Annotated in this window: 106 protein-coding genes and 1 pseudogene (1 of these 107 only partly in view); 56 read left to right on the forward strand and 51 right to left on the reverse strand. The window is 72.8% G+C overall.

The window, feature by feature from the left end; genetic code table 11:
* Positions 1–184: 184 nt before the first annotated feature.
* The gene (locus ACTWQH_RS04190) at positions 185–559 is read right to left on the reverse strand and encodes a potassium channel family protein (protein WP_443284930.1); all 375 of its coding nucleotides are present in this window, start codon (positions 557–559) and stop codon (positions 185–187) included.
* Between the two features lie 63 nt (positions 560–622).
* Between ACTWQH_RS04190 and ACTWQH_RS04195 the strand changes: the two genes are divergently transcribed.
* From ACTWQH_RS04195 to ACTWQH_RS04205, 3 genes are all read left to right on the forward strand, one after another.
* Complete coding sequence (locus ACTWQH_RS04195; protein ID WP_443284931.1) at positions 623–1,495, forward strand: class I SAM-dependent methyltransferase; 873 nt, start codon at positions 623–625, stop codon at positions 1,493–1,495.
* Positions 1,496–1,705: 210 nt separating this feature from the next.
* Positions 1,706–2,341, forward strand: a complete 636-nt coding sequence (locus ACTWQH_RS04200) for a GAP family protein (RefSeq protein ID WP_443284932.1) — start codon at positions 1,706–1,708, stop codon at positions 2,339–2,341.
* Between the two features lie 188 nt (positions 2,342–2,529).
* Positions 2,530–2,919, forward strand: coding sequence for a DUF7144 family membrane protein (locus tag ACTWQH_RS04205; protein WP_443284933.1), 390 nt, complete (start codon positions 2,530–2,532; stop codon positions 2,917–2,919).
* Between the two features lie 34 nt (positions 2,920–2,953).
* Here the strand turns inward: ACTWQH_RS04205 and ACTWQH_RS04210 are convergent, their stop codons facing one another.
* Positions 2,954–3,634 (reverse strand): LuxR C-terminal-related transcriptional regulator, encoded by a 681-nt coding sequence (locus tag ACTWQH_RS04210; RefSeq protein ID WP_443284934.1) that lies wholly within the window; start codon positions 3,632–3,634, stop codon positions 2,954–2,956.
* Positions 3,627–4,949 carry a PspC domain-containing protein gene (locus tag ACTWQH_RS04215; protein WP_443284935.1) on the reverse strand — a complete coding sequence of 441 codons (1,323 nt, stop codon included), beginning with the start codon at positions 4,947–4,949 and terminating at the stop codon, positions 3,627–3,629. The genes ACTWQH_RS04210 and ACTWQH_RS04215 overlap by 8 nt, the downstream gene beginning before the upstream one ends.
* Positions 4,950–5,093: 144 nt before the next feature.
* Between ACTWQH_RS04215 and ACTWQH_RS04220 the strand changes: the two genes are divergently transcribed.
* Positions 5,094–6,431 (forward strand): PspC domain-containing protein, encoded by a 1,338-nt coding sequence (locus tag ACTWQH_RS04220; protein WP_443284936.1) that lies wholly within the window; start codon positions 5,094–5,096, stop codon positions 6,429–6,431.
* 89 nt (positions 6,432–6,520) lie between these two features.
* Positions 6,521–6,721, forward strand: a complete 201-nt coding sequence (locus ACTWQH_RS04225) for a hypothetical protein (protein WP_443284937.1) — start codon at positions 6,521–6,523, stop codon at positions 6,719–6,721.
* A 64-nt stretch (positions 6,722–6,785) separates the two neighbouring features.
* Here the strand turns inward: ACTWQH_RS04225 and ACTWQH_RS04230 are convergent, their stop codons facing one another.
* From ACTWQH_RS04230 to ACTWQH_RS04245, 4 genes are all read right to left on the reverse strand, one after another.
* Positions 6,786–7,340, reverse strand: a complete 555-nt coding sequence (locus ACTWQH_RS04230) for a DoxX family protein (protein ID WP_443284938.1) — start codon at positions 7,338–7,340, stop codon at positions 6,786–6,788.
* A 70-nt stretch (positions 7,341–7,410) separates the two neighbouring features.
* On the reverse strand, positions 7,411–8,499 hold the full coding sequence (locus ACTWQH_RS04235; RefSeq protein WP_443284939.1) for an NlpC/P60 family protein: 1,089 nt from the start codon (positions 8,497–8,499) through the stop codon (positions 7,411–7,413).
* A 119-nt stretch (positions 8,500–8,618) separates the two neighbouring features.
* Positions 8,619–9,446: a DsbA family protein gene (locus ACTWQH_RS04240; protein WP_443284940.1), complete on the reverse strand. Its 828-nt coding sequence runs from the start codon at positions 9,444–9,446 to the stop codon at positions 8,619–8,621.
* A 103-nt stretch (positions 9,447–9,549) separates the two neighbouring features.
* The gene (locus ACTWQH_RS04245; RefSeq protein WP_443284941.1) at positions 9,550–12,006 is read right to left on the reverse strand and encodes a glycoside hydrolase family 9 protein; all 2,457 of its coding nucleotides are present in this window, start codon (positions 12,004–12,006) and stop codon (positions 9,550–9,552) included.
* Between ACTWQH_RS04245 and ACTWQH_RS04250 the strand changes: the two genes are divergently transcribed.
* Positions 11,960–12,310 carry a hypothetical protein gene (locus ACTWQH_RS04250; RefSeq protein ID WP_443284942.1) on the forward strand — a complete coding sequence of 117 codons (351 nt, stop codon included), beginning with the start codon at positions 11,960–11,962 and terminating at the stop codon, positions 12,308–12,310. The genes ACTWQH_RS04245 and ACTWQH_RS04250 overlap by 47 nt on opposite strands.
* Here ACTWQH_RS04250 and ACTWQH_RS04255 read toward each other — a convergent pair.
* Both ACTWQH_RS04255 and ACTWQH_RS04260 read right to left on the reverse strand, forming a co-directional pair.
* On the reverse strand, positions 12,291–13,631 hold the full coding sequence (locus ACTWQH_RS04255) for an MFS transporter (protein ID WP_443284943.1): 1,341 nt from the start codon (positions 13,629–13,631) through the stop codon (positions 12,291–12,293). The two genes, ACTWQH_RS04250 and ACTWQH_RS04255, sit on opposite strands and share 20 nt — an antisense overlap.
* A 95-nt stretch (positions 13,632–13,726) precedes the next feature.
* Entirely contained in the window at positions 13,727–14,152 is a 426-nt protein-coding gene (locus ACTWQH_RS04260) for a PPOX class F420-dependent oxidoreductase (RefSeq protein ID WP_443284944.1), read from the reverse strand.
* A gap of 148 nt (positions 14,153–14,300) precedes the next feature.
* Here ACTWQH_RS04260 and ACTWQH_RS04265 point away from each other — a divergent pair, with 148 nt between their 5' ends.
* The gene (locus ACTWQH_RS04265; RefSeq protein WP_443284945.1) at positions 14,301–14,960 is read left to right on the forward strand and encodes an ArsR/SmtB family transcription factor; all 660 of its coding nucleotides are present in this window, start codon (positions 14,301–14,303) and stop codon (positions 14,958–14,960) included.
* Here the strand turns inward: ACTWQH_RS04265 and ACTWQH_RS04270 are convergent.
* Positions 14,942–16,141, reverse strand: a complete 1,200-nt coding sequence (locus ACTWQH_RS04270) for an NlpC/P60 family protein (RefSeq protein ID WP_443284946.1) — start codon at positions 16,139–16,141, stop codon at positions 14,942–14,944. The genes ACTWQH_RS04265 and ACTWQH_RS04270 overlap by 19 nt on opposite strands.
* 158 nt (positions 16,142–16,299) lie before the next feature.
* On the opposite strand from ACTWQH_RS04270, the gene ACTWQH_RS04275 reads away from it, so the two are divergent.
* On the forward strand, positions 16,300–16,923 hold the full coding sequence (locus ACTWQH_RS04275) for an FMN-binding negative transcriptional regulator (RefSeq protein ID WP_443284947.1): 624 nt from the start codon (positions 16,300–16,302) through the stop codon (positions 16,921–16,923).
* Positions 16,924–16,963: 40 nt separating this feature from the next.
* Here ACTWQH_RS04275 and ACTWQH_RS04280 read toward each other — a convergent pair whose 3' ends face one another.
* Positions 16,964–17,578: a DUF1707 SHOCT-like domain-containing protein gene (locus tag ACTWQH_RS04280; RefSeq protein WP_443284948.1), complete on the reverse strand. Its 615-nt coding sequence runs from the start codon at positions 17,576–17,578 to the stop codon at positions 16,964–16,966.
* A gap of 58 nt (positions 17,579–17,636) precedes the next feature.
* Between ACTWQH_RS04280 and pcrA the strand changes: the two genes are divergently transcribed.
* Together pcrA and ACTWQH_RS04290 are read left to right on the forward strand one after the other, a co-directional pair.
* Positions 17,637–20,105 carry a DNA helicase PcrA gene (pcrA, locus tag ACTWQH_RS04285; protein ID WP_443284949.1) on the forward strand — a complete coding sequence of 823 codons (2,469 nt, stop codon included), beginning with the start codon at positions 17,637–17,639 and terminating at the stop codon, positions 20,103–20,105.
* Positions 20,106–20,280: 175 nt separating this feature from the next.
* Positions 20,281–21,006, forward strand: coding sequence for a hypothetical protein (locus tag ACTWQH_RS04290; protein WP_443284950.1), 726 nt, complete (start codon positions 20,281–20,283; stop codon positions 21,004–21,006).
* Positions 21,007–21,087: 81 nt separating this feature from the next.
* Here the strand turns inward: ACTWQH_RS04290 and ACTWQH_RS04295 are convergent, their stop codons facing one another.
* Entirely contained in the window at positions 21,088–22,380 is a 1,293-nt protein-coding gene (locus tag ACTWQH_RS04295; protein WP_443284951.1) for a M23 family metallopeptidase, read from the reverse strand.
* 289 nt (positions 22,381–22,669) lie between these two features.
* On the opposite strand from ACTWQH_RS04295, the gene ACTWQH_RS04300 reads away from it, so the two are divergent.
* The 3 genes from ACTWQH_RS04300 to sucD all read left to right on the forward strand — a co-directional run bounded on the left by ACTWQH_RS04300 (position 22,670) and on the right by sucD (position 25,529).
* A complete protein-coding gene (locus ACTWQH_RS04300) occupies positions 22,670–23,077 on the forward strand; it encodes a cobalamin B12-binding domain-containing protein (protein WP_443284952.1) in 408 nt (135 codons plus the stop codon).
* A gap of 340 nt (positions 23,078–23,417) precedes the next feature.
* Complete coding sequence (gene sucC / locus ACTWQH_RS04305; protein ID WP_443284953.1) at positions 23,418–24,593, forward strand: ADP-forming succinate--CoA ligase subunit beta; 1,176 nt, start codon at positions 23,418–23,420, stop codon at positions 24,591–24,593.
* 51 nt (positions 24,594–24,644) lie between these two features.
* Positions 24,645–25,529: a succinate--CoA ligase subunit alpha gene (sucD, locus tag ACTWQH_RS04310; protein ID WP_443284954.1), complete on the forward strand. Its 885-nt coding sequence runs from the start codon at positions 24,645–24,647 to the stop codon at positions 25,527–25,529.
* Positions 25,530–25,659: 130 nt separating this feature from the next.
* Here sucD and ACTWQH_RS04315 read toward each other — a convergent pair whose 3' ends face one another.
* The gene (locus ACTWQH_RS04315) at positions 25,660–26,364 is read right to left on the reverse strand and encodes an RNA polymerase sigma factor (RefSeq protein WP_443284955.1); all 705 of its coding nucleotides are present in this window, start codon (positions 26,362–26,364) and stop codon (positions 25,660–25,662) included.
* A 75-nt stretch (positions 26,365–26,439) separates the two neighbouring features.
* Between ACTWQH_RS04315 and ACTWQH_RS04320 the strand changes: the two genes are divergently transcribed.
* Entirely contained in the window at positions 26,440–27,972 is a 1,533-nt protein-coding gene (locus tag ACTWQH_RS04320) for a cell division protein PerM (protein WP_443284956.1), read from the forward strand.
* Here ACTWQH_RS04320 and ACTWQH_RS04325 read toward each other — a convergent pair whose 3' ends face one another.
* The gene (locus ACTWQH_RS04325) at positions 27,973–28,821 is read right to left on the reverse strand and encodes a hypothetical protein (protein ID WP_443284957.1); all 849 of its coding nucleotides are present in this window, start codon (positions 28,819–28,821) and stop codon (positions 27,973–27,975) included.
* Positions 28,822–28,991: 170 nt separating this feature from the next.
* Here ACTWQH_RS04325 and purN point away from each other — a divergent pair, with 170 nt between their 5' ends.
* From purN to ACTWQH_RS04345, 4 genes are read left to right on the forward strand one after another with little or no spacing between them, the layout of a single operon-like run.
* On the forward strand, positions 28,992–29,609 hold the full coding sequence (gene purN / locus ACTWQH_RS04330) for a phosphoribosylglycinamide formyltransferase (RefSeq protein ID WP_443284958.1): 618 nt from the start codon (positions 28,992–28,994) through the stop codon (positions 29,607–29,609).
* Positions 29,606–31,168, forward strand: coding sequence for a bifunctional phosphoribosylaminoimidazolecarboxamide formyltransferase/IMP cyclohydrolase (gene purH / locus ACTWQH_RS04335; protein ID WP_443284959.1), 1,563 nt, complete (start codon positions 29,606–29,608; stop codon positions 31,166–31,168). Before purN ends, purH begins: the two co-directional genes overlap by 4 nt.
* 50 nt (positions 31,169–31,218) lie before the next feature.
* Complete coding sequence (locus ACTWQH_RS04340) at positions 31,219–31,497, forward strand: type II toxin-antitoxin system Phd/YefM family antitoxin (protein ID WP_443284960.1); 279 nt, start codon at positions 31,219–31,221, stop codon at positions 31,495–31,497.
* Entirely contained in the window at positions 31,494–31,772 is a 279-nt protein-coding gene (locus tag ACTWQH_RS04345; RefSeq protein WP_443284961.1) for a type II toxin-antitoxin system RelE family toxin, read from the forward strand. The genes ACTWQH_RS04340 and ACTWQH_RS04345 overlap by 4 nt, the downstream gene beginning before the upstream one ends.
* A gap of 162 nt (positions 31,773–31,934) precedes the next feature.
* Here the strand turns inward: ACTWQH_RS04345 and ACTWQH_RS04350 are convergent, their stop codons facing one another.
* Genes ACTWQH_RS04350 through ACTWQH_RS04360 form a run of 3 tightly spaced genes read right to left on the reverse strand, consistent with a single transcriptional unit; the run spans position 31,935 to position 33,354 of the window.
* Positions 31,935–32,204, reverse strand: coding sequence for a hypothetical protein (locus ACTWQH_RS04350; protein ID WP_443284962.1), 270 nt, complete (start codon positions 32,202–32,204; stop codon positions 31,935–31,937).
* 10 nt (positions 32,205–32,214) lie between these two features.
* Positions 32,215–32,943: an HNH endonuclease family protein gene (locus ACTWQH_RS04355; protein WP_443284963.1), complete on the reverse strand. Its 729-nt coding sequence runs from the start codon at positions 32,941–32,943 to the stop codon at positions 32,215–32,217.
* A 9-nt stretch (positions 32,944–32,952) separates the two neighbouring features.
* Positions 32,953–33,354, reverse strand: coding sequence for a hypothetical protein (locus ACTWQH_RS04360; RefSeq protein ID WP_443284964.1), 402 nt, complete (start codon positions 33,352–33,354; stop codon positions 32,953–32,955).
* Positions 33,355–33,453: 99 nt separating this feature from the next.
* On the opposite strand from ACTWQH_RS04360, the gene ACTWQH_RS04365 reads away from it, so the two are divergent.
* Positions 33,454–34,332: a bifunctional methylenetetrahydrofolate dehydrogenase/methenyltetrahydrofolate cyclohydrolase gene (locus ACTWQH_RS04365; RefSeq protein WP_443284965.1), complete on the forward strand. Its 879-nt coding sequence runs from the start codon at positions 33,454–33,456 to the stop codon at positions 34,330–34,332.
* Between the two features lie 4 nt (positions 34,333–34,336).
* A complete protein-coding gene (locus tag ACTWQH_RS04370) occupies positions 34,337–34,735 on the forward strand; it encodes a DUF3017 domain-containing protein (RefSeq protein WP_443284966.1) in 399 nt (132 codons plus the stop codon).
* Between the two features lie 24 nt (positions 34,736–34,759).
* Here the strand turns inward: ACTWQH_RS04370 and ACTWQH_RS04375 are convergent, their stop codons facing one another.
* Both ACTWQH_RS04375 and ACTWQH_RS04380 read right to left on the reverse strand, forming a co-directional pair.
* Positions 34,760–35,674 (reverse strand): glycine betaine ABC transporter substrate-binding protein, encoded by a 915-nt coding sequence (locus ACTWQH_RS04375; RefSeq protein ID WP_443284967.1) that lies wholly within the window; start codon positions 35,672–35,674, stop codon positions 34,760–34,762.
* A 23-nt stretch (positions 35,675–35,697) separates the two neighbouring features.
* Positions 35,698–36,687 carry a malate dehydrogenase gene (locus ACTWQH_RS04380; RefSeq protein ID WP_443284968.1) on the reverse strand — a complete coding sequence of 330 codons (990 nt, stop codon included), beginning with the start codon at positions 36,685–36,687 and terminating at the stop codon, positions 35,698–35,700.
* 265 nt (positions 36,688–36,952) lie between these two features.
* On the opposite strand from ACTWQH_RS04380, the gene trpS reads away from it, so the two are divergent.
* From trpS to ACTWQH_RS04395, 3 genes are read left to right on the forward strand one after another with little or no spacing between them, the layout of a single operon-like run.
* A complete protein-coding gene (gene trpS, locus ACTWQH_RS04385; RefSeq protein WP_443284969.1) occupies positions 36,953–37,981 on the forward strand; it encodes a tryptophan--tRNA ligase in 1,029 nt (342 codons plus the stop codon).
* Positions 37,982–38,021: 40 nt separating this feature from the next.
* Positions 38,022–38,612 carry a 2'-5' RNA ligase family protein gene (locus tag ACTWQH_RS04390; RefSeq protein ID WP_443284970.1) on the forward strand — a complete coding sequence of 197 codons (591 nt, stop codon included), beginning with the start codon at positions 38,022–38,024 and terminating at the stop codon, positions 38,610–38,612.
* 34 nt (positions 38,613–38,646) lie between these two features.
* Positions 38,647–39,594, forward strand: coding sequence for a YihY/virulence factor BrkB family protein (locus tag ACTWQH_RS04395; RefSeq protein WP_443284971.1), 948 nt, complete (start codon positions 38,647–38,649; stop codon positions 39,592–39,594).
* Here the strand turns inward: ACTWQH_RS04395 and ACTWQH_RS04400 are convergent.
* On the reverse strand, positions 39,482–40,762 hold the full coding sequence (locus tag ACTWQH_RS04400) for a D-alanyl-D-alanine carboxypeptidase family protein (protein WP_443284972.1): 1,281 nt from the start codon (positions 40,760–40,762) through the stop codon (positions 39,482–39,484). The genes ACTWQH_RS04395 and ACTWQH_RS04400 overlap by 113 nt on opposite strands.
* 149 nt (positions 40,763–40,911) lie before the next feature.
* On the opposite strand from ACTWQH_RS04400, the gene ACTWQH_RS04405 reads away from it, so the two are divergent.
* The 3 genes from ACTWQH_RS04405 to ACTWQH_RS04415 all read left to right on the forward strand — a co-directional run bounded on the left by ACTWQH_RS04405 (position 40,912) and on the right by ACTWQH_RS04415 (position 44,738).
* Complete coding sequence (locus ACTWQH_RS04405) at positions 40,912–42,405, forward strand: metallophosphoesterase (RefSeq protein WP_443284973.1); 1,494 nt, start codon at positions 40,912–40,914, stop codon at positions 42,403–42,405.
* Positions 42,406–42,582: 177 nt separating this feature from the next.
* Positions 42,583–42,939, forward strand: coding sequence for a carboxypeptidase-like regulatory domain-containing protein (locus tag ACTWQH_RS04410; protein WP_443284974.1), 357 nt, complete (start codon positions 42,583–42,585; stop codon positions 42,937–42,939).
* 152 nt (positions 42,940–43,091) lie between these two features.
* Entirely contained in the window at positions 43,092–44,738 is a 1,647-nt protein-coding gene (locus ACTWQH_RS04415; RefSeq protein ID WP_443284975.1) for an ABC transporter substrate-binding protein, read from the forward strand.
* A 31-nt stretch (positions 44,739–44,769) separates the two neighbouring features.
* Here ACTWQH_RS04415 and ACTWQH_RS04420 read toward each other — a convergent pair whose 3' ends face one another.
* Genes ACTWQH_RS04420 through sdhC form a run of 5 tightly spaced genes read right to left on the reverse strand, consistent with a single transcriptional unit; the run spans position 44,770 to position 49,534 of the window.
* Positions 44,770–46,137 carry an FAD-binding oxidoreductase gene (locus ACTWQH_RS04420; RefSeq protein ID WP_443284976.1) on the reverse strand — a complete coding sequence of 456 codons (1,368 nt, stop codon included), beginning with the start codon at positions 46,135–46,137 and terminating at the stop codon, positions 44,770–44,772.
* A gap of 60 nt (positions 46,138–46,197) precedes the next feature.
* Positions 46,198–46,941 (reverse strand): succinate dehydrogenase iron-sulfur subunit, encoded by a 744-nt coding sequence (locus ACTWQH_RS04425; RefSeq protein ID WP_443284977.1) that lies wholly within the window; start codon positions 46,939–46,941, stop codon positions 46,198–46,200.
* A complete protein-coding gene (sdhA, locus tag ACTWQH_RS04430) occupies positions 46,941–48,686 on the reverse strand; it encodes a succinate dehydrogenase flavoprotein subunit (protein ID WP_443284978.1) in 1,746 nt (581 codons plus the stop codon). Before sdhA ends, ACTWQH_RS04425 begins: the two co-directional genes overlap by 1 nt.
* 7 nt (positions 48,687–48,693) lie before the next feature.
* A complete protein-coding gene (locus ACTWQH_RS04435) occupies positions 48,694–49,146 on the reverse strand; it encodes a succinate dehydrogenase hydrophobic membrane anchor subunit (RefSeq protein ID WP_443284979.1) in 453 nt (150 codons plus the stop codon).
* Positions 49,147–49,153: 7 nt separating this feature from the next.
* Positions 49,154–49,534 carry a succinate dehydrogenase, cytochrome b556 subunit gene (sdhC, locus tag ACTWQH_RS04440; protein ID WP_443284980.1) on the reverse strand — a complete coding sequence of 127 codons (381 nt, stop codon included), beginning with the start codon at positions 49,532–49,534 and terminating at the stop codon, positions 49,154–49,156.
* A gap of 450 nt (positions 49,535–49,984) precedes the next feature.
* Between sdhC and ACTWQH_RS04445 the strand changes: the two genes are divergently transcribed.
* The 14 genes and pseudogenes from ACTWQH_RS04445 (at position 49,985) to mgtE (ending at position 67,992) form a co-directional block, all read left to right on the forward strand.
* Positions 49,985–50,626 carry an RNA polymerase sigma factor gene (locus ACTWQH_RS04445; RefSeq protein ID WP_443284981.1) on the forward strand — a complete coding sequence of 214 codons (642 nt, stop codon included), beginning with the start codon at positions 49,985–49,987 and terminating at the stop codon, positions 50,624–50,626.
* 250 nt (positions 50,627–50,876) lie between these two features.
* Positions 50,877–52,472: an acyl-CoA mutase large subunit family protein gene (locus ACTWQH_RS04450; RefSeq protein ID WP_443284982.1), complete on the forward strand. Its 1,596-nt coding sequence runs from the start codon at positions 50,877–50,879 to the stop codon at positions 52,470–52,472.
* 185 nt (positions 52,473–52,657) lie between these two features.
* Positions 52,658–54,046 carry a DUF6716 putative glycosyltransferase gene (locus ACTWQH_RS04455; protein WP_443284983.1) on the forward strand — a complete coding sequence of 463 codons (1,389 nt, stop codon included), beginning with the start codon at positions 52,658–52,660 and terminating at the stop codon, positions 54,044–54,046.
* 148 nt (positions 54,047–54,194) lie between these two features.
* Positions 54,195–55,397, forward strand: a complete 1,203-nt coding sequence (locus tag ACTWQH_RS04460) for a cytidylyltransferase domain-containing protein (protein WP_443284984.1) — start codon at positions 54,195–54,197, stop codon at positions 55,395–55,397.
* Positions 55,394–56,323 (forward strand): N-acetylneuraminate synthase family protein, encoded by a 930-nt coding sequence (locus ACTWQH_RS04465; RefSeq protein ID WP_443284985.1) that lies wholly within the window; start codon positions 55,394–55,396, stop codon positions 56,321–56,323. Before ACTWQH_RS04460 ends, ACTWQH_RS04465 begins: the two co-directional genes overlap by 4 nt.
* Positions 56,324–56,361: 38 nt before the next feature.
* The gene (locus tag ACTWQH_RS04470) at positions 56,362–57,477 is read left to right on the forward strand and encodes a hypothetical protein (protein WP_443284986.1); all 1,116 of its coding nucleotides are present in this window, start codon (positions 56,362–56,364) and stop codon (positions 57,475–57,477) included.
* A gap of 124 nt (positions 57,478–57,601) precedes the next feature.
* A complete protein-coding gene (locus ACTWQH_RS04475) occupies positions 57,602–58,810 on the forward strand; it encodes an amidohydrolase (RefSeq protein ID WP_443284987.1) in 1,209 nt (402 codons plus the stop codon).
* A 178-nt stretch (positions 58,811–58,988) separates the two neighbouring features.
* Positions 58,989–60,023, forward strand: a complete 1,035-nt coding sequence (locus tag ACTWQH_RS04480; RefSeq protein ID WP_443284988.1) for a BMP family lipoprotein — start codon at positions 58,989–58,991, stop codon at positions 60,021–60,023.
* Positions 60,024–60,125: 102 nt separating this feature from the next.
* Positions 60,126–61,691, forward strand: coding sequence for an ABC transporter ATP-binding protein (locus ACTWQH_RS04485; protein WP_443285142.1), 1,566 nt, complete (start codon positions 60,126–60,128; stop codon positions 61,689–61,691).
* A pseudogene (locus ACTWQH_RS04490) lies at positions 61,688–62,797 on the forward strand (ABC transporter permease); the annotation flags it as partial. The gene ACTWQH_RS04485 and the pseudogene ACTWQH_RS04490, both read left to right, overlap by 4 nt.
* A gap of 548 nt (positions 62,798–63,345) precedes the next feature.
* Positions 63,346–64,656 carry an ABC transporter permease gene (locus tag ACTWQH_RS04495; RefSeq protein WP_443284989.1) on the forward strand — a complete coding sequence of 437 codons (1,311 nt, stop codon included), beginning with the start codon at positions 63,346–63,348 and terminating at the stop codon, positions 64,654–64,656.
* Positions 64,657–64,659: 3 nt separating this feature from the next.
* Entirely contained in the window at positions 64,660–65,064 is a 405-nt protein-coding gene (locus tag ACTWQH_RS04500; protein WP_443284990.1) for a cytidine deaminase, read from the forward strand.
* A gap of 26 nt (positions 65,065–65,090) precedes the next feature.
* Entirely contained in the window at positions 65,091–66,383 is a 1,293-nt protein-coding gene (locus tag ACTWQH_RS04505; RefSeq protein WP_443285143.1) for a thymidine phosphorylase, read from the forward strand.
* 283 nt (positions 66,384–66,666) lie between these two features.
* A complete protein-coding gene (gene mgtE, locus ACTWQH_RS04510; RefSeq protein WP_443284991.1) occupies positions 66,667–67,992 on the forward strand; it encodes a magnesium transporter in 1,326 nt (441 codons plus the stop codon).
* Positions 67,993–68,070: 78 nt separating this feature from the next.
* On the opposite strand, the gene ACTWQH_RS04515 is transcribed toward mgtE, so the two are convergent.
* The 4 genes from ACTWQH_RS04515 to ACTWQH_RS04530 are packed head-to-tail and all read right to left on the reverse strand — an operon-like array spanning position 68,071 to position 71,445.
* Positions 68,071–68,874, reverse strand: coding sequence for an ABC transporter permease (locus tag ACTWQH_RS04515; protein WP_443284992.1), 804 nt, complete (start codon positions 68,872–68,874; stop codon positions 68,071–68,073).
* Entirely contained in the window at positions 68,871–69,677 is an 807-nt protein-coding gene (locus ACTWQH_RS04520; RefSeq protein ID WP_443284993.1) for an ABC transporter ATP-binding protein, read from the reverse strand. The genes ACTWQH_RS04515 and ACTWQH_RS04520 overlap by 4 nt, the downstream gene beginning before the upstream one ends.
* Positions 69,674–70,462, reverse strand: coding sequence for an ABC transporter permease (locus ACTWQH_RS04525; protein ID WP_443284994.1), 789 nt, complete (start codon positions 70,460–70,462; stop codon positions 69,674–69,676). Before ACTWQH_RS04525 ends, ACTWQH_RS04520 begins: the two co-directional genes overlap by 4 nt.
* Positions 70,459–71,445, reverse strand: coding sequence for an ABC transporter substrate-binding protein (locus ACTWQH_RS04530; RefSeq protein WP_443284995.1), 987 nt, complete (start codon positions 71,443–71,445; stop codon positions 70,459–70,461). The genes ACTWQH_RS04525 and ACTWQH_RS04530 overlap by 4 nt, the downstream gene beginning before the upstream one ends.
* Positions 71,446–71,657: 212 nt before the next feature.
* On the opposite strand from ACTWQH_RS04530, the gene ACTWQH_RS04535 reads away from it, so the two are divergent.
* Both ACTWQH_RS04535 and ACTWQH_RS04540 read left to right on the forward strand, forming a co-directional pair.
* Positions 71,658–72,656, forward strand: coding sequence for a LacI family DNA-binding transcriptional regulator (locus ACTWQH_RS04535; RefSeq protein WP_443285144.1), 999 nt, complete (start codon positions 71,658–71,660; stop codon positions 72,654–72,656).
* A 10-nt stretch (positions 72,657–72,666) separates the two neighbouring features.
* Positions 72,667–73,698, forward strand: coding sequence for an amidohydrolase family protein (locus ACTWQH_RS04540; protein ID WP_443284996.1), 1,032 nt, complete (start codon positions 72,667–72,669; stop codon positions 73,696–73,698).
* A 19-nt stretch (positions 73,699–73,717) separates the two neighbouring features.
* Here the strand turns inward: ACTWQH_RS04540 and ACTWQH_RS04545 are convergent, their stop codons facing one another.
* From ACTWQH_RS04545 to ACTWQH_RS04580, 8 genes are all read right to left on the reverse strand, one after another.
* On the reverse strand, positions 73,718–75,616 hold the full coding sequence (locus ACTWQH_RS04545; protein WP_443284997.1) for a hypothetical protein: 1,899 nt from the start codon (positions 75,614–75,616) through the stop codon (positions 73,718–73,720).
* Positions 75,617–75,647: 31 nt separating this feature from the next.
* Positions 75,648–77,318 carry a tetratricopeptide repeat protein gene (locus ACTWQH_RS04550; RefSeq protein ID WP_443284998.1) on the reverse strand — a complete coding sequence of 557 codons (1,671 nt, stop codon included), beginning with the start codon at positions 77,316–77,318 and terminating at the stop codon, positions 75,648–75,650.
* Positions 77,319–77,430: 112 nt separating this feature from the next.
* Complete coding sequence (locus tag ACTWQH_RS04555; protein ID WP_443284999.1) at positions 77,431–77,898, reverse strand: hypothetical protein; 468 nt, start codon at positions 77,896–77,898, stop codon at positions 77,431–77,433.
* Entirely contained in the window at positions 77,882–78,877 is a 996-nt protein-coding gene (locus ACTWQH_RS04560; RefSeq protein WP_443285000.1) for a serine/threonine-protein kinase, read from the reverse strand. Before ACTWQH_RS04560 ends, ACTWQH_RS04555 begins: the two co-directional genes overlap by 17 nt.
* The gene (locus ACTWQH_RS04565; RefSeq protein ID WP_443285001.1) at positions 78,877–80,088 is read right to left on the reverse strand and encodes a hypothetical protein; all 1,212 of its coding nucleotides are present in this window, start codon (positions 80,086–80,088) and stop codon (positions 78,877–78,879) included. The genes ACTWQH_RS04560 and ACTWQH_RS04565 overlap by 1 nt, the downstream gene beginning before the upstream one ends.
* On the reverse strand, positions 80,085–80,984 hold the full coding sequence (locus ACTWQH_RS04570) for a protein phosphatase 2C domain-containing protein (RefSeq protein WP_443285002.1): 900 nt from the start codon (positions 80,982–80,984) through the stop codon (positions 80,085–80,087). Before ACTWQH_RS04570 ends, ACTWQH_RS04565 begins: the two co-directional genes overlap by 4 nt.
* Positions 80,985–81,001: 17 nt before the next feature.
* Positions 81,002–81,784, reverse strand: coding sequence for a vWA domain-containing protein (locus ACTWQH_RS04575; protein ID WP_443285003.1), 783 nt, complete (start codon positions 81,782–81,784; stop codon positions 81,002–81,004).
* Positions 81,781–82,695: a hypothetical protein gene (locus ACTWQH_RS04580; protein ID WP_443285004.1), complete on the reverse strand. Its 915-nt coding sequence runs from the start codon at positions 82,693–82,695 to the stop codon at positions 81,781–81,783. The genes ACTWQH_RS04575 and ACTWQH_RS04580 overlap by 4 nt, the downstream gene beginning before the upstream one ends.
* A gap of 114 nt (positions 82,696–82,809) precedes the next feature.
* Here ACTWQH_RS04580 and ACTWQH_RS04585 point away from each other — a divergent pair, with 114 nt between their 5' ends.
* The 4 genes from ACTWQH_RS04585 to ACTWQH_RS04600 all read left to right on the forward strand — a co-directional run bounded on the left by ACTWQH_RS04585 (position 82,810) and on the right by ACTWQH_RS04600 (position 90,191).
* On the forward strand, positions 82,810–83,457 hold the full coding sequence (locus ACTWQH_RS04585) for a DUF234 domain-containing protein (protein WP_443285005.1): 648 nt from the start codon (positions 82,810–82,812) through the stop codon (positions 83,455–83,457).
* 112 nt (positions 83,458–83,569) lie between these two features.
* Positions 83,570–88,780, forward strand: a complete 5,211-nt coding sequence (locus ACTWQH_RS04590) for a caspase family protein (protein WP_443285006.1) — start codon at positions 83,570–83,572, stop codon at positions 88,778–88,780.
* Positions 88,780–89,643 carry a hypothetical protein gene (locus ACTWQH_RS04595; RefSeq protein WP_443285007.1) on the forward strand — a complete coding sequence of 288 codons (864 nt, stop codon included), beginning with the start codon at positions 88,780–88,782 and terminating at the stop codon, positions 89,641–89,643. Before ACTWQH_RS04590 ends, ACTWQH_RS04595 begins: the two co-directional genes overlap by 1 nt.
* A 71-nt stretch (positions 89,644–89,714) precedes the next feature.
* Positions 89,715–90,191 (forward strand): hypothetical protein, encoded by a 477-nt coding sequence (locus tag ACTWQH_RS04600; RefSeq protein WP_443285008.1) that lies wholly within the window; start codon positions 89,715–89,717, stop codon positions 90,189–90,191.
* A 484-nt stretch (positions 90,192–90,675) separates the two neighbouring features.
* Here ACTWQH_RS04600 and sigJ read toward each other — a convergent pair whose 3' ends face one another.
* Together sigJ and ACTWQH_RS04610 are read right to left on the reverse strand one after the other, a co-directional pair.
* On the reverse strand, positions 90,676–91,629 hold the full coding sequence (sigJ, locus tag ACTWQH_RS04605; RefSeq protein WP_443285009.1) for an RNA polymerase sigma factor SigJ: 954 nt from the start codon (positions 91,627–91,629) through the stop codon (positions 90,676–90,678).
* Between the two features lie 5 nt (positions 91,630–91,634).
* Positions 91,635–92,633: an NAD-dependent epimerase/dehydratase family protein gene (locus ACTWQH_RS04610; RefSeq protein WP_443285010.1), complete on the reverse strand. Its 999-nt coding sequence runs from the start codon at positions 92,631–92,633 to the stop codon at positions 91,635–91,637.
* Between the two features lie 263 nt (positions 92,634–92,896).
* Here ACTWQH_RS04610 and ACTWQH_RS04615 point away from each other — a divergent pair, with 263 nt between their 5' ends.
* Positions 92,897–93,265 (forward strand): hypothetical protein, encoded by a 369-nt coding sequence (locus tag ACTWQH_RS04615; RefSeq protein ID WP_443285011.1) that lies wholly within the window; start codon positions 92,897–92,899, stop codon positions 93,263–93,265.
* Positions 93,266–93,325: 60 nt separating this feature from the next.
* Here the strand turns inward: ACTWQH_RS04615 and ACTWQH_RS04620 are convergent, their stop codons facing one another.
* Together ACTWQH_RS04620 and ACTWQH_RS04625 are read right to left on the reverse strand one after the other, a co-directional pair.
* The gene (locus ACTWQH_RS04620; protein WP_443285012.1) at positions 93,326–93,571 is read right to left on the reverse strand and encodes a DUF7848 domain-containing protein; all 246 of its coding nucleotides are present in this window, start codon (positions 93,569–93,571) and stop codon (positions 93,326–93,328) included.
* On the reverse strand, positions 93,568–93,831 hold the full coding sequence (locus ACTWQH_RS04625; RefSeq protein ID WP_443285013.1) for a hypothetical protein: 264 nt from the start codon (positions 93,829–93,831) through the stop codon (positions 93,568–93,570). The genes ACTWQH_RS04620 and ACTWQH_RS04625 overlap by 4 nt, the downstream gene beginning before the upstream one ends.
* A 123-nt stretch (positions 93,832–93,954) precedes the next feature.
* Here ACTWQH_RS04625 and ACTWQH_RS04630 point away from each other — a divergent pair, with 123 nt between their 5' ends.
* Both ACTWQH_RS04630 and ACTWQH_RS04635 read left to right on the forward strand, forming a co-directional pair.
* Positions 93,955–94,905, forward strand: coding sequence for a helix-turn-helix domain-containing protein (locus ACTWQH_RS04630; RefSeq protein WP_443285014.1), 951 nt, complete (start codon positions 93,955–93,957; stop codon positions 94,903–94,905).
* A complete protein-coding gene (locus ACTWQH_RS04635; protein WP_443285015.1) occupies positions 94,862–94,984 on the forward strand; it encodes a DUF397 domain-containing protein in 123 nt (40 codons plus the stop codon). The genes ACTWQH_RS04630 and ACTWQH_RS04635 overlap by 44 nt, the downstream gene beginning before the upstream one ends.
* A gap of 62 nt (positions 94,985–95,046) precedes the next feature.
* Here the strand turns inward: ACTWQH_RS04635 and ACTWQH_RS04640 are convergent, their stop codons facing one another.
* Positions 95,047–95,706: a hypothetical protein gene (locus ACTWQH_RS04640; RefSeq protein ID WP_443285016.1), complete on the reverse strand. Its 660-nt coding sequence runs from the start codon at positions 95,704–95,706 to the stop codon at positions 95,047–95,049.
* A 59-nt stretch (positions 95,707–95,765) separates the two neighbouring features.
* Positions 95,766–96,410, reverse strand: coding sequence for a hypothetical protein (locus ACTWQH_RS04645; protein ID WP_443285017.1), 645 nt, complete (start codon positions 96,408–96,410; stop codon positions 95,766–95,768).
* 277 nt (positions 96,411–96,687) lie between these two features.
* Here ACTWQH_RS04645 and ACTWQH_RS04650 point away from each other — a divergent pair, with 277 nt between their 5' ends.
* Positions 96,688–97,836, forward strand: coding sequence for an alkaline phosphatase PhoX (locus ACTWQH_RS04650; RefSeq protein ID WP_443285018.1), 1,149 nt, complete (start codon positions 96,688–96,690; stop codon positions 97,834–97,836).
* Between the two features lie 22 nt (positions 97,837–97,858).
* Here ACTWQH_RS04650 and ACTWQH_RS04655 read toward each other — a convergent pair whose 3' ends face one another.
* On the reverse strand, positions 97,859–99,106 hold the full coding sequence (locus ACTWQH_RS04655; RefSeq protein ID WP_443285019.1) for an MFS transporter: 1,248 nt from the start codon (positions 99,104–99,106) through the stop codon (positions 97,859–97,861).
* 91 nt (positions 99,107–99,197) lie between these two features.
* Between ACTWQH_RS04655 and ACTWQH_RS04660 the strand changes: the two genes are divergently transcribed.
* The 3 genes from ACTWQH_RS04660 to ACTWQH_RS04670 all read left to right on the forward strand — a co-directional run bounded on the left by ACTWQH_RS04660 (position 99,198) and on the right by ACTWQH_RS04670 (position 102,104).
* Complete coding sequence (locus tag ACTWQH_RS04660; RefSeq protein WP_443285020.1) at positions 99,198–100,211, forward strand: LysR family transcriptional regulator; 1,014 nt, start codon at positions 99,198–99,200, stop codon at positions 100,209–100,211.
* A gap of 69 nt (positions 100,212–100,280) precedes the next feature.
* A complete protein-coding gene (locus ACTWQH_RS04665) occupies positions 100,281–101,420 on the forward strand; it encodes an adenosine deaminase (protein WP_443285021.1) in 1,140 nt (379 codons plus the stop codon).
* Between the two features lie 321 nt (positions 101,421–101,741).
* Positions 101,742–102,104 (forward strand): ATP-binding protein, encoded by a 363-nt coding sequence (locus tag ACTWQH_RS04670; protein WP_443285022.1) that lies wholly within the window; start codon positions 101,742–101,744, stop codon positions 102,102–102,104.
* A 24-nt stretch (positions 102,105–102,128) separates the two neighbouring features.
* Here the strand turns inward: ACTWQH_RS04670 and ACTWQH_RS04675 are convergent, their stop codons facing one another.
* The 4 genes from ACTWQH_RS04675 to ACTWQH_RS04690 form a co-directional block, all read right to left on the reverse strand.
* Positions 102,129–102,848: a VanZ family protein gene (locus ACTWQH_RS04675; RefSeq protein ID WP_443285023.1), complete on the reverse strand. Its 720-nt coding sequence runs from the start codon at positions 102,846–102,848 to the stop codon at positions 102,129–102,131.
* 66 nt (positions 102,849–102,914) lie between these two features.
* Complete coding sequence (locus tag ACTWQH_RS04680; RefSeq protein WP_443285024.1) at positions 102,915–103,631, reverse strand: hypothetical protein; 717 nt, start codon at positions 103,629–103,631, stop codon at positions 102,915–102,917.
* Positions 103,628–105,226, reverse strand: a complete 1,599-nt coding sequence (locus ACTWQH_RS04685; RefSeq protein WP_443285025.1) for an ATP-binding protein — start codon at positions 105,224–105,226, stop codon at positions 103,628–103,630. Before ACTWQH_RS04685 ends, ACTWQH_RS04680 begins: the two co-directional genes overlap by 4 nt.
* A gap of 49 nt (positions 105,227–105,275) precedes the next feature.
* Positions 105,276–105,953, reverse strand: a complete 678-nt coding sequence (locus tag ACTWQH_RS04690; protein WP_443285026.1) for a response regulator — start codon at positions 105,951–105,953, stop codon at positions 105,276–105,278.
* A gap of 187 nt (positions 105,954–106,140) precedes the next feature.
* On the opposite strand from ACTWQH_RS04690, the gene ACTWQH_RS04695 reads away from it, so the two are divergent.
* Complete coding sequence (locus tag ACTWQH_RS04695; protein WP_443285027.1) at positions 106,141–106,932, forward strand: SigE family RNA polymerase sigma factor; 792 nt, start codon at positions 106,141–106,143, stop codon at positions 106,930–106,932.
* 172 nt (positions 106,933–107,104) lie between these two features.
* On the opposite strand, the gene ACTWQH_RS04700 is transcribed toward ACTWQH_RS04695, so the two are convergent.
* Genes ACTWQH_RS04700 through deoC form a run of 3 tightly spaced genes read right to left on the reverse strand, consistent with a single transcriptional unit; the run spans position 107,105 to position 110,374 of the window.
* Complete coding sequence (locus ACTWQH_RS04700; protein ID WP_443285028.1) at positions 107,105–107,956, reverse strand: aldehyde dehydrogenase family protein; 852 nt, start codon at positions 107,954–107,956, stop codon at positions 107,105–107,107.
* Complete coding sequence (locus tag ACTWQH_RS04705; protein WP_443285029.1) at positions 107,949–109,400, reverse strand: aldehyde dehydrogenase family protein; 1,452 nt, start codon at positions 109,398–109,400, stop codon at positions 107,949–107,951. The genes ACTWQH_RS04700 and ACTWQH_RS04705 overlap by 8 nt, the downstream gene beginning before the upstream one ends.
* A gap of 2 nt (positions 109,401–109,402) precedes the next feature.
* Positions 109,403–110,374, reverse strand: coding sequence for a deoxyribose-phosphate aldolase (deoC, locus tag ACTWQH_RS04710; RefSeq protein WP_443285030.1), 972 nt, complete (start codon positions 110,372–110,374; stop codon positions 109,403–109,405).
* A 106-nt stretch (positions 110,375–110,480) separates the two neighbouring features.
* Here deoC and ACTWQH_RS04715 point away from each other — a divergent pair, with 106 nt between their 5' ends.
* Together ACTWQH_RS04715 and ACTWQH_RS04720 are read left to right on the forward strand one after the other, a co-directional pair.
* On the forward strand, positions 110,481–110,990 hold the full coding sequence (locus tag ACTWQH_RS04715) for a SigE family RNA polymerase sigma factor (RefSeq protein WP_443285031.1): 510 nt from the start codon (positions 110,481–110,483) through the stop codon (positions 110,988–110,990).
* 91 nt (positions 110,991–111,081) lie between these two features.
* Positions 111,082–111,183, forward strand: partial view of a hypothetical protein gene (locus ACTWQH_RS04720; RefSeq protein WP_443285032.1) — the start only. 870 nt of this gene lie beyond the right edge of the window; 102 of the gene's 972 nt are visible here — the first part of the coding sequence; the start codon lies at positions 111,082–111,084; its stop codon lies off the right edge, out of view.

The raw sequence follows: 111,183 nt of genomic DNA on the forward strand, positions 1-111,183 counted from the left end.
CCCCCGCCCACCCGCCCCTGCTGAGGGGTGGGGAGGCGATGAGGGGGAGGCTGCGTCGCGAGCAGGCAGGCGGGCACGCGGACGGCGCGGGCTTCGCCGAGCGCCGACGCGCGGGCGTGACGCGGGCCCTCCGCGCCTGCTCCGCAGAGGGGGCAGCGGCGCGGCGCCGCGCGCGGTCAGCGACTCACCGGCGGCGTGCTCTCCGTTTGTCCCTGCGCTGGGCGCGCTGGCGTTCTCCCGCCTCCAGGAGCAGGCTCGTGACGGCGATGAAGAGGCCGACCGTGGTGAGGGCGTAGACGATGGTGAAGGCCTTGGAGTAGGCGGTCGTCGGTGCCAGGTCGCCGTAGCCGATGGTCAGGCCGGTGGTCATGGAGAAGTAGAGGCTGTCCAGCACCGACCAGCCCTCGTGCCAGGTGTAGAAGAGCGTGGCCGTGGCGATGGTCGCCACCAGGGACACGGCCGCGCCCCGGAACGCCGGGTCCCGCCAGGCGCTGCGGATCGACGCCGCCAGCACGGCGGCCAGCACCACGAATCCGAACACCCCGTCAGTGTCGCCCACGCAGCCTTGCGGAAACGGCAAGAAGACTTGCCCCGGCGCGTCCCTCCCAAGCACGCTGCGAGCGTGACCACACACCACGCACACGCGCACTCGCACTCGCACGGGCACGGGCACGAGGACATCGACTGGGACGAGCTGGCCGACCAGCTCGAACGCCAGGCCCGCGCCCAGCTCGGCTTCCTGCGCGAGACCGCAGCCTGGCTCGGCCCTCAGCTCCCCTCCCCGCAGGCCCTCGCCCGGGTCCTGGACATCGGCAGCGGCCCCGGAGCGGCGGCCGCCGTCTTCGCCGAGGCCTTCCCCGACGCCGAGGTCATCGCCGTCGACGGCACCCCCGGCCTGCTGGAGCGCGCGGCCGCGCGCGGCGTCACCACCCGCCTCGCCGAGCTGCCCGGCGAGCTGGACACCCTCGGCACGGCCGACCTCGTCTGGGCCGCCCGCGTCGTGCACCACCTCGGCGACCAGCAGGCGGCGTTGAACGCCCTCGCCCACCGCGTACGCCCCGGCGGGCTGCTGGCGATCAGCGAGGGCGGGCTGCCGCCGCGCTTCCTGCCCCGCGACATCGGCATCGGCCGCCCCGGCCTCCAGGCCCGCCTGGACGTGGCCAACGAGGAGTGGTTCACCGCCATGCGCGCCGCGCTCCCCGACGCCGCCGATATCATCGAGGACTGGCCCGCCATGCTCGCCCGCGCCGGCCTGACCCCGGTCGCCACCCGCAGCTTCCTCACCGAGCTGCGCCCACCCCTGGACGACGACGCCCGCGAGCTCATCCACGGCCACCTGGCTCGCTCCCGCGAGGTCCTCGCCGACGTCCTCGACCCCGACGACGTGCACACCCTCGACGCCCTCCTCGACCCCGACGCCCCCACCGGCATCCGCCGCCGCGCCGACGCCTTCTACCTCACCGCCACCACGGTCCACACCGCGCGCAGGGAGTAACGGGGAATAATCGGCGCCTCACGGGACACCCGGGGGCCATCAACCGCCCCTCTGGGCGTTCGCGAGGCGTTGGACCGCTACGTCGGGGAGACGGCCGGTGGTGGGACGGAGGAGCCGGCCAGGCTCTCAGCTCAAGGCACGCGTGACATCGCCGAGGAGGAGTTCCAGGGGGCCGAACGGCGGATCCTTCTCTGACTGCGGACGGTGACCATGGAACTGCCGATTCTGCCGCTGGCCATCACCATGATGGCCGGGCCCCAGATCATCTCGGCGGTCATCTTCGTCACCACGCCACGGGCCGTCCGCGTCTCGCTCGCGTTCCTGGCGGGCGTCGCCCTCGCGATCACCCTCGGCGTGCTCGTGATGCTGGGGATCGCCGAGCTGCTGGGCAACGCCGTCGACCTGGGCGGCGAGTCCGACGCCGGCTCGGCCGGAAACGTCATCAAGTACGTCCTGATCGGCCTGCTGGCGCTCGCCGCGCTGAAGAACTGGCGGGGGCGCGCCACCGCCGAGCCACCGAAGTGGCTGGGCACGCTCATGTCCGCCGGCACCCGGCGGGCGTTCACCATCGGCCTGATGGTGATCGGGCTGATGCCCTCCGACCTCGTGATCATGCTGACCGTCGGCGTTCACCTGCGGCAGAACGACGCCGGGCTCCTGGAGGCGTTGCCCTTCATCGCGCTCACCGTCCTGATCGCGGCGCTCCCGCTGCTCACCCGCCTCTTCCTCCGCCACCGGGCCGAGGCCGCAATGCCCCGCGTCCGCGACTGGATCAACAGCCACAGCTGGCTGGTCAACATCGCCGTCTGCGTGCTCTTCATCGTGATCATCGCCTTCGGCGCCTGAGCCGTCGGCGTACGCCGTCACCCGAACGGCGCAACAGGGCGGGCACGGCCGTCCGGGTGACCGCACGGTGGGGAAGGCAAGGCCCGCGATCGAGATCCCGGGCAACCGAGACGAAGGGCAGGGATCCGATGCCTCCGCACACCACGACAGGACACGCGGCGGGAGGGGCGGGGGGAACGGCACCGAGGGTGCACGGGGGCGGGGCGCTGGCCTCCGGGCTCGTCGTGTTCGCCGCCGTGATGCTGATCGTCGGCGGGATCATGGACGTCTTCCGGGGCATCATGGGCATCGCCGAGGACGACGTCTTCGTGAGAACCAGCGACTACGCCTTCCAGTTCAACCTCAGCGCCTGGGGCTGGATTCACCTCATCCTCGGCGCCCTCGCCATCCTGATAGGCCTCGGCCTGTTCCGGGCCGCCCTGTGGGCGCGCGTCGCCGGCGTCATCATCGCCGGGCTGATGATGCTCGCGGCCTTCGCCTCCATCCCGTACTACCCGGTCTGGTCGATCGTGCTGATCGCCGTCTACGGCTTCGTCATCTGGGCGCTGTGCGTGGCCGAGCCCGAGTCACCGGTATGAGGCTGAAGCCCGGTCCGGCCGGGCTCAGAGCGGCTCACACCAGGCGGCGGGCCGTCGCCCAGCGGGTGAGCTCGTGGCGGTTGGAGAGCTGGAGCTTGCGCAGCACCGCCGAGACGTGGCTCTCGACCGTCTTCACCGAGATGAACAGCTCCTTGCCGACCTCCTTGTAGGCGTAGCCGCGCGCGATCAGGCGCAGCACCTCGCGCTCGCGCTGGGTGAGGCGGTCGAGGTCCTCGTCCACCGGGGCGGTGTCGGAGGAGGCGAAGGCGTCGAGCACGAAGCCCGCCAGGCGGGGGGAGAAGACGGCGTCGCCCTCGGCGACGCGGAAGATGGCGTCGACCAGGTCGCGGCCGGTGATGGTCTTGGTGACGTACCCGCGGGCGCCGCCCCGGATGACGCCTATGACGTCCTCGGCGGCGTCGGAGACGGAGAGGGCGAGGAAACGGACGGGATCGGTGGCGGCGGAGAGGAGGGAGGAGCTGCGGCGCAGCACCTCCACGCCGCCGCCGCCGGGGAGGTGGACGTCGAGGAGGACCACGTCGGGCCGGGTCTCCCGGATGACGGTCACCGCCTGGTCCACATCGCCGGCCTCGCCGACGACCTCGACGCCGGTCTCCTCGGTCTGGCCGATCTCCGCCCGCACCCCGGCGCGGAACATCCGGTGGTCGTCCACCAGGACGACGCGGGCCCGCTCCTGGCGGCGGTCCTCAGTCATCGTGCTCGCCTCGCTTCATCGTCAGTTCCACCTCCGTGCCCTCGCCCGGCGTGGACCGGACGCGGGCGGTGCCGCCGTTGCGCCGCATCCGGCCGATGATCGACTCGCGCACACCCATGCGGTCCGCCGGGACGGCGTCCGGGTCGAAGCCGGGGCCGCGGTCGCGCACCGATACGAAGACGGTACGCCCCTCGACCTCCGCGAAGACCCGCACGGGGCCGCCCTCGCCACCGTACTTGGCGGCGTTGACCATCGCCTCGCGCGCCGCCTGGAGCTGGGCGGTGAGCTGCTCGTCCACCGGGCAGTCGCCGACGCAGACCACCTCGATCGGCACGCCGTGGTAATCCTCGACCTCGGCCGCGGCGGCCCTCACCGCCTCGGCGAGGGTGGTGGGCGACGCCTCGGCCTCCGGCTCGGCCGACTCGCCGGGGCGTTCCGCCGACTTGTACAGCCAGGTGCGCAGCTCCCGCTCCTGCGCGCGGGCCAGGCGCGCGACCTCGCGCGGGTTCTCGGCGTTGCGCTGGATCAGGGTGAGGGTGTGCAGCACCGAGTCGTGGACGTGCGCGGCGACCTCGGCGCGCTCCTGGGCGCGGATGCGCAGCGTCCGCTCCTCCGACAGGTCCTGCACCATGCGCACCACGTACGGGCCCGCGAGCAGCGCGATGCCGACGACCACGGCCACCGACGCCTGGAGGACGATCCCGAGGTTGTCCGCCGACCCGTCCGCGTCGGTGGTGCCGCGCACCACGACGAAGCCGGCCACGCCCGCGCAGACCAGACCGGCACCGGCCGCGCTGCGCAGCAGCGGCAGCCAGCGGCCCCGCCGGGTGGCGGCGGCCCAGTGCGCGCGGCGGGAGTCGTCGGCCTGCCGCCAGACGACGGCCGCGCCGACGCCGACGATCAGCATCGGCCACAGGGCGGCGTCGGAGATCGGGAACTGGATGTTGGCGCCCAGCACCCCGAGCGCGCCCGCCATCATGACGAACGCCAGCAGCCGGCCCTTCTCCGGCCGGTGGCGCAGCTGCCGCAGGCGGCGCAGACCCCAGCGGCGCCGGGCCGGGGCGGGCGCGGCCGGGGAGGGGGCGGCGCCCAGCGGCACGACGAACCAGAAGATGCCGTAGACGAGGATGCCCAGGCCGTTGGCGGTGAGCAGGAAGAGGAAGACGATGCGCACCCAGGACACGGGCAGCCCCAGGTGCCCGGCCAGGCCGCGCGCGACGCCGCCCAGCCAGCGCCCCTCCGCGCTGCGGTACAGCTTGCGCAGCGGAACGGGCGTGGACGGGGGTGGCGCGGGGCCGGCGGCTGCCTCGGTCATCGTGCCCATCGTCCCCGACATGGACCGATCGTCACACGGGCGGGCCCCGGAGGGCATCAGGGTTGACCCCCCAGAACGGGGTGGGGGCAGCACCAGGGTCTCCCCCGATGCCGGTGCGGGGCCGGAGGCGTCACCATGGTGGGCATGACGGGGACGACCGAGGAGACGGCCAGGCCGAACGCCCGGCTGTCGCGCAGCCGCCACCACAAGGTGATCGGCGGGGTGTGCGGCGGGCTCGGCCGCTACTTCAACCTCGACCCCGTGATCTTCCGGGTGTCGCTGGCGGTGCTGTCGGTCGTCGGCGGGCTCGGCTTCGTCGGGTACGGCCTGGCCTGGCTGATCATCCCCTTCGAGGGCGAGGAGGAGAACGAGGGGCGGCGGCTGCTCTCCGGCCGCGTGGAGGGGCCGGGGCTGACGGCGCTGCTGTTCATCGTCGCCGGGTGCGGCCTGATGCTCGCCGGGCTCACCGACGGGGGCGGGGCCACGTGGTTCTCGGTGATGATGATCGCCGCGCTGGCCGGGGCGGCGCACTGGTCGCGGCGGCGCAGCGAGACGGAGCTGGGGGGCGAGGCCGAGGGCGGCGCGGGGGTCGACGCCGTGACGGCGAACGCCGTGGCGGACGCGCCCCCCGAGGCGCAGCCGCCGCCCGCGCCGGCGGGGCCGTCCTGGTGGCGGCGTTCCCCCGACGACCCCACGGCGGCGGAGCGGGCCAGCGACTACCTGTGGGGGCCGGCTGGCGCGCGCCCGCCGGCCCGGCGCACCGTGCCGCCGCCCGCGCCCCCGGCGGCGACGCAGCCGCCGCCCGCGGTCGCGCCGCGTGAACGCCGCGACATCCGCATGGGCGGCCTGGTGCTGCTGCTGGCGCTGGGGGCGGGCGCGGGCGGCACGGCGGTGGCCTGGGAGCGGGACTCGCTGAGCGAGGCGCTGGTCCTCGGCCTGGCGGCGGCGCTGGCCGTCTTCGGCCTCGGGCTGGTCGTCAGCTCCTTCGCGGGGCGGCTCGGCGGGGGCACGATCGTCGCCGTGGCGCTGACGGCCGGGCTGCTGGCGGGCGCGGCGGCGCTGCCGCAGAACATCGCCACGACCTGGTCGGAGCCGGTGTGGCGCCCGGCCGAGGCGGCGCAGGTGCGGCAGGTGTACGAGGTGGGCACCGGGCGCGCGGAGCTGGACCTGGGCGGGCTGGCGGTGCCGGAGGGAGAGCGGGTGGCCACGGAGCTGGAGGCCGGGGCCGGGGAACTCGTGGTGACGGTGCCGAGGAACGTCGAGCTGACCGTGCACGTGGAGATCGCGGTCGGGGCCTTCACGTACGACGGGCAGCCCGGGGGCGGGAACGACGGCGGGACCTTCGACTCCTGGGCAGGGGTGGGGCAGGAGCGCACCGTGAGCTACGCGCCGGAGGCGGGCGTGGCGGAGGGCGGCAGCGTGGAGCTGTGGCTGGAGATGGGGATCGGGCAGGTCACGGTGGAGCGGGAGGCGGTGTCGTGAACGGCGCGAACGGAGGGAACGGTGCGAACGGCGGGAACGGTGCGAACGGCGGGCCTCTCAGGCCGCACCGGTTCGAGCCGGCGCGGTTCGTGCTGGGGCTGGCACTGATCCTCATCGCGATCCTCTACGCGGCGCGCGCGGCGGGGGAGGAGGAGCCGCCGCTGCCGGTGCTGATCGGGATGGTGCCGGGAGCGCTCCTGCTGTCGGGGGCGGTGGCGGGCATCACGCACGCGGTACGCCGCGCCCGCGGCGGCCGCGGCGCCCGCGCCGACGCCGCCGACGGCCCGTAGCCGAGGGCTCCGCCCCTGACCCCCGGCCGTCCACACCCCGGCACCCCACCCCGTATCCCGCGCGTCAGCCGAAGAGGCGGCGGTTTCTGCGGGCCGCGCGGTTGGCGATCAGGGAGTCAAGGGCCACCGGGCCGCTGCCCGCCAGCAGCAGCGTCGCGAAGCCCGCCAGCATGGGGAGGTCCTGGCCGAAGTAGTACGGGTCCGTCGGCCAGGTGACCGTCAGCCAGAAGGAGAACGCGAGCAGCGCCCCGCCCAACGCCGCGAGCCGGGTGAGGAGGCCGATGAGCACCGCCGCCCCGACCGCCATCTCCGCGACCGCGACCCCGTTGCCGAACAGGCCCGGATGGTCCAGCGCCAGGTCGGCCAGCCACCCCGCCGCCGCGTCGTCCTTGGAGAACTCCAGCGTCGTCTCCATCTGGTCGGTGCTCATGGCCTCGCTGAACGGCCAGGCGTCGGTGTACTTGTCGATCCCGGCGTAGAGGAAGGTGATGCCGAGAAAGAGCCGCAGCGGCAGCAGGGCGTAGCGGGCGGCGGTGTCCCGCAATCCGCCGCCCGGCCCGCCGGTGCCGGGCAGGGGGCCGCGCGCCGCCGGGCCGCCGAGTTGTTCCGTCACTGACATGGCCGTGCCACCTTTCGCTCCCCGCTCAGTCTGCCAGCGCGCTCAGGGCCCGGCCAGGGCTGGCGGCCCGTCAGGCCGGGCGCGTCGCGGCGGCGAACGGCATCGAGTCCACGGGGGCGAGGGCGATGGGAACGCCGGGGCGGGAGGCGTGGACGATCTGGCCGTCGCCGACGTATATGCCGACGTGGCTGATGCCGGCGTAGTAGAAGACCAGGTCGCCGGGGGCGAGTTCGGAGCGCGAGACCCGGGTGCCCGCGTCGACCTGGCCGTAGCTGGTGCGCGGCAGCGCCACCCCGGCCGCGCTCCACGCCGCCTGGGTGAGCCCCGAGCAGTCGAAGGCGTGAGGCCCGGTCGCGCCCCAGCCGTACGCCTTGCCGAGCTGGGCGTACGCGAACTCCACCGCCGCCTCGGCGCGGGCGTTCGGCGCGGGCGTGTCGGGCGAGCCGGTGCCCGAACCGGGGACGGAGCCGGGGACGGAGCCGGTGCCCGAACCGGCGGCGACCGCCGCGTCGCCGAGCAGCACCCGCTCGCGCTCCTCGGCGGTGAGCGTGGCCAGCAGCTCCTCCGCCTCCGCCAGCCGGTCCTCCACCGTGCGCCGCTCGTCCCGCGCCGCCTCCCGCGCCTCCGCCAGCGCGTCGGCCTCCTCGCCCGCCTCGGCGCGCAGCTGCTCGAGACGCCGGATCTGGTCCTCGATGCCCGCCACGGCCCGCGCCTGGCGGTCCCCGCTGCGGTCCATCAGCGCCGCACGGTCCAGGAAGTCGTCGGGGTCGGAGGAGAGCGCGAGCTGAAGCGACGGCGCCACGCCCGAGGAGCGGTACTCGGCGGAGGCGTGCGAGCCGAGGGCGTCGCGCGCCTGGTTGAGCTCCTCGGTGCGCCGGGCCGCCTCGTCGCGCAGCCGGTCCAGATCGTCCCGCGCCGCGTCCGCCTCCTCCGTGGCGGCGTTGAACCGCTCGGTGGCCTCCTCGGCCTCGCGGTGGAGCGCGTCGACCCGGTCCCGGACCTCCGCCAGGCCCGGCTGGGGCTCGGCGAGCGCGGAGCCTTCGAGGCCGAGGCCGACGGCCGAGGCGGCGCCGGCGAGGGAGAGGGTGGCGGCGGCGAGGGACCGGAAGGGGCGTTTGGCCGCGGTGGCCGCCCGTTTCGGCTTGCGATGCTTGCCCATGTCCCGGGACGCTAAACCGGCCCGGGGCGGGGCGGCGGCGCGTTGATCGGTAATGACCCCGAGATGACCGTGTGTGGTGGCAAATCCCCTGCGGATGACGGCCGTTGACCCCGCGGTGACTACTCCCGCTCCGCCTCGTGGAGCGGGTCGATGATCTCGCGGAAGGCGCCGAGGGACTGGGCGCCGCTGAGCGGGTGGCCGTCGATGAGGAAGGAGGGGACCGTGCTGACGCCCATGTCGTACGCCTCCTGCGCGTCGCGGCCGACCGCCTCGCCCGCCTCATCGGATTCCGTGTCGCGCAGGAAGCGGCCGATGTCGGGGATCCCGGCCTCCGCCGCCAGCGCGCGCAGGCCGTCCTCCTCGAAGCGGCCGGATCCGAGGTTGAACTGCTCGCCGAGGGCCGCCTCGTGGAACTCCCAGAACCGGTCCTGCCGTCCGGCCGCCCAGGCCGCGCGGGCGGCGGCGTCGGACTCGGGGCCGTTGATGGGGTAGTTGCGGAACTCGATGCGAAGGATCCCGGCGTCCACGTACTCCCTCACCAGCCGGTCGTGGGTGTCGCGGGCGTGGATGCCGACGAACGCGTCCTGGAAGTCGGCGTACTCGATCATCACGATGGGCGCGTCCACGTCGCCGAGGGCGAGGGGGTCGTCGGCGTCGCGGCGGGCGAGCGCCAGCGCGGGGTTGTCCGAGGGCAGCGGCTTGATCTCCTCCTCGCCGCCGTCCCCCGCGCTGTCGTCGGAGCCTCCGCCGTCGCCGCCGGCAAGGGCGGAGAGCATCACGAGCAGCAGCGAGCCGATCAGCAGAGCGGCCAGCAGCGCCGCGGCGTACGGGCGCGCGGCGCGGGCGCCGTAGGTGCCGGCGCGCGGCGGCTGGCGCTTGCTCTTGGTGTTCTTGGTGCTCTTGGTGCTCTTGGCCAGCTGTTTGGGCTTGGGGCGCGCTGCGGGCATGCCGCCAGCCTACGGCGGTGGCCTCCCAGGGCCCGGGGCCCGGGGTCCGGAGGGAAGCCCTCCGGACCCCGGGGACGGGGTGGCTCGCCGCAGGCGGTACGCGCTACGCGCCGCTCGGGCCGTTGGCGTAGGTGGCCAGCCACGCCAGCGGGGCGTTCCAGTTGATGGTCACCTCGTTGGTCGAGTACGACTCGATGTGGTCGATGTAGCACATCGCGCCGACGCACCCCACCAGCTCCTGCTCGGCGATCGGGTCCTCCAGGGCGGCGTCCGGACCGCCGGCGAGCGAGCCGGGCGCCGGGTTCGGCAGGCTGGAGTTGAGCTGGTTGGCCCAGAACCGGTGGTGCTGGTTGTGCGAGTCCCGCTCGCCGTAGCCGGTGACGTACGACTGGTTCAGCGGGTTGCGCCCCAGCACGTAGTCCAGGGCGCGGATGGCGGCGTCGCGGTAGGCGGCCTCGCCGGTCAGGCCGGCGGCCACGGCGAGCACCACGCCGTTGTTGAGCACCTGGCCGTTGGAGCCCCAGACGAACTGGCCCGCGAACGGCAGCCCGTACCCCGCCGCCTCGGAGTCGGCCAGGAAGCCGTCGGCGGCCTCCACGACCATCGCCCGCACGTCGGCGAGCTGCCCCTCGGTCAGGTCGTTCGGCACGGTGGCCAGCGTCATCGCGCCCAGACCCGCCGTCTCGAGCCAGGACAGGCCGCCGGGCGGGAAGACCGCCGCCGTGTCGCCGTGCAGCTCGGAGTCCAGCAGCGCCTGCCGGTAGACGTCCTTGCCGGTGGCGGCGAACAGCTCGGCCGCCGCCCAGTAGAACTCGTCGGTCACCTTCTCGTCGCTGTACGCCCCGCCGCCGGTGCCGTCGTTCGGGTCGGCGATCATGGCCGGGTGGGCCTCGGCGGCCTCCCAGGCGCGCTCGGCCGACGCCAGGCAGGTGGCGGCGTACTCCGCGTCGAAGGGCTCGAAGACGCGGGCGCACTGGGCGGCGGCGGCGGCGAGGTTGAGGGTGGCGGCGGTGGACGGCGGGTGCAGCTCACGCGGCTGGGCGTCGTCCTCGGGCATCATCGGCAGCGCGGTCCACTCGGCGTCGTGGAGCTTGTGATGCGCCATGCCCGCCAGTTCCTGGCCCGCCGGGACCTGCATGGCCATCAGGAAGTCCATCTCCCACTTGGCCTCGTCCAGGACGTCGGGGATGTCGTTGCCGGTCTCGGGGACGGCGAGGGAGCCGTCGCCCAGGGCGTCGGGGTACTGCTCGTACACGGACATCAGCTGGGCCACGGAGATGCCGCCGTTGACGACGTACTTGCCGTGGTCGCCCGCGTCGTACCAGCCGCCGGCCGCGTCCAGGGTGTAGTCGCAGGGGTCGGTCTCCCAGCAGGTCACGTCGTTGTCGCCCTTGTTGGGCGCGACGTTGACGTGCCCGGCGGGGCGGGCGTACTCCTCACCGACGAGGGCGGCGTCGATCTTGATGCCGCTGCGGTTGTGGTAGTAGTACGCCATCGCGTCGGTGCTCAGCCCGGCGTAGATGTCGTCGCCGATGGTGAACGGCACGCTCGTCTTGCCGTCGATGGTGACGGTGTAGCCCTCGCCCGGCGTGGTGACGTCGCTGAAGTCGAAGGTATGGACCTTCTGCGCGGAGGTGGAGTCGACCCCGGCGGGCGTGGTGGTGCCGGAGGCCACCTCGGTGCCGTCGGCGGCGTTCAGCGTCCACGGCAGCGCCTCGGCCGCCTCGGTGACGAAGGTGCCGGACTTGACGCCGTCCGTGAGGTAACCGTGCTGGTTGACGCGGACCGGTGAGCCGGTGTCGGGGTCGAACGGCGGCCGCTCGGCGCCGCCGCGCAGCGACACGTCGTCCATGCAGAAGGTGAACGGCTCCTCGCCGCCGCCGAGTTGGAAGACCAGCTGCGCCTCGGGCAGGTCGGCGGTCGCGGTGAAGATGTGGCTGATCGGCTCGGCGGTGTCGGTGGCCTGGTCGGTGGCGGAGAGCTGCGGGGTGAAGGGGTCGACCGACATCTGGATGTTGGCGCGGACGGTCACCGGGGCGCTGGTGGTGGGCGTGTAGAGGAACTCGTACGTCTCGCCCGCGGTGATCGGCAGCGCGTCCTGGCCGATGATGACGTCCCAGGGGTTGGCGGTGCCCCCGGGGATCTCCGCGCACAGGCGGCCGTCGACCACCTTCGGGGTGACGTTCTCCGTCCCCCACCAGGGGGCGGTGGCGCCGTCGGCGAAGTCGCCGTTGGCGATGAGCTCGGGCCCGGGCTCTTGCTGGGCGCTGGCCGTGGTGGCGGCCGGGACGGCGACGGCGGCGGCGAGCAACCCGGCGGCGGCCACGGCCGCGGCGCCCAGGCGGCGCCGCCTGCGGTGGGGATGTGGGCGATGTGTCACGGCTCGGTCCTTTGGTGGGGATGGACATGACGTGCTGGTGACATGGACATGGGAGCATATGGGAGCGCTCCCACAGGCATCCTCGGGTCCCGGTTTCCCAGCGTCAAGACGCGCGTCACTAGACTTCCCCGCCATGGACGTCTTGATCAGCGTCGTTCTGGGTCTGCACATCGTCGGCATCGCCGCTCTGCTCGGCGGCTTCCTGGGGCAGATGAAGGCGATGGGGGAGGGCGAGGCGCGCATCAACGCGGGGATGCTGCACGGCGGATGGACGATGCTCGTCACCGGCCTCGCGCTCGTCGGCCTCAACCAGGCCGACGATCAGGAGGTGAACAACGCCAAGATCGCCGTGAAGCTCACCGTGCTGCTGGCGATCCTGGCGCTCGCCTACGTCAACCGCGACGAGGAGAAGGTCGGCACGCCGGTCTTCGGCGCGGTCGGGGCGCTGGCGACGGCCAACGTCTTCATCGCGACGGTGTGGTGACGGGCGGTTCCTCCTCCGCGCCGGGTTCCTCCTCCGCGCCGGGCTTCTTCTCCGCGCCGGGCTCCTCCTCCGCCCCGGGCCTGTCTCCGGGGTCTTCCTCGGCCGCGCGCTCGGCGGCGTCCATGGCGGCGTCGGTCACCCGGGTCATGGCGAACAGCAGGCAGAGGGTCAGGGCGGCGGTGATGGCGAAGACCGCGCGCAGGCCGAGGAGTTGGGCCCCGAGGCCGCCGGCCGCCGCGCCCAGCGGCATCGTGCCCCAGGCCAGCAGCCGGTAGCCGCTGTTGAGGCGGCCCAGCAGCCGGTCGGGCGTGACACGTTGCCGCAGCGAGACGGTGATGACGTTCCACACCACGATGCCGACGCCGCCGAGGAAGAAGGCGGCGCCGATGAGGAAGGGGTTCGCGGTCGCGGCGGGGACGCCCAGCATCAGGGTCGAGCTGACGGTGGTGAACACCAGCGCGCGGGCCCGGCCCAGCGCCCGCTCGATCCGCGCGGCGAGGAGCGAGCCGGCGAGGCTGCCGGCGGCGGTGGCGGTCAGCAGCGCCCCGTAGGAGGCGTCGGACAGGCCCATCGTGGAGTCCCGCCCGGCGGCGTAGAGCACGAAGACCGCGAACATGGCGTTGCTGGCGAAGTTGGAGACCCCGACCATCGCGGCGAGCGTCCGCAGCAGGCGGTGGCGCCGGAGGTAGCGCAGCCCCTCGGCGATGTCGGCGCGCATGGTGGTCGGCTGCGCGCGCTCGACGCGGAAGGAGCCGCGTACCAGCAGCAGCACGCCGATGGCCAGCAGCCACAGGCCGGCCGGGGTGGCGAAGGCGAGGACCGCACCCGCCGCCGCGAGGACGCCGGCCAGCGGCGGGCCTATGAACTGATTGGCCGTCAGCTCTGCGGCGAACAGGCGCCCGTTGGCGCGCGAGAGCTGATCGCGGCTGACGAGCTGCGGCACGATCGACTGGGCCGAGGTGTCGTAGAGCGTCTCGGCGATGCCGATGCCGAAGGCGACGGCGTACAGCGCCCAGATCGAGCCGGCGTCGAAGGCGGCGAGGAGCGTGACGGCGGCGAGCAGCAGCGCGCGGAGGGCGTTGGCGCCGAGCATCGCGCGGCGGCGGTCGAGCCGGTCGGCGAGGGCACCGGCGGGCAGCGCGAAGAGGAGCCAGGGGAGGGTCAGCGCGAGGCTCAGGCCAGCGATGAGGGTGGGGGAGCGGGTGTGGTCGATGGCCACGAGCGGGAGCGCGACCTTGAGGACGCCGTCGGCGAGGTTGGACAGGCCTGAGGAGGTCCACAGCCGCCAGTAGCCGGCGCCGAGGGAAGGGGTGTCCGCCATTGGTGGAGAATCCCACATCGATGGAGAAAGCTCAATCAATAATCCTCGGTGGCCCGACTCCGCCGCCCGAGCCGGCCCGGTCCGGTCCGGTCCGGTCAGTCTGACACCCCGGAGAAGGCGATCACCTTCTCGATGTGCGCGCGGACGAGAAGCTCGCCAGGTACGCCGTTGCGGGCCGCGAACTCCTCGGCGCGGTCCTCGCCCATGTAGCGGGCGCCGAGGCGGCCCGCCCAGTGCCGCACCTCGCCCGGGTCCTCGGAGATCTCGGCGCGGCCCTCCAGCAGGACGAACGCGTACGGTGGCCGGTCCTCGTCCACGCACAGGGCGAACCGCCCGTCCCGGGCCAGGTTGCGCCCCTTGACCCCGCTCTTGCCGGTGTTGAACACCACGTCGTCGCCGTCGAGCAGAAACCAGACCGGCGTGAGGTGCGGGCTGCCGTCGGCCCGGACCGTCGAGAGCTTGCCGGTGCGGGTTCCGTCCGAGACGAAGGCCCGCCACTCCTGGTCGGTCATCTTCCGCATGCGTCTGCCTTTCGATCTTCCGATCCGGTGCGGGGCTATTCCCGCGTTCGCGCGTTCCCGCGTTCCGCGTTCCGCGTTCCTGCGTTTCTGATTGTGGTGACCCTTGGTGCCCAGCCTCCGCGAACGCGCGCGGGATTATCCTGCGACCATGGACGACGAGGCCCCGCTGCGGAAGCGACGGCAGGCGACTGTTCGCGAGACCAAGGCGCTAGCCCACCCGTTGCGGCTGCGCATCCTGCGGCTGTGCGGCCAGCGGGAGATGACCAACAAGCAGCTCGCCGACCGCCTCGGCCGCGACCCGGGGACCGTGCTGTACCACGTCCGGCAGCTCGCCGACGCGGGCTTCCTGGAGCCGGCCCCGGTCCGGACGGGCGAGCGCGGGGCCCTGGAGAAGCCCTACCGCGCCACCCGCAAGTCCTGGTGGCTGTCGAACCCGATGGAGAACCTGGACGCCGAGGCGAGGTTCGCTCCCGTCGAGGCGTTCCAGGACGAGCTGCGCGAGGCGGGCCCGGAGTCCGTCGCCGCCTTCGACCGGTTCGCGCTCCACCTCTCGCCCGAGGACATCGAGATCCTCGAACGCCGCATCCTCGCCATCCTCGACGAGTACATCGAGACCGACGACGAACGCCTCGACCAGCCGCTGCACGGCGGCATCCTCGTGCTGCACCGCCTCGCGGGCGGGGACGCGGGCGAGGATGACGAGGTGGGGGGCCACGGCCGTACGGCTGACCCTTCCCCGCCCCCAGGGGAGGGCAGCCGGGGAAGGCGGCGTGATCCGCCGGACGGGCGTTACGCGACGCGCACGTAGCCGTAGATCGGCATCACGTCGATCGACTCGTACTTGACGACCGTGCTCGGGTTCGGCGCGTGGATCATCATCCCGTCGCCGGTGTACAGGCCGACGTGGCTGACGTCGTCGTAGAAGAAGACCAGGTCGCCCGGCTGGAGCTCGTCGCGCGTGACGCGGGTGCCGAAGTTCACCTGGTCCCAGGTGACCCGGGGTATCTCGATCCCGGCGGCGCGCCAGGCGGCCTGCGTCAGGCCCGAGCAGTCCCAGGAGTCGGGGCCGGTGGCGCCCCAGACGTAGGGGTCGCCCAGCTGCTCGTCGGCGAAGGCGATGGCCTGCTCGGCCAGGGAGTCGTACGTGCCGTCCGCGGCGCCGCCACTGCCGCCGCTCCCCTGCTCCTGCTGCTCCTGCTGTTGCTGCTCCTGCGCGGCCTGCTCCGCCGCCTCCTGCGCCTCGCGGCGTTCCCGCGCCTCGCGGGCCCGGCGTTCGGCCTCCTGCTGCTCCAGCCGCTCCAGCTCGTCGTAGGCGGCCTGTTCCTCGTCCGTGAGCTCGTCGAGGAGCTGCCGGGCCTCGGCCAGCTTGTTCTGGACGGTGTCCTTCTGGTCCTGGAGGTCGGCCTCGCGGTTCTGGAGCTCGGTCAGCGCGTCGGCGGCGTCGACGCTGTGCTCCTCGGCATCGGCCTGGCGTTCGGTGAAGTCGTCGAGCGCCTGCTGCTGTTGCTCGCCGAGACGGTCGAGGGTGTGGCTCTGGTCGAAGAACGCCTTCGGGTCCGTGGCCAGCAGCAGGGTGACGGTTTCGGGCATGCTGCCGCCGCCGTGGCGGTACTGGGCGGCGGCGAAGTTGCCGAGGACGCGCCGGGCCTCGTTGACCTCGTCGGTGGCCTGGGCGGCGGCGTCCAGCGCCTCGTCGACGGTGTCCTGCTGCTCGTCGACCTCTTCCTTGGCCTCGTTGTACTCCTGGGTGGCGACCTCGGCGTCGTGGTAGAGCTCGTCGACCTGGTCCCTGACCTCCTGCGCCCGCTCGGCGGCGTCGTTGGCGCGCTCCCGCTGCTCCTCTATGGAGGGCGTGTCGTCCTCGTCGGCGTAGCCGCTCTGCGACAGCAGCGTGGCCGAGACCAGCGCCGCCGCGCCGACGCCGACGGCGCCGCGCCGCGCGGCGGGGCGCTCCAACAGCCCGGTGCGGGGCTTGCGGTGGGAACCCACGGGCGTCTCCTTCCGACGAAGACCGAGCCACCTGCCGACGCACGCTAGCCACAGTGAGGGGCTCTTGTGAAGGCTGGGATGGGATTTATCCGCGATGTGACCGAAATCATTTCGTGACCTTGCGGGGGTTTGCCGTCCCTCGATGTGAAGCTGAACGAATGTACGTGCCCCGACACTTCGCCGCCGGCGAGGCCCAGACGCGCGAGCTGCTGGACCGCTGCGAGACGGCCGACCTGATCACCGCCACGCCCGAGGGGCCGCTGGCGACGTTCCTCCCGGTCATCCACGCCCCGGACGTCGGCGAGCGGGGCGCGCTGCTGGCGCACGTCGCCCGCAACAACGAGCAGTGGCGGCGGCCCGCCCTCGGCGAGGCGCTGGCCATCCTCCGCGGGCCCGACGCGTACGTGTCGCCCACCTGGTACGCCTCCAAGGCCGAGCACGGCCGCGTGGTGCCGACGTGGAACTACGTCACGGCCCACGTCTACGGCCGCCTCGTCGTGCACGAGGACGCCGACTGGCTGGCGTCGATGGTCCGCCGCCTCACCGAACGCCACGAGTCCGGCCGCGCGCGTCCCTGGTCGGTCGACGACGCGCCACCGGCGTTCGTCGCGGGGCAGCTCCGGGCGATCGTCGGCCTCGAACTCGTCATCACCAGGGTCGAGGCCAAGGCCAAGCTGAGCCAGAACCGCCCGGCCGCCGACCGCGAGGGCGTGGCGGCGGGCCTGGCGGCGGAGGGCGACGCGGAGATGGCCGCGGCCGTGCGGACCGCGCGCGGGGCCTAGCCCAGCGGACGGCCGGGGGAGAACCGGGAGAACCCCCGCCTCACGCCGGGTTGTTGCGCAGCCTGCGCCGCTCCCAGCGGTTGGGGTGGCGCAGCGTCGCGCCCGCCATGCCGCCCGCGCCGGTGATGCGCAGGAGCGGCGTGCCGGGCAGGCGTTCGGGCGTGGTCTTGTCCCGCACGCCGCCGATGCCGGGGTCGATGCCGGTGGTGTCGACGGCCCAGCCGTCCGGGACCACGATGGTGACGCCCGCCATCTCGCCGTGCACCTCGACCTCGACCTCCTGCCACGGGCAGTCGGCGCGCGTGAAGTCGAGCTTGACGCCGCCCAGCCCGCCGCGGGCGACGATGCGGGCCGGCACCCGCCAGCGGCCCACGCGCTCCGCGCCGTGCAGCCCGCCCTTGAGCTCCAGCGGCGGGCGACCCTCGGCCTCCACGGCGGCGGCCGGGGGCGGCAGGTCGGCGGTGAGCGGTTCGAGATCGCCGTAGGTCTTGGCGGCGAACGCCCGTTCCAGGCGCTCCTCCAGCTCCTCCAGGTCGATCCGCCCGTCGCCCGCGGCCTCCCGCAGCCGTTCGGCGACGGCCTCCCGGTCCTCGTGCGAGGCCCGCAGCTCGGCGCGCGGTCGGTGAGGTTCGGGGAGAGGGGAGTCAGGCGGCATGGAGTTGATTCTAGGAGCGGGCCCGCCGGGTGGGGGAGCGGTCATAGACTCGGAGGCGATGAGCGGCCTCTTTGATGACAACGCGCTGGCGGACCTCGACCCCGTGACGGATCCGGGCGAGGAGCCGACACCTCCGCCCGAGCAGGAGGCGGAGCAGGCCGAGGCCGTCGACGCGCTCTTCGAGGGCACCTTCGCCGAGCCGAAGCGGGCCGAGGAGGACGCCTACTACCGCAACGGCGCGCGCAAGCCCGTCGCCGACCCCGCCGCCCTGCTGGAGGGGCTGAACGACCAGCAGCGCGACGCCGTCACCCACAGTGGCGCGCCGCTGCTGATCGTGGCCGGGGCCGGGTCGGGCAAGACGCGGGTGCTGACCCACCGCATCGCGTACCTGCTGGCCGCGCGCGGCGTCCACCCCGGCCAGATCCTCGCGATCACCTTCACCAACAAGGCCGCCGGCGAGATGCGCGAGCGCGTCGAGGAGCTGGTGGGCCCGCGGGCGAACGCCATGTGGGTGATGACCTTCCACAGCGCCTGCGTGCGCATCCTGCGCCGCGAGAGCAAGAAGCTCGGCTTCACCTCCAGCTTCTCGATCTACGACGCCGCCGACTCGCGCCGCCTGATGGCGCTGGTCTGCCGCGATCTGGACCTTGACCCGAAGCGGTACCCGCCCAAGTCCTTCAGCGCCAAGGTCTCGAACCTCAAGAACGAGCTGATCGACCCCGAGGACTTCGCCGCCCAGGCGTCCGACGGCTTCGAGAAGACCCTCGCCGAGGCGTACACCCTCTACCAGTCGCGGCTGCGCGAGGCCAACGCCCTCGACTTCGACGACATCATCATGACCGCCGTCCACCTGCTCGACGCCTTCCCCGACGTGGCCGAGCACTACCGGCGCCGCTTCCGGCACGTGCTCGTCGACGAGTACCAGGACACCAACATCGCGCAGTACCGGCTGATCCGGCTGCTCGTCGGCGTCGAGGGGGAGGGCGGCGACGAGTACGCCACCGGCCCCGCCGAGCTGTGCGTCGTCGGCGACGCCGACCAGTCGATCTACGCCTTCCGCGGCGCCACCATCCGCAACATCCTCCAGTTCGAGCAGGACTTCCCGCAGGCCAGCACCCTGCTGCTGGAGCGGAACTACCGCTCCACGCAGACCATCCTGTCGGCCGCCAACGCCGTCATCGCGCGCAACGAGGACCGCCGCCCGAAGAACCTGTGGACCGACGCCGGCGCCGGGTCCCGCATCACCGGCTGGGTCGCCGACACAGAGCACGACGAGGCGCAGTTCGTCGCCGACGAGATCGACCGCCTGACGGACGAGGACGCGGCCCGCCCCGGCGACGTCGCCGTCTTCTACCGCACCAACGCCCAGTCCCGCGTCTTCGAGGAGGTGTTCATCCGCGTCGGCCTGCCGTACAAGGTCGTCGGCGGCGTCCGCTTCTACGAGCGCCGCGAGGTCCGCGACGTGCTGGCGTACCTGCGGGTGCTGGCCAACCCCGAGGACACCGTGCCGCTGCGCCGCATCCTGAACGTGCCCAAGCGCGGCATCGGCGAGCGCGCGGAGGCGATGATCGAGGCCCTCGCCCAGCGCGAGCGGATCTCCTTCGCGCAGGCGCTGCGCCGCGTGGACGAGGCGTACGGCATGGCGGCGCGCTCCGCCAACGCCGTCAAGCGCTTCAACGAGCTGCTGGAGGAGCTGCGCACGGTCGTGGAGTCGGGCGCGGGCCCGGCCACCGTGCTGGAGGCGGTGCTGGAGCGGACCGGGTACCTGGCGGAGCTCCAGGCGTCCAACGACCCGCAGGACGAGACGCGGGTGGAGAACCTCCAGGAGCTGGCCGCCGTGGCGCTGGAGTTCGAGCAGGAGCGCGCCGAGGACGACCCCGGCACGCTCGCCGACTTCCTGGAGCGGGTGGCGCTGGTCGCCGACTCCGACGAGATCCCCGACGAGAGCGAGGGCGACGGGGGCGGCGTCATCACGCTGATGACGCTGCACACCGCCAAGGGCCTTGAGTTCCCGGTGGTCTTCCTCACCGGCATGGAGGACGGCGTCTTCCCGCACATGCGCTCGCTCGGCAAGACCAAGGAGCTGGAGGAGGAACGCCGCCTGGCGTACGTGGGCATCACGCGCGCCCGGCAGCGGCTGTACGTCTCCCGCTCGGAGCTGCGCAGCGCCTGGGGCCAGCCGCAGCACAATCCGCCCTCGCGCTTCCTGGACGAGATCCCCGACGAGCACGTGGAGTGGCGCCGCGCGGGCGGCACGGCGGCGACGGCGCCCTCGACGGCGTTCACCCCGTCGTCCGGCGGCGGTCGGCAGCCGCGGCGCGGGGCCGGCGGTTTCGCGACGCGGCGGATGCAGGACCGGCCCGTGGTCTCGCTCACACCCGGCGACCGCGTCACCCACGACAGCTTCGGCATGGGCACGGTCGTGTCCGTGCAGGGCAGCGGCGAACGGGCCGAGGCCACGATCGACTTCGGGGGCGACAAGCCCAAGCGGCTGCTGCTCCGTTACGCTCCGGTAGAGAAGCTCTGACGACCGGCGATTCCGTGTCGCTGTCGTGTCACAGCTCGGGGAAAGGGCTTGTCGTAGGGGGGTCCGGGGCGGTTAGCTGCCAGGGCAATAAGCAGAACTTCGTACTCCGATTAACGTCGTCCCTGGCCCTGGAGTACCGGAGTACGTCTCATCACACAACCCCAGGGGGAACAGAATGAGCCAGCCCTGGCAGCAGCAGCCATCCGGCGGATACGGTCAGCAGCCGCCTCCGCCCGGCCCTCCGCCAGGAGGGTACGGCCAGCCGGCGGGCGGCTACGGTCAGCCGGGTGGGTACGGCCAGCCGCAGCAGCCGCAGCCCCAGCCGGGCTACGGATATCCGCAGCAGCCCCCGGGGGCCATGCCGCCGCCGCAGCCCCAGCAGCCCTTCGGCGCCCCGGGCGGCGGGTACCCCGCGCCGGTGCCTCCGCCGCCGATGGGCCAGCAGGGCAACCTGCTTGCCGCGATCGGCGCCGCCGCGGTGGCCGCGATCGTGGGAGCCATCGCCTACGCCTTCATCTACCGCCAGACGCTGGACGAGACCACGGGCGAGGTCACGCAGATCACGTACGTGGCGATCCTCCTCGGCATCCTCGTCGGGCTCGGCCCGGCGTTCCTCGCCAAGGGCAACTGGACGGCGTACATCATCGGCGCCGCGCTGGCGTTCCTCAGCATCTGCCTCGGAGAGGCATGGGGCACGACGATGGTCGTCAGCTGGGGAGCCGACCAGATGGGGGTGGAGCTGGACGGCAACTGGTTCATGCTCCTGTTCAAGTACCCCGGTGACACCTGGGACGCCTGGAAGGACGGCGCCGAGGCGATCAACTACATCTTCCTGTTCGCGGCTCCCGCCGCCGCGCTCGCCATCTGCCAGGGAGTCCTCAGGCGCAGCCAGCAGCGCTGACGCACGCACGAGAGACCAGACCACGAGAGGCGGCCCGTCACCCCGGAACCGGGGCGGCGGGCCGCCTCTCTCGCGCTCGCGTCAGGTCGGCTCCAGGCCGTGGTCGCGCAGCCAGTAGAGCGGGTCGACGGGGTCGCCGCCCCACGGGCGCACCTCGAAGTGCAGGTGCGGTCCGGTGGAGTTCCCCGAGTCGCCGGAGTAGGCGATGACCGTGCCGGCCTGCACCCACCCCGAGGTGTAGACGGTGCTGCTCAGGTGCGCGTACCAGGTCTCCGTGCCGTCCGGGGCGGTGAGGATGACCATGTTGCCGTAGCTCGGGTCCCACTGGGTGGTGATCTCGCCGTCGGTGGCGGCCATCACGGGCGTGCCGTAGCTGACGGGGAAGTCGATGCCGGTGTGCAGCGACATCCAGTTGATGCCGGCGTCGCCGAAGTAGGCGCTGAGGCCGTGCTGCTCAACCGGGAGCGCGAACTTCGGCCGCAACGCCTCCTGCCGGGCCGCCTCCTCGGCGGCCTCGCGCTCCTCCCGCTCCTGCTGCCGCTCCAGGTCGATGTCGGCCTGGGTCTGGCTGGCGCGGTTGGCGTAGTCGTCGACGGCCTGCGAGAGGCCGGTGAGCTGGGTGTCGAACTCGCGGTTGGCGGCGACGGGTTCGGCGTCGTCCCCGGCGGCGTTGTCGGGGGCGGCGACGGGGGCGGGCTCGCTGCCCTTGCCGCCCGAGCCCGACTCGTTGACGGTGGCGGCGGTGGCGATGGCGGTCACGCCGAGGACGGCGAGGGAGGGGGCGGCGACGCTGAAGAACGCCGACCGGCGCGGCCCGGCGGCCCGGCGCCTGCGCCGCGGGGGAGGGGGAGGAGCCGCTTCGGGCTCACGCTCCGGCCCAGGTTCAGGCTCCTGCTCCTGGTGATCGAGTTCGGGCTCGGGCTCGGGCCGCGGCTCCGCCACCTCGTAGGCGTAGTGGCCTTCGTGGTGGCCGGCGGCGTACCCGGCCGCGTCCTCCGCCCCCTGCCAGGCCGTGTACGCCGTCGCCCCCGTGTCGTCGTATCCGCCCGTGGCGGCGGGGGTTTGGTGAAGATCTACCGCCGGGTAGCCCGTGGTGTCCCACTCGCCGGATTGGTACGCACCCAGATAGGCCTGGTCCTGCGCACCCGGTGCGGGGTCCTGTATGGAACCGAAGCCGCCGGCGTAGGTGTCATAACCGCCGTAACCGTCATAGCCCCCGTAGTCCCCGTAACCGCCGAGGCTCTCGGTCTCGGGGTAGGCGGGGGCGGCCGGCATGGCCTCGGGATAGTCGGGATAGGGGGAATGCCAGGGGTCGCTGAGCTCGTCAGTGGGCAGGGTCGGGGTGAAGCCCCCCGACATCTGACGATCGATCACCGACTGTGCCTTTCGGCTCGACTACAGGAGCGGGCGTGAGTCCAGCGGCTGCGTGCGGCGACTGTACCCGGGGGTACGCGACGGCCACAATCTTCTGCCCGTGCCGCCGTCGGTTTCCCGTGTTACGGAAGCGGGCATAGCACTCCCTTTCGGAGTCTCTCGCATTCATGACCCACGATTTGTTCGAGATATGTTCGAGGAACGTTCGATTTCTTGGCTTCGTTTCCTTGGCTGAGGGCGTCGGGTGCGGGATGCTGGCGTTAACGTTCGTTCGCTCGGGAGGCGTGTGATGGGTGTACCGAGTCCGATTCGCGTCGTTGTCGCCAAGCCGGGGCTCGATGGTCATGACCGGGGCGCGAAGGTCATCGCCCGCGCCCTGCGCGACGCCGGCATGGAGGTCATCTACACCGGGCTGCACCAGACGCCGGAGCAGATCGTGGAGACCGCGATCCAGGAGGACGCCGACGCCGTCGGCCTGTCGATCCTCTCCGGCGCGCACAACACGCTCTTCGCGCGCGTCATCGAGCTGCTGAAGGAGCGGGACGCCGCCGACATCACGGTCTTCGGCGGCGGCATCATCCCCGAGGCCGACATCGCGCCCCTGAAGGCGAAGGGCGTCGCGGAGATCTTCACCCCCGGCGCCCCCACGGGCGACGTCGTCGAGTGGGTCCGCACCCACGTCCGCACCCGCGTGTAATCCCCCCCCGCCCCACCCCTGGATCGCGGCCGCGCCCCGGCGGGCGAAGCGCGCCAACAAGCCGCGCCGCGCCGATGGCCCGCCCGCGGCGCCCGCGCGAGGCGGGAGCGGAGCCCCTGGCTGGGGCAAACGTGACCGGTCTCACCCGGTCCGTACCCGCCCGCGTTTATCGCCCCCGAGGCCGCCCCGATACCCTGCACTCCGGACATGCCGCGTGCCAGCGCAGAGCGCCAAGCGATCCTTGCCGCTGAGCGACGCGGCCACGCGGCACGCCCACGCAGAGACGACAACGAACCGCGAGATCACACCCCGCGAGATCACTGAGTGAGGACGGACGCGCGTGGACCTGTTCGAGTACCAGGCGAGGGACCTCTTCGCCAAGCATGGAGTGCCGGTGCTGCCTGGCGAAACCATCGACACGCCGGAGGCGGCGCGCGAGGCGGCCGAGCGACTCGGTGGCCGCGCGGTCGTCAAGGCGCAGGTGAAGACCGGCGGCCGGGGCAAGGCCGGAGGCGTAAAGCTGGCCGCCGACCCCGAGGACGCCGTCGCGAAGGCCGGGGCCATCCTCGGCATGGACATCAAGGGCCACACGGTCCACAAGGTGATGCTGGCGCAGACCGCCGACATCGCCGAGGAGTACTACCTCTCCTTCCTCCTCGACCGCACCAACCGCACCTTCCTCGCCATGGCCTCCGTCGAGGGCGGCATGGACATCGAGGAGGTCGCCGCGACCAAGCCCGAGGCGCTCGCCAAGATCCCGGTGGACGCGATCGAGGGCGTGACCGAGGCCAAGGCCCGCGAGATCGTCACCGCGGCCCGCTTCCCCGCCGAGGTCGCCGACCAGGTGGTGGACGTCCTGCAGACGCTGTGGACCGTCTTCACCAAGGAGGACGCCCTCCTGGTGGAGGTGAACCCGCTGGTCAAGACCGCCGACGGCGCCATCATCGCGCTGGACGGCAAGGTCTCCCTCGACGCCAACGCCGAGTTCCGGCAGCCGGACCACGCCGCGCTGGAGGACAAGGCCGCCGCCAACCCGCTGGAGGCCGCCGCCAAGGCCAAGGGCCTGAACTACGTCAAGCTGGAGGGCGGCTCGGTCGGCATCATCGGCAACGGCGCCGGCCTCGTCATGAGCACGCTCGACGTCGTCGCCTACGCCGGCGAGCGCCACGGCGGCGTGAAGCCCGCCAACTTCCTCGACATCGGCGGCGGCGCCTCCGCCGAGGTGATGGCCAACGGCCTGGAGATCATCCTCGGCGACCCCGACGTCAACTCCGTCTTCGTCAACGTCTTCGGCGGCATCACCGCCTGCGACGCGGTCGCCAACGGCATCGTGCAGGCGCTGGAGCTGCTCGCCTCCCGGGGCGAGCAGGTCAGCAAGCCGCTGGTGGTGCGCCTCGACGGCAACAACGCGGAGCTCGGCCGCAAGATCCTGACCGACGCCAACCACCCGCTCGTCGAGCAGGTGGACACCATGGACGGCGCGGCCGAGCGCGCCGCCGAGCTGGCAGCCAAGTAGGGCCACCCAGGCCACGTAGGAACGACAAGGACGAGGGCAGCGAAGACAACCATGGCTATCTTCCTCACCAAGGAGAGCAAGGTCATCGTCCAGGGGATGACCGGCTCGGAGGGCCAGAAGCACACCCGGCGGATGCTCGCCTCCGGCACCAACATCGTCGGCGGCGTCAACCCGCGCAAGGCCGGCCAGAAGCTCGACTTCGACGGCACCGAGGTGCCGGTCTTCGGCAGCGTGAAGGAGGCGATGGACGCCACCGGCGCCGACGTCACCGTGATCTTCGTGCCGGAGAAGTTCACCAAGGACGCCGTGATTGAGGCGATCGACGCCGAGATCCCGCTCGCCGTGGTGATCACCGAGGGCATCGCGGTCCACGACACGGCCGCGTTCTGGGCGTACGCGCAGGCCAAGGGCAACGGGACCCGCATCATCGGCCCCAACTGCCCCGGCCTGATCACCCCGGGTCAGTCGAACGCCGGCATCATCCCGGCCGACATCACCAAGCCCGGCCGCATCGGCCTGGTCTCGAAGTCCGGCACGCTGACGTACCAGATGATGTACGAGCTGCGCGACATCGGCTTCAGCTCCTGCGTCGGCATCGGCGGCGACCCGGTCATCGGCACCACCCACATCGACGCGCTCGCGGCGTTCGAGGCCGACCCCGACACCGAGCTGATCGTGATGATCGGCGAGATCGGCGGCGACGCCGAGGAGCGGGCGGCGGACTTCATCAAGGCCAACGTCACCAAGCCGGTCGTCGGCTACGTGGCGGGCTTCACCGCGCCCGAGGGCAAGACCATGGGCCACGCCGGCGCCATCGTCTCCGGCTCCTCCGGCACCGCGCAGGCGAAGAAGGAGGCGCTGGAGGCCGCCGGCGTCAAGGTCGGCAAGACTCCGAGCGAGACCGCCCGCCTCGCCCGCGAGCTCCTCACGGCCTGAGGCTCAGGTCTGAGGCCCGAGCGAGCGGCGACCCACCGCCGCACCCCTCTCTCCCCGCGGCCCGCACCCGCGGGGAACGGGGTCCGGGGGTGGCCGCCCCGCGCGCCCGGCTTCGCCCGGCTCGCCGGGTTCAGTCCGCCAGCAGCGCGAGCGTGATCAGCGCCGTCACCAGCACGACGAGCGTCGCCGACGCCTCGTTCCACCGCCGCGTCGCGCGCTCGCTCGCGAGCCGTACCGACCCCGCGGCGCGGGCGCCGAACCGCTGCGCTCCGGCCAGCTCGCACAGCAGCTCCCGCAGCACGGCCCCGCGCTCCGCCGGGCTCGTCTCGGCCAGCCGCGGCACCCACCTGGCCAGCGCGTCCCGCGCCCGCACGATGCGCCCGGCCGTCGCCGCCGTGCTGGCCTCCACCTCCGCCGCCGTCTCGGGAAGGTCCAGCCCCACCGCGTCGTGCAGCACCACGGCGTGCCGGTAGCAGGGCGGCAGGCTCAGCAACGCCTCCAGCAGCGCCCTGTCCTTGGGCGGGCCCGGGTGCGCCTTCGCCGTGGCGCGGGCCCAGGCGCGCGGGCCGCGCCACCGCAGGGCGGCCAGCCACGGCGACAGGGCGTACTCGAACGCCGTCCACCGCACCCAGCCCACCGGATCGCTGTCCCTGGCCACCTCGGGCCATCGCTCCCAGGCGAGCCGGAACGCCCGGTTGACGGCGCGCTCGGCCGTCCGGCGCCTCCCGCAGAGCAGGAACACCTGCCGGGTGAGGGGGACCGCGTGCCGGGAGTGGAGCTTGTCGAAGGCCTCGGCGGGCGTCGCGTCGGGCGAAAGCGACAAAAGTAGACTCATAGGATAATAGTCACCGACACGGCCACAAAGAACCTGTTACCTACGCCAAGCGGTCGTTGTTGGCAGCATGGCGGCGTGATCACTCTCCACGGCCGGCCCGCCGCCGCCCGGTGGGCGGGCGAGGGGCTGCTCGCCGCCGGGCTCTCCTTCTGCGCCCTGGCCGGTCTCGTGCTCGCGCTGTGGACCGTCTCGCCCTACCCCGACGACGGTGCCGACGCCGCGCTGCGCGTCGCGGCCGACCTGTGGCTTCTCGCCCACGGCACGGACCTGCTGCGCGCCGACACCCTCAGCGGCGTTCCCGCGCCCGTCGGCCCGACCCCGCTGCTGCTGACCCCGCTCCCGGCCTGGCTCCTCCACCGCGCGGCGCGCCACGCCCTCGACGACCGCGACAACCGCGACGACCGCGACATCCGCGAGAACGAGAACGAGGACGCAGACCGGGGCGTGGGGCGGCTGCGCTGCCTGCTGTGCGTCGCGGCCGGCTACCTCGGCGCCGCGACGGCCGCCGTCCTCTTCACGCTCGGCTCCTCGCTCAGCGCCCGGCCCCTCAGCGCCGCGCTCCACCTGACGCTCTTCGCCCTCGCCGTCCTCGCCCTCACCGCCTGGCCCGACCGCCTCCTGGCGCGGGCGGCGGCCGCGGTGGCGGCGCTGTGCGGCGCCGGGGCGCTGCTGGTGGTGTGGGGGCTGGCCCGGCACGCCGACGCCGCGCGGGCGGGCCTCGACCAGCTCGGCGGCTCCTGGCCCGGGCGCGTCGCCGTCCTGCTGCTGAGCCTGGCGCTGCTGCCGAACGCCGCCGTGTGGGCCGTCGCCTACGCCCTCGGGCCCGGCTTCGCGCTCGGCGTCGGCGTCGGCGTTGAGGTGGGTGCCGGCGCCGGTGCGGGCGTTCCCGTGCAGGAGGGCGGCCCGCGCCTGCCCGCGCTCCCGCTGCTGGCGGCGGTGCCCGACGCCCCGCCGACGGGCGCCGCGGCGGGGGCGGCGCTCGTCGCCGTCCCGCTCGCGGGTGCGCTGGCCGCCGCGTGGCTCGCGGCCCGCGACACCGGCGCCTGGTGGCGCGCGGCGCTCGGCGCCCTCCTCGCCGCGCCCTGCGCGGGCGCCGCCCTCGGCGTACTGGCGCTGTTGTCGGGCGGCCCGCTGGGCACCGCCACGCTGGCGGAGTTCGGCCCCGACCCCTGGCGCACGGGCCTGGCCGCCACCGCCTGGACCGCGGCCGTGGCGCCCCCGCTCGCGGTGGCGCTGCGGCTGGCGCGGGCGGTGAGGGAGAGGCGGCAACGCCGGGCGTGCGGCTGGGACGACCGGCCCGCCGGGCCGGACACCGTGCGGACGCTGCGCCTCGTCCGCCCGTTGCGGGCCCCGGTCGCGTCGCCCGCCGATCAGCGCGAGGACCGGCCCTGGTGGCGGCGCGGCGGGCGGGGCGGCAGGCACCGGCGCGGGGATGGCGCCGGGGACGGCTGGCACGGCACCGGGGCCCGGCAGGTGCGCTGGGCCGCGCTCAGGCGGCGTTCCGGCAAGCTCGTCCCCGAGATCGACACCTCCACGCACACCAACACCAACACGGGCGCAGGCGCAGGCGCGGGGCCGTCGGTGCTGCCGCCCGAGCCCGAGGGGTGATCAGTTCCGCTCGGTGAGGAACGGCCGGACCTGACTCGGCAGCAGGTCCTCGCACGCCTCGCGCGAAGGGGTTGTCAGGGCGTCGTCCACGCAGTCGTAGTAGTCCTTGTAGACCAGCTGGACCGTGTACGTCGTGGCCACGATCAGCAGCGAGGCCGCGGCCAGCACGATGCCCGCGACGGCCGCCGCCAGCTGCGGCCGTTCGCCGGCCGCCGCCGGGGGACGGGCGCCGCCGGGCGGCGGCGCGGGCGACGGCCCCGCCGGCGCCGGCGCCGGCGGCTGATCCGCGGCCCGGCCCTCCAGCTGCGCCACCAGCCTGCTGCGCCGCGCCGCGTCCCTGCCGCCCGCGGCGTCCCTGGGGCCGCCGCGCAGCGCGCTGATGCCCCAGTAGAGGGAGAGCGCGCCGAGCAGCAGGCCCAGCCACTCCCAGCCGAGCAGGCCGGAGAAGACGCCCCACATGCCCGCCAGCACGGCGTACCGCGCATGCCGCTGGGCCGGGTCGGTCGGGTCCCAGCGCTGGCCGCCGCCCGGGCCGCCGTTGCGGTCGCGGCCACGGCCGTTCCGGCCCTCCGGCGTCGGGGGCGGGTCGCCGAACCCGCCGCTCTGCCGCCCGGGCTGCCGCCGGCTCCACTGGCTTCCCCAGCGCGACGGCTGCTCGTCCCGCCCGTCCCGCTGCCCGCCGCTGTCCTGGTCCGGCGAGGGCTGGGGGCCCTGCTGTCCCTGCGGGGCCTGCGGATTCGCCGGAGCCTGCGGGGTCTGCGGGTACCGCGGCTGCCACGGCTGGTCGGGCTGCCCCTCGGGCGGCGGAGCGAAGGGGTTGTCCTCCTCGCTCGTGCGTCGGTCGGTCATCTCGCTCGTCGCGTCTCCTCGGTCACGGCGGCACAACGGTGCCGCTTCTTCGACCGTACCTGCCGCGAGCGACCCCCGGACACGGGCCCGGTATCGTGGCAGCGTTTCCGGCTGCGAGCCCCAAGCGACTCCCAGGCGACTCCCAAGCGACTGAAGAGAAAGACCCCGCCGTGCGTCCTGCCCGCCTCGTCGTCCTCGTCTCGGGCTCCGGGACCCTCCTCCAGGCACTGCTCGACGCCGTGGCCGAGCGCGGCCCACAGGCGTACGGCGCCGAGGTCGTCGCCGTCGGCGCCGACCGCCACAACATCGAGGGGCTGCGGCGGGCCGAGCGCGCCGGGCTGCCGGCCTTCGTGCGCCGGCTGAAGGACTACCCCGCGCGCGAGGACTGGGACCGCGCCCTGACCGAGGCCGTCGCCGAGCACGAGCCCGACCTCGTCATCTCCGCCGGCTTCATGAAGATCGTGGGCGCGGACTTCATGGCCCGCTTCGGCGGCCGTTACATCAACACCCACCCCGCGCTGCTGCCCAGCTTCCCCGGCGCCCACCCGGTGCGCGACACGCTCGCGCACGGCGTGAAGGTGACCGGCTGCACCGTCCACTTCGCCGACGCAGGCGTCGACACCGGGCCCATCATCGCCCAGGAGGCGCTGGAGGTCAGGGACGAGGACGACGAGGACTCGCTCCACGAGCGGATCAAGGACGTCGAACGCGGGCTGCTCGTCGAGACCGTGGGGCGGCTGGCCCGCGAGGGCCACACCATCGAGGGACGGAAGGTGTCAATCCCGTGACCGTGACCAACGTGACCCGGGCGCTCGTCAGCGTCTACGACAAGACGGGCCTGGAGGAGCTGGCGCGCGGCCTGCACGCCGCCGGCGTCGAGCTGGTCTCCACCGGCTCCACGGCCAGGACGATCGCCGCCGCCGGGGTGCCGGTCACGGCGGTGGAGGAGCTGACCGGGTTCCCCGAGTGCCTGGACGGCCGGGTCAAGACCCTGCACCCGCGCGTGCACGCGGGCCTGCTCGCCGACGTACGCCGCCCCGAGCACCGCGAGCAGCTCGCCGGGCTCGGGATCGAGCCCTTCCAGCTCCTGGTGTCCAACCTCTACCCCTTCCGGGAGACGGTCGCCTCCGGCGCCTCGCCCGAGGAGTGCGTGGAGCTGATCGACATCGGCGGCCCGGCGATGGTGCGCGCCGCCGCGAAGAACCACGCCTCGGTGGCGGTGGTCGTCGACCCCGCCCGCTACCCGGAGGTGTTGAAGGCGGTCGCCGACGGCGGCTTCGACCTGGCCGCGCGGCGGCGGCTGGCCGCCGACGCCTTCCGCCACACCGCCGAGTACGACGCGGCCGTCGCGACCTGGTTCGCCGAGCAGACCGCCGAGGAGGCGCAGCGGGACTTCCCGGCGTTCCTCGCCACGCCGCTCGCCCTCGACCGCGTGCTGCGCTACGGCGAGAACCCGCACCAGGCCGCCGCGCTCTACGGCGACGGCGGCGGCACCGGCCTGGCCGCCGCCGAGCAGCTCCACGGCAAGGCGATGTCGTACAACAACTACGTCGACACCGAGGCGGCGCGGCGTGCGGCGTACGACCACGGCGCCGACGGCCGGGCGTGCGTGGCGATCGTCAAGCACACCAATCCCTGCGGCATCGCGCTCGGCGCGGACGTGGCCGAGGCGCACCGCAAGGCGCACGACTGCGACCCGCTCTCGGCGTACGGCGGCGTCATCGCCGTCAACCGCCCGGTCTCCCTCGCCATGGCCGAGCGGGTCGCGGGCATCTTCACCGAGGTGATCGTGGCCCCGGACTACGAGGACGGCGCCGTCGAGGCCCTCGCCCGCAAGAAGAACATCCGCGTGCTGCGCTGCCCCTCCCCGCCCGCCGCCGGGCGCGAGGTCCGCCGCATCGACGGCGGCGCCCTGGTGCAGGCCACCGACCGGCTCCAGGCCGAGGGCGACGACCCGGCCGCCTGGCGCCTGGTCGCGGGTGAGGCGCTGCCCGCCGAGGAGCTGGCCGAGCTGGCGTTCGCGTGGCGCGCCTGCCGCGCGGTGAAGTCGAACGCCATCCTGCTGGCCAGGGGATCCGCCACGGTCGGCGTCGGCATGGGCCAGGTCAACCGCGTCGACTCCGCACGCCTCGCCGTGCAGCGCGCGGGCGCCGAGCGCGCCCGCGGCTCCTACGCCGCCTCCGACGCGTTCTTCCCCTTCCCCGACGGCCTGGAGGTCCTCGCCGAGGCGGGCGTCCGCGCCGTGGCGCAGCCCGGCGGCTCGGTCCGCGACGAGGCCGTCATCGAGGCGGCCCGCGCGGCGGGCGTCACCATGTATCTGACGGGGACGCGGCACTTCTTCCACTGACGACGCGGAGCCGGGCCGCCGTGTACGCGATGGCGTGTACACTCGTCGCCATGGCTGACACCATGTCCGTGCGCGACGTCCGTGCCCACCTCGCCGCCGTTCTGGCCAGGGCAGAGGCGGGCGACGCCACCGTGGTGACGCGCGGCAGCACGCCTGTGGCCGCGATCGTCCCGATGGATGCGTTCAACGCGCTGGAGGACGCGGCCGACGAACTCCTCGCCCGGGAGGCGGCTCAGGTCCTGGATGCCGAGGGTGACGGGCCGACGTACACGATGTCCGAGATCGTCGCCGACATCCTTGGCGAGACGCCGCAGGGCAACGCTGCATGAAGTACGCCTTCCGCTTTCTGCCAGCCGCCAGGCGGCAGTTGCGGGCGCTCGACCGGGAGTCGGCGATGCGCATCCTTCTCGCGCTCACGGCACTCGGAGACGACCCTCGCCGCCCGGACGCCGACATCAAGAAGCTCTCCGGGCACGAGGACCTGTACCGACTGCGCGTCGGCAACCACCGCATCGCCTATCGCGTCGACGATGGCCAGCTCGTCATTGTCGTGATCAAGGCCGGCAACCGCCGTGACGTCTACCGGAACCTTGGCGACCGGTAGGCACGCCTCGATCCCTGCCCGCCCACGGATCAGCGGCAAGACCATCCGCCGCCGTGGCGTCCCACTCCTCCTGCTCGGCGGCGTACTCCGCCCAGCTCTCCGGATCCCCTCCGAGACGCTCGAAGGCGGCGAGGATCCGCGCCCTGTGGTGCTCGCTCGGCGTCACGGCTGCGGGCGGTGGAGGAGGTCGACGAGGACGTCGTGCAGGACCTCGTGGTCGCGGGGGTCGTGCAGGCGGTACGGGCCGCCGTCGAGGGTGTACCACTCGGCGGCGCCGGCGTACCGGACCCGGAGGGTGAGCGTGCCGTCGTCGGGGTCGGCGGCGGTGTGGAGTTCGAGCTCGCCGCTGATGACGCCGACCTCGCGCGTCATCAGGCCGCCGCGCGGCGGGGAGAAGACGGTGTAGCGGTCCGTTAGCTGAGTGTCATTCATGGGGGACAGTTCAGCAGGTGTCCAGCAGCCTCTCCAGCGCCGTTCGCTCGTCCGGGTCAATACTCAGCTCCCACGCGTGCTTTGAGCCGATCCACATGCGGGCGTAGACGCAGTGGAAGGACTCCACCGGCGGCTGCCAGTCGGCGGGGTCCTGGTCGCCCTTGGAGCGGTTGGACTCGGCGCTGACCGCGATGAGCTGCGCGTTGTCGAGGTCGTTGGCGAACGCCTCGCGCCGGTCGGTGCTCCAGGCGTCGGCGCCCGAGCGCCAGGCCTCGGCGAGCGCGACCACGTGGTCGATGTCCACGTCCGGCGCGGCGTCGAGGGTCTCGCCGTCGTACTGGCTGAACCAGGTGCCGGACTCGGGGTAGCAGTCGTCGCCGGGGACGACGTCGGTGCCGTCGCGTTCCAGGACGGTCTCGCGGGTCGAGCACTCGCCGTCCTCGGACCAGTGGGGGAACAGCTCGCGCTCGTAGTCCTCCATGGAGCCCTCGGACTCGACGGTGAGCTCGGCGAGCCGGGACCGCGCGGTCTCGGCGTCCGGGATGTTCGGCACGGTCAGCTCCCCGTCGTCCGGCGCGGGGTCGGCGTCCTCCGTCTGCTCGGACGGGCCGGACGGGTCGGCGGGGTCGGCCGGGTCCGTGTCGTCGGTGAGGTCGGAGCAGGCCGGGAGGAGAAGGACAAGGAGGGGGAGGGCTATGAGGACCGCGACGCGGCGGCGTTTGGGGTGTTTCGGGACCATGGTGGATGACTACCCGCGTTCGCGCTCGAACCAGGAGCGGCTGGGAGCGCGCATCAGGTTCACCACCACCGTGACCGCCAGCGCGATGACGAGGAGCCCGAGCGGTACCGTGCCGAGACCGATCACGACGCCGAGCCCGGCCCACACGATCGCCGCCACGCGCAACCGCGCGCCGCCCGTTGCGTAGCGCAGCCCCAGCCCGACGCCGGCGCCGCCGTGGGCGAGGAAGACGACGCCGAGGACGGCGAGCGCCTCGGCCCTCACGTTGTACTCGCGCTCGACCTCGTCCGGGTCGCCCAGCGCGAGCCCGACGTACAGCAGGCCGGCCACCAGCACCAGGGCGCCGGCGGTGAACGTCAGCGCCCGCGCGGTTCTCACGGTTCTGGGCATCAATGGTTTCTCGGTCGTCATGGCCGGAGGATATGTGCACGCCGGTCCTTCGGCGTGTCACCCGTGGATCACAACCGGCGGATTGGCCGCCGGCGGGGAGGATCGGGGAGGATGGGCGGCATGAGCGCCCAGATTCTCGATGGCAAGGCCACGGCCGCAGCGATCAAGGCCGATCTCGCCGAGCGCGTCGCCGCGCTGGCGGCGCGCGGACGCGCCCCCGGCCTCGGCACGCTGCTGGTCGGCGACGACATCGGCAGCCGGAAGTACGTGGCGGGCAAGCACCGCGACTGCGCGGCCGTCGGCATCGCCTCCATCCAGCGCGAGCTGCCCGCCACCGCCACACAGGCGGAGATCGAGGCCGTGGTGCGCGAGCTGAACGAGAACCCGCAGTGCACCGGGTACCTGGTGCAGCTCCCGCTGCCGAAGGGCATCGACGCCAACCGCGTGCTGCAGCTCATCGACCCGGCCAAGGACGCCGACGGGCTGCACCCCACCAACCTCGGCCGCCTGGTGCTGGGCGAGCCCGGCCCGCTGCCCTGCACGCCCAACGGCATCATCACGCTGCTGCGCCGCCACGGCGTGGAGATCGCGGGCGCGGACGTGGTCGTCATCGGGCGCGGGGTGACGGTGGGCCGCTCGCTGCCGCTGCTGCTGACCCGGCGCAGCGAGAACGCCACGGTGACGCAGATTCACACCGGCACCCGCGACATGTCCGCCCACCTGCGGCGCGCCGACATCGTGGTGGCGGCGGCCGGGGTGCCGCACCTGGTGAAGCCGGAGGACGTGAAGCCGGGCGCGGCCGTGCTCGACGTCGGCGTCAGCCGCGACGAGAGCGGGAAGATCGTCGGCGACGTGCACCCGGGCGTCGCGGAGTTCGCGGCCTGGCTGTCGCCCAATCCCGGCGGCGTGGGACCGATGACCCGCGCGATGCTGCTGCAGAACGTGATCGAGGCCGCCGAGGCCGCCGAGGCCGCCGACGAAGCCGCTCGGGGGGCGTAGCGCCGTGCGTGTCTCGCGTACGTCGCGCGCATCCCAGCGGTACCCGACGCGGGGAACGGCCCGGCCGGAGGGCGGGCGCCGCTCCGCGCCGGGCAGCGCGCCCGCCGCCATCCGCCAGTGGCCGCTGCTGACCGTGCTCGCGGCCACCACGGCCGGGCTGCTCGCCACCCTCGGGAACTTCCGCGTCGGCCTGCTCATCGTCGGCTGCGCGCTGCTCACGGGCGCGGTGCTGCGCGGCTGGCTGCCCGCCGTCGGCATGCTGGCGGTCCGCTCCCGGCTCACGGACGTGCTGACGTACGGGGTGCTGGGCGGGTGCGTGGTGCTGATGACGCTGATGGCCCAGCCCAACCCGTGGATCGAGGTGCCGTTCTTCAACGACGTGCTGCGCTTCTCGGCGGGTTAGCGCCCGGTCAGCGCCAGCGCCCGGTCAGCGACCGAGCCACTCGTCGACGCGCTCCGGGTGGTTCGTCGCCCACCGCTCCGCCGCCCCGCGCGGCGTGAGACCGTCCTCGGCGATCAGGCGGGCGACGGCGTTCTGCTCCTCCTCGCTCCAGCTGAAGTCGCGCAGGAACGCCGCCGCCTCGGCGCCGTGCTCCAGGAAGTAGGTGTTGACGTACTTCCGCAGCTCGATCCGGGGATACGCCTCCTCCGGAGGCAGCCGCACCTGCGCCAGCTCGACCTCGGTGTGCAGCCAGTGCGGCCGCCACAGGTACGTCAGCACCGGGTGCCCGCTGCTGCTCGCCTCGGTGACCTCCTCCAGCAGCGCCTCCTCGCTGCCGGCCGCCACCGGCCGGTAGTCGAGCCCGAGGTCGTCGATGATCTCCTCGTCGCGGGTCGCGTAGTGCGGGTCGGCGTGCAGGAGTTCGCCGCCGAGGTCGTCGGCGAAGGCGTTCAGGTTCTCGGCCCTGAGCACGTCGGGGTGGGCGTCGGCGAAGCCGCGCGGCACGTACCAGCCGACCTGGCCGGTGATGCCCAGCGCCCCGGCGTCCGTGACGTTTCCCTTGCCCTCGACGTACAGCTCCCGCTTCTCCGGCAGCGCGCCCCAGTCCTCCAGGATCGCGTCGACGCCGCCCGACGCCAGCTCGTCCCAGGAGGTCTCCTGGTCGTTCGCGCGCAGCTCGACCGGCACGTCCAGCTCGTTCTCCAGGACGTGCGCGGCCATGGCGGCCGTGGCCTGGCCGCCCGTCCAGTCGGGCATGGCGAGGACGACGTAGGTCTGCTCGCCCGCCGCGCTCGCCGCCTCGTCGCCGCCGGACAGCAGGCCGCAGCCGGAGACGGCGAGCAGGAAGGCGAGGCAGCAGGCGAGGGCGGCGGGCGGGCGCCGGAGGCGGGAGGCGTTCATGGCGTGGTGGGTCGGTGGGGCTCTCAGATCAGGCCGAGGGAGCGGACCGCGTCGCGCTCGTCCTGGAGTTCCTTCACCGAGGCGTCGATGCGGGTGCGGGAGAAGTCGTTGATCTCCAGGCCCTGGACGATCGCGTACTCGCCGCCGGAGCAGGTGACGGGGAAGGACGAGATCAGGCCCTCGGGAACGCCGTAGGAGCCGTCGGAGGGCACGGCCATCGAGGTCCAGTCGCCCTCCGGGGTGCCGGTCAGCCAGGTGTGCACGTGGTCGATGGCGGCGTTGGCGGCGGAGGCGGCGGAGGACGCGCCGCGCGCCTCGATGATGGCGGCGCCGCGCTTGGCGACGGTCGGGATGAACTCCTCGGCCAGCCACTTCTCGTCGTTCACCGCCTCGGCGGCGTTCCGGCCGGAGACCTCGGCGTGGAAGATGTCCGGGTACTGGGTGGCGGAGTGGTTGCCCCAGATCGCCAGGCGCCGGATCTCGCCGACGGGCGTGCCGGTCCTCTTCGCCAGCTGGGTCAGCGCCCGGTTGTGGTCGAGGCGGGTCATGGCGGTGAAGCGGTCGGCGGGCACGTCGGGGGCGGCGGCCTGCGCGATGAGGGCGTTGGTGTTGGCGGGGTTGCCCACCACCAGGACGCGCACGTCGTCGGCGGCGTGGTCGTTGATGGCCTTGCCCTGCGGCTTGAAGATGCCGCCGTTGGCCTCCAGCAGGTCGCCGCGCTCCATGCCCTTGGTGCGGGGGCGCGCGCCGACGAGCAGCGCGACGTTGGCGCCGTCGAACGCCGTGGCCGGGTCGTCGCTGATGTCGATCCCGGCCAGCAGCGGGAACGCGCAGTCGTCCAGCTCCATGGCGGTGCCCTCGGCGGCGGGCAGGGCGGGGGTGATCTCCAGCAGGCGCAGCCTGACCGGCACGTCCGGGCCGAGGAGCTGGCCGGAGGCGATGCGGAACAGCAGCGCGTAGCCGATCTGGCCGGCGGCTCCGGTGACGGTCACGGTGACGGGAGTGCGGGGCATGGGTGTACGACCTCCTGGCGGGACCCTAGCGGGGAACCTAAGCGAACCTCAGCGTCAGGCTATCCCGGAGGGGTTCCGGAGCCGTCGCGGACCTGTCCCGACGGCTCCCGCACCGGAACCGCCGCCCGCGCGGCGACGTCTACCAGGGCGTCGACGGCCCGCTGCTTCCGGTCCGTCCCCGACGGGGGTGGGGACGGACCGGGACGTTCGCGGTCGCCGGAAACCGGGTGAGGAGCGCGCCTGGGAAGCTGAGAGAATGGGGCGCATGGCCACCCAGCGAACCGACCAGCGACCCCGTGTGCTCTCCGGCATCCAGCCCACCGCCGGCTCCTTCCACCTGGGAAACTATCTGGGCGCGGTCCGCCAGTGGGTGGCGTTGCAGGACACGCACGACGCGTACTACATGGTCGTCGACCTGCACGCGATCACCATCCCGCAGGATCCGGCGGAGCTGCGCCAGGCCACCCGCCTCGCCGCCGCGCAGCTCCTCGGCGCGGGCCTCGACCCGGAGCGCTGCACGCTCTTCGTGCAGAGCCACGTGCCCGAGCACACCCAGCTCGCCTGGGTCGTGAACTGCCTCACGGGCTTCGGCGAGGCGTCCCGGATGACGCAGTTCAAGGACAAGTCCGCACGGGAGGGCGCGGAGGGCACCACCGTCGGCCTCTTCACCTACCCCATGCTCCAGGCCGCCGACATCCTGATCTACCAGGCGAACCAGGTCCCGGTCGGGGAGGACCAGCGCCAGCACGTCGAGCTGACGCGGGACGTCGCGCAGCGCTTCAACGGGCGGTTCGGCGAGACGTTCACGATGCCCGAGGCGTACATCCTCAAGGAGGCCGCGAAGATCTACGACCTCCAGGAGCCGGGGATCAAGATGAGCAAGTCGGCGTCCACGGCCAAGGGCATCGTCTGGCTGATGGACGAGCCGAAGACCTCGGCGAAGAAGATCAAGAGCGCGGTCACCGACACCGACACGGTGATCCGGTACGACCCGGAGGCCAAGCCCGGCGTGAGCAACCTGCTCACCATCTACTCCGCGCTCACCGGGGAGAGCCTGGCGGCGCTGGAGGACAAGTTCGCCGGGCAGCTCTACGGCGCGCTCAAGACGGATCTCGCGGAGGTGTTCGCGGACTGGGTGACGCCGTTCCGCGCCCGCACGCTGGAGTACCTGGACGACCCGGCGGAGCTGGACGGGATCCTCGCGGCGGGCGCGGACAAGGCGCGCGAGGTCGCGGCCCGGACCGTGGAGGCGGTGTACGAGCGCGTCGGTTTCCTGCCCCGCGCGGGGGCGTAGCGGCGGGGTCCAACGCGGAGAACGAGGAGGTGGATGACCCGTGGGGACGGCCACGCTCGGCGTGTCGATCGCGGTCCCGGAGCCGCACGGCAGCCTGTTGCAGCGATGCCGCCTCGGCTTCGGTGACGCCGCCGCCGCCGTGATCCCCACGCACGTCACGCTGCTGCCGCCGACCGAGGTCGAGGCGGCGGCCCGCCCGGAGATAGAGGAGCACCTGTCGGGCATCGCCGCCGCCGGGCGGCCGTTCCCGATGCGGCTGTACGGCACGGACACCTTCCGGCCGCTGTCGCCGGTGGTCTTCGTGCAGGTGGTCGAGGGCCGCTCCGCCTGCCGCTGGCTCCAGGAGCGGGTCCGCGAGCCGGCCGGGCCACTCGCCCGCCCCCTGCAGTTCCCCTACCACCCGCACGTCACCATCGCGCAGGGCATCGCGGAGGAGGCGATGGACGCCGCCCAGGCGGCGCTCGCCGAGTACGAGGCGGCCTGGACCGCCCTCGGCTTCGCGCTCTACGAGCAGGGGCCGGACGGGGCGTGGCAGCTCCAGCGCGAGTTCCGCTTCGCGCCCGCCCCGGCGGCCCGGGAGCGGGAGCGCGAGCGGGAACGGGTGCGGGAACGGGCCTCCGAGGCCGCGTAACCATCAATTGCGGCAAAGCGGGCATAGTGCTCGCATGGAGTCGCTGACGAAGCGGGCCGCCCCGGCCGTCGGGCGGGCGAAGGCCACGCGCGCCTGGGCCATCTACCGGCACCTGGACGACCGCGCGTGGACGCGGCTGGCGGCCGCGATCACCTTCACCGCCTTCCTCGCGCTCTTCCCGATGCTGGCCCTTGGCGCCGCCGTCCTGACCGTGCTGCTGCCACGCGCCCGCCGCGAGGACATCGAGCGGTGGATCACCGACCAGGTGCCGGGCATCTCCGACCGCCTCGACCTCGACCCGCTCTTCGCGAACGCCGACACCATCGGCCTCATCGCGCTGCCCCTGCTGATCACCACCGGCACGAGCTGGATCCACACGATGCGCGGCTGCCTGCGCGCCGTGTGGGACATGCCGGAGCCGGAGGAGAACCCGCTGCTGCGCCGCGCCAAGGACCTCGGCATCCTCGCCGGGCTCGGCGCGGTGACGCTGCTCTCGCTCGGCGCCTCCGCCCTGGCCATGACCGCCGTCCACTGGGCCACCCGGTGGCTCGGCCTGGAGCGGGGCGGCGTCGGCAGCGTGCTGCTGAGCCTGGCGGCGTACGCGCTGGCGCTGGCCGTCACCGTCCTGCTGCTGGCGTACCTGCTGGTGTGGCTGCCGGGCGTGCGGCCGCCGCCCCGGGCGGTGGCGGCGGCCTGCGTGCTGGGCGCGATCGGCTTCGAGCTGCTGAAGGCGCTGCTCGGCGGCTACCTGGCCGGCGTCGCGGCCCGCAGCCTCTACGGCGCCTTCGGCGTGCCCATCGCGCTGCTGGTCTGGATCAACCTCGTGGCGAGGCTGCTCCTGCTGTGCTGCGCGTGGACCGCGACGTCCGTCACACCACGGGACCGTCCTCGTCGCGACGCCCTGGACGCGGCAGAGGAAGAGGATGGCGGCGGTGGAAGGCGTACGCCCCCGCCGCCAGCAGCACCAGGGCCGCGGCCGTGACCGCCACCACGGTGCCCGCGCCGCCGCCCGCCTCCTCGTCCGCGCCCGCCGCGCCGCTCAGCGCCGGATCCGTCTCCTCGCCGTCCCCCTGCGCCTCCCCCGCCTGTTCCTGTTCCTGCTGCTGGACCTCGCTCAGCGGCGGCACCAGCTCGCCGACCGGCTCGACCCGGCCCGCGGCCTCGAACCCCCAGTCGAGCAGGGCCGCCGCCTCCCGGTAGACCTCCAGGCCGTCGCCGCCCTCGCCCTTCGGGTCCAGGCAGGTGACCAGCAGCACGCGGTCGCCGCGCTCCGCGACGCCCGTGAAGGTGTAGCCGGCGTTGGAGGTGTAGCCGTTCTTGACGCCGGCGATGCCCGGGTAGGGGTCGAGGCCCACATCCCCGACCAGCAGCCGGTTGGTGTTCTGGATCTGGTACGTCTCGCGGTTCTCGCCCCGGCCCGCGCCGGGGAAGTCGTAGGTGGCCGTCGAGACGTAGTCGCGGAAGTCGGCGTTCCGCATCGCCGAGCGGGCGAAGAGGGTGAGGTCGTACGCGGAGGAGGTCTGGCCGCGGGCGTCGTAGCCGTCGGGGTTGACCACGTGGGTGTCGAGGGCCTGCAACTCCTCGGCGCGGGCGTTCATCTCCTCGACCGTCGTCTTCTTGCCGCCGTTCATGGCGGACAGGGCGTGCACGGCGTCGTTGCCGGAGACGAGGAGGACGCCGTGCCACAGGTCCTCGACCGTGTAGGTCTGGAAGTCGGATATGCCGACCGCGCTGCTGCCCGCGCCCATTCCGGTGAAGTGCTCCGGGCGGGCCCGGTACAGGTCGTCGCGGTCGAACTTCGGCAGCAGGGTGTCGGCGAACAGCATCTTGATGGTGCTGGCCGGTGCCAGCGGCCAGTGGGCGTTGCGGGCGGCCAGCACCTCGCCGCTCTCGGCGTCCGCCACGATCCACGCCTTGGAGGAGATGCCGTCCGGCGGCTTCGGCGCCCCGTCCTCCGGCCGGACCTGCGTCCCCGAGCGGCCCAGCAGCTCACCGCCGATCTCGGACATCTCCTCCGGCGGCCGGGGCCGGGCGCCGGAGCGCGCCCCGGCCGGGGGAGGGGCCAGCGCGAGCAGGACGACGGCCGCTATGGCGAGGGCGAGGGCGAGTGCGCGGGGAGTGGCCCGATGAGCCGACGAGCGAATCAGCACACGTTGAAACTACCGTCAGGACGAGGACGTTGGGTCAATGGGCGGAGCCAATCCGGTGAGCGGCGTCACTCGGCGTTCGTGGTCTACTTCATTGCCCGCCTCTGTGCCTGCGGCGTGCGCATCGCGTGCCCACATTCGAGAGGATCTTCATGGACCCGGCCATCGCCATCGCGGCGACCGTCGCCACCGCGCTCCTCAGCGCCGTGCACTGGTACCTGTGGAAGCGGCTGGTGCGCGACGTGTCGGCCCCGGACGGCTGGTACCGGCGGGTGGGCACGGCGGTGCTCGCCGTGCTTCCGGTGGTGACGGTGCTGGCGATGATGGGCGAGCGGCTCGGCGTGCCGTGGCCCGTGCTCCAGGTCCTGGGCTGGCCCGGGATGTACTGGCTGATCTCGCTGCTGTACCTCATCCCCTGCCTGCTCCTCGGCGAGGCCGTCCGCCCGCTGGCGCTGCGCCGGCTCCGCAACCGCTCGGCCCGCGCGGCCCGCGCCGGAGGCGCGGCGGGAGGGGAAGCGGAGGCGGCCGAGTCGTCCGGCCCCGAGTCCCTCACCGCCGGCGCGTCGAACGGAACGGGGCGCGACGACGCGGGCGACCACCCCGCCCCGCGCACCGCACGCGCGGGCGCCGCGACCCAGGTGGACGCGGCGCGCGCGACGGCCACCCTGCCGGTCGCGGCCACGGCGCATGACGAGACACCGCCGGCAGCCCCGGAGCCCCGGAACAACGGCGGGCCCGCGAGCCCGCCGGAGGCGCCGGACGGCGCCGACGAGCCCGACGCGGCCGGCCCGCTGCAGGCGGATCGCGCCGACCCCGCCGAGATCAGCCGCAGGCGGTTCGTCGCGCGCGGCATCGTCGCGGGGGCCGGGGTCGTCACCACGGGCGTCGTGGGGTACGGCACGTACGCCGCGCGGCAGCTGAGGACGAAGCACGTCACGGTGCGGCTGGCCAACCTGCCCCGGGCGGCCGAGGGGTACCGGATCGCCGTCGCCAGTGACATCCATCTCGGGCCGATAGCCGGGCGCTCCCACTGCCAGCGGGTCGTGGACGCGCTGAACGCCACCCAGCCCGACGTGATCACCGTCGTCGGCGACCTCGTCGACGGCGACGTCGCCGACCTGCGGTCCGCCGCCGCCCCGCTCGCCGAGCTGCGGGCGAGGGAGGGGTCGTTCTTCGTCACGGGCAACCACGAGTACTTCACCGACACCGAGGACTGGGTCGCGCACGTCCGCGAACTCGGCCTCGTGCCGCTGGAGAACGAACGCCGTGAGCTGTCGTTCTTCGACCTCGCCGGGGTGAACGACCTGGAGGGCGAGGGCACCGACCACGGCGGCCCGGACTTCGATGCGGCGCTGGGGGACCGCGACCCGCAGCGCACCTGCGTGCTGATGGCCCACCAGCCCGCCCAGATCTACGACGCCGTGGACTACGGCGTCGACCTCCAGCTCTCCGGGCACACCCACGGCGGCCAGGTGTGGCCCGTGAACTACATCGCGGCCCTCTCCAACCCCACCGTGGCCGGCCTGGACCGGTACGACGACACGCAGCTCTATGTCACCCGCGGCGCGGGCGCCTACGGAGCGCCGGTCCGCGTCGGCGCCGATCCGGACATCACGGTCATCACGCTGGCCTCGGCCGAGGCGTAGGGCGTCACGGCGTCAGGACATCAGGACGTCAAGGCCTCAGGCCGCCCCGGTCCGCTGGTCCGATTGTGCGGTTTCCGTCTCAAATACTTCGTCCAGGTCAACTCTTCGGGCCACTCTGGAGTCCTAGATAACGGTCAGGGAACAAACTGATCGAGCAGCGGCAGAGGAGCGTGGGGCATGACGGACTCCCTCTCGCATGACAGGGGCGGGGATGCGGCGGAGGCACAGACGGCACAGGCGGCGGCGGAGGAGGGGACGGATGCCCTGACCATCCGTGGGATGGTGCGTGACTCGCTCGGGGTGGCGCTGCCCCGCGCGCTCGTCACGCTCACCGCGACCGAGGGCGGGCGGCGCCTGGCGAAGACGCGCAGCGCCGCGGACGGGGCGTTCAGCGTCATCGCGCCGCGCCTCGGCGACTACCTGCTGTCGGCGTTCTCCCCGCAGCTCGGCACCCAGAGCGTGACCGTCCGGCTGACCGGGCGGCCCGTGGAGGTGGAGTTCCGCATGGACGTACCGGGCTCCGTGACCACCTGACATGCGACATCGCCGGTCACCTGACATCCCTGCGATGGCCCGCGCAACTCCCCTTAACACGCCCGATCTCCGCGGCCTGGTGCGGTGGAAACCGCTCTGTGGTTGGCTGAGCCCCTGACGGCGGGACGTCCCATGGAGGGGGCAACGGAGCGGTGCGCGCTATCCGGGTCAAGGCGATAACCGGCATCGGGCTGGCCGTGGCGCTGGTCGTCGGCGCCATCGGGGGCTGGATGATGTTCGGCTCCGGCGACGGCGATGAGGAGCCGATCGTGGTCGGCACCACCACGACGCCGACCACGGCCGACCCCGCCGGCACGTACGATGCCGGCGGCTGGGCGCTGGTCAACAACCTCTTCCAGTCCCTGCTGACCTTCCCCCCGGGCGAGCAGGTGCCGGTCCCCGACGCGGCCGAGCGCTGCGACTTCGACGACGACCGGCTCACCGTCTACCGCTGCACGCTCCGCTCCGGCCTCACCTTCAACAACGGCGACCCGGTCACGCCGGAGGACGTCCAGTTCTCCTACGACCGCATCCTCGCCATGGCCCAGCGGGCCGAGGCGGAGGCGGCGGACGACAGCCTCCCGGAGGAGGAGAAGTTCAGCTACGCCGGGCCCGCCCCGCTGCTGTCGGGCCTGGAGGAGGTGAGGGTCGACGGCCAGGACATCGTCTTCGAGCTGGCCCGCCCGAACGCCACCTTCCCGTTCGTCGTCGCCAGCGCCGCCGGCGCCATAGTGGACCGCGACAGCTACGAGAGGACCGAGCCGCGCACGGACGGGCGGGTCGTCGGCTCGGGCCCGTTCGTGATGACCTCCTTCGACCCCGAGGGCATCACCGAGCTGGAGCCCAACCCCGACTACGAGGGCGCGGCCCCGGCGCCCGAACAGCCCGTCACGATCCGGTACTTCTCGGACGCGGGCGACGGCACGGCCAACGAGGCGCTGGCCCGCGCCTGGGAGGCGGGCGAGATCGACGTCAACGCCGGCAGCATGGGCCCGGACGCCATGGCGGAGGTCCTGGCCGGGAAGACCCACGGCGACCAGACCTACGAGTCCACCGGCGCCGACATCCGCGTGATGGCGTTCAACACCGACGAGGGCAGGGGCATGTCCAACCCGGTCGCCCGCCGCGTCGCCGCCTCGCTGCTCGACCGCGAGCAGATCACGCACCACGTGTTCCACGACACCGTCGAGGCGCTCTACTCCCTCGTCCCGGCGGGCTTCCCCGGCCACGGCACGCCGTACTTCGACGCCTACGCCGGCAACGCCGAGGCCGGGCCCGACGCGCTGCGCCAGGAGCTGCTGGACGCGGGCCTCCCGGTGCCGGTGCCCTTCGAGCTGGCGTTCGCGCGCGGCGCCGCCAGCGGGGAGGAGGCCCGGCTGATCGAGGAGCAGCTGGAGGCCGACGGGCTGTTCGAGGTCGAGCTCAGGGACTACGAATGGTCCGAGCTGCTGCGGGTCACCTACAGCAGCCGCGACTTCGACGCCTACATCATCGGCTGGGTCCCCGACTTCCCCGACCCCGCCACCTTCACCGACCTCCTCGGCCCCGCCGACGGGCTGGCCACCGGCTTCGGCGACCCGGAGATCGACGACCTCCTCGGCCAGTCCCAGGCCGAGCCCGACCGGGGCCTGGCCTCGGAGTTCTTCAAGACGATCAACGAGCTGGCCGCCGCCGAGGCCCCGATCATCCCGCTGTGGCAGTCGAAGACCATCACCATCGCCGACCTGACGATCGGCGGCGTCGAACGCCTCTCGGACGGCAGCGGCATGTGGCGCCTGTGGGAGCTGTACCGCATCTGAGGATCTGAGGCGACGCGCCCGGCGGGACGCTCTAGAACACCTTCCCCGGGTTGAGGATACCGAGCGGGTCGAAGAGCCGCTTGATGCCGCGCTGCAACTCCAGGCCGTCCGGGCCGAGTTCGCGCGCCAGCCACTCCCGCTTCAGCACGCCCACGCCGTGCTCGCCGGTGATCGTGCCGCCCAGCTCCAGGCCCAGGGCCATGATCTCGTCGAACGACCCCCGCGCCCGGCGCGCCTCGTCCGGGTCGGTGGCGTCGAAGCACACGGTGGGGTGCGTGTTGCCGTCGCCGGCGTGGGCCACGACGCCGATGGTCAGGTCGTGGCGTTCCGCGATCGCGGCGACGCCGTCCAGCAGCTCGGCGAGCCGGGCGCGCGGCACGCACACGTCGTCGATCATCGTGGTGCCGCGCACCGCCTCCAGCGCGCTCAGGCTGGCCCGCCGGCCCGCCAGCAGCATCTCCGACTCGGCCTCGTCGTCGGCCGGGACGACCTCGGTCGCGCCCGCGGCGCGGCACAGCTCGCCGACGGCGGCGAGGTCGGCGGCCGGATCCGGCGTGTCGAACCCGGCCAGCAGCAGCGCCTGCGTGGACTCGGGCAGGCCCATCCGGGTGAGCCGGTTGACGGCGGCGACGGTGGTGGCGTCCATCAGCTCCAGCAGGGAGGGCGCGTGGCCCTCGGCCATGATCCTGGCCACGGCCTGCCCGGCGGCGGTGGCCGAGCCGAACTCGGCGGCCAGCACGAGCTGGCGCGGCGGCGCGGGCCTGAGCGCCAGCACGGCGCACACGACGACGCCGAGGGTGCCCTCGGAGCCGACGAAGAGGCGGGTGAGGTCGTAGCCGGCGACGCCCTTGGCGGTGCGGCGGCCGGTGGTCAGCAGCCGCCCGTCGGCCAGCACCACCTCCAGGCCGAGCACGTACTCGGCGGTGACGCCGTACTTCACGCAGCACAGGCCGCCGGAGCCGGTGCCGATGTTGCCGCCGATCGTGCACTGCTCCCAGCTTGAGGGGTCCGGCGGGTACGCCAGGCCCTGCGCGGCCACCGCCTTCGACAGGTCGGCGTTGATCACGCCGGGCTCGACCACGGCGATGCGGTTGACCGGGTCGATGTCGAGGATCCGGTCCATCCGGACGAGGGAGAGCACGACGCACCCGTCGCTGGCGTTCGCCGCGCCCGACAGGCCCGTGCGCGCGCCCTGCGGCACGACCGGCACCCGCAGCTCGGTCGCGACGCGCATCACGTGCCGGACCTGCTCGACGTCGCGCGGCAGCACGACGGCGGCCGGGGCCCCGGCGGGGCAGAAGCTCGCCATGTCGTGCGCGTAGGAGGCGGTGACGTCGGGTTCGGTGAGGACCGCCTCCGGCGGCAGTCCGTCCAGCAGGCGGGAGAGGAGTCGGCTCATTCCCCCAGCGTGACAGCGGCTCGCCCCCCGGGGAAGCGTCCGCGCCCCGGCCGGGCCGGGTCAGAACCGGCGCGTGATCAGCGCGCGCTTGACCTCCTGGATGGCCTTCGTCACCTCGATGCCGCGCGGGCAGGCGTCCGTGCAGTTGAACACCGTGCGGCAACGCCAGGCCCCCTCGCGGTCGTTGAGGATCTCAAGACGCTCCTCGGCGCCCTCGTCGCGCGAGTCGAAGATGAAGCGGTGGGCGTTCACGATCGCCGCCGGGCCGAAGTACTGGCCGTCGTTCCAGAAGACCGGGCAGGCGGAGGTGCAGGCGGCGCACAGGATGCACTTGGTCGTGTCGTCGAAGCGCGCCCGGTCGGCCGGGGACTGGCGGCGTTCCCGTGTGGGCTCGTTGCCCGTCGTGACCAGGAACGGCCGCATGTCGCGGTACGCCTGGAAGAACGGCTCCATGTCCACCACCAGGTCCTTGCACACCGTCATGCCCTTGATCGGCTCGATCGTCACCGGCCGGGTGCCCCGCCCGTCGGCGACCTCCGCGATGTCCTTGATGAGGGTCTTGCACGCCAGCCGGTTGCGGCCGTTGATCCGCATCGCGTCCGAGCCGCAGATGCCGTGGGCGCAGGAGCGGCGGAAGGTGAGGGTGCCGTCCAGCTCCCACTTGATCGTGTGGAGGGCGTCGAGCACCCGCTCCCTGGGGTCGATGTCGATCTCGAAGTCCTGCCAGTGGGCCTCCGCCGCCGCCTCGGGGTTGAAGCGGCGGACGCGGAAGGTCACCTTCACCAGGTGCGCGGACGGTGCCATCAGTACGTACGCTCCATCGGCTGGTAGCGGGTCCGCACGACCGGCTTGTACTCCAGCCGGATCGACTCGTTGCCCCCGGCGTCCACCTCGCGGTACGCCATGGTGTGACGCATGAAGTTGACGTCGTCGCGGTGGGGGTGGTCCTCGCGGTAGTGACCGCCGCGCGACTCGTTGCGGGCCAGCGCGGAGGTGACCAGCACCTCGGCCAGCTCCAGCAGGTTGCCCAGCTCCAGCGCCTCCAGCAGGTCGGTGTTGAAACGCCGGCCCTTGTCCTGGATCGAGACGTCCCGGTAGCGGCGGCGCAGCGCGGCGATGTCCTCCAGCGCCTCCTTCAGGGTCTGCTCGGTGCGGAAGACCATGGCGTTCCTGTCCATCGTCTCCTGCAGCGCGCGGCGGATGTCGCTCACCCGCTCCCCGCCCTCCGAGGTGCGCATCCGCTCCACGAGCCCGGCGACGAATGCCTCGGGCTCGGGCGGCGGCTCGGTGAAGCCCGCGCCCGCGGCGTGGTCGGCGGCGGCGACGCCGGCCCGCCGCCCGAAGACGTTGATGTCCAGGAGGGAGTTGGTGCCCAGCCGGTTGGCGCCGTGGACGGAGACGCACGCCACCTCGCCCGCGGCGTACAGGCCGGGGACGATCTCGCTGTCGCGGGCCAGCACCTCGCCGTGGACCGTGGTCGGGATGCCGCCCATGGCGTAGTGCGCGGTCGGCTGGATCGGGATGGGATCGGTGTAGGGCTCGATCCCGAGGTAGGTGCGGGCGAACTCGGTGATGTCGGGCAGCTTCGCGTCGAGCTGCTCCGGCGGCAGGTGGGTGAGGTCGAGCACGACGTGGTCGCCGTCGGGGCCGCAGCCGCGCCCGGCGCGGATCTCGGTGTAGATGGAGCGCGAGACCACGTCCCGGGAGGCGAGGTCCTTCATCACCGGCGCGTACCGCTCCATGAAGCGCTCGCCGTCCTTGTTGCGCAGGATGCCGCCCTCGCCGCGGGCGCCCTCGGTCAGCAGGATGCCCATCTTCCAGATGCCGGTCGGGTGGAACTGGAAGAACTCCATGTCCTCCAGCGGCAGCCCGCGCCGGAAGCAGGCGGCCTGGCCGTCGCCGGTGAGGGTGTGGGCGTTGGAGGTGACCTTGTAGAGCTTGCCGTTGCCGCCGGAGGCGAAGACCACGGCCTTGGCCTGGAAGACGTGCAGCTCGCCGGTGGCCAGCTCGTACGCCACGACGCCGGCCGTGCGGCCCTCGTTCAGCAGCAGGTCCAGCACGTAGAACTCGTTGAAGAACTCCACGCCCTCCTTGACGCAGTTCTGGTACAGCGTCTGGAGGATCATGTGCCCGGTGCGGTCGGCGGCGTAGCAGGAGCGGCGTACGGGGGCCTCGCCGTGGTTGCGGCTGTGGCCGCCGAAGCGGCGCTGGTCGATGCGGCCGTCCGGGGTGCGGTTGAAGGGCAGGCCCATCTTCTCCAGGTCCAGGACGGAGTCGATGGCCTCCCTGGCGAGGATCTCGGCGGCGTCCTGGTCGACGAGGTAGTCGCCGCCCTTGATGGTGTCGAAGGTGTGCCACTCCCAGTTGTCCTCCTCGACGTTGGCGAGGGCGGCGGCCATGCCGCCCTGGGCGGCGCCGGTGTGGGAGCGGGTCGGGTAGAGCTTGGTGAGCACGGCGGTGCGGGAGCGCCTGGTCGCCTCGATGGCGGCGCGCATCCCGGCGCCGCCGGCGCCGACGATGACGGTGTCGTAGCGGTGGTGGCGGGTCACGGAGGCCTCAGCGGACGTTCGGGTCGAAGGTGAAGATCACCAGCGTGCCCAGCAGCACGGTGAAGACCGTGGCCGTGTACAGGAACATCTTCAGCCACATGCGGGTGGCGTCCCGCTCGGCGTAGTCGTTGACGATCGTCCGCAGGCCGTTGCCGCCGTGGAGCATCGCCAGCCACAGCATGATCAGGTCCCAGGCCTGCCAGAACGGGGAGGCCCAGCGGCCGGCGACGAAGGCGAAGCTGACCTTGCTGACGCCGCCCTCCAGCACGAGCTGGATCAGCAGGTGGACGACGACGAGGACGACCAGCAGCACGCCGGACAGCCGCATGAACAGCCAGCCGTACAGCTCGAAGTTGGTGCGCGTGACCCTGGGCGTGCGGGCGGTGCGGGCGCGGGGCGGCTCGATGAGCGGGGCGGGGTGGTCGGGGCTGTAGGTGCCGGCCGGGGTCTCGGTGGACATGGATCCGTCAGCTCCCGAACATCTCGCGGAAGGCGTGGCCGAGCACGGGGTAGGCGGCGCCGGCCATCAGCACGGCCCACAGCGCCACGGCGCCCCACAGCATCTGCCGCTGGTAGCGGGGGCCCTTCTCCCAGAGGTCGACGGCGATGACGCGCAGCCCGTTGAGCGCGTGGAAGAGTACGGCCGCGACGAGGCCGTACTCCATGAAGGCGACGACGGGCGTCTTGTAGACCGCGATGGTGTCGTCGTACGCCTCGGGGGAGACGCGCACGAGCGCCGTGTCGAGCACGTGGACGAACAGGAAGAAGAAGACGAGGACACCGGTGACGCGGTGGGCCACCCATGACCACATGCCTTCCCGGCCGCGGTAGAGCGTTCCTGCGGGCACGGAGGAGTCCTTCGGGGAGTTGCGAATCCCGACGGCGGGGCGGAGGGGGACACCGGCCGGGCCGGCCGGCGTCGGCTCACCGGCCGCGGCCATCGTAGCTGCGCGAACACGCGGCGCACCCGCTGAACCACGCGGCGTATCGGCCGGACGGCGGACGTCGCCCGCTCGCCGCTGTCACAGTCGTGCGGCCGGCACACAGCGAGCAGCCAGGGCCGCCACCCCCCACAGGAGAGACCCCGGCTGCCGCCGTGCGCGAGCCCGACGGGGCTCGGGCCCGCACTCCCTACAGCGTCACGCGCGGCGAATTCGTTACCGAGCGGATACGTCCGGATGCGCCATGGACGTGAGGCGGACGACCCACGTAGCGTTCTCGCTCGTAAGACAGACAGTCACCAACAAACGAGAGCAACTGCCAGACGCGGCCCACGAGCCGCAAGGGGGGAGCCGGGAGTGCAGGGGGCAGACAGTGACCTCACCGCCGCGGTTCAGGCGGCCCAGGATGGCGACGAGTACGCCTTTACGCGGGTCTTCCGCGCGCTGCATCCACGCCTGCTGGGCTACGTCCGCACCATGGTCGCCGAGCGGGACGTCGAGGACGTCACCGCCGAGGCGTGGCTGCATATATCGCGCGACATATCCCGCTTCAGCGGGGACGCCGACCGCTTTCGCGGCTGGACCACGCGCATCGCCCGCAACCGGGCCCTGGACCACCTCAGGGCCATGGGCAGGCGGCCCCAGGAGGCCCACGTGGAGGACGCGACGCTGGCCGAGCTGCCGGGCGGCGCCGACACCGCCGAGGAGGCCATCGACGCGCTGGCCACCTCGCAGACGTTCAGCCTCGTCCGCAGTCTGCCGCAGGAGCAGGCCGGGGCGGTGGTGCTGCGTACCGTCCTCGGCCTGGACGCCCGGCGGGCGGCGCGGCTGCTCGGCTGCCGCCCGGGAGCGGTGCGCACCGCCAACCACCGGGGGCTGCGGCGGCTGGCGAAGCTGGTCGCGGACCGCTGCCCCGACCTGGAAGAGTGCCTGGTCCCGGAGCGGGTACCCGACCCGGTGCCGGAAGGTGTAACAGAAAACCATCGTTCGGCGCTGTAATAAGCGGGCCGACTGGTCATCGGCCTGAGGGCGCCCGAGGTCCCCCCCGTACCTCAGGGACGCCCGGAGGCGCGGGCGGGGCGGCTTTTCCCCCTAGCCCCGCCCGCGCTCTTCTCCGTCACCGCTCCGTCACCGACCTGTGAGGCACCTCTCAGCCATTCCCACTCCCACGGCGCGGATCACCGTCGCTACAGTCCGTGTCGGAGAGCGTGGAGAATGGTGCGACGGCAGAGAGGGCGGAGGCACCCACATGGCGGGCGAAGGCAGTCGCGAGTCCGAGTCGGGGCGGCCGATCGAGGCGGTCTACGGGCCGGAGTCCCTCAAGGACTGGGAGCCGGGCGAGCGGCTGGGCCGCCCGGGTGAATTCCCCTACACCCGCGGCGTCTACCCGACGATGTACCGGGGCCGCCCCTGGACCATGCGCCAGTACGCCGGCTTCGGCACCGCCACCGAGTCCAACGCCCGCTACAAGCAGCTCATCGCCCACGGCACCATGGGCCTGTCCGTCGCCTTCGACCTGCCCACCCAGATGGGGCACGACTCCGACGCCCCCATCGCCCACGGCGAGGTCGGCAAGGTCGGCGTCGCCATCGACTCGCTGGACGACATGCGGGTCCTCTTCGACGGCATCCCGCTGGAGAGCGTCTCCACCTCGATGACGATCAACGCCCCGGCCGCGCTGCTGCTCCTGCTCTACCAGCTCGTCGCCGAGGAGCAGGGCGCCGACCCCCGCAAGCTCACCGGCACCATCCAGAACGACGTGCTCAAGGAGTACATCGCCCGCGGCACCTACATCTTCCCGCCCGCGCCCTCCCTGCGCCTCGTCGCCGACGTCTTCCGCTACTGCCAGGCCGAGCTGCCGAAGTGGAACACCATCTCCATCTCCGGCTACCACATGGCCGAGGCCGGCGCCACCCCGGCGCAGGAGATCGCGTTCACCCTCGCCGACGGCATCGCGTACGTCCGCACCGCGCTCGCCGCCGGCATGGACGTGGACGACTTCGCGCCCCGCCTGTCCTTCTTCCTGGTGGCCCGCACCACCCTCCTGGAGGAGGTCGCCAAGTTCCGCGCCGCCCGGCGCATCTGGGCCCGGGTGATGCGCGAGGAGTTCGGCGCCAAGGACCCGCGGTCGACGATGCTGCGCTTCCACACCCAGACCGCCGGGGTGCAGCTCACCGCACAGCAGCCGGAGGTGAACCTGGTGCGGGTCGCGGTCCAGGCCCTCGGCGCGGTGCTGGGCGGCACCCAGTCGCTGCACACCAACGCCTACGACGAGGCCATCGCGCTGCCCACCGACGCCTCGGCGCGGCTCGCGCTGCGCACCCAGCAGGTGCTGGCGTACGAGACCGACGTCACCGCCACGGTCGATCCCTTCGCCGGGTCCTACGCCGTGGAGGCCATGACCGACGACATCGAGGCCGCCATCCTCGACCTGATGCGGCAGGTGGAGGAGCGCGGCGGCGCCGTCGCCGCCATCGAGCAGGGGTTCCAGAAGGCCGAGATCGAACGCAGCGCCTACCGGGTGGCCCGGCAGACCGAGGAGGGGGAGCGGGTGGTCGTCGGCGTCAACCGTTTCCGGTCCGACGCCGGGGAGCCCTACGAGCCGCTGCGGGTCGACCCGGCCATCGAGCAGCGGCAGGCCGAGCGGCTGGCGCGGCTGCGGGCCGAGCGGGACGCCGGCGAGGTGGAGGCCGCGCTGGCCCAGCTGCGCCGGGCCGCCGCCGGCGAGGACGAGAACCTGCTCTACCCGATGAAGCGGGCGCTGGCCGCCCGCGCCACGGTCGGTGAGGTCTGCGGCGCGCTGCGCGAGGCGTGGGGAACATATGTTCCCGCCGACGCTTTCTGACCACACCCGAACCACACCGGCTCTGTCCGCGTGAAAAGTAGACCGCTCCCGGGATACATCTTGATGAATTCTTGTTAATGCCGGGCGGAACATATGCGTGCGACGGGTGAGTTGGCTTCCCGGAGAGATGCTGTTAACTGTTCGTTGTGACTGAGTTGGCCCGTCGGCCGGAGGATTAGCCCCCTATGCCTAGCGTTTCTCCCGCGCCCGACCCATCCCGCACCCGCCTGCGCGTGGCCGTGCTCGCGGACTCCGACACCCGGTGGAAGTGGGGCGCCCTCACCGCCCGCCGGCTGGCTCCCGAGTCCGCGCTGCACGGCTACCTGCTGCGGGGCCGCGCCACGCCCACCGCGCGGCAGCTCGAAGAGACCGGGGTCGAGGCGGACGAGCTGGGCGAGATCGACGCCCACGAATTCCTGGCGGAGCTCGGCGAGCGCGCGCACAGCGACAGCGCCCGCGAGCCGTTCGACGTGCTGGTGCTGGCCTGCGTGGGCGGCACCGTGCAGGCGATGATGCACGGCCTGGCCCGTGCCTGGCACAGCGCCGACCGCCGCCCCGTCGTCGTCACCGGCTACGTCGGCGTCGTCTACGAGAAGCTGGCGGACGGCCTGCTGCTGCGGCACGGCGCCGACGTCGTGCTGGCCAACAGCCCGTACGACGCCGAGCGCTTCCGCGCCGTCTACGAGGGCGTGGGCGCCGACCCGTCGGCCGTCACCGAGTGCGCCCTGCCCTTCCTCGGCGGAACGCCCCACGACCCGGGCGCCGCCGCCCGCGGCGAACGCCCCTTCCGCGTGGTCTTCGCCGTGCAGCCCTCCGTGCCCGACGCCCGCAAGGACCGCGCCTACCTGCTGGACCGCGCGATGGGCCACGCCCGCCGCCACCCCGACCGCGAGGTCGTGCTGAAGCTGCGCAGCAAGCCGGGCGAGCACACCACCCACATCGAGGAGCTGCCCTACCAGCGCCTGGCCGAGCGAGCCAAGGACAAGCAGCCGCCCAACTTCCGCCTCGCCTACGGCAACATGGGCGAGGTGCTGGACGGCACCGACCTGCTGGTCACCGTCAGCTCCACCGCCGCCCTGGAGTCGCTCCAGCGCGGCATCCCCACCGCCATCCTCACCGACCTCGGCATCCGAGAGCCCCTGGGAAACCACTACTACCTCGGATCCGGCTGCCTCGCATCCTGGGACGAGCTGGACGACGGACACCTGCCCAAGCCGGACGCCGCCTGGCTCGCCGACCAGGGCATCGCCGCCCAGCAGCCCGACCCGGCGCACGCCTTCGCCGCCGCCCGGGGCCGCCTGGCCGGGCTGATCGAGACCGCCCGCAACGCCGGGCTGCCGCCGCTCACGCCGTATTACACGGTCCGCACCGCGCCCGGGTACCTGCCCCGGATCATGGCCCGGCACGGCCTGGACCCCAAGGGCGAGCCCCTGGCCGCCGTCGCGCCGCCCAGCGGCCCCGCCGCCGGGCTCCGGCGCGCCTCCCGCCGCCTGCTGCGCAACACCGCGCGCGGGGCGTACCGCGCGGGTGTTCAGCGTGTGGCGCCTCTCATAAGGCGTTGGGGGCAACTTTGAGCTTTAGTTGTGTGTCACACACCAGGACCGGGGAAGCACCGGCGGGCGCGACCACGGGACTGTGGGGGAGACTGTGCCGTGAGATAACCGGTGGGAGCCGTGGGACGCTCCTGTCCGACCACAGCGAGACGAGAACGAAGGCAACCTCATGAGCACAGTGCTGGCAGTCATTCCCGCGCGCGGCGGTTCGAAGGGGGTGCCCGGGAAAAACCTCGCCCCGGTCGGCGACGCCCCGCTCGTGACCCGCGCCGTACGGGAGTGCCGGGCCGCGAAGTTGCTCTCGGCCGTCGCGGTCTCCACCGACGCCCCGGACATCGCCGCCGCGGCCCGCGCCGCCGGCGCCGAGGTGATCGAACGCCCCGCGCAGATCGCCAGCGACACCGCCTCCAGCGAGACCGCCGTCCTCCACGCCATGGACGTCTACGAGGAGCGGCACGGGACCCCGATCGACGTCGTCCTGCTGGTGCAGTGCACCAGCCCCTTCCTGACGAGCGAGGACGTCGACGGCGTGGTCAGCGCTGTCCTCGACGGCGCCGACACCGCGCTGACCGTGGCGCCGTTCCACGCCTTCGTCTGGCGCGACGAGGAGAAGGACGGCGGGTACGGCGTCAACCACGACAAGTCCCGCCGCCTGCTGCGCCAGCAGCGGCCCCAGGACCTGCTGGAGACCGGCGCCGTCTACGGGATGAACGCCGCGGGCTTCCGCGAGCTGCGGCACCGGTTCTTCGGCCGCACCGAGCTGGTGCGCACCGACCCGGCGCGCGTGCTGGAGATCGACGACCCGCACGACCTCGCCCGCGCCCGCGCGCTGGCGCCGCTGCTGGACGGCGGCCGGCTGAACATCCCGGCCGAGCCGTTCCCCGGCCATCTCCCGACCCGCGACGACGTTGACGCGGTCGTGCTCGACTTCGACGGCACCCAGACGGACGACAGGGTGTACGTCGACTCCGAAGGACGGGAGACCGTCGTCGTGCACCGCGGCGACGGCCTCGGGATCGCCGCCCTGCGCCGCGCCGGGCTGCCGATGCTGATCCTGTCCTCGGAGGAGAACCCGGTCGTCGCCGCCCGGGCGCGCAAGCTGCGCATCCCCGTGCTCCACGGCGTCGAACGGAAGGACCTCGCACTGAAGCAGTGGTGCGAGGAGCAAGGAATCGCGCCAGAGCGCGTGCTCTACGCGGGCAACGACGTCAACGACCTGCCGTGCTTCGGCCTGGTCGGCTGGCCGGTCGCGGTCGCGAGCGCCCATGACGTCGTGCGCGGCGCCGCCCGCGCGGTCACCTCCTCAGCGGGAGGGGCCGGCGCGATCCGCGAGATCGCCTCGTGGATCCTCGGAAAGGAACTCACAGCATGACCCCTGGCAACCGCCTCCGTAAGCTCGGCGACCGCGTCGTGGGCCCCGGCCGCCCCGTGTACATCACGGGCGAGATCGGCATCAACCACAACGGTGACCTGGAGAACGCCTTCGCCCTGATCGACGCGGCCGTCGAAGCGGGCTGCGACGCGGTGAAGTTCCAGAAGCGCACGCCGGAGATCTGCACCCCCCGCGACCAGTGGGACATCGAGCGGGACACCCCGTGGGGCCGGATGACGTACATCGACTACCGGCACCGCGTGGAGTTCGGCGAGGACGACTACCGGGCGATCGACGACTACTGCCGCTCCAAGGGCATCCACTGGTTCGCCTCGCCGTGGGACACCGAGGCCGTGGACTTCCTGGAGCGCTTCGACGTGCCCGCCCACAAGGTGGCCTCCGCCTCCCTCACCGACGACGAGCTGCTGCGCAAGCTCCGCTCCACCGGACGCACCATCATCCTCTCCACCGGCATGTCGACGCCGAAGCAGATCCGGCACGCCGTGGAGGTGCTCGGCAGCGAGAACATCCTGCTCTGCCACGCCACCAGCACCTACCCGGCCAAGGCCGAGGAGCTGAACCTGCGGGTCATCCACACCCTCCAGGCCGAGTACCCCAACGTCCCGATCGGGTACTCCGGCCACGAGACCGGCCTGCAGACCACGCTCGCCGCCGTCGCCCTCGGCGCTGTCTTCGTCGAGCGGCACATCACCCTCGACCGCGCCATGTGGGGCTCCGACCAGGCCGCCTCCGTGGAGCCGCAGGGCCTGACGCGCCTGGTGCGGGACATCCGCACCATCGAGGAGTCCCTCGGCGACGGCGTGAAGAAGGTGTACGACAGCGAGATCGGGCCGATGAAGAAGCTGCGCCGCGTCAAGGGCGTCGTCGCGGAGGAAGGCGAGCGCGAGCCCGCCACGGCGGTCTGAGCTCACCCACCGTCAAGCGAGCGTACGAACGGAGCCGCATGAGTTCCCAAGGTGCCGAGACACTGGCGTTCGCCGAAAGCCCGGTCCAGCTGCTGAACATCCTGGAGTGGGCCCACACGTCCGGTCCTGGCGCCTTCACCGTGGTCATCCTGCCGCCGCACGGCTCCGCCAGCCGGGGCCAGCTGCGGCGCATGGCCCGGATCGCTCGCGACTCCGGTTGCCGCGTGCTGTGGCGCGAGGCCCGGGGCGGTGCCGTGACGCCGTCCCGGGCCCTCGCCGCGCTCGCCGCCCCGCTGCGGCGGGCGCGGCGTCTCGTGATCGGCGACCCGTTCTCCCGCTACCTTCAGCTCCTGCTGTCCATGGCCCGCCGCTGCGACATCGTGGTCGTGGACGACGGCACCGCCACCATGGAGTTCACCGCCCAGCTCGCACGCGGCGAACGCCTCGTGCGCTGGCACCGCGCCGCGCCGCGCGGCGCCCGCGCCGCCCTCTTCGCGCCCGTGGCCCGGCGCGCCGTGGCCCGGCTCACCCCCACCAAGGGCCGCAGCGTCGAGGTCTTCACCGCCATGCCGGTGCAGCCGATGCCGGGCATCAGCGTCACCGCCAACACCTTCGCCTGGACCCGCTCCCAGTTCGGCCCGCCCGCCCTCACCGGCGGCGCCGACATGGTCGGCACCTCCCTCGTCGAGACCGGCGTGCTCGACGAGGACCACTACCTCGCCGCCGTCACCGAACTGGCCCGCGCCCACGGCGTCACGCGGTACCTCGCGCACCGCAAGGAGGGCCCCGAGAAGCTGCGGCGGCTCATCCACCGGGCGGGGCTGGAGATCGTACGCCCCGACCTGCCCCTCGAACTCGTCGCACGGCGCGGTCCGATCGGCACCAAGATCCTCAGCTTCCCCTCCACCGTGGTGCACACCCTGCCGCGCATCCTCGCCGACACCACCGTCACGGTCGCCGTCGTCGACATATCGGAGGCCTGGTACACGGACCACGTCACCGAGCGCGCGAGCGGCTTCCTCAGCAACGTCACCAACTCGGCGCTCGGCGCCCACGGGCTGACGACCCTGTCGGCGACGGCCCCGTCGGGTCCGACGACTTCGTCACGTCCCGGCAGTGACATGCAGCACACCGCCGCGCCTCCGGCGCCGTAAAAACACCGAAAAAAGCTAGTCATACCCAGTCGCGGACGCACTCATGCGCTCACGAGCGTGTCCCGCCAGATGAAGTTTCCATGACGGGACGCCAACTGGCTCGGAAGAGCGTTAACCTCGTCACGTGAGTGAACTGCCGCATCCCGAGCACCTGTCGGAAGCACTGGAGGCGGAGCTCGTCGCGTTCCGCCGCGATGTGCACGCGCACCCGGAGCTCGGCCACCAGGAGGTCCGCACCACCGCCGTCATCAAGGAACGCCTGGAGCGCGCCGGCCTGGCCCCGCGCGTGCTCGACGGCGGCACCGGCCTGGTCTGCGACATACTCCCCGCCGGCGCCGAGCACGACGGCACCCCCTCGCTCACGCCATTCCTCGCGCTGCGCGCCGACATCGACGCGCTGCCCATCCCCGACACCAAGGCCGTGCCCTACCGCTCCACGGTCCCCGGCCGCGCCCACGCCTGCGGCCACGACGTGCACACCACCGTCGTGCTCGGCGCCGGCATCGTCCTCGCCGGCCTCGCCCGCGACGGCCGGCTGCCCCGCCCCGTGCGGCTGATCTTCCAGCCGGCCGAGGAGGTGCTGCCCGGCGGCTCCCTCGTCGCCATCGACTCCGGCGTGCTCAAGGACGTCGCCCGCATCCTCGCGCTCCACTGCGACCCCAGGGTCGAGGCCGGCAGGATCGGCGTCCGCACCGGCGCCATCACCTCCGCCGCCGACCTGATAGAGATCAGCCTCTCCGGCCCAGGCGGCCACACCGCCCGCCCGCACCTGACGACCGACCTGGTCACCGCCGCCGCCCGCATCGCCACCGACGTGCCCGCGCTGCTGGCCCGCCGCGTGGACACCCGCAGCGGCCTGGCCGTCACCTGGGGGCGCATCAGCGCCGGGCACGCGCCCAACGTCATCCCGCAGGAGGCGTCGCTGGCCGGCACCATGCGCTGCCTGGACCTCGACACCTGGCACGCCGCGCCCGACCTGGTCCACGCCGCCGTGGACGAGGTGGCCGCCCTCTACCGCGCCAAGGTCGAGCTGAAGTACGTGCGCGGCGTCCCGCCCGTCGTCAACGAAGCGGACGCCACGGCGTTGCTCACCCGCGCGATGACCGAGCGTTTCGGGGAGGACGCCGTCGAGCCGACCGAGCAGAGCCTGGGCGGCGAGGACTTCTCCTGGTACCTGCAGCACGTCCCCGGCGCGATGGCCCGCCTCGGCGTGCGGGCACCCGGCGACGCGTCGGCGGCGCCGCGCGACCTCCACCAGGGCGACTTCGACGTCGACGAGCGCGCGATCAGGGTCGGCGTGGAGCTGCTGACCGAGGCGGCGCTGCGTGGCTGAGCGGCTGGTGGGCGGGGGAGCCCCGTGGGTCCGCGCCCCATGTTGCGTACGCATTGCGTTCACACCGATCTGATAACGGGCCCGGAACCCGTCTTTACCGCAGATCTACGCGCGTTACGATCCTGCGGAACAGCGCCCGCCGTGAGAAGCGCTTTCGAGAGTGAAGGGAAAAGTCCTCTTGCGCCGCATAACCAAGTTTGCGGCCACGGCCGCCGTCACGGCGGTCCTGGCACTGACCGCCAGCGCCTGTGGCGAGAGCTCCACCGAAGACGCCTCCGACGAGGGTAACGCGGGCGTCGGCATCGCCTTCGACGTCGGCGGTCGCGACGACCACTCCTTCAACGAGTCCGCCGCCCGGGGCGCCGACCGCGCGTCGGACGAGCTGGGCGTCGAGGTCGAGTTCGCCACCGCCGGCAACGGCGAGACCAACGCCGACCGCGTCCAGCGCCTCGAGGGCCTCGCCCGCGACGGCTACAACCCGGTCATAGCCATCGGCTACCTCTACGCCGAGGCCGTCGCCGAGGTCGCCGCCGACTTCCCCGACACCACCTTCGGCATCGTCGACGGCGCCCCCGAGGGCGACAACATCTACGGCATGGTCTTCGCCGAGCACGAGGGCTCCTACCTCGCCGGCGTCGCCGCCGCCCTGACCAGCGAGTCCGGGCAGGTCGGCTTCATCGGCGGCGTGAACAACGCCCTGATCCAGAAGTTCGAGGCGGGCTTCGTCCAGGGCGTCACCGACACCGACCCGAACGTCGAGGTGGAGGTGGACTACCTCTACGAGAACGACGACCGCGGCTTCAACGACGTCGCCAGGGCCCGCGACAAGGCCAACGGCATGCTCGGCCGCGGCGTCGACGTGATCTACACCGCCGCCGGCCAGTCCGGCGCCGGCTCCATCGAGTCGGTCGCCGCCGCCGAGGGCGCCTGGGCGATCGGCGTGGACTCCGACCAGTACCAGCAGCCGGGCCTGGCGGAGTACAAGGACTCCATCCTCACCTCCGTGGTCAAGGGCGTGGACAACGCCGTGTTCGACCTGATCGAGCAGGTGGAGAACGGCGAGACCCCCTCCGGCGTCCACGAGTACAACCTCGCCGAGGGCGGCGTTTCCCTGGCCGACTCCGGCGGCTTCATCGACGACATCTCGACGGAGATCGACGCCGCCGAGGAAGCCATCAAGAACGGCGACGTCACGGTCAGCCAGACGCCGTAGCGGCGCGGTCCGGCCCTACCCCCGCCCTTCCCCGTCCCGGCTTCGGGAAGGGGCGGGGTGGGGGATAGCGTCTGGCCCAGCGTCCGCAGAGGAGAGTGCGCCATCCAAGCCTCACGCAGCGAACCCGCCGTCGCGTTGCGCGGCATCACCAAGCGCTTCCCGGGGGTCGTGGCCAACCACGACGTCGACATCACCGTGGAGCGCGGCACCGTCCACGCCCTCGTCGGCGAGAACGGGGCGGGCAAGTCGACCCTGATGAAGATCCTCTACGGGATGCAGAAGCCCGACGAGGGCACCATAGCCATCGACGGGAAGCCGGTCTCCTTCCACAGCCCGGCCGACGCCATCGCGCGCGGCATCGGCATGGTGCACCAGCACTTCATGCTCGCCGACAACCTCACCGTCCTGGAGAACACCGTCCTGGGCGCCGAGAGGCTGCACGGCATCGGGGCCCGCGCCCGCCGCCGCATCGCCGAGCTCTCCGAGGCCTACGGCCTGGGCATACGCCCCGACGCGCTCGTCGAGGAGATCGGCGTCGCCGACCGGCAGCGCGTGGAGATCCTGAAGGTCCTCTACCGGGGCGCGCGCACCCTCATCCTCGACGAGCCCACCGCCGTCCTCGTGCCGCAGGAGGTGGACGCGCTCTTCACCAACCTGCGCGGCCTGACCCGCGAGGGCCTGACGGTGCTGTTCATCTCCCACAAGCTGGGCGAGGTGCTCACCGTCGCCGACGCCATCACCGTGATCCGGCGCGGCACCACCGTCGCCTCCGTCACCCCCGCCGCGACCACGCCGCGCCGGCTCGCCGAGCTGATGGTCGGCAGCGAGCTGCCGACGCCGGAGACCCGCGAGGCCACCGTCACCGGCGAGCCCGTGCTGACCGTCTCCGGCCTGCACCTGACCGGCCAGGACGCCGACGGCCTGCCGCGCGAGCTGCTGTCCGGCGTCGACTTCACCATCCACCGCGGCGAGGTCCTCGGCATCGCCGGCGTCGAGGGCAACGGCCAGGCCGAGCTGGTCGAGGCCATCATGGGCATACGCACCCCCGACGCCGGCCGGGTCGTCCTCGGCGGCGAGGACGTCTCCCGCGCCTCCACCCGCGCCCGCCGCGAGGCCGGCATCGGCTACATCCCCGAGGACCGCCAGCGGCACGGGCTGCTGCTCCAGGCCCCGCTGTGGGAGAACCGCATGCTCGGCCACGTCACGCAACTCCCCAACAGCCGGGGCCCGTGGCTGACGCCCGCCGACGCCCGCGCCGACACCCGCCGCATCGTCGCCGAGTACGACGTGCGCACCCCCGGCATCGAGGTCACCGCCGCCAGCCTCTCCGGCGGCAACCAGCAGAAGCTGATCGTCGGCCGCGAGATGAGCCACGCCCCGCGCGTCCTGATCGCCGCCCACCCGACGCGGGGCGTCGACGTCGGCGCGCAGGCGGAGATCTGGGACCGCATCCGGCAGGCGCGGCGCGACGGGCTCGCGGTGCTGCTGATCTCCGCCGACCTCGACGAGCTGATCGGCCTGTCCGACTCGCTGCGCGTGATGTACCGGGGGCGGCTCGTGGCCGACGCCGACCCGGCGACGATCACCCCCGAGGAGCTGGGCACGGCGATGACGGGCGCGGCGACCGGCCACCTGGCGCGCGTGTCGAAGGAGGACGACCGGCCGTGACCACCGCGTTGGCAAACCCCGTCCGCCGCCTCCGCCCGGACCGCGAGAAGCTGATCCTCGCGCTGGCCGCGCCGCTGCTGGCGCTGGTCACCGCGGTGACGATCACCTCGGCCGTCATGGGCTTCACGGGGCAGAACCCGTTCAACGCCTACCAGGTGATGCTGGACTTCGGCGTCAAGAGCGACAGCCAGGTGTGGATCATCAACAAGGCGATCCCGTACTACCTGGCCGCCGTGGCCGTCGCCATCGGCTTCCGGATGAACCTGTTCAACATCGGCGTGGACGGGCAGTACCGCGTCTCGGCGTTCTTCGCGGCCGTCGTGGGCGGCGCGCTGAGCCTGCCGGGCGTCATCCAGATCCCGGTCATCATCCTGACCGCGATGGCCTGCGGCGCGCTCTGGGCGGGCCTCGCCGGCTACCTGAAGGCCACGCGGGGCGTGAACGAGGTCATCACCACGATCATGCTGAACTTCCTCGCCGGCGCCCTCATCGGCTACTTCCTCCAGGCCGACCGCCTCGGCGAGCTCGACGGCAACATCATCCACACGCCGGAGATCCCCGACTCCAGCTTCTTCTTCGAGTTCCCCACGAACCCCGACCCGGTCTACGGCACGATCGTGATCGCCGTGATCGTCGGCGTCGGCTACTGGCTGGTGCTGGGCCGCACCCGCTTCGGCTTCGACCTGCGGGCCGTCGGCCGCTCCCAGCCCGCCGCCGAGGCCAGCGGCGTCAGCGTCAAGCGGACCGTGGTCACCTCGATGCTCCTCTCCGGCGCGGTCGCCGGCCTGGTCGGCATCCCCACCCTGCTGAACGAGTCCGGCACCTACGGCAGCGACTTCTTCCCCGAGGGCATCGGCTTCACCGGCATCGCGATCGCCCTCCTCGGCCGCAACCACGTGGTGGGCATGGGGCTGGCCGCCCTGCTGTGGTGCTTCCTGGAGCGCACCGGCAGCGAGCTGGAGGGCGAGGACTACCCGCCGGAGATCGTCGACGTGATGCAGGGCATCATCGTCCTCTCCGTGATCATCGCCTACGAGGTCGTCCGCCGCTGGGGCCTGCGGCGCCAGCAACGCCTCGTCGGCTCCGCCGACGCCGGCCACGGCGGCGGCCCGTCCGCACAGGGCGCGGGGAACGCGGGCCCCACCACTCCCGGCGACCCGGCGGCGCCGCCGGAGCGGGACGGCGGGGACGACCCCGCCGCCCGGGCCACCCGCGCGGCGAGCATCCCGGCCCAGCCGGAGCCGGCCGACGACGCGGCGGAGGCACCCCGCCCGGGCACGCGGCCGGAGGCCGTGGGTGGCACTGAACCCGGCGCGGATGCTTCGCCGGCCCAGCCGGACGCCGATCCGGCGCCGCTTGGCGCGGAGGCACCGGCCCAGCCGGAGCCTGCCGACGGCGCGGTGACGACGCGTACGCCCGACGCCGGACCGGATGCCCCGCCTGAGATGTCAGCCGGACAGCCGGACGGCGCCGACGGCGCGGCGCAGCCGGGTCCGGGCGCGGAGGCGCCCGGCTCGCGGGGGGCGGGGGCGGGGAGCCCCAGCGGTCGGGCGGACGGCGGCGCCAACGCGGAGTCCTCGGCGGAGCCGGGCCAGGCGCGGCCCGCCGCGGGCGAGGACCGCGACGGGAATGACGAGTCGGCGGAGGTGTCGGCGTGACCAGTTCTCAGACCACTCCCGTCAAGAAGAGTGAGGGCCGCGGGCTGCTGGAGTCGCTCCGGCCGCGTGGCGGTGCCGCGCGGCCCCGGCTCACCACGCCCGTCGTGCTGCTGCTGATCGCGGGGGCGCTGCTGCTGCTCTCCCTCGTCCGCGCGGTCACCGACGAGGCCAGCCTCACCGAGACCGGGCAGTGGTCGAGCGCCATCAGCTACGCCGTGCCCATCGGCCTCGCCGGGCTCGGCGGGCTGTGGGCCGAGCGGGCCGGGGTCATCAACATCGGGCTCGAAGGCATGATGATGCTCGGCATGTTCGCCGCTGGGTGGGCGGGCTGGCAGCACGGGCCGGAGGCCGCCGTGCTCGCCGGCGTCGTCGGCGGGGCGCTCGGCGGGCTGCTGCACGCCGTCGCCACCGTCACCTTCGGCGTGGACCACATCGTCTCCGGCGTGGCCATCAACATCCTCGCCCTCGGCGTGGTGCAGTTCCTCGCCAAGCTGTGGTTCGGCGCCGAGGGCAGCGAGGCCGCCGCCCGGGGCGGGAACGACAAGCAGTCGCCGCCCATGGACGACCTGGAGCCGTTCACCGTGCCCGGCATCTCCGGCTGGCTCGGCGACCTCGACGAGCAGAACTGGTTCCTCGTCTCCGACGCCGCCGGCATCCTGCGCGCCGCCGCGCAGAACGTCTCCTGGCTCTCCCTCCTCGCCGTGCTGCTCTTCATCGGCAGCTACATCGTGCTGTGGCGCACCTCCTTCGGGCTCCGCCTGCGCTCCTGCGGCGAGAACCCCGAGGCCACCGAGTCCCTCGGCGTCAACGTCTACCGCTACAAGTACCTGGCACTCGCCGTCTCCGGCGGGCTGGCCGGCTTCGCGGGGGCGTACCTGGCCGTGCTGATCCACATGTATCTGGACGGCCAGACCGGCGGCCGGGGCTACCTGGGCCTGGCCACCATGATCTTCGGCAACTGGCGGCCTGGCGGCGTCGCCACCGGCGCCGGGCTCTTCGGCTTCATGGACGCCCTCCAGAACCGCGGCGGCGGCGACACCGTCCACGCCACCCTGCTGCTCTTCGCCCTCGCCCTGGCGGCCTGGGCGGTGTGGAGCTACGCCCGCGGCCGGCGCGGCACGGCCGCGGCGGGCGGGGTGCTGGCGGTGCTGCTGGCCGTGTGGTACGCCACCACCGACACCATGCCGAGCGAGTTCGTCTCGGCCACGCCCTACCTGACGACGCTGCTGGTGCTGGCGCTGTTCTCGCAGCGACTGCGCCCGCCCAAGGCGATCGGCAGGCCATACCGCAGAGGCGAGAGCACGTAGCACATGAGCACAGACTGGGACGGGTGGGAGAGCCTGCGGCAGGCCGCGCGGGAGGCGATGGGGCGGGCGTACGCCCCGTACTCTCGCTACCCCGTCGGCGCCGCCGCGCTTGTCGACGACGGCCGCACCATCACCGGCTGCAACGTGGAGAACGCCTCCTACGGCCTCGGCCTGTGCGCCGAGTGCGGCCTGGTCTCGGCGTTGCACGCGACCGGCGGCGGGCGGCTGACGCACTTCACCTGCTGCAACGGCGAGGGCCGCATCATCACGCCGTGCGGGCGCTGCCGCCAGCTCCTGATGGAGCACGGCGGGCCCGAGCTGGCCGTCGACACCGCCGAGGGCGTACGCACGCTCGGCGAGCTGCTGCCCGCGGCGTGGGGCCTGGACCGAGGACCGGAACCTTCATGAACGACGCCACCGGGGCCACCGGGGCCATCGACGCGATCAGCGTCATCCGCGCCAAGCGCGACGGGCACGCCCTCGCCCCTGCCCAGATCGACTGGGTCATCGACGCCTACACGCGGGGCGAGGTCGCCGAGGAGCAGATGTCCGCGCTCGCGATGGCGATCCTCCTCAACGGCATGAGCCGCGCCGAGATCGCCCGCTGGACGGCGGCGATGATCGCCACCGGCGAGCGCATGGACTTCTCCTCGCTGCCGCGCCCCACCACCGACAAGCACTCCACGGGCGGCGTCGGCGACAAGATCACCCTGCCGCTGGCGCCCCTCGTCGCCGCCTGCGGCGCGGCCGTGCCGCAGCTGTCGGGCCGTGGCCTGGGCCACTCCGGCGGCACGCTCGACAAGCTGGAGGCCATTCCCGGCTGGCGCGCCCGGATCGGCCCGGACGAGATGCTGGGCATCCTGCGTGAGGTGGGCGCCGTCGTCTGCGCGGCGGGGGAGGGGCTGGCCCCGGCCGACCGGAAGCTGTACGCGCTGCGGGACGTGACGGGCACGGTCGAGTCGATCCCGCTGATCGCCTCCTCGATCATGTCGAAGAAGATCGCCGAGGGCACCGGTGCCCTGGTGCTGGACGTCAAGGCGGGCTCGGGGGCGTTCATGAAGACCCTCGACGACGCGCGCGAGCTGGCCGAGACGATGGTCGGGCTCGGCACCGACCACGGCGTGCGGACCGTGGCGCTCCTCACCGACATGGACACCCCGCTGGGCCTGACGGCCGGGAACGCGCTGGAGGTGCGCGAGGCCGTCGAGGTGCTGGCCGGCGGCGGGCCCGCCGATGTCGTCGAGCTGACCCTCGCGCTGGCGCGGGAGATGCTGGACGCCGCCGGGCTGACCGACGCCGACCCGGCCCGCGCGCTCGCCGGCGGCTCGGCCATGGACACCTGGCGCCGCATGATCGCGGCCCAGGGCGGGGACCCGGACGCGCCGTTGCCGGTGGCGCGCGAGACCCACACCGTGCCCGCGCCCGCCACCGGCGTGCTGACCGGGCTCGACGCCTACGCCGTGGGCGTGGCGGCGTGGCGCCTCGGCGCGGGCCGGGCCCGCAAGGAGGACCCGGTGCAGGCCGCGGCCGGGGTCGAGCTGCACGCCAAGCCGGGGGACCGGGTCACGGCCGGGGCGCCGCTGCTGACTCTCCACACCGACACCCCCGAGCGCTTCGGGGCGGCGCTGGCCGCGTTGGAGGCCGAGGGCGCCCTCCGCGTCTCCCCAACAGACGCCCGGGTGCCGGACGTTCGCCCGACGGTACTCGGGCGTATCGCCGACGGTTGATGAACGAACCGAAACGTTCACGGCACAGACCGCACTGACTGTCCGTTATGCCGGAATTTTTGCGATGATCGGTGCCGATGCCTTGTACCCTGAAGAACGGTTTCGGCGGAAAGACACGGCAGGAGGTGATGCTGCGATGCGCAGTGAACCTCCTAGTCATCCCCCGCGCCACGCCCTCCCGCCCAGGTGACGCCGGCGGTCCAGCCGCCCCCTGGGGCGGTCGGCGTGTGCGCGCACATCGGATGCCCGTGATCGCCTTCCGTTTCCTGGGGGTTCCTCCGTCATGACCCACCTGCCCGCGCTGCTCGAGGACCACGACCTCGCCGGGGCCCTGGAGTGGCTGGAGACGCAGCCGCCGCACCTCATCGCCGACGAGATCGCCCGCATGGACGCGGTGAACTCGGTCGTCACCTTCCGGCTGCTCGACAAGGACCGCGCCCTGGAGGTCTTCGAGGAGCTGGACCCCGTCGACCAGCAGCAGATCCTCGAAGGGCTGCGCGACCAGGCGTTCCGCGACCTGGTCGAGCACATGGACCCCGACGACCGGGCCCGGATGCTGAAGGAGGCCCCGGCCAAGGTCGCCAAGCGCGTCCTCGCGGGGCTGTCCGCCCACGAACGCCAGATGACCGCCGCGCTCCTCGGCTACCCCGAGGGCTCGGTGGGCCGCTACATGACGCCCGAAACGGTCGCCCTCCAGGAGGACCTGACGGTGGGCCAGGCCCTGGAGGTGGTACGCCGCCGGGGCGCCCACGCCGAGACGATCTACACCCTGCCGGTGGTGGACCGGGGCCGCCGCCTGAAGGGCATCGTCGAGCTGCGCGAGCTGGTGCTGAGCGAGCCCGGCTCAGAGGTCTCCGCCCTCGTCGTCACCGAGCCGCCGCGCGCCCGCGCCACGGACCGGGCCGAGCACGCCGCCCGCCTGATGCGCGAGACCAACGTCCTCGACCTGCCGGTCGTCGACAGCGAGGACCGGCTCGTCGGCCTCCTCACCAGCGACGACGCCTTCGAGGTCATCGAGGCGGCCGACACCGAGGACGTCGCCCGCCAGGCCGGCGCCGAGCCGCTGGAACGCCACTACATGTCGGCCAGCGTCTTCCAGCTCTCCCGCACCCGCATGATGTGGCTGATGCTGCTGATGGTCGCCGCGACCCTCACCGTCAGCGTCACCCGGGCGTTCGAGGGCGAGCTGGAGGCCGTCACGCAGCTCGCGCTCTTCGTGCCGCTGCTGATCGGCACGGGCGGCAACGCCGGGGCGCAGGCCGCGACGGCCGCGGTGCGGGCGCTGGCCGTCGGCGAGGTGCGGGTCTCCGACCTGCTGCGGGTGGTGTGGCGCGAGTGCCGCACGGGACTGCTGCTGGGCTGCATGCTGGCGGTCGTCGGCTTCTTCGTCGGGTCCTTCTTCGTGGCGTGGGACGTCGCCGCGGTCGTGGCGATCACGCTGATCGTCATCTGCGGCTGGGCCTCGACGGTGGGCGGCACGATGCCGCTGCTGGCGAAGAAGCTGCACATCGACCCGGCGGTGGTCTCCGCGCCGATGGTGACGACGCTGGTGGACGCGACGGGCCTGATCATCTACTTCACCACCGCGAAGGTGGTCCTGGGGATCTGACGGCGGCGCCCACCCGCTCACCTCTCCCCTCACCTCTCCCCTCACCCCTCCCACCACCCCTCCCCTCGCCCCGCCCGTTCACTTCCTGGCCGTGCGCGGCAGCCAGCCGTTGAGACGCCGGTCGGCCCACTGGACGAGTCCGACGGCGCCGAGCGCCACCACGATGACGGCCAGCAGCACGGCCAGAACGCCCTCGCTGTCGAACCGGCCCCCGGCATCCGTCAGGACCTTGCCCAGGCCGACGACGGCGATGAACATCTCACCGTTGATCATGCCGGTGACCGCGCGGCCCATGCCGAGCCGGACGCCCGCCATGGCCAGCGGCAGGGCGGCGGGGATGACGACCTTCACCAGCAGCCGGCGTTCGCTCGCCCCGTACAGGCGGCCCATCTCGATCAGCTGCTCGGGAACGGCCCGCACGGCGGACGCGGTCGTGATCACGATGATGAAGAGCGAGTACATGACGACGACGGCCACGATGGACGCCCTGCCCGGGCCGAACAGCGAGAAGAACACCGGCGCGAACACCAGCGAGGGCGCCGTCAGCAGCGCGTACATGTAGATGCCGAGCGCCGCGTCGACCGGCCGGTAGCGGCCCATCAGGACGCCGAGCACCAGGCCCGCGACGAGGGAGATGGCGAAGCCGATGGCGAGGTTGGCGAGGCTGGAGGCCAGGCTGCCGAAGATCTGCCCGTCCCGCGTCATCTCCGCGAGCCGCCCCACGACGGCGCTGGCGGGCGGCAGGTAGGCGGCGTTCGCGACACGCGCCACGGCCTCCCACAGCACCGCCCCGGTCAGCAGCGCGACGAGCGGCGGCGCTATCGCGGGGAACGGGAGCCGCCTGGCCGCCGCCCGTCCCCCGGCCTGGGCCGTGGCGCTCATCCGGCCACCTCCGATGCGCGGGCGGTGGTCCGGTGGTCCGGGTGCATCGCGCGCAGGCTCTCCCAGAGCCGGGAGGTGATGGCGGTGAACGCGGGCGAGCGTTCCAGGCCGCCGACGTCGCTGGCGCGGGGGCGGGGGATGTCCACCGGGACGATCTCGGCGATCCGGCCCGGGCGCGGGCTCATCAGCACCACCCGGTCGCCGAGCAGCACCGCCTCCTCCATGCTGTGGGTGATGAAGACGACCGTCAGGCGGCGGCGTTCCCAGATGGCCAGCAGCTCCTCCTGGAGGATGCGCCGGGTCTGCTCGTCGAGGGCGCCGAACGGCTCGTCCATCAGCAGCACGTTCGGCTCGACCGCCAGCGCCCTGGCCAGCCCCACCCGCTGCTGCATGCCGCCGGACAGTTCGCCCGGGAGCTGCGACTCGAACCCGGCGAGGCCGACCAGCTCGGTCAGCTCCCGGGCCTTCGCCCGCCGGGCGGCCTTGGACTCGCCGCGCAGTTCCAGGCCGAACGCCACGTTGTCCAGCACCGTGGCCCAGGGCAGCAGCGCGAAGTTCTGGAAGACCATCGCCCGGTCGGGCCCGGGGCGGCGCACCGGCTCGCCGTCCACGGTGATCTCGCCGGCGTCGGCATCGACGAGCCCGGCGATCGCGCGCAGCAGCGTCGTCTTGCCGCAGCCGCTCGGACCGAGGATGGTCAGGAACTCGTTGTCGGCGACGGTGAGATCGACGCCCTGAAGGGCTTGGATCACGTTTCCCTCCCGTCCGGTGAATGTCTTGGTGACGCCTTTGATCTCGATCACGTGGTGCTCCTTGCGGGAGTGCTGGCGGCGGCCCACGGCGTGGCCCTGCGTTCGGCCCAGCGGGCGGCGGCGATCAGCGTGAGCGCTTCGATGAGAATGATGACGATGGTGGCGTAGAGCTTCGGGGCCTCGAACAGGCTGCGGTATTCGAGAATGAGACCGCCGAATCCCACGGAGACCATGAGGAGTTCCACGATCACCATCCCCGTGACGGCGCGGCCGAGGCCGAGACGCAGGCCGGTCATGATGGCCGGGAGGGCGCCGGGAATGAGAATGCGCCGCCAGATCTGGGCTTCCGAGGCTCCCAGCGTGCGGCTCATCTCGATGAGCGAGGGGTCGATCTGCCGTAGCCCGGCACGGGCGTTGACGACCACCATGACGATCGAGAAGAGCGTCACGAGGATCACCCGCGACAGCAGCCCGATCCCGGTCGACATGATCAGCAGCGGGATGACGGCGGCCATGGGCGTCACCAGCAGGATGTTCAGGTAGACGTCGGTGTAGCGCTCGACCGCGGGGAAACGCCCCAGCAGCAGGCCCGTCGGCACGCCCAGCACCACGGCCGCGGCGAATCCCAGCACCAGCGCCTGGTTGCTCACGTAGAGCGCGTGCCACAGCTCGCCCTCGCCGAGCAGCCGCACCGTCGCCACCGCCGTGTCGGAGAAGGGCGGCAGCAGGATGCCTCCGCGCCAGCGCCCGTAGGCCTCCCAGGCGGCGGCGAACACGGCGAAGGTCAGCAGCTGGTAGAAGAGGGGGCGGGACGCCACCCCGCGCAGCGCGGTCACGAGCGCTCTCCCGTCCGACCCTCGAGGAAGCTGAGGTCCGCCACGTCCGAGACCGGCATGGGATCGATGACCTCCGCATCGGCGAAGAAGTCCACCGTCTGCCGGAGGTTGTCCGCGGTCAGCCCGGCGGCGTCGAAGAGCCCGGCCTCCACATAACGCCGGCTGACGGTCTCGGCCGACTGCTCGTCGTAGGCGTCCGGCAGGTATCTCAGAGCCAGGGAGGCGAGGTACCCGGGGTCGGCGTTGATCTTCCGGTGCTCCTCCACCAGCGCGTCGACGAACGCCTGGCTCGCCTCGCGGTGCTCGTCGAGGTAGCCCTCGCTGGCGTACACGGTCTGCGGGTGCAGGCCGGGGAAGACCTCCGCGAAGTCCGCCATCTGGTACAGGCCGGTGGCTCCCTCGGCCTCCAGGGTGATGATGTCGGTCAGTTCGAGTGCGGTGGCGTCGATCTGGCCGGCGAGCAGCGCCTGCGCGCGGGCTCCGGAGTCGCCGATGGTGAGGTACTCCGGCTCGGCGCCACCGGGGCAGTCCCCGCTCACCCACTGCCGGACCATCGCCGTCGCGACGGCGCCCTCGCTGAAGATCCCGAACGGGCGGCCGTCCAGCTCCGCGCAGCTGTCCCGGTCGCGGGAGCCGTAGACCGACCACTGGTTGCCGACGACGTCCGCGACGATCCGGATCGGAGCGCCCTTGGATATGGCGATCAGCGCCGAAGACGTCGCTTCCGCCGAGAACTGGTAGTCGCCGCGGACCAGGCCCTCGATGGCGAGCTCCGGCTCCGCGGCTTCCTCGACCGTCACGTCGAACCCCTCCTCCCGGACCGCGTCGACGGCCGCGAGAAGCGGGACGGCGGTGATGTCAGGCTCGATCAGCGCCACCGTGAAGGAGGTGTCGCTGCCGCCGCCACCGCACCCGGTCAGCAGCATGGAGGTGAGGGCGGCGGAAACGGCCGCCCCGACGGCTCTTGTTGAGCGACTCGACAAGAGGTCGCTCCTTCCTGAGAAGCGCCTCCGGGGCCTTGCCTCGCGCCCGGGGCGGCGTGTCATACTGGCTATGCATTCGATTGCGCTTACGTATTCATATCATGGGTGGACCGGCAGGTGCCGTCAACCCCGTTCACGACCAGACACGACCAGACACGACGAGACACGAGAGGCAACCGGTGACCGCATCAGGCGCCCGGCGCCGCCCGACCATGGCCGACGTGGCACGCGCGGCGGGCGTGAGCCCGTCGACGGTGTCGCGCGCGATGGACGAGCGCCACCCCTTCTCCCGCAGCACCACCGCGGCCCGCGTGAAGGAGGTCGCGCGTCGCATCGGCTACACGCCCAACCCCTCGGCGGCCAGCCTGCGCCGCCAGAGCACCCGCACCATCGGCGTCGTCGTCCCCCGGCTCACGGACACGGTGATCGCGATGCTGTACGAGGAGATCGCCGCCGCCTGCCGGGACCACGGCCTGCACGCCCTGGTGGCGACCACGCACTACGAGCCGGAGGACGAGGCCACGCAGGCCCGGCTGCTGCTGGACCGTATGGTGGACGGCCTGATCCTCACCACGAGCCGGCTCGACACGGAGAGCACCGTCCTGCGGGAGCTCGCCACGCGCGAGGTCCCATACGTCCTCGCCCTCCGCACCGACGGCCGCGGCCCCGCCGCCACGGGCGACGACCGGCTCGGCGGATACCTCGCCGCACGCCACCTGATCGACCTGGGGCACCGGCGCATCGCCGTGATCGCGGGACCGCCGTACGCCTCCAACGCCCTCGGCAGGCAGCAGGGCTACCGCTCCGCCCTGGAGGAGGCCGGCCTCGCCGTCGACGAACGGCTCGTCAGGCCCTCGGGTTTCTCCATGGAGAGCGGAGAGCGGGTCGCGACCGAGCTGCTGTCCGCGCTGCCCGCCGCCGAGCGGCCGACGGCCGTCATGACCGTCAACGACAACACGGCGGTCGGCGTGCTGGCGGCGGCCCGGAAGCTCGGCATCGGCGTCCCCGGCGAGCTCTCCCTCGTCGGGTACAACGACACCCCGCTCGCCGCGCGCCTGCCCGTCCCGCTGACCAGCGTCCGCGTCCCGCTGCGTGAGTTGGGGCGCGGCGCGGTCGACATCCTGCTGCGCGCCATCGAGGGAAAGCCCGTCGACTCCCTCGTCTACGCGCCGACCCTCATCCCCCGCGAGTCATCGACGCCCGTCGCCTGAGGAGACCAGCGTGCCCGAGAAGATCGACGCCTTCTGCCACGTCCTGCCGCACGACTACGCCGACCGGCTGTTCGCACTCGACGGCGTGCCCGCCGTCGCGAACCTGCGCAAGCGGGTCATGAACATCCCCGCGCTGGTCGACCTGGACGTGCGCTTCCGCCAGATGGACGAGTTCGACGGATACCGCCAGCTCGTCAACCTGGCCGCCCCGCCCCTGGAGGACTTCGGCAGCCCGGCGACCTCCGCGGAGTACGCGCGCATCGGCAACGACGGCCTGGCGGACCTCGTCGCGAAGCACCCCGACCGCTTCGTCGGATTCTGCGCCGCCGTCGCGCTGAACGACGTCGACGCCGCCGTCGCCGAGCTCGACCGCGCCGTGGGCGAACTGGGCGCGGCCGGCGTCCAGATCTACACGCACGTGGGCGGCCATCCCCTGGACGAGCGGCGCTTCGAGCCGTTCTGGGAACGCGCCGCCGAGCTCGACCTGCTGGTCCAGGTCCACCCCTGCCGTAACTCCTCCTGGCCCGACTACCCGGCCGAGGAGCGCTCCCGGTACGAGATCTGGTGGACCTTCGGCTGGGAGTACGATTTGTCGGCCTTCATGGCCCGCATCGTCTTCGGCGGCGTGCTCGAACGCCACCCCACCCTCAAGCTCCTCATCCACCACGGCGGCAGCATGATCCCCCACTTCTCCGGCCGGGTCGGCCCCGGCTGGGACCAGCTCGGCTCACGCACCCCCGACCACCAGCGCGAGGACGTCACCGGCTATCCGCTCTCCCGGCGCCCGCTGGACTACTTCAGGATGTTCTACGCCGACACCGCGCTCTTCGGCGCGCCGCACGCGCTGCGCTGCACCCTGGAGTTCTTCGGCCCCGACCGGGTGCTGTTCGCCTCCGACTCGCCCTACGACCCCGAGAAGGGCCCGGGATACATCCGTTCCGCCATCGCCGACCTGGCGGCGATGGACCTCACCGACGCCGAGCGCGCCGCCGTCCACGCGGGCAACGTGCGCAGGCTGGCCGGGCCCCGCCTGGCGGCGTAGAGACCCTCTCAACGAACCGTCAGTAGATGACGCCGTCCTCCGTGATGTAGTAGCAGTCCGTGTACAGATAGCCGGCGTCCAGGTGCCACTCGCCGCCGAACTCGGTGACCGAGGGGTCCTCCAGGGAGCGGGCCACCGTCTGGTAGTCGCCGGTCGGCAGGGTCACCGTGACCGACGGCAGGCCGTCGGGGTTCTCGCAGCGGCTCTCGCCCGTGTCCGGGCCCGGCTCGACCTCGATCCTGCCGTTCTCCGGCCCGGCGTAGAGGAGTTCGAGCCGCTCGCCCGCGGCGTTGAACACCTCCATCGTGACGGTGCCGCCCGTGCTGTCCTTCCAGTTCCCGCCCGGCAGCAGGCCCTCGGGGTCGCGGCCGGTGACCTCGTTGACCTCGACCGCGATCAGCAGGTCGCGGGCGTCGTCCGCCTCCCGCGAGCCGGAGAAGTCGTCGACCACGCGCCGCAGCGACTCGCGGGCGCCGGCGTGGTCGCGGTCGCGGAAGCGGGCGACCCCGCAGTCGTACAGCGCGCCGCGCAGCCCGTCCGAGGCGCGCTCGACCACGCCGCCGCCGTCCACCTGCTCCAGCGGCTCGACGGCCTCGCAGGCGTTGCCGCCCGCCACCCGGGCCATGCCGCAGTCGTAGCGGGCCAGGTTCAGCGGCCCGGCCACGCCCTCGCGGCCCGCGTCCGACGCCTGCTCGAAGGAGCCTATGGCCTGGCAGAACCGCGCCTCGTCGTACTGGATCTGCCCGCAGCCGAAGTACGCCTCGGGCAGCGCCTCGTCGGCGCGCCCGGCCAGGTCGGCGGCCTCGCGCGCCTCGGACTCCGCGTCGACGTCGGCGAACGCCTGGAGCTGGTCTATGGCGGCGCAGTAGTCCTCGTCGGCGTACGCGGTGGTCCCGTCGGCGTAGAGCGCGTCGACGCGGGCGGGCACCTCCCCGGCCTGCGGCGAGTCCGGGTGGTGCTCGCGGACGGCGGCGTAGGCGTCGAGGGCCTCGGCGTAGCCCGCGCCGTCACCGGCGGCGGCCTCGGCGAGGGCGTCGGCGTACTCCAGGCGCAGCCCGGCGAGGTGGGACTCGGCGTCGGCCCACACCGGCGTGCGGCCCTCGTAGAGGTGGAGGTAGTCCTCGTAGCGGACGATCGCCTGCTCGCGCTCCCCGGCCTCCTCGCGTGCCATGGCGGCGTCCAGCAGCTCGCAGTTGGCGCGCTCGCGCTCGGCGTCGGCGGGCGCGGAGGTGAGGGTGAACTGGTACCAGGCGGCCCCGGCGTCGTCGTAGTGGCCGACGGCCTCCCCGCAGTCGCCGGCGGCGTGGGCGTCCTGCCCGTCCTCGAACGCGCGCTGCGGCAGGGTGCGCAACGCCGTGATCCCGCCCGCGACCAGCACCAGCAGCAGGGCGCCCACGGCGTACGGCCGCCAGCCCGGGCGCGGCACGGCCGGCTCCGCCGGGCCCGGCGGCGGGGGAGTGGTGATCGCGAGGGTGGGCCGGTCCACGGACGGCTGCGCGGGGCTCTGGCGCGGGGCGTCGGCCGGCGGGGCGGCGAGCGTCAGCGTCGTCTCGTCCGGCGGCCCGTCCGGCGGCCCGGCCGGAGACGCGGGCGGGGCGGGCGGCTGCGCCGCGTCCGGCTGGGCCCTGGGCCGCCTCGGCCGGGCCCGCCACCAGCCGCCCGCGATCACCACGGCCAGCCATCCGGCGTACGCCCCGAGCCACACGCCCGGCTCGTCCGAGGCCCCCGCCGCGTTCGCGCCGCCGATCAGCGCCGCCGTCCCCACCAGGTTGAGGACGGCGAGCCACCAGCTCCGCAGGTAGAGGAAGCCCGCCCCCAGCCCGCTGGCGTTGAGCAGCGCCGCGGCCAGCGACCGCCGCCGCGCGTTCCGCTTCCCGCCGTCCCGCCGTCCGTCCTCACCCATGCCCATGCCGCTCATGCCCCAGCCCTCTCCCCACCAGAACGGACCGTCAGTAGAACGTGATGTAGTAGTACTCCGAGTACAGGTAGCCCGAACTCAGCTCCCAGGTCCCGTAGTAGGGTACGACCGCGCTGTCCGAGCGTGACCGCGCGACCACCTCGTAGCTTCCGGGGTCCAGGGTCACCGTCTCCGCGCAGCCCGAGCACTCGTCGATCGTGATCCGGCCGGTCTCCGGGCCCGTGTAGAGGATCTCCAGCGTCTCCGACGAGCCGTTCTCGATCTCCACGGTCGCCACGCCCGCCGCTCCCGTGCCCGCCTCGCTCGGGTCGGGCAGCTCGCCCGCGCCGCCGTCGGCGGCGACCTCCGCGATCTCGATGGCGATCAGCAGGTCCTGGGCCTCGCCGGCCCGCGCGTCGCCCGGGTAGTCGTCGACGAGCCGCCGGAGGGCCTGCCTGGCCTCCTCGTACGCGCCGTCCTCGTACGCCCGCTCGCCGCAGTCGAAGAGCGCGCCGCGCAGCGCGGACTCCGCGTCGCCCGCCAGCCGGTCGGTCGCGGCCGGCGAGTCCGCCGCCGCCTCGAAGTGCGGCGTGGCCTCGCACGGGTCGCCCAGCGCCCGGCCGCACTCGTAGCGGGAGCGCGGCACCATCGTGCGGGCCTGGCGGGCGAGGTCGTCCGGTGCCCCGGGCAGCCGGGCCGCCTCGCGGAACTCGCCCGCCGCCTGGCAGAACCGGCCGTCCTCGTAGCGGATCGAGCCGCAGCCGTAGACCGCCTCGGGCAGCGCCCGCTCGGCCCGCTCGTCGATGTCCCGCGCCTCGGGCTCGTCGAAGTGCTCGGCCAGCTCGGTGAAGGGGCGCAGGCCGTCGATGGCCTCGCAGAACCGGCCGTTGTCGAAGGCGGCCGTCTCCGTGACGTACATGCCCTCGACGCGCTCGGCCGTCTGGCCGGCCTCCTCGGAGCCGGGGTGGTCGGCGCGGAGCGCGAAGTACGCCTCGAACGCCTCCAGGTAGCCGCCCGCGCCCTCCCAGGCGCCCGAGGCGGCGGCCTGCCCGGCCAGCGCGTCGGCCTCGTCGAGCCGCAGCCCGATCAGCCGTGCCTCGGCACCGGCGAACGGCGGCTCGCCGGCGTACCGGCGCAGGTAGTCCTCGTAGTGGGCGACGGCGCTGGTGAAGTCGCCGCTCCCGGCGGCGTCCTCGGCGGCCAGCAGCAGCTCGCAGGCGGCGATCCCCGCGCGGGCGTCGGCCAGCGCCGGGCTGAGGGTGAACTCGTAGCGGCTCTCCGCCGCCCGCTCGTAGCGCGGGATCGCCTCCTCGCATCGCCCCTCGGCGTGCACCTCCTCGGCCTCGTCCAGCTCGCCCTGCGGGAGGGAGCGGTAGAGGAGGACGCCGGTCACGGCGAGCGCGATGGCGAGAACGCCGGCGAGCGGCGCGAGCGCGGAGGACCGGATGGTGGCGGTCTCGCCCTTGCTGCCGTGGATCCAGCCCCGGTAGGCGGCCAGCACCAGCCACAGCCCGTAGATGATGAGCCAGGCGGTGGCGGAGTCGGCGGCGTTGAGGGCGTTGGCGAGGACGATCAGCAGCGCGGTGAAGAGCCAGTACCACACGGCCCGGCCCCACAGCCGCAGGTACAGGTACCCCAGCCCGAGCCCGCTGAGGTTGAGCAACGCCGCCGCCGACCCGCGCCGCCGTCTGGCGCGCGGGTCGTACCCCACGGTCACCGTCATCGTCTCGTCCAGCCCCTCTGGTTCTGGTCGTCTCTGGCTGCCTCTGGCCGTCTCGCCGCGCGATGTGTTCCCTATCACGCGCCGCGACGCCGTGTGGTTGCGCGGGTGACGGTCAGAGCGCGAACTCCCCCCGGCACCAGCCGAACATCCGGTGCGCCCCGGCCACCCACTCGTCGGCGAGGGCGCCGAACTCCCCCGGCGTCACGCGGCAGACGAGGGGCAGGGAGCAGATCCCGGCGATGCACGGCTGCCGGCCGCCGACGTCCCACAGCGAGAGCATGGGGACCAGGTGCTTGGTGTTCCACGCGCTCGCCGCCGCCGCTGCCGTCGCCAGCTGGTCCGGGGCCAGCAGGCGGCCGTTGGTCATGAAGGCGACGAGCAGCCGGGTCGTGGCCGTCAGACGCACCGTCACCGCGATGTCCGAGCCCGGGATGTCGATGGCCAGCGCCTGCGGCGCGGCGTCGCGCACCGTCCCGCCCGCCCGGCCGCCGGCCGCCCAGCCGCGGGCCAGCTCCTGCCAGTGCGAGGCGAGGGCGAACGCCCGCCCGGCCTCGGGAGCCTCGTCAGCTTCGGCCGGCACGTTCCACCGCCTCCGTGATCATCCGGTCGGTCAGGCCCGCGTCCAGCAGGCTCCTGGCGTCCCGCAGCATGGCGTCCACGGCGGGGCGGGCGACGGCCGTGCGCGCCGCGGCCGGGTCGACCCTGGTCGGGGCGGGCGCCGCCGGGTCGACCCTGGTCGGGGCGGGCGCGGGCGCGGGCCCGGTGGCGAACTCGGCCCGCAGGGCCCGCGGCGAGGGGCGCAGCTCCGCCGCCTTCGTCATGCACCGGGCGATCACGCCGCGCAGCGCGGGCGAGACCGTACCGAGGTCCGGCCAGCCGGAGATCGTCTCGTAGTGCGCGCCCTGCCCGCCGTCGAACGGCGGCCGGCCGGTGGCCGCGTACGCCAGCACCGCGCCGAGGGAGAAGACGTCGCTGGCGGTCGTGGCCCCCAGGCCCTTGAGCTGCTCGGGCGCCATGTAGCCCGGGGTTCCCAGGACCAGGCCGGTGCCGGTGAGGCGGCTGGCGCTGTCGATGAGCGCGATCCCGAAGTCGATCACCCGGGGCCCGTCCGGCGCGAGCAGCACGTTCTGCGGCTTGAGGTCCCGGTGCACCACTCCGGCGGCGTGGATGGCGCCCAGCGCCTCCGCCAGGCGCGCGCCCAGCCGCCACACCTCCCGCTCCGGCAGTGGCCCGCCCACGCGGACCGACTCCTCCAGCGAGGGGCCCTCCACGTACGCCGTCGCCAGCCACGGCGGATCGCCGCGCGGGTCGGCGTCCACCACCGGCGCGGTGAAGGCCCCGCTCACCGACCGGGCGGCGGAGATCTCCCGGACGAAGCGCTCCCGGAACGTCGGGTCCAGCGCCAGCTCCGGCCGAATCGCCTTCACCGCCACCAGGCTGCCGGAGCGGGAGCGGCCCAGGTAGACCCGCCCCATGCCGCCCGACCCCAGCTCGCGCACGATCTCGTACGCCCCCAGCCGCTTCGGGGCGTGCGTGGCACGCGACCGCTTCCACGCCATCACAGCGTCACCAGCCCCAGGACGAGCGCGGTGAGGACCGCGAGGACGAGGAGGATCGCGAGCAGCAGGGCCGCCACCGCCCGGCCGACGCGCGGCCGCGCGGGCGGCGCCTGTCCCGCCGCCTTCGGTCTCTGTTTCTGTTTCTGTTTGGGATTCGGGTTGAAGGGGTCGCGGCCGTCGGCGGCCAGTCCGCACCACGGGCAGGCGCCGAGGTGCGCGCCGTACCGGTGGCGCGGCCGGTCCGGGCACCTGCGCACCCGCGACCGCTCCTCGTGCAGCGCCTTCAGCCACTCGCGCGCGGCCGGGCGCGCCGCGGGGTCGCGCACGCCGGCGCCGAAGGCGAGCCGCGCCAGCTCCAGCAGGCTCGGCGGCAGCACCGTCGGATCCAGGATGCCACGCGGCGTGTGCACCCGCTCGGGCCGCACCACGTAGGAGCGGGCCGCGGTGATGTTGGCCTGGACCGTGGTCTCCTCTTCCTCCGCCCTGACCTCGCCGCATCCGCCGCGCGGCACCCCCGCGAACGGGTGGCTCCCGGCCGCCAGCAGCTGGTAGACGAGGACGGCCAGCGCGAAGTCGTCGCTCTCCACGCTCGCCGCCGCCCCCGACTGCCGCTCGGGAGGGGCGTAGTCCCCGGTGTACATCCGGGTCGCGAACACCTCCCTGGTGGCCCGCGAGGTGAACGCCATCGAGTCGCAGTCGAGGAAGGTGACGAAGCCGTCGCCGTCCACCACGATGTTGTTGCTGGAGAAGTCGCCGACGACCAGGCCCTCGCGGTGCAGCCGCTCCACCATGAACGCGAGGTTCCACGCCACGCCGAGCAGGAAGCCCCAGTCGCCGTGGTCGGGGAAGAGCCGCAGCCGCTGCGCCCGGTTGAAGAGCGCGACGAGCCGGACGTGCGCCGGCTCCGCCATGCTGGGCATGGCGTACCCCACGACCCGCCCGTCCGCGTCGCGCGCGAGCCCGGTCGGCCAGGCCAGCTCGGAGGGCTGGCCGGGGGCCCTCCGCCCGTCGCTGAGCGGGGACATCGCGGCCATCTCCTCCAGCTTGCGCCGCAGCTGGGAGCTTGGCGGGTCCCGGTAGAGCTTCACGACCACCTCGTCGTCGCCCTCGACCCGGAACACCTGCGCCTGCGCGCCGAGGCTGAACGGGCGGGCCGCCAGCCGCACCCCCGCGCCGTTCACGAGCACCTGCCGCCCTGTCGTGCCCGTCATGTGCGCACCGCCCGCAGCAGCGTCTTGTCGTCGCCGTTGAGCGCCGCCAGCCGGTCGGAGCGCAGCAGCCGGGCCAGCGCCGCCTCGTCCGCGGCCGGATCGCGGGTGGGGGAGTCCAGACCGCGGAAGACGGCCGAGGCGAACGACGGATTGGGCGCCTGCTCCGCCCGGTCCGCCTGCTCCGCCCGGTCCGCCTGCTCCGCCCGGTCCGCCTGCTCCGCCCGGTCCGCCTGCTCCGCCCGGTCCGCCTGCTCCGCCCGGTCTGCCCGGTCCGCCCGGAGGGCCGCCTGCGCCAGGCCGTCCGTGGACAGCAGAACGCCGTCGATCCCCTCGTCCGCGACGCACGCCGTCCGCGCCCGGCGTTCGGCCTCCGCCGAGGTCACGAACACCGTCTCGTTGCCGTACTCGCTCACCGCCTCCGGCCGGGGCAGGAGGTGGAACACCCCGCCCGCACGCACGATCACGAAGCCGTCGCCCACGCTGAGATGCCCGAGCCAGGTCGGGGCGAGAACGACCACGGTCAGCGTCGTGGCGTAGTCGTTCGCCTCGCCCCCGCACTCCCGGAGGAACTCCCGGCGGACCTCGCGGAACGCCTCCCTCAGCAGCGCGTGCACCTCCTCGCCGGGCCGGATCCCCCGCGCGGCGCTCGCCCGCCGCCCGAAGTGGCGCGTCGCGAGCCCGACCGCGAGCCGCGCCCCGGCGTCGGAACGCGGCCGGCTGCCCGCCCCGTCGGCGACCGCCAGCACCACGACGGGCGACTCGGGCGGGCCGGTGACCTCCGAGCCCCAGGCGTCCTGACAGGGCAGCCCGTCGCGCCGGTGCCGGTACCCCTCCACGCTCAGCCCGTGGACCCGCCACGGGCCGCCGCCGCCGACCTGGTCGATCCGCACCGCCATGCGTGCCTGCCTCCCCTTCACTCCCAGGCCGGACGCTGCGTCAGGTCCTGGAAGATCCTCTCGAAGACCTCGTCGCCCGCGCCCCGCTGCTCGGCGTTCGCGCTGGCCGACATCATCTGGAGCACGTCGCGGAAGGGAAAGCCCGTCAGCCGGGCGTTGAACCTCGGCGCCAGGCTCCGCAGCACCCGCTCGCCGCGCTCGGTGAGCCCGCCGACGCCGATGGCGAACAGCCGGAAACGCCGGGAGCGCTGCCGCTCGGCGAGCACCGGCACCAGCCGCTGCCAGTCCTTGGTGAGGTGGCCGGTGTCGTCCGTCGGCAGCCCGTCGGTCAGCAGGCAGATCTGGGGCCGGTAGTACTGGAGCCCGGCCGCGCGGAGCTGCTCCTTGCGGGTCTCGACGAGGTGCATGGCCAGTTCCAGCGCCTCGGTCATCGGCGTGGCCCCGCCCGCGCTCAACGCCGGGGCCTCGAAGGCGTACGCCGACACGAACGCCTGCGCCGGGTCGCCGGCCGGCTCCGGCCCGCGCCACACGCCCACGCCCCCGCTGCCGAAGGTCACGAGGGCGATCTCGACGCTGTGGCTGAGGGAGATGTCGGTGTGAAGGATCCCGGCCCACTCGCGCAGCGCGTCGTTGAGGGCGGCGATGGGCGCGCCGGTCATGGAGTGCGAGGTGTCCAGGCAGAGCACCAGCGGCAGGCGCTGCGCGGTGTCGTCGATCTCGATGCCGTCGTACACGTCCGCGTCCGCGTCCGCGCCGCCGTCGCTGGCTGTCGCCCGGTCCTTCCGGCGTCGCCACCTCATATCGCGCCTCCCCGGCGGCTCGCCCTCTCGGGCGCGTAGGCGAGCAGCACGCCCGCGTCCCCCTCGACGACCTCGACGCGCTCCCCGGGCGCGGGCGGCGAGCCGTGCGGCTCGGCCCACTCGGCCCGGTACAGGCTCCCGTCGATCTCGACGTATCCCTGCGGGTGCAGCACGGTCCGCACCGTCGCCTCCCGGCCCCGCGGCCGTGGCACCGGCGTGGGTGCTGCCGCTGCCGCTGCCGGTGCCGCTGCCGGGGAGGTGCGGCGTACGGCCACCAGGAGAAACGCCACCAGCGCCGCGAGCAGCGCCCCCAGCACCGCGGCCAGCGCGACGACCAGCGGCGAGGTGCCGCCGCCGTCGCCCTCGTCGGGCAGAGCCACCAGCCCGCCGGCCGCCTCCTGAGCCAGCCCGGCGGCGATCAACTCCTCCGCGAGCAGCGGCTCGCCGCCGTCGAGTCGCTCGGCGGCGTCCCGGCACTCCGCGCCGCACACGCCGTCGTCGGCATCGTCCAACGCCGCGCGGTCCTGCTCGCCCAGCGGATCGATCAACGCCCCCGGATCGACGAACCGGTCGCCCTCCCCGGCCAGCGCGAACAGCACGGCCCCGAGGGACCCCGTCCCTTCCTCCGACGTCACCGTCACCACCAGCCGGGCCCGCTCCTCACCGCCCGCCGCCCCCTCCAGCCGCTCCGTCAGATCCTGCGGCGCCGCCCCCAGCGGCTCACTGATCACCACGCTGACGGTCGCGCCGGCCTCCGCCTCGAGCCAGCAGTCCAGCAGGTCGCCGTCGCAGCGCAGCACCTCGGAGGCCGTCTCCACCGGGCTCGGACTCGGGCTCGGGCTCGGTTCCTGCCCCGGCGCCCCGGCCGCGAGCACCCCGAGCAGCCCGGCGAGCAACAACGACTGCCCCATGGCGCCCCCCTCGGCTGCTGAAACCCCCGCAAGGATAGGACAGCGACCTTTATCCGCCCCCTACATGGGGGATGCAACGCCACCCTGCCCCGGCTTCCGCCCTGCTCAGGCCCGGTGCTCGGCGCGATCGGGTCGGGGGAACGCACCCGGACCCTGATCGGCCGCGCCGCCGGCGACATGCCCAACGCCAGCCTCAACCGCGCCCTGCACCTCCTCGCCGCCAAGCGGGTCGTGGAGGCGGCGGCCCCGCTCTCCACCCGCCCGTCGAAGGAGACCCGCTACTCCGTCGCCGACCCGCACCTCCGCTTCTGGCTCGCCTTTCTCGGCCCGCACCTCCCCGACATCGAGCGGGGCAGAGGAGACCTGGTCCTGGACCGCATCCGCCGCTCGTGGACCGCGTGGCGCGGCCGGGTCATCGAGCCGGTGGTGCGCGAGGCACTGTTCCGTATGCGAGAGGGCGGCCTGCCGGACGGCACCGGCGCGGTCGGCGGCTACTGGACCCGAACCAACGACCCCGAGATCGACATCGTCGCCGCCGACCGCGCCCCGATCGCCCAGCGCATCACGGCGGTCGGCTCCATCACATGGCTCGAAGCCAAGCCCTTCGACTCCCGCGACCTCGGCCGCCTGCACGTCGACCGCTCACGGCTGCCGGGCGCCGACGAGGACACCCCGCTCATGGCCGTCTCGCGCGGCGGCGTGACGGCGGAGGGCATCCAGTTCGTGGGCCCGCAGGACCTCCTGACGGCCAGGCGGCCGTGACGGCCGTGACGGAATCAGGCGCGCAGCCCGGCGGGCTCCCCGCGCGTCGCTACTGTGGGATCACAACTCCGCACGCAGAAGACGCACTTACCGGAACAGGTGGTGGGGGTACGTGGGACGCCGGTTCTTTCTGGCGCTGGGCAGCGGTCGGTACCGCAACCTTCCGGATGAGGATCAGCTGGACGGCGTGTCCACCGACATAGCCGGGATGACCGAGCTCTTCGAGCCCTTCGGCTACCGGCGCGTCCTTCCCGGGCTCGGCGAGTACGACGGGGCCGAGCAGGTCCGGCAGAAGCTCAGCCACTGGTCGAAGGACGCGAGGCTGACCCCCGACGACGTCGTCGTGCTGTACTTCGCCGGCCACGGGGTGGTCGAGGAGCGCGACCGCCACTACCTGCTCTGCTGGGACTCCCACGACGACGATCTCGCGGCCACCGCCCTGGCCACCGAGGACCTCGTGCGCATCCTGTGCCGGGGCGACCTCCGCCAGCTGCTGCTCATCCTGGACACCTGCTCCGGCGGCGCCGGGGGCGCCGAGGCGGCCGCGGTCGCCCTCCAGACCCTCGCCTACCGGCACAGCGGAGACAACGTCTCCACCAGCCTCTACTTCCTCGCCTCCGCGCGCCGCAAGGACGTCGCCCAGGACGGGGCGTTCGCCGGCGCCCTGCGCGCCGCCATCCAGACCACGACGGAACGCACCGGCCAGCGTCAGCGCTACCTGGACCTCACCGAACTGGTCAAGGCCGTCAACGAACGCTTCGAGGAGGAGAGCCACGGCCAGCGCGCGGAGCTGGCCTGCGGCCTGGTCACCGGCCTGGCCCCGTTCCTGCCCAACGCCGGCTTCCGCGAGGACCTGCCCCCGGTCGGGACCGACCTGGAGATCCAGCGCCGCGTGACCGACCGCGACCTGACCGAGCACTTCGGCCCGCGCTCGCGCGGCGTCGAGTTCGAGTCCGAGCAGGGCCTGTACTTCAGCGGGCGCGTGCGCGTGCTCTCGGAGCTGGTCTCCTGGCTCACGGCGTCCGACGGCGACGGCAAGGGCCGCATCGTCACCGGCAGCCCCGGGTGCGGCAAGTCCGCGGTCCTCGGCAGGATCGTCGCGCTCTCCGACCCGGTGTACCGGACGCGGATCGACCTCACCGGCGTGGACCCCGCGACCGTCGTCCCGGAGGGGTGCGTGACGGCGGCCGTCCACGTGCGCCACAAACGCCTGGAGGAGGTCGTCGCCAGGATCGCCGCCGCCCTCGGCTCGGAGGCCGACGGCACGGCGGCCCTGCTCCAGGACCTCACGCGGCGCGGCCGGCAGGGGCGCGTCGCCATCGTCGTCGACGCCCTGGACGAGGCCGGCTCGGACACGGCCGCGGACTCCGGCGGCCACGGCGAGCCGCGCCGCATCGCTCGCGAGCTGCTGCGCCCCATGTCCGAGATCCCGGGCGTGCGGCTCCTGGTGGGCACGCGCCGCGAACTCGTCGGCAGCCTGGGCCCGACGCTGACCGTGCTCGACCTTGACCACCGGGACTATCGCGCTGGCGAGGAGGACGTCGCGGGCTACGTCACCAAGGTGCTGCTGGCGACGGAGGAGCCGGAGGTGCCCACCCCGTACCGGGGGCACCTCGCGCTGGCGCGAACGGTTGCCGAGGGCGTGGCGGCACGAGCGGCGGGCGTGTACCTGTATGCCAGGACGACGGCCCGCACGCTGCGCTCGGACGAGTCCCCCGTCGATGTCGCGCGGGCGGGCTGGGCCGACGCACTGCCGAGCGAGGTCGGGGGCGCCTTCGACGACTACCTCGCGCGTTTTGGTCCCGACGAGCAGCGCGTGCGCAGGATGCTGCTGGCGCTGGCGTTTTCCGAGGGCAAGGGCCTGCCCCGGGGCCGGGTCTGGACGACCCTCAGCTCGTCCATCTCCGGCGTCGAGTGCACCGAGAGCGACATCGCGTGGGTGCTCGATGTCGCGAAGGCGTACATCGCGGAGGTGACGGACAGCGACAGGCGCTCCGCCTATCGCCTCTACCACAAGGCGCTCGCCGAGCATCTGCGGGCGAGCGCGCACCAGCCCGCGGCGGAGATCCAGAGTTTGATCGTGGATGCACTGGTATCCATGGCCCCGCGACACGAGGAGGCGCGCAATGCCACCCGCGACTGGCTGGCGGCCCCTCCCTACGTACGCCAGCACCTGGCCACCCACGCCGAGGCGGCCCACCGGCTGACGGAGCTCATGGGCGACCCCGGGTTCCTGCTGGCCAGCGAACCGCTCGCGCTGCTGCGGGCGTTGGGCTCGGTCGAAGGCGACGAGCACCGCCGCGTCCGCAGCGCGTACGAACAGGTGGCGCACCGGCTCACGGGGGACCATGCGCTGAGCAGCCGGGCCGCCGACCTCCAACTCTCGGCACGACGGTGCGGGGCCGACGAACTGGCCGACCGCGTGAACGAACTGGGGGTTGACCTGCCGTGGACGGCGCGGTGGGCGTGGTGGTCAACGAGCGGCACGCATCGGCTGCTCAGCGGCCACACGAGGCCCGTGGAGTGCGTGGCGGTGGGCGACCTGGACGGGCGGCCGATCGCTGTGACGGGCGGTTGGGACGAGACCGTGCGTGTCTGGGACCTGACCACCCAGCGGCAGATCGGCGAGCCGCTGAAGGTCGGGACCGTCGTCATGGCGGTGGCCATCGGGGAGGTGGACGACTACACCGTCGCGCTCACGGGCGGCGTGGACGGCGTGGTGCGGGTGTGGGACCTCTCGGCGGGGCACGAGCTCGGCGCCGCCCTGGAGGGACACACCAGCCAGATCGAGGACCTGGCGACGGGCGTCATCGACGGCCGTCCCGTGGTCCTCTCGGCGAGCGGCGACGGCACGGCCCGCCTGTGGGACCTGCGGGAACGCCGCCAGCTCGGCGTCCCTCTGGCGGCCCACAGGCGCACGGTAGCTGCCTGTGCCCTGGGAACGATCGACGGGCTTCACATCGCTATCACCGGCGGTGAGGACAAGCGCGCCTATGTGTGGGATGTCGGGGGCCTGTTCGACGGTCGCGGAGTGCTTGCGAGAGGGCCGCTCACGGGCCACGCGGACGGGATCACGGCGGTCGCCATCGGTGACAGCGATGGGCGGGCCGTTGCCCTGCTGGGCGATGACGCCGGAATGCTCAGCCTCTGGGACCTGAGCACCCGGCAGCAAATCGGTGAGCCCGTGATCGCACACGTCACTCCGTATGCGGAGGGCGTGACGGCGGCGGCCATCGGTACCTTCGAGGGGAGGCCCATCGCGCTGACGAGCGGCAAGGTGGACACCCGGCTCTGGGATCTGCGCTCGCTCCGGCAGCTTGACCACCCCCTTCAGGGGCACGTACGGAACATCACGGGGAGCGCGCTCGTCGAGAGGCCCGATGGGACGATGGCGGTCACCGCCAGCGATGACTACACCGCGCGCGTGTGGGACCTGTCGGCGGACCAGCCTGCTGCGGGGCACACGCGCCGCGTCGTCTCGGTGGCGTACGCGCTCGTCAAGGGCCGCGACATGCTGCTGACCGGGAGTGAGGACGGTACGGCCCGAACCTGGGATCTTCGCACCCGCGCCCAGATCGGGCCGCCGATGGAAGCGCACACGGGCGGAGTGGTCTCCGTGGCGCTCGGTCAGCTGCAGGAGGCAGCGGTGGCCGTCACGGGAGGATCGGACGGCGAGATCCTGGCGTGGGATCCGCTGAACGGGACACCGCTCGGCTCGCCCCTCAAGGGCCACACCAACACCGTGTCCTGCCTGGCACTCGGCCCGCTCGGGAGCCGGACGGTCGTCGTCAGCGGCAGCGAGGACGGCACGGTCCGCCTGTGGGACCTGGACACCTACGAGCCCGTGATGGAGCCGCTGACCGGTCATCTGGGCTCCATCGACCACATGGCGGTACGCCAGGCGGGTCCGGATCTGGAGATCATCCTCGCCACCACCTTCGACCACGCCTACCTCTGGCGGGTGAGCGCCGGCACGGACGGCCCACGTGCGCGACGCCGACACCACCTCGACCTGGAAGACGTCCATGACGATGCGAAGCCGATCGGAGCCGACTTCCTCGACGGCAGCCCCATCGTTATGGCGCGCCGCTCGGACAACACGATTCATCTCCTGGACGTCGCGACGGCACAGTCGGCTGGGGTCATCGCCCCCGGCAAACACACGTCGACCATCGAGTCCTGCTCGGTGGCCCGTGTCGCGGGGGAGGCCGTCGTGGCCACGATGGGCGTTGACGGCATGGTGGGGATCTGGAGCGTCGACAAGGGGAAGACGCTGACAGAACGCCAGACCCGTCCCGGCCTGGTTGCCTCCTGGACCGGCGCATTCGTCCACGGCCGCGTGAATGGAAGGAATGTCGGCATCGTCGGCCATACCACCGAGGTCCGCCTCTGGGATCTGTCCACCATGGAGCCGATCGGCGAGCCGCTCTGCGGCGAAACCCGGGGAGTCGTGGGAGTGGCGATCATCCCCTCGCCGGAGGGAGATCTCGCCGTCACGGCAACGGCCGACGGCACCGTCCGCTCCCATCAGCTGACGGACGGCCGCCAAACCGGCCCGCACCTCGTGTGGCCGCCCAACTCCACCTCTCTGACCTGCTGCACGAAGGGATCGGGAGACAAGATCGCGGTGAAGGGCAGCTGGGCTGTCGTCGAGGCCATCAACCTGTGGACGCGTCAACGCATCGCGCGGCATTACGGACGCTGGGTCCAGGTCGGCGCTCACACCGTGAACGGTCGGGTCTTGATGGTCGCCACCACGGACGATCGTGAGTTGCACGCCTGGGATCTCGATGATGCCAAGGGCATGCTGTTTCAGGTCGCGACCGGTCACGGCTCCGCCATCGTCGGCCTCGCCTTCGGCGGTGGGGTGGGCAAGGAGCTGGCCGCGACCGCGTCGCTCGACGGCACGATTCGACTGTGGGATCTCGCCACCGGCGAGTTCTGTGCTCAGTGGTCTTCGGACCAGATCAGGGTGTGGGCGCTGGACTTCGGCAGGATCGACGGACGCGATGTCCTGTTCTTCGGCGATGACGAGGGAGAGCTCCATTTCTGGGACATCGGCGGCGACACGAACGTGGGCCCGAGCCTGGAGCCCCTTCCGGGCAGCGTCAGGCGGGTCCGGCTGGCCGATGTCGCCGGCCGTCCGATGGCGTTCGCGGCCGATGGCCGTGAGCTGCTGCGGATCTGGGACCTGTCGGCCGCCGGGCGCTTCTCCGATGTCAACGTCGGCAGCGCGATCAACGACCTGAGCGTCACCGCGAGCGGAGACCTGTGCGTGGCGACGGACAAGGGCGTCCTTGCCCTGCGGCTGGGGCAGGTGTGATGCCCGCCGTCGTTCTCGTCCACGGCATAGCGCAGGAACTCAAGGGTCCCGAGACGCTGCTGGATCACTGGTATCCGGCCCTCGCCGACGGCCTCGCCCTGGACGGCGGCGCCGTGCGCGTGGCCCGCCACGACGTGGCGATGGCGTTCTACGGAGACGTCTTCCGCCCGCCCGGACATCGCGCGATCGGCGTTCCCGAGCTGACCGCCGAGGACATCACGGATCCGGTGGAGCGCGACCTGCTGCTCGCCTGGTGGGAGCACGCCGCCGAGCAGGAGCCCGCCGTGCCCGGTCCGCGCGACCGCACACGGCTGCGGACCCCGCACCTCGCGCAGCGCGCGCTCAACGCCCTCAGCCACTCCGCCTTCTTCGCCGGGCTCAGCGAACGCCTGATGATCGCGAGCCTCCGCCAGGTCCGCCGCTACCTCACCGAGCCGGCGACCCGCGAGGCCGTGCGGGAACGCCTCGCCGCGCTCGTCACCGACGACACCCGCGTCATCGTCGCCCACTCCCTCGGCACCGTGGTCGCCTACGAGACCCTGAGCGCCCACCCCGAGTGGCGGGACACCGCGCTCGTCACCCTGGGCTCCCCGCTCGCCATCCCCAACATCGTCTTCGACCGCCTGATCCCCGCACCGGCGGACGGCCGGGCCCGGTGGCCCGGCAGCGTCACCCACTGGACGAACATCGCCGATCGTGGCGACGTCGTCGCCCTGATCAAGACGCTGGCGCCCCACTTCGGGCCGCCGGACGTGAGGGACGTCCTCGTCCACAACGGTGCGAAGGCGCACGACGTCCGGCCGTACCTCACGGCGCGGGAGACCGGAGGGGCTATCGCCGCTGGCCTTCGCCATGGCATCTGACGCGGGCACGGGTGTCCCCGGCTCGTTGCGGGATGTGTCCTCCCGGCGACCCCTGGAGTACTGTTGAGGTCATGAGTGCATCGCTCGCAGACCTGCCGTTCACCGAGTTCATCCAGCGGCCCACGGCCGCCACCGGGCAGCTGGCCTCGGTCCGGGCGCTGCGGCTCCGCCGTCGCGATGCCGAGGACCTGGTGGTCATGCCGGCGGAGCGGGCGGAGCGAGAGAGCGAGGTCGTCGACTTCACGGCCCGGCTGCTCGTGTCTCTCCTCCACCACGAGGGCGGCGCGGCCCTGGTGCGCTCCGTCCTGCCGGAAGTCCTGCCGTGGGTGCGTTTCCTGCCACCCGATGACGTCGGCATACTCGCCAGCGAGCTCACCGAGACGGCAGCCGCGTCCGCGTCTCTGGGGAACACCGCGCCTGTCGCCCAGCTCCTGATCGAATGGCGGCACACGGCAGAGGTCCATGCCGACCCTGAGCTACGCGAGCGACTGGCTCACCCGAGCGGCGACGACTACGGTCCGGCTCTGCCCCCGGAGGCCAGCGAGTGACGCCCAAGCGCGGAGAGCGTGCGGCCCCACCTCCGCTGCCGAACGAGTACGACATCCGTTTCGACAACAGCGAGAGCGCCAAGGGCTGGGAGGAACTCAGCCGTTCGGTTCCCGAGAACCTGCGCAAGGCATTCGACGCCATCCGCCTCCAGCCACGCCCCAGTCCGGCCACGTCCCGCCATCACCGACTCCGAGGGAGCTACGGTCGGGTCCTCAGGCGAGGCTCGGCAGTGGAGCAGTGGCAGTACGAAGTCACCGCCGGTGGACGGATCTGGTACGTGATCGACGACGCCACTCGCACTGTCTGGATCACCTACGCCAGCCCTCGGCACCCTCGAGCCACTGACGTGTGAGCCATCTCGAGGGGGGAGACCACCGCAGCCAGCCCGCCCGATGGCGACCAGCTTGGGCCCGGGGGCGAGGTCACCGAGGTGAACTCGCCCCTGGCACGTGGCCCCACGACGTTCGCGGGCGCGACCGTCGGTCAGGGGTTGCCACGGGAGCGGCGTTGTGCGAGCAGCCGGGGGCCGAGGTCGCTGACCTGGTCGAGGTGCCGGAGCTTGTCGGGGTTGACGATGGAGTGGATGCTCTGGATCCGGCCATCGTCGGCGATGCCGAGTCCCGTGACCTCGACGAGTCGGCCCTCCGCGTCGTACGCCATCGCGCCGGGCTGGCCGTTGACCTCGGTGAGGCGGATGCGGATGCCGAGGCGTGCGAATGCGGCGATTTTGGCCAGCACGGTGCGTGTCACGTGCTCCCGGCCGTTGACCGGTTGGCGCCGTGCCGGGACGTTGCCGCCGCCGTCGACGTGCAGCGCCACGTCCTGGGCCAGCAGCTCTTCGAGCGCGCTCATGTCGCCTTGTTCGGAGGCGCTGAAGAAGCGCTGGGCCAGCTCCTCGCGTTGTCGCCGCGTGGCGTGGTAGCGGTGCCGATGCCGGTGCTTCTGGACATGGCTGCGGGCTCGGGCCACCAGGTGCCGCGTGCTGTCCACGTCGGTGCCGATGACCTCGGCGACCTCCGCATACGGATAGTCGAACACCTCGCGCAGCAGGAAGGCGGCCCGCTGGTGCGGTGTCAGGCTCTCCAGCAGCACCAGGAACGCCAGCGACAGCGAGTCGGCCCGCTCGGCGAGCTCGGCCGGCGTCGGGCCGGTGACCAGCGGTTCCGGCAGCCACTCACCGACGTAACTCTCCCGCCGCACCCGGGCCGAGCGGAGCTGGTCGATGGCCAGCCGGGTGACGAGGGTGGCGATGTACGCCCGTGGCGAGGCGATCGGCTCGTCGTCCTTCCGCAGGGTCTGGTGCAGCCGCAGGAACGCCTCCTGCACCACGTCCTCGGCTTCGCTGACGCTTCCGAGCATCTGGTAGGCGATGGCGAACGCCCGCGGGCGCAGCTCGCCGTACAGATCAGAGGTGGAAGAGGTGGAAGAAGTGGACATGCGAGTCAGCTCAATCCGTCGATGAAACCCATGCGCCAGCTCGGGTAGCGTGGCGTCCAGCCCAGTTCGCGCTTGGCCTTCTCGGAGGAGATACCGGGAGCCCGCGTCATCATGTCCACCGTGCCCTTGCCGCCCAGCAGGCCGGCGATCCAGGCCGGCACGCGGCGCGGCGGCTTGGCGCCGAGCGCCCGGGCCAGCTCCGGCAGCCAGACGTGCACCGCTGCCGGGTCGTCGTCGGCGGCGTGGTAGATCCCGGGCTTGCCGCGTTCGATCGCCGCGACCGTGAGCGACGCCGCATCGGTGATGTGCACCATCGACCACACCCCGGCGCCGCTGCCGACGATCGGGAACCTGCGCTTGCGGATCATCTGGGTCATGACGGCGCCCGGCGCGGCCTCGATACCGGTCCCCGGTCCGTAGAAGCCGCCGTAGCGAATAGCGATGCCCTCGGCCCAGGTCATGCCGGTCATCGCGTCCTCCACATGGCGCAACGCGGCCACCGTCCCCGCCATGTCGGCGGGTGGGTTCGGCTCGAGCCGGCCGTCCTCGCCGACGACCGGCCCGCTGGAGCGGTCCATCCACAGCGCGTTGCTCTGCGCCACGAACTTGCGGACGCCGACGGCGCGGCCGGCGGCCAGCAGGTGGTCGGTGCCCTCGGTTCGCAGCCGGTTGGTGGCGGCCACCATACGCTTCATGCTGCGCATCTTCATCGGCCCGCCGATCGCGGTGAGCTGGTGGACGATCACCTCAGGCTCGGCCTTGGCCACCGCGTCGGCCACCGAGTCCGGGTCGAGCGCGTCGACGACCACCGGCTCGGCGCCGAGCGCGCGCAGCGCGCCGGTCTTGGCCGCCGAGCGGGTCGTGCCGACGACCTCGTGGCCGCGTGCCACGAGTTGGGTGGTGAGGTGGCCGCCGATCGCGCCGGATGCTCCGGCAAGGAAGATCTTCATGACGTCTCCGTTCGTCGTGCTCACAGACAAAGACGAGACGCCCCGGCCCTCCATGATCGGCTGTGGTCCAGTTCACAGAGCGGAGCGAAGCCTCCGTGGCGCGCCGGCCGCCCTGGTCGGACGTGAATAGTTTAGGGCCATATTAATGATGCATCGAGCGGCTCGCCGCTGAGTATATCCGGACATCGGTGAAAGCGTATTCGATACTTCGGGCAGATGTCGATCGCGGCGTTTTTCTCCATTTTCTCGCGGAAATTCAGTTACACGTTCTGTCGGCTTGGCAGGACGCTTCCACGAGAAATGTGAGGAGTCGCAAGATGTTCAAGCGGCTGAGAACGCTCGCCACCCCGGTGCTGCTCGCCGGGCTGCTCGCCGTCCCCCTGGCCGACACCGCGCAAGCGCAGCCTGGTGCTGGTGCTCCTGCCAGCGTGACGTTGTGCAGCGAGCCTTACCTCCTGGGCTACTTCTGGGGCTCGTGCGTGCAAGTCCAGGCACCCTCGCAGCCGGGCACTAAGAAGGTCGCATCATTCACCGCGCAGTCGGCGAAGAACCCCACCAGGTACAAAGTCAGGTTGTACACAAACAGCAATTGTGAGGGCCCTAACCCGGTGGCCCTTGCCTCGGGGGCAGAGAAGCGGTCTTTCCCCAAGAAGACGGTGACGTGCGTCAAGTTTAGTTTGTCCTGAGCGGCAGGGGCAGCGGGATGGCCACTGGCGTCCCGCTGCCCTGACATGCCGCCCTCCAGGTCACCGCACCGGCCCCTGCATCCACGCCCGCCACGGGCGGGTGATGATCTCGCGGTACGTGTGGTGGGAAGGGTGGCGCGCCGCGTGCTGGAAGGTCCACTGACTCGCCGAGTCGAACTCGGCCGACGACGGGGACGTGCACAGGCAGACCGCGCACTGCATCACGAACGTCACCGGCTCCGCGTCCGGCTCGCGGTCCGGCTCCAGGACCCACCGCATGAAGCGGAGCACGCTGCGCACGGTCACCGCAGCCCCTCCTTGATCAGGCGGTTGCGCACGCTCAGCTCGTTCGCCTCGCGCACGGCCGCCCGCAGGTCGCGCGGCGGCGGTACCCGGCGTACGACCTCCAGCAAACGCCGGGCGGTGGGCGGACAGCACGAGCCGAGGTCGATGGCGTCGGGGTCGGCGTCGGCGTCGGCCGCGGAGATGTTCAGCTCGACGCCGTGCCGGGAGAGCGCCGTGCGCAGCTCGGCGCTCAGCCGCTGGGTCTCGGATGTTACTGCCATCAGCCGTAATCACCTTCTGAGGTCATTTCCTTGCGTTAGGTGAGCGAGCATCTCTGAACGCGCCTACGCTGCGCCAGTGGTGAACGCATTACCGCCCCGGCGGTAGAGGAGGGAAGTGAGCCCATGGCCAAGGAACTTGATCCCCGGGACACAATGGCCGCGCTGTACGGCACGCGACTGCGCAAGCGTCGTCTCGAGGAGGGCTGGACCCAGCGCTTCCTCGGCGCGAAGGTGAACGTCGTCGCCGCCCGCATCAACCAGCTGGAGCGGGCGACGGGCGCCAAGCCGACGGTGGAGCTGTCCTGCGCGCTGGACCAGGTGCTGAACCTGGACAACCTGCTGACGGACCTCACGCCGCATGTGCGGCGTGAGGCGTACCCCAACTTCGTGCAGGCGTACATGGGCAGGGAGTCGAAGGCCCGGGTGATCCGGGCGTATCAAACGCAGTTGGTCCATGGTCTGCTCCAGACCGAGGACTACGCCAGGTCGCTGCTGCGTCTGGGCGTCACCCTCAGGGACGAGGAACACCTGGAAGAACGGCTCGCCGCCCGCATGGAACGCCAGCCCCGGCTCGAGGACCCCGAGTTGAAGGCGTTCGAGATGGTGCTGGACGAGGCAGCTCTCGTTCGATCCGTGGCGAAGCCCAGCGTCATGCGTGAGCAGTTCTCGCGGCTACTTGAGGCTGCGGAGAGCCCGAAGATCACAATTCAGGTGCTGCCGTTCGCCTCCGGCGGGCACCCGTCCATGGAGTGCTCGCTGATGATGCTTGACATGCCGGACGGCACGGAGGCGGCCTACCAGGAGGGGGACGGATTCGGGCGTCTCACCGAGGAGACGGACGAGGTGAGGGCGTACGCGAGGGCATACGATCAGATCCGGGCGCAGGCGCTGCCGGAGCACCTGTCGCTCGACCTGATTCGTTCCGTCGTGGAAGGCCGTTACGGTGCAGCACATCTCCCGAGCCAGGCTCGCCGCCGCCAGTTGGCGGCGAAGCACCTACAGCAGCACGGAGGGCGGCGCCTGCCTCGAAGTGGCCGACGGCTTCCCCGGCGTCGTCCCCGTCAGGGACTCTAAGCGGCCGGACGGCCCGCACCTCACCGTCCCCGCCGCCGCCTGGGCGGCGTTCCTCGGCGACATCAAGGCCGTCCGCTGAGCGTCGCTGCCCAGGGCGGTGATGGGACACATGCCGCGAACACTGATCGGAGCGGCGGCCGGTCAGGAGGCGTACGGCCACATCAGCAGTGCCGTCGCGAGGGCGAAGAGCGCGGCGAGGGCGGTGACGGCGTAGCAGACGACGATGATGGTGGTCGGGACCTTGGTCCAGCCCATGCGTTCGGTGGCGACCGGGTTGACGTAGCCGCGTGGGTCGACGGAGACCTCGAAGCGCGCGCCCCTGGCTACGGCCTCGGTGGGGCCGCGCTCCACCCAGCCCAGGTCCTCGCCGGTGGCGTCGTCGACGACGCGGTACTTGGTCCCCCTCCGCCACTCATCCGTCCCATCCGTCCACTGCGCGGACTCGGTCTCGGTGACGACGGCCGTGGTCCGCTCGCCCTCGTAGTGGTGGTAGAGCTGCGGCCCGGCCACGCCCGCTGTGATGGCGGCGACGATGAACGCGAGGACGCCGATGCCGATGAGGGTCCGGAGCGCGGCCCCGATCGGATCCGCGTCGCCGCCGGTGGCGTTCACCCTGCGCATGTACGGCTCCACTAGGCGCGTGGTGAAGAACAGGATGACGAAGAGCAGCACGCCGCCGGCCATCCACCATCCCCACGCACCCACGAACACGCCGCCGAGCACGACTAGCGCCACCGGCCAGCACAGCAGAAGCGCGGTCACGCCCACGCACAGCAGCGAGTAGAGGAAGAGGGTCCGCACCCCACCGTCCTACCCAACGCCGACCGGGAAGGGTCCCCGGCCCCGGTCCCGGTCGCCGGTCACCACAGAAGGAGCGCCGCCGCGACGATGCCGAGCGCGGCGAGGGCGACGGCGGCCAGGCAGCAGACGAGGACGGCGGTCGGGACGGTGGTCCAGCCGAGGCGTTCGGCGGCGATGGGCCCGAGCCAGCCCCGGGGGTCGACGGTGACGGCGATGCGGTCGCCTTCGGCCGCGCGCTCCATGGGGCCGCGCATCAGCCAGCCGAGGTCCTCCTCGGTGGCGTGGGAGGCGACGCGGTAGCGGGTCCCCACCCGCTCGCCGTCCTCGGAGAGGGCGGGCTCGGTCTCGACGATGAGGGCCTCGGTCCGCTCGCCGAAGCGCGCGTGATAGAGCTGCGGGCCGGCCAGGGCCGTCGTGATGCCCGCCGCGACCAGCGTGAGGGCGGCGGTGCCGAGGAAGACGCGCAGTGCGGTGAAGATCGGGCCGGAGCCGGAGTCCAGTCCCTCCGTCGCGTGCATGTACGGGACCACCAGGGCCCCGGCGGCCAGCAGGAGCAGCGTGAGCAGGATGCCGGTGCCGGACCAGGACCCGGCCGTCTGGAGCGCCCAGCCGCCGATCACCACGTACGCCACCAGCCAGCTCGCCAGCAGCGCGCACGCGCCCACGCACAGCAGCGAGAACAGCCACAGCTTCCGCATCCTCATCCCCCTCGCACACCATCTTCGGCGATAGGCCGCGGACTCGGCGGCGACGGCCGCTGGTGGCGCGCGGGGGCGCGGGGCGGCGCGGGGCGGACATCTCGCGCCCCTGGCTTGGGAGAGTCTTCGGACCGGGGATCGCGGATGTTCGTCCCGGCGTCACCCACCCGCCCGGTAGGCCAACGCCCTTGCCACCAGAGTTCATTGGGGCATGCCTTATCCGCTGATCTTGGCGGTCCTACGCTCACCGTGGTCCTCATCGAACCACCCCAAAGGAGGAGTTATGGACCGTCGGAACTTCCTGCGCGGTGCCGTCGTCGGCAGCGGCGCGGTAGCTCTCGGTTTCACCATGACGCCCGAGTCGATCGCCTACCCCGCCCAGACCGGCCCCAGCCCGTACGGACCCCTCCAGGCCGCCGACGCCAACGGCATCATGCTGCCCTCCGGCTTCACCAGCAGAGTCATAGCGCGCTCCACCCAGACCGTCTCCGGCACCGGCCACGTCTGGCACAGCGCGCCCGACGGCGGGGCCTGCTTCGCCGACGGCACGGGATGGATCTACGTCTCCAACGCCGAGATGGGCAGCGGAGCGGGCGGCGTCAGCGCGCTGAAGTTCAACAGCAGCGGCACGATCACCAACGCCTACACCATCCTCTCCGGCACCACCCGCAACTGCGCGGGCGGCGCCACCCCGTGGAACACCTGGCTGTCATGCGAGGAGACCACGGGCGGCTTCGTCTACGAGACCGACCCCTTCGGCAACAACGCCGCCGTGCGGCGCGGCGCGATGGGGCGTTTCAAGCACGAGGCCGCCGCCTGCGACCCCGACCGCAAGGTCATCTACCTCACCGAGGACGAGGGCGACGGCGCCTTCTACCGCTTCGTGCCCACGACGTGGGGCAACCTCGGCTCCGGCACGCTCCAGGTGCTGACCGAGTCCGGCGGCACTCTCGCCTGGGTCACCGTGCCCGACCCGGACGGCAGCCCCACCGCCACCCGCAACCAGGTGGCGAACACCAAGCGATTCAACGGCGGCGAGGGCTGCTACTACCGTGGCGGCACCTGCTTCTTCACCACCAAGGGCGACAACCGCGTCTGGGCGTACGACGCGGCCGCCAACACCCTCGTCATCGCCTACGACGACAGCCTCACCCAGAACCCGCCGCTGACGGGCGTCGACAACATCACTGGCGACGTCTCCCACGGCGACCTCTACGTCGCCGAGGACGGCGGCAACATGGAGATCTGCATCATCACGCCCGACGACATCGTCGCACCCTTCCTGCGGATCACCGGCCAGAGCTCCTCGGAGATCTGCGGGCCGGCGTTCAACCCGGCCGGGAACCGGCTGTACTTCTCCTCGCAGCGCGGCACGAGCGGGAGCAGCAGCGGCGGCATCACCTACGAGGTGACGGGGCCGTTCCGGGCGTAGGCACCAGGCGACGGCGGCGGCCTCAGGCCGCCGTCGTCAGCGCGCGCCGGCGCACCGCGTGGGCGCGCGCCGTGGCGTAGAGGGTGATCGCCGCCGTCGCGGCGAGCGCGACCAGGGCGAAGACGACCAGGCCGCCCCAGGCCGCGTGGCGGAAGATCACCGACCCGGCCGTGCCGCCCAGGCTGGCGCCCAGGTAGTACGCCACCTGGTACAGCGCCGAGGCCTGCGCCCGCCCGTGGCTGGCCGCCCGGCTCACCGAGCCGGAGGCCACCGCGTGGCCGAAGAAGAAGCCGCCGGTGATCAGGACCAGGGCGGCCAGCACCACCGCGAGGTTGTCCACCAGGCTCAGCAGCAGCCCGGCCACCACCGTCACGATCGCCGCGTACAGCGCGCCGCGCCGGCCCAGCCGGTCCACCATCGGGCCGGTCACCGAGGACGAGCCGGTGCCCACCAGGTAGATCACGAAGACCGAGCCGACCAGCCCGGCCGACAGCCCGAAGGGCTCCTCGACCAGCCGGAAGCCGATGACCGTGTAGACCGCGCTGAACGCCGCCATCAGCAGCAGCCCGATCAGGTACAGCCGCAGCAGCAGCGGCTGCCCGAGGTGGGAGCCGACGACGCGCAGCGCGACGCGCGGCCGGATCGAGGCGGGGGCGAAGTGCCGGGGGGCGGGCAGCAGCAGCCGGTAGGCGAACGCCGCGGCCAGCGCCATCGCCGCCAGCGCGCCGAGCGCCGCGCGCCAGCCGAAGCCCTCGGCGACCCAGCCGGTCAGCACCCGGCCGGACATGCCGCCCACGCTGTTGCCCGCGATGAACAGCCCCACCGCGCCGACCGTCGCCCGCTTGGGCAGCTCCTCGGACAGGTACGCCACGGCCGAGGCCGGGATGCCGGCGATGGCCGCGCCCTGGAGGCCGCGCAGCGCGATCAGCGTGCCCAGGTTGGGCGCGAGGGGCATCAGCAGCGCCAGCGCCACGGCGACGCCGACCGAGGCAGTCATCACCTCGCGGCGGCCGAAGCGCTCCGAGAGCGTGCTCAGCGGCAGCACCGCCGCCGCCAGGCCCAGGGTGGCCGCCGACACGGTCCAGCTCGCGATGTCCGCGTGGACGCCGTAGGCGGCGGCGATGTCGGGCAGCAGCGCCTGGGTGGAGAAGAGCATCGCGAAGGTCGCCACGCCGATGGCGAACAGCGCGAGGTTGATGCGCCGGTGGGCATGAGAGGCAGAGGCCCTCGCTGCGGCAACGGCGGGAGCCTCAATAGTTGCTGAGGACATGCATCTAACCTAGGGCGCCGCGTTTCATGCGTCCAATGCATGATGATGGAAAAAACGATGCTCTGACGCATAAGCAGAGGTGAGGTGCGCCATGTCATCCCCGCGCAACGGAAAAGACATCCGTGTAACAACGGTCACAGCGGATAAGTCAGGCAAAGCCGATCTCTTCGACCTCTCCGACCTCTCCGGCGAGTCGTGGGCGGCGCTGCTCACGCCCCGCCTCGCGCAGTTCGCGGGCGTGGCGCGCCACGAGCACATCACCGCCGCCGCCCGCGAGCTGGGCGTGCCGCAGTCCACCCTCAGTCGCGCCATGGCCCGCCTCGAGGCCGACCTCGGCGTCTCCCTCCTCGCCCGCCACGGCCGCACCGTCTCCCTCACCCCCGCCGGCCGCGCCTTCGCCCGCTCCGTGGAACGCGCGCTCGCCGAGGTCGCGCGCGCAGCCGAGTCCGTGCGGGCGGACGCCGACCCGGCCGTCGGCAAGGTGGCGTTCGGCTTCCTCCACACCATGGGCCCGGAGACCGTGCCGGAGCTGATCCGCGAGTTCCGCACCGACCACCCCCGGGTCCGCTTCGCCCTCGTCCAGAGCTACGGCGAGGACATGATCGAACGCATGCGGGCGGGCGAGCTGGACCTGTGCCTGACCTCGCCCATCCCCGACGACCCCGACCTCGTGACGCGCCGCCTCGGCGAGCAGCGGCTGTTCCTCGCCGTGCCCGAGGGCCACCGGCTCGCCGGGCGCCGCCGCGTGCGGCTGGCCGAGGCGGCCGAGGAGCCGTTCGTCACCCTCGAGGCCGCCTACGGCCTGCGCCGCCTGACCGACTCGCTGTGCGAACAGGCCGGCTTCAGGCCCAGGATCGCCTTCGAGGGCGAGGAGCCGGAGACGCTGCGCGGCCTGGTCGCGGCCGGCCTGGGCGTGGCGTTGCTGCCGCCGCCGACCGTGCCCCGGCCCGGCGTTCACGACCTGACCGTCATCGCGCCGCCGCGCGCGGTCCGCGAGATCGGGGTGGCCTGGATGGCGGGCCACCCCGACTCCCGGCCGGTCGCGGACTTCAAGCGGTTTCTGCTGGGCGAGCAGGGGCGGGCGCGGGTGGTGGCCCGTCCGTAGGGCAGGCGGGGTGCCGGCAGCCACGCCGCCGCAGGCGATGTCTACGCGCGTAGGAGATAGGGTGTCGGCGTGAGCTCCCAGTCCTCTGCCCCCACCTCCCCCGAGGCGCCCCCGCCGCCGACGGAGGAGCAGATCCGCCGCGCCCCCAAGGCGCTGCTCCACGACCACCTCGACGGCGGGCTGCGCCCGGCCACCGTCGTCGACCTCGCCCGTGAACAGGGCTACGCCGCGCTGCCGGAGACCGATCCCACCCGGCTCGGCGCCTGGTTCCGCGAGGCGGCCGACTCCGGCTCGCTGGAGCGGTACCTGGAGACCTTCACCCACACCGTCGGCGTCATGCAGACCGCCGAGGCCCTGACCCGGGTCGCGGCCGAGTGCGTCGAGGACCTGGCCGAGGACGGCGTCGTCTACGCCGAGGTGCGGTACGCCCCCGAGCAGCACCTGGCGGGCGGCCTGACGCTCGAGCAGGTCGTCGAGGCGGTCAACGAGGGCTTCCGGCAGGGCGAGCGGCGCGCCGCCGGGGCCGGGCGGCGCATCCGCGTGGGCGCGCTGCTGACGGCGATGCGGCACGCCGCCCGCGCCCTGGAGATCGCCGAGCTCGCCAACCGCTACCGCGACCTCGGCGTCGTCGGCTTCGACATCGCCGGCGCCGAGGCGGGCCACCCGCCCACCCGGCACCTGGACGCCTTCGAGTTCCTCAAGCGGGAGAACAACCACTTCACCATCCACGCGGGGGAGGCGTTCGGACTGCCCTCGATCTGGCAGGCGTTGCAGTGGTGCGGGGCCGACCGCCTCGGCCACGGGGTGCGCATCATCGACGACATGGACGTCGCCGGGGACGGCACCGTCAAGCTCGGGCGCCTGGCGGCGTACGTCCGCGACAAGCGCGTGCCGCTGGAGCTGTGCCCGACCTCCAACATCCAGACGGGAGCCGCCGGTTCGTATGCCGAGCACCCCATCGGGCTGCTGCGGCGGCTGCGCTTCCGCGCCACGGTGAACACGGACAACCGGCTGATGAGCGGCACCAGCATGAGCGCGGAGTTCGGGCACCTGGTGGAGACCTTCGGGTACACCCTCGACGACATGCAGTGGTTCACGGTCAACGCCATGAAGTCGGCGTTCATCCCCTTCGACGAGCGGCTGGCGATGATCAACGACGTGATCAAGCCCGGGTACGCGGAGCTGCGGGCGGAATGGCTCTTCCGCTGATTTCCCGGCGGGCGTCAATGTAATGAGGGCCGAGTTCATTCCTTGAGATGAACGTCGCGCGGTGGGGAATGACGCCGGTCGGCACGGAAAGGATGGTTCGAGGTGCGGGCCGGCGCCGCCTCGTCGGCCCGCCCGCCCTTCTTGACCTGCGTCGATGTGCCTTCGGGGGAGAGCGTTGCGCGCCGGGCGCTATGCGCGGGGCCAGGCGGGTTACGGACGGCGGCACGCATTTCGATTCATTGCGGTGCCGCCGGGCCCTGGCTACCGTCACGTCTCGCCGCTCGAAAAACCTTCAGTACCCCACCCAAGGACGTAGTTGTGATGAAGCAGGCAACCGTGAAGACTCTGGGCGCGGCCGCACTGGGCGCCGCCATCGCCGCCACCGGCGCGGGTTCCGCCTCCGCCGTGGGCCTCGACGGTGTCCAGGACACCGCCGGCAACCTGGTGCGCACCCTGCCCGTGGAGGAGACCGCGGACGATCTGCCGGGGGAGAGCGGTGAGATCGTCAAGACGGGCACGGAGGTCCTCACCGGCGAGAACGCCGAGCTTCCGCTGGCCTCCGACGCCCTGTCCCACACCACGCAGGGCGAGTCCAGCACCAGCAGCAGCACCGACCCCAACCAGCTGCTCGGCGGCCTGCCGGTTGGTGAGCTGACGGGCGGCGGTCTTCCCCTCCCGCTCTGAGGCTCCGAGCGCCCGCTCAACCGCTCAACGCGACAGGGCCGCGCCCCGCATCCCGTGGGGCGCGGCCCTGTCGCGCGAGGCCACGGTCCCGCCGCCCAGCCCGCCGCCGGCGCCTCCGCCGTGGTTGCCGCCCTGGCCGCCGTTGGCGCCGTTGCGCCCGCTGTGCTTCCGGTGGGCCCGCGCGGGCGCGGCGGCGTCACGGGAGCCGAGGGCGGCCGTGGGCGAGCTGCGGTCGTTCAGGGTCAGGGCGCGCAGCCCGCCGTAGGCGATCAGGTGCGTCAGCGCGATCCCGACGGTGTTGAGGATGATCGTGTCCACGTCGGCGACCCGGCTGGGCACCAGGGACTGAATCCACTCGATGAGCAGCGCGATCATGCCGCCCGCGGAGACGGTGCGGCCGAGCGAGACGAAGCGGCTGCCGCCCAGCCGCCTGCCGAGCAGCGGCAGCAGCACCCCGAGCGGGGCCAGCCGCAGCAGGCCGCTGCCGATGGTGCGCAGCGCCGCCTCGGGGCCCTGCCGGATGTCGGAGCTGATCGTGTCGAAGGGCTCCAGGTTGGCGGGGGAGACCCACAGCACCGACAGCGGACGCAGCGACTGCCAGGCGACGAACGCCAGGTACGCCGCGAGCAGCAGGAGGGCGGCCACCCGGACTCGGGGATGGACGCGCACGTCGTGGCCGGGGCCGCCGCGCTCCCGGTGCGCCGGCCTGGAGGGCTCGGCCGAGCCCGCGGGATGTTGCCGCACGGATTCCAGGACGCATGCGCCGCGGGGGCGGTTCCGTCGCCCGGCCGCGGGTGATGAGGCTCACCCTCACCCCGTGGGGTCCTGCCCCGCCTCGCCGGATCCGTCTGACTGTTCCTGCGTCTGTTCCTGCGTCTGTTCCTGCGTCTGCTCCTCCTCGCCGTGCGGCAGGGGCGGCAGGTCGTGCTGAGTGCCCTCGCCGGGGACGGCGCCGGCCACCGCGGTGCAGGGGATCTCCTTCGGGGTCTCGCTCGACGAGCCGGGCGGGCCGCTGAGCACGGCCGACTGGCCGTTGCCCAGAGGCTCGCTGTGGGCGAAGGTGCAGACGATCTGGAAGAGCGCGTTCAGCGGGAGATCGCCCGGGCCCCTGCTGAGCTGGAGGACGGGCATGGCGCCGGGGCCGGTGCCGTAGGTCTCCCCGGGCGGGCTCGAGACGTTCAGGTCCGAGGGCACTTCGGTGCGGAACCCCGCCTCCTCCTCCTCGTTGGCCGGGTCGCTCTGCAACTCCGCCAGCAGCGCCCCGGCGATCCGGCCGGGGCCGCCGCCGGGCTCGACGGCCCGGGGCACGGGCGCCACCTGCGAGCCGCAGAGCAGGAAGACCTCGGCGCCGCCCCCGTCCTCGGCCGGCGCGTCGCAGGTGGCGCGCGTCGGCGCGGGGCCGCCGTCGACCGGCACGTCGGTGGTCCTTATGCCGCAGCCGGCGACGGACGCCGTCAGCAGCAGCGCGGCCGGGATCGCGGCCGGCAGGGCGTAGCCGCGCCCCGCTCGCGGCCTGGGCACGTTCACGAGACGCCCTCCTCCGCCGCGGCCTCGCTGCCGTTCCGTTCGCCCTCGCGGTTGTCGCCGTCGTCGCGCTCCGGCTCGTCGCCGGGCGGCCGGGCCTCGCGCGGCAGCCGCAGGGTGAAGACGGCGCCGCCGCCGGCGGCGTTGCGCGCGCTGATGTCGCCGCCGTGCAGGTGGGCGTTCTCCAGCGCGATCGACAGGCCCAGGCCGCTGCCGTCGGAGCGCGGCCGCGAGGCGCTCGCCTTGTAGAACCGGTCGAAGACGTGCGGCAGCACGTGCTCCGGGATGCCGGGCCCCCGGTCGGCGACCTCGATCACCACCTCCTGCCGGTCCTCGTGGTCCTCCTCCCGCACCGAGACTCGCACCGGCGAGCCGCCGTGCTTGAGGGCGTTGCCGATCAGGTTGGCCAGGATCACGTCGAGGCGCCGGGGGTCGACCCGGGCGATGATGCCGCGCTCGGCGTGGAGTTGGACCGCGTCCAGCCACGCCCGGTCGTCGATGCAGTGGGTGACCTGGTCGGCGATGTCCACGTCGTCCAGCACCATCTTCGCCGTCCCGGCGTCGAAGCGGGTGACCTCCATCAGGTTCTCGACCAGGACGTTCAGCCGCCGCGTCTCGCTGACCACGAGCTGCACGGCGGGCGCGACCATCGGGTCGAGGCTGTCGACCTCGTCCTCCAGCACCTCGGTTACGGCGGTGATGGCGGTCATGGGCGTACGCAGCTCGTGCGACATGTCCGCCACGAAGCGGCGGGACGCCTCCTCGCGCTCGCTCAGCTCCTCCACGCGGCGTTCCAGGGACTCGGCGGCGCTGTTGAAGGAGCGCGTCAGCTCGGCGAGTTCGTCGGCGCCGCGCACCTGGAGGCGGGTGTCGAGCTTGCCCTCGCCCAGCCGGCGCGCGGCGTCGCTCAGCCGCTGCACGGGGCGCAGCACGGTGGTGGCGGCGGCCTGGGCCAGCAGCACCGAGCCGATCACGGCCAGGGCGGTGGCGATGCCGAGGGACCAGGCCAGCGAGTTGAGGTCGTCGCGCTCGGCGGTGAGGGGGGCGAGCATGTAACCGGTGGGGCCGTCGCCGAGCACCTGGGATCCGGCGACGAGGTAGGGGTCGCCGCGGATCTCCTTCCGCAGCCAGTAGAGGTGGTACGGCGTGCCGTTGCCGTCGTCGCGCCGGTCGTGGACCGCCTCGGTCAGGGAGCGCGGCACCATGCCGAGGCGGAAGATCATCGGGTTGGACTCGGCGGTGCAGCCGTCGGCGGCCTCGCCGTGGAGGCCGGGCGAGCCGGTGAGCTCCTCGTCGACGAGCACCACCTGGTAGTTCTGGGTGGTGTCGGTCATGACGGAGGCCATCTCGCGCAGGTCGTCGCAGGTGGGCTGGTCCGGCAGCGCTCCGGCGTTGTCGCCCAGCTCCTTGCGGAAGTCGTCGAGCGCGGCGTTCTGCGCCCGGGTGAGCACGGCGTCCCGGTTGAGCCAGTAGGCTATGCCGGCCACGGAGACGGCGGCGACCAGCGCCACCAGCGCGAAGACGGTGACCAGGCGCAGGCGCAGGCTGGTGAGCCGCAGTGCGCCGCGCAGCCGGCCGCTTAGTGCCCCGCCGCTCACTTGCCGTCACGCCCCCGCGTACGCCGCGTACGCCGACCCCGGCAACGCCTCACGAGGGCGCGTCCAGCCGGTACCCCACGCCTCGCACGGTGCGGATGAGCTTGGGGGAGGAGGGGACGTCCTCCACCTTGGCGCGGAGCCGCTGGACGCAGGCGTCCACGAGGCGGGAGTCGCCGAGGTAGTCGTGCTCCCACACCAGGCGGAGCAGCTGCTGCCGGGACAGGGCCTGGCCGGGGCGGCGGCTGAGCTCCAGCAGCAGCCGCAGCTCGGTCGGGGTGAGCTGGAGGTCTGTGCCGTTCTTCGTCACGGTCATGGCGGCGCGGTCGATGACGATCGAGCCGAAGGTGGCGGAGTCGTTGGCGTCCCGCTCGCCACGCCGCATCACCGCGCGGATGCGGGCGTCGAGCACGCGGCCCTGCACCGGCTTGACGACGTAGTCGTCGGCGCCCGACTCCAGGCCCACGACCACGTCGATGTCGTCGCTGCGCGCGGTGAGCAGGATGATCGGCAGCTGGTCGGTGCGGCGGATGCGGCGGCAGACCTCGAAGCCGTCGATGCCGGGCAGCATCACGTCCAGCACGATCAGGTCCGGGCGTTGCTCGCGCAGCAACTTCAGGCCGTCCTCGCCCGACGCGGCGGCCACCACGCGGTGGCCCTGGCGCGTCAGGCTCATCTCCAGGGCGGTGCGTACCGCCTCGTCGTCCTCGATCAGCAACAGGAAAGCCACGCCGGACATTGTGACCCATGGAGCGTCCGGAATTCGACCGTCCTGTCGATCGGGCTCCCGGAAGGGTGGGGCGACCCCTGTGACAGCGCTGTGACAGTCGGCGGACTCGGCCATGAAACTGGCCGTGCACTGTATTGCCCACGGGATCACCCGAGAGCACGGACGGACTCCATGAGGGGGAGCGGGCATGAGCGTCGCACGGCACGGCACTACCGACACGGCAGCCGGTACCACGCGCGCACACGCCCCGGTGGTTCCCGTCCGGTGCGGGGAGAAGTCCGGTGTCGCGAACAGGCTTGGGGGTCGTCGCGGCATCGGACACCAGCGCCCCGCACACCTCACGGCCGTGGTCCCGGCGGGGGGACACCGGGGGAACGGGGGAACGGGGGGAAACGGGGGAAACACCGGGGGGAACGGCACGTACAGGGAGAACGGGGGAGCGCGGCGTCAGGGGGGCACGGAGGCGGAGTTCACCGCCTACGTGCAGGAACGCCGCGCCTCCCTGTACGCCACCGCCTACCACCTGACCGGTGACCGGCACGAGGCCGAGGACCTGCTGCAGAGCGCGCTGCTGTCCACCTACCGCGCCTGGGACCGGATAACGGACAAGGCGGCATTGGGCGGCTATCTGCGGCGAACCATGACGAACCTGCACATCAGCGCGTGGCGGCGGCGAAAGCTGAACGAATACCCCACCGAGGAGCTGCCCGAGGCGCCGGGAGAGCAGGACACGATGCGCGGCACCGAGCTGCGCACCGTGCTCTGGCAGGCGCTGGCGCGGCTCCCCGAGCAGCAGCGGACCATGCTGGTGCTGCGCTACTACGAGGGGCGCACCGATCCGGAGATCGCCGACACGCTCAACATCAGCGTCGGCACCGTGAAGAGCAGCATCTGGCGCACCCTGCGCCGGCTGCGCGAGGACCAGGCGCTCAGCCTCGGCCGCGACCAGGAGGAGTGTTTCGGCGAGTTGGTCGCCTGACGGGGGATTCGGGGGACACGGGGGATACGGGGGACGCGGGAAACCCGAGGGATGGGGACACGGGGAGACCGGGGGAAGCACGGGGGAGCGGGGGAAGGCGCGGGGTCCTGCCGATCGGGGGGTTCGGCGGGACCCCGCGCACCGCTGTCCAGGGCCTTCACCTCCCCGTCCTTCACGTCCCCATGGGGTGCCAGACCGTCTTCGTCTCCAGGAATGCCAGCAGCCGCCCGGTGCCCGGGTCGGCCGCCCAGTCCTCCTCGGCGTGCTGCCCGTTCAGCTCGGTCGCAGTCGGCCTGCGGACCCGCTTCAGCGTCTCGGCGGCGCTCGCCTCCAGCTCCGTGGCCAGCTCCGGGTCCGCGCCCGCGCCCGTCAGGTCCACGGCGTTCACGTCCTGGTGCGCGGCCAGCGGCCGGGCCAGCTCGGGCGTGCGGCCGGAGAGGATGTTGACCACGCCGGGCGGCACGTCGGAGGTGGCCAGCACCTCCGCGAGGGAGAGCGCGGGCAGCGGGTCCGCCTCGGCGGCCACGACCACGGCCGTGTTGCCGGTGACGATCACGGGGGCGAGGACGGACACCAGGCCGAGGAGCGGGGAGCGCTGCGGCGCGAGGACGGCGACGACGCCGGTCGGCTCGGGGGTGGAGAGGTTGAAGTACGGGCCCGCGACCGGGTTGGCCGCGCCCGCGATCTGCGCCACCTTGTCCGACCAGCCCGCGTACCACACCCACCGGTCGATGGCCGCGTCCACCTCCTCGCGCGGGAACTGCTCGCGCCGGTCCTGCATCATCTCCGCGACGCGGTAGAGGATCTGGCCCCTGTTGTACGCCGTCGCGCCCGACCAGCCGGGGAACGCCTTGCGCGCCGCCACGACGGCGTCGCGGGCGTCCTTGCGCGACGCCAGCGGGGCGTTGGCCAGCCAGTTGCCGTCGGCGTCCGTCACCTCGTACACTCGCCCGCTCTCGGATCGCGGGAACTTTCCCCCGACGAACAGCTTGTAGGTCTTCAGAACCCGGAGTCGTTCAGACATCGAGGTACGCCTCCAGACCGTGGCGGCCGCCCTCGCGGCCGTATCCCGACTCCTGGTAGCCGCCGAACGGCGAGGCCGGGTCGAACCTGTTGAAGGTGTTGGACCACACGACGCCCGCGCGCAGCCGGGACGCCATCCACAGCATCCGCGAGCCCTTCTCCGTCCAGATCCCGGCGGAGAGGCCGTAGGGCGTGTTGTTGGCCTTCGCGACCGCCTCCTCGGGCGTGCGGAAGGTGAGGACGGACAGCACGGGTCCGAAGATCTCCTCGCGGGCGATGCGGTGCGCCTGGCTGACGCCGGTGAAGAGCGTGGGCGCGAACCAGTACCCGGAGGAGGGCAGTTCGCAGGGCGGGGACCAGCGCTCGGCGCCCTCGGCCTCGCCGGCCGCCGCCAGCTCGCGGATGCGGGCGAGCTGGGCGGCGGAGTTGACCGCCCCGATGTCGGTGTTCTTGTCCAGTGGGTCGCCGAGCCGCAGCGTGGCCATGCGCTGCTTGAGGGCGTTCAGCAGCTCCTCGGCGACCGACTCCTGCACCAGCAGGCGGGATCCGGCGCAGCACACGTGGCCCTGGTTGAAGAAGATGCCGTTGACGATGCCCTCCACCGCCTGGTCGAGCGGGGCGTCGTCGAAGACGATGTTGGCCGCCTTGCCGCCGAGTTCGAGGGTCAGGCGCTTGCGGCTGCCGGCCACCGCGCGGGCGATCCGGCGGCCGACCTCGGTGGAGCCGGTGAACGCCACCTTGTCGATGCCGGGATGGTCCACCAGCGCGGCGCCGGTGGTGCCGTCGCCGGTGACGATGTTGACCACGCCGGGCGGCAGGTCCGCCTGGCGGCAGATGGCGGCGAAGCGCAGCGCGGTGAGCGGCGTGGTCTCGGCGGGCTTGAGGACCACCGTGTTGCCGCAGGCCAGGGCGGGGGCGATCTTCCAGGCCAGCATGAGGAGCGGGAAGTTCCACGGGATGACCTGGCCGGCCACGCCGAGGGGGCGGGGGTCGGGGCCGTGGCCGGCGTAGCGCAGCTTGTCGGCCCAGCCGGCGTAGTAGAAGAAGTGCGCGGCGACGAGGGGGATGTCGACGTCGCGCGACTCGCGGATCGGCTTGCCGTTGTCGAGCGACTCCAGGACGGCCAGCTCGCGGGAGCGCTCCTGGATCAGGCGGGCGATGCGGAAGAGGTACTTCGCGCGCTCGGCGCCGGGCAGGGCCGACCAGGCGGGGAACGCCCGGCGTGCGGCGGTCACGGCCGCGTCCACGTCGTCGGCGCTGGCGTGGGCGACCTCCGACAGGACCTCCTCGGATGCGGGGGAGACGGTCTTGAACACCCGGCCCTCGGCGGCCTCGCGGAAGCCGCCGCCGATGAACAGGCCGTGGGACGGGGCGATGTCGACGATCGCGAGGGACTCGGGCGCGGGGGCGTACTCGAAGGCGTTCTCCGGGGTGTTGTGGGCCATGGTCAGTCCACCGTCACGTAGTCGGGGCCGGCGTAGGCGCCGGTGCGCAGCTTGTGACGCTGCATCAGCAGGTCGTTCAGCAGGCTGGAGGCGCCGAACCGGAACCACTCGGGGGCGAGCCAGTCCGCGCCGGCCGTCTCGTTGACCAGCACCAGGTACCTGATGGCGTCCTTGCTGGTGCGGATGCCGCCGGCGGGCTTGACGCCGACCTGCCGGCCGGTGGCGGCGCGGAAGTCCCGCACGGCCTGGAGCATCAGGAGGGTGTTCGCGTGGGTGGCGTTGACCGCGACCTTGCCGGTGGAGGTCTTGATGAAGTCGGCGCCCGCGAGCATCGCCAGCCAGGAGGCGCGGCGGATGTTGTCGTAGGTGGCCAGCTCGCCGTTCTCCAGGATCACCTTCAGGTGGGCGCGGCCCGCGCAGGCCTGGCGGACGGCCGCGATCTCCTCGAAGACCGTCATGTAGCGGCCGGAGAGGAAGGCGCCCCGGTCGATGACCATGTCGACCTCGTCGGCGCCCGCCGCCACGGCCTCGGCGGTGTCGGCCAGCTTGACCGAGCGGGCGGCGCGGCCGGCGGGGAAGGCGGTGGCGACCGAGGCGACGCGGATGCCGGCGCCGCCGCTCGTGCCGGACGCGCCGGACGCGGCCAGGGCCGCCTTCGCCGTGGCGACCATGTCGGAGTAGACGCAGACGGCCGCGACGCGCGGGACGGCGGGGTCGGTCGGGTCGGGCCGGGCGGCCTTGGCGGCGAGGGCGCGCACCTTGCCGGGGGTGTCGGCGCCCTCCAGCGTGGTGAGGTCGATCATCGATATGGCCAGGTCGATGGCGTACGCCTTGGCCGAGGTCTTGATGGAGCGGGTGCCGAGCGCGGCGGCGCGCGCCTGGAGGCCCACCGCGTCGACCCCGGGCAGGCCGTGCAGGAAGCGGCGCAGTGCGGCGTCGGAGGCGGTCACGTCCGCGAGGTCCGTGGTGGTCACCAGGCCAGCATATCCGCGTCTCTACGCGCGTAGGAGACCGCGTGCGTGTGGGCTGGGCAACCGAATCGGGCGAGGTGGTGGTCAGGAGGGTGAGGGGGTGCCCCAGATGAAGGCAGAAGACGAAGAGCAATATCAGGAGTTCGTGCGCAGCAGGTGGCAGCGGCTGCTGAGAACGGCGTATCTGCTCACGGGTGACCGGCACCTCGCCGAGGACCTGACGCAGACCGCGCTGGCCAAGGCGTACCGCTTATGGCACCGGGTGCGCCGCAGCGACAACCCGGACGCCTACGTCCGGCGCATCCTGGTCAGCTGCGACAAGGACCGCTTCCGCAAGCGGCGGGTGCCCGAGCACCTGACGGACACACCGCCCGACGTCGCGACGGCGGAGGACGACATGGCGCGCGTGGACCAGCGGGCGCTGCTGGCGGCCGCGCTGGCGCGGCTGCCGCGCCGGCAGCGAGCGGTCGTGGTCCTGCGGTACTGGGAGGACCTGTCGGAGGCGGAGGTCGCCGAGACGCTCGGCTGCTCGACCGGCACGGTCAAGAGCCAGGCGGCCAAGGCCCTGTCCAAGCTGCGCGCCGTGCTGCGGCCCGTTCCAGCCGCGGCCCCTTCCTGACGCCCGAGCCACTCCTGAGACCGAGCCAGAGCCGCTCCGAGACCGAGTCGTTCTGACACCGAGCAATCCCGAGCGAGGAGGGATTCCTGCCATGCCCGACAACGACATGACCAGCCAGTTCAATCCGGACGGACCGGGCGACACGCCGATGGAGGCCCAGCTTCGGCAGCTGCTCGCCGACCGGGCCGGCGGG

The sequence above is a fragment of the Streptomyces sp. 6N223 genome, from assembly GCF_052246635.1.
Lineage (GTDB): Bacteria > Actinomycetota > Actinomycetes > Streptomycetales > Streptomycetaceae > Streptomyces.

What these genes read in the sequence shown, in the direction of transcription:
- ACTWQH_RS04200 (WP_443284932.1), top strand. Translation starts at nt 1,706, where the DNA reads ATGGAACTGCCGATTCTGCCGCTGGCCATCACCATGATGGCCGGGCCC.
- ACTWQH_RS04210 (WP_443284934.1), bottom strand. Translation starts at nt 3,634, where the DNA reads ATGACTGAGGACCGCCGCCAGGAGCGGGCCCGCGTCGTCCTGGTGGAC.
- ACTWQH_RS04215 (WP_443284935.1), bottom strand. Translation starts at nt 4,949, where the DNA reads ATGACCGAGGCAGCCGCCGGCCCCGCGCCACCCCCGTCCACGCCCGTT.
- ACTWQH_RS04220 (WP_443284936.1), top strand. Translation starts at nt 5,094, where the DNA reads ATGACGGGGACGACCGAGGAGACGGCCAGGCCGAACGCCCGGCTGTCG.
- ACTWQH_RS04230 (WP_443284938.1), bottom strand. Translation starts at nt 7,340, where the DNA reads ATGTCAGTGACGGAACAACTCGGCGGCCCGGCGGCGCGCGGCCCCCTG.
- ACTWQH_RS04235 (WP_443284939.1), bottom strand. Translation starts at nt 8,499, where the DNA reads ATGGGCAAGCATCGCAAGCCGAAACGGGCGGCCACCGCGGCCAAACGC.
- ACTWQH_RS04240 (WP_443284940.1), bottom strand. Translation starts at nt 9,446, where the DNA reads ATGCCCGCAGCGCGCCCCAAGCCCAAACAGCTGGCCAAGAGCACCAAG.
- ACTWQH_RS04250 (WP_443284942.1), top strand. Translation starts at nt 11,960, where the DNA reads ATGGACGTCTTGATCAGCGTCGTTCTGGGTCTGCACATCGTCGGCATC.
- ACTWQH_RS04245 (WP_443284941.1), bottom strand. Translation starts at nt 12,006, where the DNA reads ATGCCGACGATGTGCAGACCCAGAACGACGCTGATCAAGACGTCCATG.
- ACTWQH_RS04255 (WP_443284943.1), bottom strand. Translation starts at nt 13,631, where the DNA reads ATGGCGGACACCCCTTCCCTCGGCGCCGGCTACTGGCGGCTGTGGACC.
- ACTWQH_RS04260 (WP_443284944.1), bottom strand. Translation starts at nt 14,152, where the DNA reads ATGCGGAAGATGACCGACCAGGAGTGGCGGGCCTTCGTCTCGGACGGA.
- ACTWQH_RS04265 (WP_443284945.1), top strand. Translation starts at nt 14,301, where the DNA reads ATGGACGACGAGGCCCCGCTGCGGAAGCGACGGCAGGCGACTGTTCGC.
- ACTWQH_RS04275 (WP_443284947.1), top strand. Translation starts at nt 16,300, where the DNA reads ATGTACGTGCCCCGACACTTCGCCGCCGGCGAGGCCCAGACGCGCGAG.
- ACTWQH_RS04280 (WP_443284948.1), bottom strand. Translation starts at nt 17,578, where the DNA reads ATGCCGCCTGACTCCCCTCTCCCCGAACCTCACCGACCGCGCGCCGAG.
- pcrA (WP_443284949.1), top strand. Translation starts at nt 17,637, where the DNA reads ATGAGCGGCCTCTTTGATGACAACGCGCTGGCGGACCTCGACCCCGTG.
- ACTWQH_RS04290 (WP_443284950.1), top strand. Translation starts at nt 20,281, where the DNA reads ATGAGCCAGCCCTGGCAGCAGCAGCCATCCGGCGGATACGGTCAGCAG.
- ACTWQH_RS04300 (WP_443284952.1), top strand. Translation starts at nt 22,670, where the DNA reads ATGGGTGTACCGAGTCCGATTCGCGTCGTTGTCGCCAAGCCGGGGCTC.
- sucD (WP_443284954.1), top strand. Translation starts at nt 24,645, where the DNA reads ATGGCTATCTTCCTCACCAAGGAGAGCAAGGTCATCGTCCAGGGGATG.
- ACTWQH_RS04315 (WP_443284955.1), bottom strand. Translation starts at nt 26,364, where the DNA reads ATGAGTCTACTTTTGTCGCTTTCGCCCGACGCGACGCCCGCCGAGGCC.
- ACTWQH_RS04325 (WP_443284957.1), bottom strand. Translation starts at nt 28,821, where the DNA reads ATGACCGACCGACGCACGAGCGAGGAGGACAACCCCTTCGCTCCGCCG.
- ACTWQH_RS04340 (WP_443284960.1), top strand. Translation starts at nt 31,219, where the DNA reads ATGGCTGACACCATGTCCGTGCGCGACGTCCGTGCCCACCTCGCCGCC.
- ACTWQH_RS04345 (WP_443284961.1), top strand. Translation starts at nt 31,494, where the DNA reads ATGAAGTACGCCTTCCGCTTTCTGCCAGCCGCCAGGCGGCAGTTGCGG.
- ACTWQH_RS04350 (WP_443284962.1), bottom strand. Translation starts at nt 32,204, where the DNA reads ATGAATGACACTCAGCTAACGGACCGCTACACCGTCTTCTCCCCGCCG.
- ACTWQH_RS04355 (WP_443284963.1), bottom strand. Translation starts at nt 32,943, where the DNA reads ATGGTCCCGAAACACCCCAAACGCCGCCGCGTCGCGGTCCTCATAGCC.
- ACTWQH_RS04360 (WP_443284964.1), bottom strand. Translation starts at nt 33,354, where the DNA reads ATGACGACCGAGAAACCATTGATGCCCAGAACCGTGAGAACCGCGCGG.
- ACTWQH_RS04365 (WP_443284965.1), top strand. Translation starts at nt 33,454, where the DNA reads ATGAGCGCCCAGATTCTCGATGGCAAGGCCACGGCCGCAGCGATCAAG.
- ACTWQH_RS04375 (WP_443284967.1), bottom strand. Translation starts at nt 35,674, where the DNA reads ATGAACGCCTCCCGCCTCCGGCGCCCGCCCGCCGCCCTCGCCTGCTGC.
- ACTWQH_RS04380 (WP_443284968.1), bottom strand. Translation starts at nt 36,687, where the DNA reads ATGCCCCGCACTCCCGTCACCGTGACCGTCACCGGAGCCGCCGGCCAG.
- trpS (WP_443284969.1), top strand. Translation starts at nt 36,953, where the DNA reads ATGGCCACCCAGCGAACCGACCAGCGACCCCGTGTGCTCTCCGGCATC.
- ACTWQH_RS04395 (WP_443284971.1), top strand. Translation starts at nt 38,647, where the DNA reads ATGGAGTCGCTGACGAAGCGGGCCGCCCCGGCCGTCGGGCGGGCGAAG.
- ACTWQH_RS04405 (WP_443284973.1), top strand. Translation starts at nt 40,912, where the DNA reads ATGGACCCGGCCATCGCCATCGCGGCGACCGTCGCCACCGCGCTCCTC.
- ACTWQH_RS04410 (WP_443284974.1), top strand. Translation starts at nt 42,583, where the DNA reads ATGACGGACTCCCTCTCGCATGACAGGGGCGGGGATGCGGCGGAGGCA.
- ACTWQH_RS04420 (WP_443284976.1), bottom strand. Translation starts at nt 46,137, where the DNA reads ATGAGCCGACTCCTCTCCCGCCTGCTGGACGGACTGCCGCCGGAGGCG.
- ACTWQH_RS04425 (WP_443284977.1), bottom strand. Translation starts at nt 46,941, where the DNA reads ATGGCACCGTCCGCGCACCTGGTGAAGGTGACCTTCCGCGTCCGCCGC.
- ACTWQH_RS04435 (WP_443284979.1), bottom strand. Translation starts at nt 49,146, where the DNA reads ATGTCCACCGAGACCCCGGCCGGCACCTACAGCCCCGACCACCCCGCC.
- ACTWQH_RS04450 (WP_443284982.1), top strand. Translation starts at nt 50,877, where the DNA reads ATGGCGGGCGAAGGCAGTCGCGAGTCCGAGTCGGGGCGGCCGATCGAG.
- ACTWQH_RS04455 (WP_443284983.1), top strand. Translation starts at nt 52,658, where the DNA reads ATGCCTAGCGTTTCTCCCGCGCCCGACCCATCCCGCACCCGCCTGCGC.
- ACTWQH_RS04460 (WP_443284984.1), top strand. Translation starts at nt 54,195, where the DNA reads ATGAGCACAGTGCTGGCAGTCATTCCCGCGCGCGGCGGTTCGAAGGGG.
- ACTWQH_RS04465 (WP_443284985.1), top strand. Translation starts at nt 55,394, where the DNA reads ATGACCCCTGGCAACCGCCTCCGTAAGCTCGGCGACCGCGTCGTGGGC.
- ACTWQH_RS04470 (WP_443284986.1), top strand. Translation starts at nt 56,362, where the DNA reads ATGAGTTCCCAAGGTGCCGAGACACTGGCGTTCGCCGAAAGCCCGGTC.
- ACTWQH_RS04500 (WP_443284990.1), top strand. Translation starts at nt 64,660, where the DNA reads ATGAGCACAGACTGGGACGGGTGGGAGAGCCTGCGGCAGGCCGCGCGG.
- mgtE (WP_443284991.1), top strand. Translation starts at nt 66,667, where the DNA reads ATGACCCACCTGCCCGCGCTGCTCGAGGACCACGACCTCGCCGGGGCC.
- ACTWQH_RS04515 (WP_443284992.1), bottom strand. Translation starts at nt 68,874, where the DNA reads ATGAGCGCCACGGCCCAGGCCGGGGGACGGGCGGCGGCCAGGCGGCTC.
- ACTWQH_RS04535 (WP_443285144.1), top strand. Translation starts at nt 71,658, where the DNA reads ATGGCCGACGTGGCACGCGCGGCGGGCGTGAGCCCGTCGACGGTGTCG.
- ACTWQH_RS04545 (WP_443284997.1), bottom strand. Translation starts at nt 75,616, where the DNA reads ATGAGCGGCATGGGCATGGGTGAGGACGGACGGCGGGACGGCGGGAAG.
- ACTWQH_RS04550 (WP_443284998.1), bottom strand. Translation starts at nt 77,318, where the DNA reads ATGACGGTGACCGTGGGGTACGACCCGCGCGCCAGACGGCGGCGCGGG.
- ACTWQH_RS04560 (WP_443285000.1), bottom strand. Translation starts at nt 78,877, where the DNA reads ATGGCGTGGAAGCGGTCGCGTGCCACGCACGCCCCGAAGCGGCTGGGG.
- ACTWQH_RS04565 (WP_443285001.1), bottom strand. Translation starts at nt 80,088, where the DNA reads ATGACGGGCACGACAGGGCGGCAGGTGCTCGTGAACGGCGCGGGGGTG.
- ACTWQH_RS04570 (WP_443285002.1), bottom strand. Translation starts at nt 80,984, where the DNA reads ATGGCGGTGCGGATCGACCAGGTCGGCGGCGGCGGCCCGTGGCGGGTC.
- ACTWQH_RS04575 (WP_443285003.1), bottom strand. Translation starts at nt 81,784, where the DNA reads ATGAGGTGGCGACGCCGGAAGGACCGGGCGACAGCCAGCGACGGCGGC.
- ACTWQH_RS04580 (WP_443285004.1), bottom strand. Translation starts at nt 82,695, where the DNA reads ATGGGGCAGTCGTTGTTGCTCGCCGGGCTGCTCGGGGTGCTCGCGGCC.
- ACTWQH_RS04595 (WP_443285007.1), top strand. Translation starts at nt 88,780, where the DNA reads ATGCCCGCCGTCGTTCTCGTCCACGGCATAGCGCAGGAACTCAAGGGT.
- ACTWQH_RS04600 (WP_443285008.1), top strand. Translation starts at nt 89,715, where the DNA reads ATGAGTGCATCGCTCGCAGACCTGCCGTTCACCGAGTTCATCCAGCGG.
- sigJ (WP_443285009.1), bottom strand. Translation starts at nt 91,629, where the DNA reads ATGTCCACTTCTTCCACCTCTTCCACCTCTGATCTGTACGGCGAGCTG.
- ACTWQH_RS04610 (WP_443285010.1), bottom strand. Translation starts at nt 92,633, where the DNA reads ATGGAGGGCCGGGGCGTCTCGTCTTTGTCTGTGAGCACGACGAACGGA.
- ACTWQH_RS04615 (WP_443285011.1), top strand. Translation starts at nt 92,897, where the DNA reads ATGTTCAAGCGGCTGAGAACGCTCGCCACCCCGGTGCTGCTCGCCGGG.
- ACTWQH_RS04625 (WP_443285013.1), bottom strand. Translation starts at nt 93,831, where the DNA reads ATGGCAGTAACATCCGAGACCCAGCGGCTGAGCGCCGAGCTGCGCACG.
- ACTWQH_RS04630 (WP_443285014.1), top strand. Translation starts at nt 93,955, where the DNA reads ATGGCCAAGGAACTTGATCCCCGGGACACAATGGCCGCGCTGTACGGC.
- ACTWQH_RS04645 (WP_443285017.1), bottom strand. Translation starts at nt 96,410, where the DNA reads ATGAGGATGCGGAAGCTGTGGCTGTTCTCGCTGCTGTGCGTGGGCGCG.
- ACTWQH_RS04650 (WP_443285018.1), top strand. Translation starts at nt 96,688, where the DNA reads ATGGACCGTCGGAACTTCCTGCGCGGTGCCGTCGTCGGCAGCGGCGCG.
- ACTWQH_RS04655 (WP_443285019.1), bottom strand. Translation starts at nt 99,106, where the DNA reads ATGTCCTCAGCAACTATTGAGGCTCCCGCCGTTGCCGCAGCGAGGGCC.
- ACTWQH_RS04660 (WP_443285020.1), top strand. Translation starts at nt 99,198, where the DNA reads ATGTCATCCCCGCGCAACGGAAAAGACATCCGTGTAACAACGGTCACA.
- ACTWQH_RS04670 (WP_443285022.1), top strand. Translation starts at nt 101,742, where the DNA reads ATGAAGCAGGCAACCGTGAAGACTCTGGGCGCGGCCGCACTGGGCGCC.
- ACTWQH_RS04695 (WP_443285027.1), top strand. Translation starts at nt 106,141, where the DNA reads ATGAGCGTCGCACGGCACGGCACTACCGACACGGCAGCCGGTACCACG.
- ACTWQH_RS04700 (WP_443285028.1), bottom strand. Translation starts at nt 107,956, where the DNA reads ATGTCTGAACGACTCCGGGTTCTGAAGACCTACAAGCTGTTCGTCGGG.
- ACTWQH_RS04705 (WP_443285029.1), bottom strand. Translation starts at nt 109,400, where the DNA reads ATGGCCCACAACACCCCGGAGAACGCCTTCGAGTACGCCCCCGCGCCC.
- ACTWQH_RS04715 (WP_443285031.1), top strand. Translation starts at nt 110,481, where the DNA reads ATGAAGGCAGAAGACGAAGAGCAATATCAGGAGTTCGTGCGCAGCAGG.